This is a genomic window from Pseudofrankia sp. EUN1h, from assembly GCF_001854645.1.
Lineage (GTDB): Bacteria > Actinomycetota > Actinomycetes > Frankiales > Frankiaceae > Pseudofrankia > Pseudofrankia saprophytica.
Genome location: NZ_MBLN01000002.1, coordinates 1 through 115,343 on the forward strand (window position 1 = coordinate 1; position 115,343 = coordinate 115,343).

105 protein-coding genes, 1 tRNA gene and 3 pseudogenes (1 of these 109 running past the window's edge) are annotated in these 115,343 nt (G+C 69.9%); 41 read left to right on the forward strand and 68 right to left on the reverse strand.

From position 1 onward, the window contains the following. Positions 1 to 331: 331 nt before the first annotated feature. On the reverse strand, positions 332 to 670 hold the full coding sequence (tatA, locus tag BCD49_RS00585) for a Sec-independent protein translocase subunit TatA (RefSeq protein ID WP_007508758.1): 339 nt from the start codon (positions 668 to 670) through the stop codon (positions 332 to 334). Positions 671 to 1,411: 741 nt separating this feature from the next. On the opposite strand from tatA, the gene BCD49_RS00590 reads away from it, so the two are divergent. Next, positions 1,412 to 1,484 (forward strand) — tRNA-Arg (locus BCD49_RS00590). 91 nt (positions 1,485 to 1,575) lie between these two features. Here BCD49_RS00590 and BCD49_RS00595 read toward each other — a convergent pair. From BCD49_RS00595 to BCD49_RS00605, 3 genes are all read right to left on the reverse strand, one after another. Continuing rightward, a complete protein-coding gene (locus tag BCD49_RS00595; protein ID WP_083401170.1) occupies positions 1,576 to 2,892 on the reverse strand; it encodes a tyrosine-type recombinase/integrase in 1,317 nt (438 codons plus the stop codon). Beyond that, positions 2,892 to 3,101 (reverse strand): hypothetical protein, encoded by a 210-nt coding sequence (locus BCD49_RS00600; RefSeq protein ID WP_007508760.1) that lies wholly within the window; start codon positions 3,099 to 3,101, stop codon positions 2,892 to 2,894. Before BCD49_RS00600 ends, BCD49_RS00595 begins: the two co-directional genes overlap by 1 nt. 248 nt (positions 3,102 to 3,349) lie before the next feature. Further along, complete coding sequence (locus tag BCD49_RS00605) at positions 3,350 to 3,646, reverse strand: hypothetical protein (RefSeq protein WP_071040994.1); 297 nt, start codon at positions 3,644 to 3,646, stop codon at positions 3,350 to 3,352. Between the two features lie 174 nt (positions 3,647 to 3,820). Here BCD49_RS00605 and BCD49_RS00610 point away from each other — a divergent pair, with 174 nt between their 5' ends. Continuing rightward, entirely contained in the window at positions 3,821 to 4,009 is a 189-nt protein-coding gene (locus BCD49_RS00610; RefSeq protein ID WP_007508762.1) for a helix-turn-helix transcriptional regulator, read from the forward strand. A 45-nt stretch (positions 4,010 to 4,054) separates the two neighbouring features. On the opposite strand, the gene BCD49_RS00615 is transcribed toward BCD49_RS00610, so the two are convergent. From BCD49_RS00615 to BCD49_RS00635, 5 genes are all read right to left on the reverse strand, one after another. Further along, a complete protein-coding gene (locus BCD49_RS00615; RefSeq protein WP_071040996.1) occupies positions 4,055 to 4,246 on the reverse strand; it encodes a helix-turn-helix domain-containing protein in 192 nt (63 codons plus the stop codon). A gap of 41 nt (positions 4,247 to 4,287) precedes the next feature. Beyond that, positions 4,288 to 6,000 carry a replication initiator gene (locus BCD49_RS00620; RefSeq protein ID WP_007508765.1) on the reverse strand — a complete coding sequence of 571 codons (1,713 nt, stop codon included), beginning with the start codon at positions 5,998 to 6,000 and terminating at the stop codon, positions 4,288 to 4,290. After that, positions 5,997 to 7,661 carry an FtsK/SpoIIIE domain-containing protein gene (locus tag BCD49_RS00625; protein WP_007508766.1) on the reverse strand — a complete coding sequence of 555 codons (1,665 nt, stop codon included), beginning with the start codon at positions 7,659 to 7,661 and terminating at the stop codon, positions 5,997 to 5,999. The genes BCD49_RS00620 and BCD49_RS00625 overlap by 4 nt, the downstream gene beginning before the upstream one ends. Positions 7,662 to 7,789: 128 nt before the next feature. Further along, entirely contained in the window at positions 7,790 to 8,107 is a 318-nt protein-coding gene (locus tag BCD49_RS00630; protein ID WP_007508767.1) for a hypothetical protein, read from the reverse strand. Further along, positions 8,104 to 8,514 (reverse strand): hypothetical protein, encoded by a 411-nt coding sequence (locus tag BCD49_RS00635; protein ID WP_007508768.1) that lies wholly within the window; start codon positions 8,512 to 8,514, stop codon positions 8,104 to 8,106. Before BCD49_RS00635 ends, BCD49_RS00630 begins: the two co-directional genes overlap by 4 nt. A 189-nt stretch (positions 8,515 to 8,703) precedes the next feature. On the opposite strand from BCD49_RS00635, the gene BCD49_RS00640 reads away from it, so the two are divergent. After that, entirely contained in the window at positions 8,704 to 9,108 is a 405-nt protein-coding gene (locus tag BCD49_RS00640) for a helix-turn-helix domain-containing protein (RefSeq protein WP_007508769.1), read from the forward strand. A gap of 124 nt (positions 9,109 to 9,232) precedes the next feature. Here the strand turns inward: BCD49_RS00640 and BCD49_RS00645 are convergent, their stop codons facing one another. Next, positions 9,233 to 9,730: a hypothetical protein gene (locus BCD49_RS00645; RefSeq protein ID WP_007508770.1), complete on the reverse strand. Its 498-nt coding sequence runs from the start codon at positions 9,728 to 9,730 to the stop codon at positions 9,233 to 9,235. Between the two features lie 199 nt (positions 9,731 to 9,929). Here BCD49_RS00645 and BCD49_RS00650 point away from each other — a divergent pair, with 199 nt between their 5' ends. Further along, positions 9,930 to 11,354, forward strand: coding sequence for a helix-turn-helix domain-containing protein (locus tag BCD49_RS00650; RefSeq protein ID WP_007508771.1), 1,425 nt, complete (start codon positions 9,930 to 9,932; stop codon positions 11,352 to 11,354). Between the two features lie 38 nt (positions 11,355 to 11,392). Here the strand turns inward: BCD49_RS00650 and BCD49_RS00655 are convergent, their stop codons facing one another. From BCD49_RS00655 to BCD49_RS40085, 3 genes are all read right to left on the reverse strand, one after another. After that, positions 11,393 to 11,659 carry a hypothetical protein gene (locus BCD49_RS00655; protein ID WP_027140208.1) on the reverse strand — a complete coding sequence of 89 codons (267 nt, stop codon included), beginning with the start codon at positions 11,657 to 11,659 and terminating at the stop codon, positions 11,393 to 11,395. A 16-nt stretch (positions 11,660 to 11,675) separates the two neighbouring features. Next, positions 11,676 to 12,614, reverse strand: a complete 939-nt coding sequence (locus BCD49_RS00660) for a phosphotransferase family protein (protein WP_335341665.1) — start codon at positions 12,612 to 12,614, stop codon at positions 11,676 to 11,678. A gap of 306 nt (positions 12,615 to 12,920) precedes the next feature. Beyond that, a complete protein-coding gene (locus tag BCD49_RS40085) occupies positions 12,921 to 13,628 on the reverse strand; it encodes a restriction endonuclease (protein WP_241832223.1) in 708 nt (235 codons plus the stop codon). Between the two features lie 321 nt (positions 13,629 to 13,949). Here BCD49_RS40085 and BCD49_RS43040 point away from each other — a divergent pair, with 321 nt between their 5' ends. Together BCD49_RS43040 and BCD49_RS43045 are read left to right on the forward strand one after the other, a co-directional pair. Continuing rightward, positions 13,950 to 15,083: a hypothetical protein gene (locus BCD49_RS43040; RefSeq protein ID WP_131803347.1), complete on the forward strand. Its 1,134-nt coding sequence runs from the start codon at positions 13,950 to 13,952 to the stop codon at positions 15,081 to 15,083. 425 nt (positions 15,084 to 15,508) lie between these two features. Then, a complete protein-coding gene (locus tag BCD49_RS43045) occupies positions 15,509 to 16,009 on the forward strand; it encodes a hypothetical protein (protein WP_131803348.1) in 501 nt (166 codons plus the stop codon). Positions 16,010 to 16,824: 815 nt separating this feature from the next. Here the strand turns inward: BCD49_RS43045 and BCD49_RS00665 are convergent. Further along, positions 16,825 to 18,135: a hypothetical protein gene (locus BCD49_RS00665; protein WP_071040998.1), complete on the reverse strand. Its 1,311-nt coding sequence runs from the start codon at positions 18,133 to 18,135 to the stop codon at positions 16,825 to 16,827. 640 nt (positions 18,136 to 18,775) lie between these two features. Here BCD49_RS00665 and BCD49_RS00670 point away from each other — a divergent pair. After that, on the forward strand, positions 18,776 to 20,578 hold the full coding sequence (locus BCD49_RS00670) for an AfsR/SARP family transcriptional regulator (RefSeq protein WP_007508780.1): 1,803 nt from the start codon (positions 18,776 to 18,778) through the stop codon (positions 20,576 to 20,578). A 20-nt stretch (positions 20,579 to 20,598) separates the two neighbouring features. Here BCD49_RS00670 and BCD49_RS43915 read toward each other — a convergent pair whose 3' ends face one another. Next, positions 20,599 to 20,865, reverse strand: coding sequence for a hypothetical protein (locus BCD49_RS43915; RefSeq protein ID WP_007508782.1), 267 nt, complete (start codon positions 20,863 to 20,865; stop codon positions 20,599 to 20,601). An 833-nt stretch (positions 20,866 to 21,698) separates the two neighbouring features. Between BCD49_RS43915 and BCD49_RS00680 the strand changes: the two genes are divergently transcribed. Next, entirely contained in the window at positions 21,699 to 22,265 is a 567-nt protein-coding gene (locus tag BCD49_RS00680; RefSeq protein WP_035926064.1) for a hypothetical protein, read from the forward strand. Positions 22,266 to 22,423: 158 nt separating this feature from the next. Here BCD49_RS00680 and BCD49_RS00685 read toward each other — a convergent pair whose 3' ends face one another. From BCD49_RS00685 to BCD49_RS00720, 8 genes are all read right to left on the reverse strand, one after another. Then, the gene (locus BCD49_RS00685; RefSeq protein WP_007508786.1) at positions 22,424 to 22,918 is read right to left on the reverse strand and encodes a DUF1877 family protein; all 495 of its coding nucleotides are present in this window, start codon (positions 22,916 to 22,918) and stop codon (positions 22,424 to 22,426) included. A gap of 273 nt (positions 22,919 to 23,191) precedes the next feature. Next, complete coding sequence (locus BCD49_RS00690; RefSeq protein ID WP_198535933.1) at positions 23,192 to 23,458, reverse strand: hypothetical protein; 267 nt, start codon at positions 23,456 to 23,458, stop codon at positions 23,192 to 23,194. A 278-nt stretch (positions 23,459 to 23,736) separates the two neighbouring features. Then, on the reverse strand, positions 23,737 to 24,441 hold the full coding sequence (locus tag BCD49_RS00695) for a hypothetical protein (RefSeq protein WP_007508792.1): 705 nt from the start codon (positions 24,439 to 24,441) through the stop codon (positions 23,737 to 23,739). A gap of 109 nt (positions 24,442 to 24,550) precedes the next feature. Beyond that, entirely contained in the window at positions 24,551 to 25,765 is a 1,215-nt protein-coding gene (locus BCD49_RS00700; protein ID WP_007508794.1) for a hypothetical protein, read from the reverse strand. 55 nt (positions 25,766 to 25,820) lie between these two features. Next, positions 25,821 to 26,000, reverse strand: coding sequence for a CBS domain-containing protein (locus tag BCD49_RS00705; protein WP_051466118.1), 180 nt, complete (start codon positions 25,998 to 26,000; stop codon positions 25,821 to 25,823). 273 nt (positions 26,001 to 26,273) lie between these two features. Then, complete coding sequence (locus tag BCD49_RS00710) at positions 26,274 to 27,464, reverse strand: PP2C family protein-serine/threonine phosphatase (RefSeq protein WP_007508796.1); 1,191 nt, start codon at positions 27,462 to 27,464, stop codon at positions 26,274 to 26,276. A 117-nt stretch (positions 27,465 to 27,581) separates the two neighbouring features. Then, a complete protein-coding gene (locus BCD49_RS00715) occupies positions 27,582 to 27,992 on the reverse strand; it encodes an ATP-binding protein (protein WP_007508799.1) in 411 nt (136 codons plus the stop codon). A gap of 139 nt (positions 27,993 to 28,131) precedes the next feature. Beyond that, the gene (locus tag BCD49_RS00720) at positions 28,132 to 28,545 is read right to left on the reverse strand and encodes a winged helix-turn-helix transcriptional regulator (protein WP_007508801.1); all 414 of its coding nucleotides are present in this window, start codon (positions 28,543 to 28,545) and stop codon (positions 28,132 to 28,134) included. A 67-nt stretch (positions 28,546 to 28,612) separates the two neighbouring features. Between BCD49_RS00720 and BCD49_RS00725 the strand changes: the two genes are divergently transcribed. Then, a complete protein-coding gene (locus BCD49_RS00725; RefSeq protein WP_007508803.1) occupies positions 28,613 to 29,041 on the forward strand; it encodes a hypothetical protein in 429 nt (142 codons plus the stop codon). 73 nt (positions 29,042 to 29,114) lie between these two features. On the opposite strand, the gene BCD49_RS00730 is transcribed toward BCD49_RS00725, so the two are convergent. Further along, entirely contained in the window at positions 29,115 to 29,711 is a 597-nt protein-coding gene (locus BCD49_RS00730; RefSeq protein ID WP_007508805.1) for a TIGR03086 family metal-binding protein, read from the reverse strand. A gap of 176 nt (positions 29,712 to 29,887) precedes the next feature. Here BCD49_RS00730 and BCD49_RS00735 point away from each other — a divergent pair, with 176 nt between their 5' ends. Beyond that, a complete protein-coding gene (locus BCD49_RS00735; protein WP_007508808.1) occupies positions 29,888 to 30,799 on the forward strand; it encodes a LysR family transcriptional regulator in 912 nt (303 codons plus the stop codon). Between the two features lie 586 nt (positions 30,800 to 31,385). Here BCD49_RS00735 and BCD49_RS00740 read toward each other — a convergent pair. Beyond that, the gene (locus tag BCD49_RS00740; RefSeq protein ID WP_071040999.1) at positions 31,386 to 31,889 is read right to left on the reverse strand and encodes a hypothetical protein; all 504 of its coding nucleotides are present in this window, start codon (positions 31,887 to 31,889) and stop codon (positions 31,386 to 31,388) included. 412 nt (positions 31,890 to 32,301) lie between these two features. Here BCD49_RS00740 and BCD49_RS00745 point away from each other — a divergent pair, with 412 nt between their 5' ends. After that, entirely contained in the window at positions 32,302 to 32,592 is a 291-nt protein-coding gene (locus tag BCD49_RS00745) for a hypothetical protein (RefSeq protein WP_007508811.1), read from the forward strand. Positions 32,593 to 33,083: 491 nt separating this feature from the next. Here BCD49_RS00745 and BCD49_RS00750 read toward each other — a convergent pair. Together BCD49_RS00750 and BCD49_RS00755 are read right to left on the reverse strand one after the other, a co-directional pair. Then, positions 33,084 to 33,863: pseudogene (locus BCD49_RS00750) on the reverse strand (spirocyclase AveC family protein); the annotation flags it as partial. A gap of 121 nt (positions 33,864 to 33,984) precedes the next feature. After that, the gene (locus BCD49_RS00755; protein WP_007508817.1) at positions 33,985 to 34,257 is read right to left on the reverse strand and encodes a hypothetical protein; all 273 of its coding nucleotides are present in this window, start codon (positions 34,255 to 34,257) and stop codon (positions 33,985 to 33,987) included. A 449-nt stretch (positions 34,258 to 34,706) separates the two neighbouring features. Here BCD49_RS00755 and BCD49_RS00760 point away from each other — a divergent pair, with 449 nt between their 5' ends. The 5 genes from BCD49_RS00760 (at position 34,707) to BCD49_RS00780 (ending at position 40,536) form a co-directional block, all read left to right on the forward strand. Then, positions 34,707 to 35,819, forward strand: a complete 1,113-nt coding sequence (locus BCD49_RS00760; protein WP_007508820.1) for an ABC transporter substrate-binding protein — start codon at positions 34,707 to 34,709, stop codon at positions 35,817 to 35,819. Between the two features lie 14 nt (positions 35,820 to 35,833). Next, positions 35,834 to 36,142, forward strand: a complete 309-nt coding sequence (locus tag BCD49_RS43920) for a hypothetical protein (protein WP_007508822.1) — start codon at positions 35,834 to 35,836, stop codon at positions 36,140 to 36,142. Between the two features lie 108 nt (positions 36,143 to 36,250). Next, positions 36,251 to 37,171 carry an SDR family NAD(P)-dependent oxidoreductase gene (locus tag BCD49_RS00770; RefSeq protein WP_232793902.1) on the forward strand — a complete coding sequence of 307 codons (921 nt, stop codon included), beginning with the start codon at positions 36,251 to 36,253 and terminating at the stop codon, positions 37,169 to 37,171. Between the two features lie 191 nt (positions 37,172 to 37,362). Continuing rightward, the gene (locus BCD49_RS00775) at positions 37,363 to 38,649 is read left to right on the forward strand and encodes a cytochrome P450 (RefSeq protein WP_071041000.1); all 1,287 of its coding nucleotides are present in this window, start codon (positions 37,363 to 37,365) and stop codon (positions 38,647 to 38,649) included. 636 nt (positions 38,650 to 39,285) lie between these two features. Continuing rightward, a complete protein-coding gene (locus BCD49_RS00780) occupies positions 39,286 to 40,536 on the forward strand; it encodes a TetR/AcrR family transcriptional regulator (RefSeq protein ID WP_071041002.1) in 1,251 nt (416 codons plus the stop codon). Here BCD49_RS00780 and BCD49_RS40095 read toward each other — a convergent pair. Beyond that, entirely contained in the window at positions 40,517 to 40,912 is a 396-nt protein-coding gene (locus tag BCD49_RS40095) for a hypothetical protein (RefSeq protein ID WP_198535932.1), read from the reverse strand. The genes BCD49_RS00780 and BCD49_RS40095 overlap by 20 nt on opposite strands. A gap of 369 nt (positions 40,913 to 41,281) precedes the next feature. Between BCD49_RS40095 and BCD49_RS00785 the strand changes: the two genes are divergently transcribed. After that, the gene (locus BCD49_RS00785; RefSeq protein WP_071041084.1) at positions 41,282 to 43,552 is read left to right on the forward strand and encodes an MMPL family transporter; all 2,271 of its coding nucleotides are present in this window, start codon (positions 41,282 to 41,284) and stop codon (positions 43,550 to 43,552) included. Positions 43,553 to 43,758: 206 nt separating this feature from the next. Here BCD49_RS00785 and BCD49_RS00790 read toward each other — a convergent pair whose 3' ends face one another. Then, positions 43,759 to 45,114, reverse strand: a complete 1,356-nt coding sequence (locus BCD49_RS00790) for an ABC transporter substrate-binding protein (RefSeq protein ID WP_083401175.1) — start codon at positions 45,112 to 45,114, stop codon at positions 43,759 to 43,761. 488 nt (positions 45,115 to 45,602) lie between these two features. Next, a complete protein-coding gene (locus BCD49_RS00795; RefSeq protein ID WP_007508833.1) occupies positions 45,603 to 46,424 on the reverse strand; it encodes an SDR family oxidoreductase in 822 nt (273 codons plus the stop codon). A gap of 134 nt (positions 46,425 to 46,558) precedes the next feature. On the opposite strand from BCD49_RS00795, the gene BCD49_RS00800 reads away from it, so the two are divergent. From BCD49_RS00800 to BCD49_RS00815, 4 genes are all read left to right on the forward strand, one after another. Further along, entirely contained in the window at positions 46,559 to 47,215 is a 657-nt protein-coding gene (locus tag BCD49_RS00800) for a TetR/AcrR family transcriptional regulator (RefSeq protein ID WP_007508835.1), read from the forward strand. A 65-nt stretch (positions 47,216 to 47,280) separates the two neighbouring features. Further along, entirely contained in the window at positions 47,281 to 48,147 is an 867-nt protein-coding gene (yaaA, locus tag BCD49_RS00805; protein ID WP_007508837.1) for a peroxide stress protein YaaA, read from the forward strand. A 477-nt stretch (positions 48,148 to 48,624) separates the two neighbouring features. After that, on the forward strand, positions 48,625 to 49,026 hold the full coding sequence (locus BCD49_RS00810) for a hypothetical protein (protein WP_007508840.1): 402 nt from the start codon (positions 48,625 to 48,627) through the stop codon (positions 49,024 to 49,026). 179 nt (positions 49,027 to 49,205) lie between these two features. Continuing rightward, the gene (locus tag BCD49_RS00815; RefSeq protein WP_007508842.1) at positions 49,206 to 49,667 is read left to right on the forward strand and encodes a hypothetical protein; all 462 of its coding nucleotides are present in this window, start codon (positions 49,206 to 49,208) and stop codon (positions 49,665 to 49,667) included. Between the two features lie 46 nt (positions 49,668 to 49,713). Here BCD49_RS00815 and BCD49_RS00820 read toward each other — a convergent pair whose 3' ends face one another. The 6 genes and pseudogenes from BCD49_RS00820 to BCD49_RS46260 form a co-directional block, all read right to left on the reverse strand. Beyond that, positions 49,714 to 51,519 carry a carbohydrate-binding domain-containing protein gene (locus tag BCD49_RS00820; protein ID WP_007508844.1) on the reverse strand — a complete coding sequence of 602 codons (1,806 nt, stop codon included), beginning with the start codon at positions 51,517 to 51,519 and terminating at the stop codon, positions 49,714 to 49,716. Next, positions 51,516 to 52,343, reverse strand: a complete 828-nt coding sequence (locus BCD49_RS00825) for a VTC domain-containing protein (RefSeq protein WP_071041006.1) — start codon at positions 52,341 to 52,343, stop codon at positions 51,516 to 51,518. Before BCD49_RS00825 ends, BCD49_RS00820 begins: the two co-directional genes overlap by 4 nt. Then, entirely contained in the window at positions 52,340 to 52,933 is a 594-nt protein-coding gene (locus BCD49_RS00830) for a DUF4956 domain-containing protein (RefSeq protein WP_007508847.1), read from the reverse strand. The genes BCD49_RS00825 and BCD49_RS00830 overlap by 4 nt, the downstream gene beginning before the upstream one ends. 292 nt (positions 52,934 to 53,225) lie before the next feature. Continuing rightward, a complete protein-coding gene (locus BCD49_RS00835; RefSeq protein ID WP_071041007.1) occupies positions 53,226 to 53,576 on the reverse strand; it encodes a Rieske (2Fe-2S) protein in 351 nt (116 codons plus the stop codon). Next, positions 53,573 to 56,077 (reverse strand): nitrite reductase large subunit NirB, encoded by a 2,505-nt coding sequence (gene nirB, locus BCD49_RS00840; RefSeq protein WP_083401207.1) that lies wholly within the window; start codon positions 56,075 to 56,077, stop codon positions 53,573 to 53,575. The genes BCD49_RS00835 and nirB overlap by 4 nt, the downstream gene beginning before the upstream one ends. 5 nt (positions 56,078 to 56,082) lie before the next feature. Next, positions 56,083 to 58,637: pseudogene (locus tag BCD49_RS46260) on the reverse strand (molybdopterin oxidoreductase family protein). A 298-nt stretch (positions 58,638 to 58,935) separates the two neighbouring features. Here BCD49_RS46260 and BCD49_RS00850 point away from each other — a divergent pair. Continuing rightward, complete coding sequence (locus BCD49_RS00850) at positions 58,936 to 60,318, forward strand: nitrate/nitrite transporter (RefSeq protein ID WP_071041008.1); 1,383 nt, start codon at positions 58,936 to 58,938, stop codon at positions 60,316 to 60,318. Between the two features lie 164 nt (positions 60,319 to 60,482). Here BCD49_RS00850 and BCD49_RS00855 read toward each other — a convergent pair whose 3' ends face one another. Both BCD49_RS00855 and BCD49_RS41855 read right to left on the reverse strand, forming a co-directional pair. Then, positions 60,483 to 61,892: a hypothetical protein gene (locus BCD49_RS00855; RefSeq protein WP_007508858.1), complete on the reverse strand. Its 1,410-nt coding sequence runs from the start codon at positions 61,890 to 61,892 to the stop codon at positions 60,483 to 60,485. A gap of 106 nt (positions 61,893 to 61,998) precedes the next feature. After that, on the reverse strand, positions 61,999 to 62,139 hold the full coding sequence (locus tag BCD49_RS41855; protein ID WP_241832224.1) for a hypothetical protein: 141 nt from the start codon (positions 62,137 to 62,139) through the stop codon (positions 61,999 to 62,001). Positions 62,140 to 62,266: 127 nt separating this feature from the next. On the opposite strand from BCD49_RS41855, the gene BCD49_RS00860 reads away from it, so the two are divergent. From BCD49_RS00860 to BCD49_RS00870, 3 genes are all read left to right on the forward strand, one after another. Beyond that, complete coding sequence (locus BCD49_RS00860) at positions 62,267 to 62,515, forward strand: hypothetical protein (protein WP_071041009.1); 249 nt, start codon at positions 62,267 to 62,269, stop codon at positions 62,513 to 62,515. 69 nt (positions 62,516 to 62,584) lie between these two features. After that, positions 62,585 to 63,496 carry an SDR family NAD(P)-dependent oxidoreductase gene (locus BCD49_RS44660; RefSeq protein ID WP_007508864.1) on the forward strand — a complete coding sequence of 304 codons (912 nt, stop codon included), beginning with the start codon at positions 62,585 to 62,587 and terminating at the stop codon, positions 63,494 to 63,496. Positions 63,497 to 63,994: 498 nt separating this feature from the next. Next, the gene (locus BCD49_RS00870; RefSeq protein WP_007508867.1) at positions 63,995 to 64,660 is read left to right on the forward strand and encodes a cutinase family protein; all 666 of its coding nucleotides are present in this window, start codon (positions 63,995 to 63,997) and stop codon (positions 64,658 to 64,660) included. 271 nt (positions 64,661 to 64,931) lie between these two features. On the opposite strand, the gene BCD49_RS00875 is transcribed toward BCD49_RS00870, so the two are convergent. Next, positions 64,932 to 65,135, reverse strand: a complete 204-nt coding sequence (locus tag BCD49_RS00875; RefSeq protein ID WP_007508869.1) for a cold-shock protein — start codon at positions 65,133 to 65,135, stop codon at positions 64,932 to 64,934. Between the two features lie 545 nt (positions 65,136 to 65,680). Between BCD49_RS00875 and BCD49_RS00880 the strand changes: the two genes are divergently transcribed. Next, a complete protein-coding gene (locus tag BCD49_RS00880) occupies positions 65,681 to 66,922 on the forward strand; it encodes an RNA polymerase sigma factor (RefSeq protein ID WP_007508870.1) in 1,242 nt (413 codons plus the stop codon). Between the two features lie 78 nt (positions 66,923 to 67,000). On the opposite strand, the gene BCD49_RS45760 is transcribed toward BCD49_RS00880, so the two are convergent. Both BCD49_RS45760 and BCD49_RS00890 read right to left on the reverse strand, forming a co-directional pair. Further along, on the reverse strand, positions 67,001 to 67,825 hold the full coding sequence (locus BCD49_RS45760; RefSeq protein ID WP_007508872.1) for a response regulator: 825 nt from the start codon (positions 67,823 to 67,825) through the stop codon (positions 67,001 to 67,003). After that, complete coding sequence (locus tag BCD49_RS00890; protein WP_007508874.1) at positions 67,822 to 68,979, reverse strand: sensor histidine kinase; 1,158 nt, start codon at positions 68,977 to 68,979, stop codon at positions 67,822 to 67,824. Before BCD49_RS00890 ends, BCD49_RS45760 begins: the two co-directional genes overlap by 4 nt. A gap of 156 nt (positions 68,980 to 69,135) precedes the next feature. On the opposite strand from BCD49_RS00890, the gene BCD49_RS00895 reads away from it, so the two are divergent. Next, positions 69,136 to 69,873: a hypothetical protein gene (locus tag BCD49_RS00895; RefSeq protein WP_007508876.1), complete on the forward strand. Its 738-nt coding sequence runs from the start codon at positions 69,136 to 69,138 to the stop codon at positions 69,871 to 69,873. Positions 69,874 to 69,885: 12 nt separating this feature from the next. Here BCD49_RS00895 and BCD49_RS00900 read toward each other — a convergent pair whose 3' ends face one another. Continuing rightward, positions 69,886 to 73,284, reverse strand: a complete 3,399-nt coding sequence (locus BCD49_RS00900; RefSeq protein ID WP_083401177.1) for an ATP-binding cassette domain-containing protein — start codon at positions 73,282 to 73,284, stop codon at positions 69,886 to 69,888. 882 nt (positions 73,285 to 74,166) lie between these two features. Here BCD49_RS00900 and BCD49_RS00905 point away from each other — a divergent pair. The 3 genes and pseudogenes from BCD49_RS00905 (at position 74,167) to BCD49_RS46270 (ending at position 77,358) form a co-directional block, all read left to right on the forward strand. Beyond that, positions 74,167 to 74,673: a universal stress protein gene (locus BCD49_RS00905; protein WP_051466115.1), complete on the forward strand. Its 507-nt coding sequence runs from the start codon at positions 74,167 to 74,169 to the stop codon at positions 74,671 to 74,673. A gap of 189 nt (positions 74,674 to 74,862) precedes the next feature. After that, positions 74,863 to 76,356, forward strand: a pseudogene (locus tag BCD49_RS46265) (circularly permuted type 2 ATP-grasp protein); the annotation flags it as partial. A 57-nt stretch (positions 76,357 to 76,413) separates the two neighbouring features. Further along, positions 76,414 to 77,358, forward strand: a complete 945-nt coding sequence (locus BCD49_RS46270; protein WP_198939417.1) for an alpha-E domain-containing protein — start codon at positions 76,414 to 76,416, stop codon at positions 77,356 to 77,358. Between the two features lie 14 nt (positions 77,359 to 77,372). Here the strand turns inward: BCD49_RS46270 and BCD49_RS00915 are convergent, their stop codons facing one another. Both BCD49_RS00915 and BCD49_RS00920 read right to left on the reverse strand, forming a co-directional pair. Then, complete coding sequence (locus tag BCD49_RS00915; RefSeq protein ID WP_027140198.1) at positions 77,373 to 77,882, reverse strand: methyltransferase family protein; 510 nt, start codon at positions 77,880 to 77,882, stop codon at positions 77,373 to 77,375. A gap of 87 nt (positions 77,883 to 77,969) precedes the next feature. After that, positions 77,970 to 78,863, reverse strand: coding sequence for an LLM class flavin-dependent oxidoreductase (locus BCD49_RS00920; protein WP_007508885.1), 894 nt, complete (start codon positions 78,861 to 78,863; stop codon positions 77,970 to 77,972). 230 nt (positions 78,864 to 79,093) lie between these two features. On the opposite strand from BCD49_RS00920, the gene BCD49_RS00925 reads away from it, so the two are divergent. After that, entirely contained in the window at positions 79,094 to 79,756 is a 663-nt protein-coding gene (locus tag BCD49_RS00925; RefSeq protein WP_007508887.1) for a hypothetical protein, read from the forward strand. Here BCD49_RS00925 and BCD49_RS00930 read toward each other — a convergent pair. Continuing rightward, entirely contained in the window at positions 79,711 to 80,364 is a 654-nt protein-coding gene (locus BCD49_RS00930; RefSeq protein ID WP_007508889.1) for a TetR/AcrR family transcriptional regulator, read from the reverse strand. The two genes, BCD49_RS00925 and BCD49_RS00930, sit on opposite strands and share 46 nt — an antisense overlap. 74 nt (positions 80,365 to 80,438) lie before the next feature. On the opposite strand from BCD49_RS00930, the gene BCD49_RS00935 reads away from it, so the two are divergent. Both BCD49_RS00935 and BCD49_RS00940 read left to right on the forward strand, forming a co-directional pair. Next, on the forward strand, positions 80,439 to 80,954 hold the full coding sequence (locus BCD49_RS00935; RefSeq protein ID WP_007508891.1) for an ester cyclase: 516 nt from the start codon (positions 80,439 to 80,441) through the stop codon (positions 80,952 to 80,954). Positions 80,955 to 81,072: 118 nt separating this feature from the next. Beyond that, the gene (locus BCD49_RS00940) at positions 81,073 to 82,647 is read left to right on the forward strand and encodes an alpha/beta hydrolase family protein (protein ID WP_106410361.1); all 1,575 of its coding nucleotides are present in this window, start codon (positions 81,073 to 81,075) and stop codon (positions 82,645 to 82,647) included. 188 nt (positions 82,648 to 82,835) lie between these two features. Here the strand turns inward: BCD49_RS00940 and BCD49_RS00945 are convergent, their stop codons facing one another. After that, positions 82,836 to 83,717 carry a helix-turn-helix domain-containing protein gene (locus tag BCD49_RS00945; protein WP_007508896.1) on the reverse strand — a complete coding sequence of 294 codons (882 nt, stop codon included), beginning with the start codon at positions 83,715 to 83,717 and terminating at the stop codon, positions 82,836 to 82,838. Between the two features lie 188 nt (positions 83,718 to 83,905). Here BCD49_RS00945 and BCD49_RS00950 point away from each other — a divergent pair, with 188 nt between their 5' ends. After that, the gene (locus BCD49_RS00950; protein ID WP_007508898.1) at positions 83,906 to 84,562 is read left to right on the forward strand and encodes an NADPH-dependent FMN reductase; all 657 of its coding nucleotides are present in this window, start codon (positions 83,906 to 83,908) and stop codon (positions 84,560 to 84,562) included. 9 nt (positions 84,563 to 84,571) lie between these two features. Here BCD49_RS00950 and lysX read toward each other — a convergent pair whose 3' ends face one another. From lysX to soxR, 18 genes are all read right to left on the reverse strand, one after another. Next, the gene (gene lysX / locus BCD49_RS00955; protein ID WP_083401179.1) at positions 84,572 to 87,985 is read right to left on the reverse strand and encodes a bifunctional lysylphosphatidylglycerol synthetase/lysine--tRNA ligase LysX; all 3,414 of its coding nucleotides are present in this window, start codon (positions 87,983 to 87,985) and stop codon (positions 84,572 to 84,574) included. 118 nt (positions 87,986 to 88,103) lie between these two features. After that, positions 88,104 to 88,940, reverse strand: coding sequence for an SAM-dependent methyltransferase (locus BCD49_RS00960; protein WP_007508902.1), 837 nt, complete (start codon positions 88,938 to 88,940; stop codon positions 88,104 to 88,106). 192 nt (positions 88,941 to 89,132) lie between these two features. After that, the gene (locus BCD49_RS00965) at positions 89,133 to 89,504 is read right to left on the reverse strand and encodes a hypothetical protein (protein WP_007508903.1); all 372 of its coding nucleotides are present in this window, start codon (positions 89,502 to 89,504) and stop codon (positions 89,133 to 89,135) included. A gap of 136 nt (positions 89,505 to 89,640) precedes the next feature. Then, positions 89,641 to 90,735, reverse strand: a complete 1,095-nt coding sequence (gene hypE / locus BCD49_RS00970; protein ID WP_027140195.1) for a hydrogenase expression/formation protein HypE — start codon at positions 90,733 to 90,735, stop codon at positions 89,641 to 89,643. 89 nt (positions 90,736 to 90,824) lie between these two features. Beyond that, entirely contained in the window at positions 90,825 to 91,934 is a 1,110-nt protein-coding gene (gene hypD, locus BCD49_RS00975; protein WP_007508906.1) for a hydrogenase formation protein HypD, read from the reverse strand. Beyond that, the gene (locus BCD49_RS00980; RefSeq protein ID WP_007508908.1) at positions 91,931 to 92,224 is read right to left on the reverse strand and encodes a HypC/HybG/HupF family hydrogenase formation chaperone; all 294 of its coding nucleotides are present in this window, start codon (positions 92,222 to 92,224) and stop codon (positions 91,931 to 91,933) included. The genes hypD and BCD49_RS00980 overlap by 4 nt, the downstream gene beginning before the upstream one ends. A gap of 7 nt (positions 92,225 to 92,231) precedes the next feature. Further along, on the reverse strand, positions 92,232 to 94,751 hold the full coding sequence (locus tag BCD49_RS00985) for a carbamoyltransferase HypF (protein ID WP_007508910.1): 2,520 nt from the start codon (positions 94,749 to 94,751) through the stop codon (positions 92,232 to 92,234). Then, the gene (locus BCD49_RS46275) at positions 94,748 to 94,861 is read right to left on the reverse strand and encodes a DUF6893 family small protein (RefSeq protein ID WP_425343317.1); all 114 of its coding nucleotides are present in this window, start codon (positions 94,859 to 94,861) and stop codon (positions 94,748 to 94,750) included. The genes BCD49_RS00985 and BCD49_RS46275 overlap by 4 nt, the downstream gene beginning before the upstream one ends. Before the next feature lie 209 nt (positions 94,862 to 95,070). Continuing rightward, positions 95,071 to 95,280 (reverse strand): hypothetical protein, encoded by a 210-nt coding sequence (locus BCD49_RS00990; protein WP_007508913.1) that lies wholly within the window; start codon positions 95,278 to 95,280, stop codon positions 95,071 to 95,073. Between the two features lie 11 nt (positions 95,281 to 95,291). Further along, a complete protein-coding gene (locus BCD49_RS00995; RefSeq protein ID WP_198535931.1) occupies positions 95,292 to 95,996 on the reverse strand; it encodes a DUF5947 family protein in 705 nt (234 codons plus the stop codon). Then, a complete protein-coding gene (locus BCD49_RS01000; RefSeq protein WP_071041013.1) occupies positions 95,993 to 96,550 on the reverse strand; it encodes a NifU family protein in 558 nt (185 codons plus the stop codon). Before BCD49_RS01000 ends, BCD49_RS00995 begins: the two co-directional genes overlap by 4 nt. Beyond that, positions 96,543 to 98,339 (reverse strand): nickel-dependent hydrogenase large subunit, encoded by a 1,797-nt coding sequence (locus tag BCD49_RS01005; protein ID WP_007516725.1) that lies wholly within the window; start codon positions 98,337 to 98,339, stop codon positions 96,543 to 96,545. The genes BCD49_RS01000 and BCD49_RS01005 overlap by 8 nt, the downstream gene beginning before the upstream one ends. Before the next feature lie 69 nt (positions 98,340 to 98,408). Beyond that, positions 98,409 to 99,506 (reverse strand): hydrogenase expression protein HypE, encoded by a 1,098-nt coding sequence (locus BCD49_RS01010; protein WP_007516727.1) that lies wholly within the window; start codon positions 99,504 to 99,506, stop codon positions 98,409 to 98,411. Continuing rightward, positions 99,503 to 100,174: a hydrogenase maturation protease gene (locus BCD49_RS01015; RefSeq protein ID WP_071041014.1), complete on the reverse strand. Its 672-nt coding sequence runs from the start codon at positions 100,172 to 100,174 to the stop codon at positions 99,503 to 99,505. Before BCD49_RS01015 ends, BCD49_RS01010 begins: the two co-directional genes overlap by 4 nt. 20 nt (positions 100,175 to 100,194) lie before the next feature. Continuing rightward, positions 100,195 to 101,865: a hypothetical protein gene (locus BCD49_RS01020; protein ID WP_071041015.1), complete on the reverse strand. Its 1,671-nt coding sequence runs from the start codon at positions 101,863 to 101,865 to the stop codon at positions 100,195 to 100,197. A 21-nt stretch (positions 101,866 to 101,886) separates the two neighbouring features. Beyond that, positions 101,887 to 102,747 carry a hydrogenase nickel incorporation protein HypB gene (gene hypB / locus BCD49_RS01025; RefSeq protein ID WP_007516732.1) on the reverse strand — a complete coding sequence of 287 codons (861 nt, stop codon included), beginning with the start codon at positions 102,745 to 102,747 and terminating at the stop codon, positions 101,887 to 101,889. 102 nt (positions 102,748 to 102,849) lie between these two features. Further along, on the reverse strand, positions 102,850 to 103,206 hold the full coding sequence (locus BCD49_RS01030; protein ID WP_007516734.1) for a hydrogenase maturation nickel metallochaperone HypA/HybF: 357 nt from the start codon (positions 103,204 to 103,206) through the stop codon (positions 102,850 to 102,852). A gap of 251 nt (positions 103,207 to 103,457) precedes the next feature. Continuing rightward, positions 103,458 to 103,958, reverse strand: a complete 501-nt coding sequence (gene soxR / locus BCD49_RS01035; protein WP_007516736.1) for a redox-sensitive transcriptional activator SoxR — start codon at positions 103,956 to 103,958, stop codon at positions 103,458 to 103,460. A gap of 102 nt (positions 103,959 to 104,060) precedes the next feature. Here soxR and BCD49_RS01040 point away from each other — a divergent pair, with 102 nt between their 5' ends. After that, positions 104,061 to 104,912 (forward strand): SDR family NAD(P)-dependent oxidoreductase, encoded by an 852-nt coding sequence (locus BCD49_RS01040; protein ID WP_007516738.1) that lies wholly within the window; start codon positions 104,061 to 104,063, stop codon positions 104,910 to 104,912. Beyond that, positions 104,909 to 105,982 carry an S-adenosylmethionine:tRNA ribosyltransferase-isomerase gene (locus BCD49_RS01045; protein ID WP_007516739.1) on the forward strand — a complete coding sequence of 358 codons (1,074 nt, stop codon included), beginning with the start codon at positions 104,909 to 104,911 and terminating at the stop codon, positions 105,980 to 105,982. Before BCD49_RS01040 ends, BCD49_RS01045 begins: the two co-directional genes overlap by 4 nt. Before the next feature lie 55 nt (positions 105,983 to 106,037). Here the strand turns inward: BCD49_RS01045 and BCD49_RS01050 are convergent, their stop codons facing one another. Together BCD49_RS01050 and BCD49_RS01055 are read right to left on the reverse strand one after the other, a co-directional pair. Further along, complete coding sequence (locus BCD49_RS01050) at positions 106,038 to 106,850, reverse strand: GNAT family N-acetyltransferase (RefSeq protein ID WP_027140194.1); 813 nt, start codon at positions 106,848 to 106,850, stop codon at positions 106,038 to 106,040. Positions 106,851 to 106,891: 41 nt separating this feature from the next. Beyond that, positions 106,892 to 108,190: a wax ester/triacylglycerol synthase domain-containing protein gene (locus BCD49_RS01055; protein WP_232793899.1), complete on the reverse strand. Its 1,299-nt coding sequence runs from the start codon at positions 108,188 to 108,190 to the stop codon at positions 106,892 to 106,894. A gap of 519 nt (positions 108,191 to 108,709) precedes the next feature. Between BCD49_RS01055 and BCD49_RS01060 the strand changes: the two genes are divergently transcribed. The 4 genes from BCD49_RS01060 to BCD49_RS01075 all read left to right on the forward strand — a co-directional run bounded on the left by BCD49_RS01060 (position 108,710) and on the right by BCD49_RS01075 (position 113,082). Continuing rightward, a complete protein-coding gene (locus BCD49_RS01060) occupies positions 108,710 to 109,309 on the forward strand; it encodes a serine O-acetyltransferase (protein WP_007516744.1) in 600 nt (199 codons plus the stop codon). After that, positions 109,306 to 111,252: an HAD-IIIC family phosphatase gene (locus BCD49_RS01065; protein ID WP_007516746.1), complete on the forward strand. Its 1,947-nt coding sequence runs from the start codon at positions 109,306 to 109,308 to the stop codon at positions 111,250 to 111,252. The genes BCD49_RS01060 and BCD49_RS01065 overlap by 4 nt, the downstream gene beginning before the upstream one ends. Before the next feature lie 2 nt (positions 111,253 to 111,254). Continuing rightward, the gene (locus tag BCD49_RS01070) at positions 111,255 to 111,488 is read left to right on the forward strand and encodes an acyl carrier protein (protein ID WP_007516748.1); all 234 of its coding nucleotides are present in this window, start codon (positions 111,255 to 111,257) and stop codon (positions 111,486 to 111,488) included. 268 nt (positions 111,489 to 111,756) lie between these two features. Next, positions 111,757 to 113,082: an effector-associated domain EAD1-containing protein gene (locus tag BCD49_RS01075; RefSeq protein ID WP_007516749.1), complete on the forward strand. Its 1,326-nt coding sequence runs from the start codon at positions 111,757 to 111,759 to the stop codon at positions 113,080 to 113,082. Between the two features lie 591 nt (positions 113,083 to 113,673). On the opposite strand, the gene BCD49_RS01080 is transcribed toward BCD49_RS01075, so the two are convergent. Further along, complete coding sequence (locus tag BCD49_RS01080) at positions 113,674 to 114,051, reverse strand: ArsR/SmtB family transcription factor (protein WP_007516751.1); 378 nt, start codon at positions 114,049 to 114,051, stop codon at positions 113,674 to 113,676. Beyond that, entirely contained in the window at positions 114,052 to 114,792 is a 741-nt protein-coding gene (locus tag BCD49_RS01085; RefSeq protein ID WP_007516752.1) for an SRPBCC family protein, read from the reverse strand. Between the two features lie 66 nt (positions 114,793 to 114,858). Between BCD49_RS01085 and BCD49_RS01090 the strand changes: the two genes are divergently transcribed. After that, a protein-coding gene (locus tag BCD49_RS01090) for a dimethylamine monooxygenase subunit DmmA family protein (RefSeq protein ID WP_007516753.1) crosses the window boundary here: on the forward strand, positions 114,859 to 115,343 show its 5' portion. Its footprint extends 187 nt past the window's final position; the window shows 485 of its 672 coding nt (coding positions 1–485); its start codon is at positions 114,859 to 114,861; its stop codon lies beyond the right edge, outside the window.

Below are 115,343 nucleotides of genomic sequence, written 5' to 3' on the forward strand. Positions count from 1 at the left end.
GCCGTCAGCCGTCAGCCGTCAGCCGTCAGCCGCTACTGGGTTGTGGGGCGTGCCACCGGCTGTGGGGAAGCGATTCTGGCCAGGACTGCGCAGCGGCACCGCCGCATCAGGAGCTTGATCGTCGGTTCTGTATCGAAATCCGAACTGGCGAGGGCTCGGAGTTCGGATTTCGATACAGTCGTCGCGATCTTCYGTGGTGACGGTCGGGCGAGCGAACGTCGCCGGAGCGCGCGATGGTCGCCGAGCTGGATTCGCCGAGCTGAATCGATGACGTCACGTCGTAGGCGCCGTGTTCGGTCGCGCTAGGCGGCCGGCCATTCCGGGCGTGAAGTTAGCTGGCGCTGTTGGCCTTGTCGGCCACCGCGGCGGCCTTGGTGGCCTCGACGGGGTGGCTGGCCGTGGCGGTGGTGGAGACGGGCGCCGGGGCCGCATCGCCGGCCGGCGACGCGGCGGCTGCCGCGATGGCGGCTGGCAGGGTGGCAGCTGGCGGGGTGGCCCCGGCCGGGGCGGCGGCCGGGGCGGCCTCGTCGCCCATGGCCTTGACCTCGGACTTGAAGATGCGCATGGAGCGTCCGAGCGAGCGCGCGGCCTCGGGCAGCTTCTTCGAGCCGAACAGGACCAGCACCACGACCGCAATGATGATCAGTTCCGGTGCGCCCAGATCTGGCATGTGCGCGGCTCCTCCCGCTCGCGGACCGGCAAAAACGCCAGTCTGCAACTGATGTTACGGCTTCGCCGGGCGGCATGGCGCATGGGCACGAAGCCTCTCACTTCTCGTGGGGCCCTCATGCTGAAATCCTGACAAGGATCATCCAGCCGCGAATAGATGATCGTCGGACGGGCGGCGTCACCTAACGAAAGCCGGAGCAAGAAACCTCATTGCTGCCGGCTTCTTGTCCCGAAAGGCGAACGTCCGGTGCCAGGGATCGGTGCCTTACTACGGTCGCCCTATCGATCCCTTATGGTCCCTGGGAGTCGATCCCCTATGGTCCCTGGGAGCCACCGCCGTCCCCATCGCCGCGATGCGCGGCCGTCTCCGCTCACGCCCCTTATGGGCAGCAACGGCCATCGGAACCTCGTCCGGTGCGGCGATCATCTACCCTCTCCCGGCGATCATCGCTGTCGTCCGCCCGTCCGCCCGTCCGCCCGTCCACCCGTCGCGCGGCACTCCGCCCAGCGGCCTGACGCGCAGGTCCGCCTCGGCCGACAGGTCGAACACCTCCCGAAGGAGATGCCTGGGCGCTGCCGCGCCTGGTCACCCCCGCAGGCTCCCGGCGCGTAGGCCTATCAGATCCCTGTCCGGCCTGGGCTCCGAGAACCCCGTCTACCGGTTCGATCGCCGCCCCGTCCGTGCTGTAAGCTGCTTCCAGTCAGCCGCTAGGAGCGGCCGACACCGCTGGACCCGCAAGATGCGCTCGTAGCTCAACGGATAGAGCATCTGACTACGGATCAGAAGGTTGGGGGTTCGAGTCCCTCCGAGCGCACGTCTGGTCGAGACAGGTCAGAGCCCCGCAGCAGCCGCAAGGCAGCGCGGGGCTCTGCTCTTTGACAGCCAAGTTGACAGGCTAGGGACTGTCAGCCCGCTTCCGCCCTGTCGTCCGGGTCGCTCGGCTCGTCGTCCTCCTGGTCCTCGGCGTCGTCCGCCGTGTCGAACCAGGCATCGAGCTTGGTCGCCGCGTCGCGGCTGACGTCTTCGACCATGTCGACGTAGATGTCCATCGTGGTCGAGAGCATCGTGTGGCCGAGCATCGCCTGAATCTGCTTCCAGTCGACGCCCAGGGCGTAGGCCATGGTCGCGGCGGTGTGGCGGAGGGCGTGCGGGCCGAGGTGGCGTAGGCCCGCCTCTTTACACAGCGCGGCCAGGTGCGTGTTCAGGGCGCGCGGTTCCTGGTAGCGACCAACGGTGTTGGGGAAGATCAAGYCGTTCTCCTCCCAGCGCTTGCCGGCCGCCTGTCGTTCGGCCGCGAGGTGGCGCCGGTGTGTCTTCAGGACGTCGATGCACTTCCCGGGTAGTGCGATCGTCCGCTGGCCGGCGCGGCTCTTGGTCGGCCCGACGATGAGGCCCTGGACGCCGCGAACGCGGGTCACCTGGAGTTCGACGCGGAGGGTGCCCGCGCTCTCGTTGAAGTCGCGCCAGCGCAGCGCGAGCACTTCACCGCGTCGTAGCCCGACCATCGCGAGCAGGACGTAGACCGCGTAGAACCGGGTCGGTTCAGCCGCCGCGAGTAGTTGGAGACCATCGTCACGGTTCAGCGCCGAGACCTGACGCCGTGGCTTACGGGCCTTGGGGACGCGGACCGTCTTCGCGACGTTGCGGGATGCCTTCTCCGTGATGACCGCTTCGTCGAGTGCCTGAGAGATGATCGTCCGCAAGGTGCGCATGGTCGACGTGCTGTAGCCGGCTACCGCCTTGCCGTTCAGGAAGCGCTGCACGTCCTCGTGCTTGAGGTCGACGACGCGGATCTTCCCGAGGCCGGGCCGGACGTGGTTCTCGACGTTGTCGCGGTAGCTGGACTTCGTGGACAGCGCGCGCTCGGACGGCATGACCACCTCGTCGAGCCAGTACGTCAGGAAGTCGCCGAACCGCGCGGGGCGGTCAAGATTCGCGACGCCGTCGGCCTGAGCCTGCCGCGCCTCCTGCTGGGCCGCGATCGCTTCCTCTTGGGTCTTGAAGTAGCGCGGTACCTTCTTGCGCCTGCCGTTCACGATGCCGTAGTCGATCTCGACGACCCAGCGCTTCCGATCCTCGCGCCAGAACACCGAACCCTCGCCGTGTGCACGGCGGTTGCGCCGCGTTCGTTCTGTCGAGGTCTGGTCGGTGTCAGTGCTGGCTACCGAGTCCTGGTTGGTCGTCTCGTCGCCATCGCCGCGGCGTGCCTTGCGCGCGGCCATCACGCCACGTCCAGCGGGTTGCCGTCGGGCCACTCGAAGTGATCGCACCAGGGGCAGCCGTACGGGCTGTCTTCCATGTCGCAGGCGAATTTCGTTTCGCCGTCGGGCTGCGGGTAGCCGACGCCCTGGCCGAGCGCGGCCCGGTCGAGGTGTTCGTGAAGCGCCTGCGCGGGGGTGATGCGCGGTGGGGTGGGCGTGTTTTCGGGCATGGTCGGTTCGGCTCCTTGCCGGAAGAGAGCGGACCGGATCACCGGGCGCGTCTACCGCTGCCGGGTGCCGGTTGGGGTTCCGTTCTCTGGGCGGAGGAGGGTCTGTCGGGGCGCCGGCCGCGTCCAGGGCGCTGCGCGTCGCTGCGCGATCGGCCTTCGGCCGACCCTGGACCCGTCCGACACCCCGACAGCTGGAAAGGCCGCCAGAGAACGGAAGAAAAATGGGGGTGGTGCAGGCAGGGGTGCCGTTACGGGCKGGAGACGCCTGCCGCTGCCGGGTCCGTCGAGGGCGCCACGCCCGCGGGTACGAGCGCCGGGGTGCCGGGCAGGTGCCGGAAGACGAGGACCACGTCGATGTCRCCGAAGTGCTCGGTGAAGAAGGCGTCCGGCGGGAGGTCCGCGAGGATCGCCACCAGGTCGCCGACGTCGGCGCCGGGGCGGATCGTCAGCTCGTGGCCGGTGTCGGTCGTCTGCGTCGAGACGAGCGGCGAGTCGTCACCAGGGGTGCGCCACGCGCCAAAGCCTCCGGAAGAGAAAATGGGCATAGGGCTTCGCTCCTTGTGGATGCAAGGGGTGGGGTCTCAGGTCCCGGTTGGGTGTTGGCGCACCCGCCGGGACCGCCTTTCCGTTCAGGCACTTGACGGTTGCCTAGTGCCTTGGTGTCGAGTGTGGATGCCGGGTAGGCAACCGTCAAGTACGGTTCTGGTGTGCATCACCTCATGGGGGCCGCCGAGGTCGGGAAGCGGCTGGGTGTGAGCCGGCAGCGCGTGAGCCAGATCGCCGGCAGTGACCCGACGTTCCCGAAGCCCGTTGCCGATCTCGCCGCCGGCCGGATCTGGCGCGCGGAGGACGTCGAGCGCTGGATTGCCGAGCATCGGCCCGACCTTGGACCAGCCGACGCCGGGTAGCGATCGGCGTTGGAGGTCCGCGCGCCTGCTGTGGCGTAGCCCGTGTCATGCCGCCGTGCCGTTCTGGCCGCCGCGGAGCCGGCCGATGTAGGCGAGGAGTGCGTMGTGGGGGATGCGTCTGGCGCGGCCGATGCAGATGGATTCGAGTTCGCCGGTGGCGAGGAGTTCGTAGACGGTGGAGCGGCCGAGGCCGAGTTGTTCGGCTGCCTCTGCGGGGGTCAGTAGGAGCTTGGTCACGGCGGTCTCTCCCGGGCGCGAGGGTCGGAGCGGATGGCGGGTCAGGCCGCGGACGGCCGGTCTCGGCCCGGGGGTCCGGTCGCGTCCGGGGGTATCAACTGCGCGCGCCAGCGTTGCCGGTTCGCGATCGCGCGCAAGATCAGATGTTCGCGTCGGGGCGCATCCTGGTCGCCGGGCCGGACCAGTTCCCAGGCCAGCCGTGGCGCGTTCGCCGAGTTGGCGACCGGCTGCTCTGCCGGACTGCCGTCGTCGGGCCGGTGGCCGAGGGCTTCGAGCTGGGCGCGGACGAAGTCGATCCGGTCGGCTTTGTGGTCGCCGAGGGTCTTGCCGGACCACTTGCGGGAGACCAGGACCCGCCGGCCGCCGAAGCCGAGCGTTTCCCGCCGGTGGGTCTTGCCCTTGCACCGGCCGGGAGCGAGGCCGGGCCGGGCGTTCTTCGGCGCGATCCCGTGCAGGAGCCAGTTCGCGCAGATCGGCGAGCACGGCTCATAGCGCAGCGCCGCCGCCAGCCGGTCGACGTGTGCCCGCTGGCGGTCCGTCTCGACCGCGTGGCAGCCATCCAACGATTTGGTCAGGTACTTGGTCAGATAGCCGATCAACTTCCCGGCGGTCTCGCCGTTGGCGGTGACGCCGTCCGCGCGGATCTGCGGCCCGAACCGGACGACATGGGCTGGTTCGTCGTCCGGGCCGATGGCATTGAGCGCGTCATCCCATGAGACCAGCTCTGCCCCGGTGACCGGATCGACGTAGCTGCCCGTCTGCTCGTCCCACGTAGGCAGATCAGGACCGTCCGGCGCGTATGCGGGCGTGCCGGTAGCCGGCCACCACACCTGGTGGTAGGTCGCGGCCGCGACCTGGCGCAGCACGATGCGGGGAACGGTTCCGCGGAACGCGGCGTGTAGGTGCGGGGCGAGCCGTCGCTGTGGTTCCAGGACCGCGAAGTACTGGACGTCCCAGCCCACAGCGCGGCGCAGGTTCTGCCAGAACCGATCGATCAGTTTCGCGAAGTGAATCGCGTCCCGCGCCGCCCGCCGGTAGTCGTACGAATCCGGATCGACGGGTGTGCCGTCGGTTAGGACGCGGCCGTAGGTGTCGCAGGTGAGGGTGAGGAACATCGAGGGCCGCCAGGTCGTGCCGTCCGGGGCGGTGTAGGTGCGGCCGATGGTGCGCTTGTCGACGGGTAGCCGAGGCAGGTCCGCGGCGTCCTGTCGCCGCCGGGTCGAGCGGATCCGTCGTGGCCGTTCCCGGTTGTCCGGCGCTGTCTTGCCGCGTACGCCGAGCTCGGCGAGGGCCTCGTCGACATGACCGATCACTCCGTCGATGTCGGCGACGTTGGCCGCGTCGCCGGCTTGCTCGGACTCTTTGCGGAGGGCTTCGAGATCGGCGCGCAGCCGGCAGAGGTCCTTGGCTTCGTCCGACGGCGGATCAGGGTCGGGCAGCGGTTCGTCGTCGAGGTGCCATCCGCTCCTGCACTGCGCCATCCGCAGCCGCCGCGCCCGCTCCGCACACGGCGGGCATTTGCTCGCGAGGGTGGCGCCGCAGGGTGCGGGGATGAGGGTGGTCTCGCCGGTGTCGAGGTCGACGCGGCGTAGCGCCACCGGCCGCACGCATACGCCCTCTTCGACGGCGACTGCTTCGACGACGTGGCGGGCGAGTGGCTGGCGCATCCGGGCCAGCCGTGAACCAGGCCTCGGCTCCTCGGTCGATGGACTGGCCGCGCCGGGGTCGGTGTCGTCGTGGTCCACGGTGGTCATTGGTCGGTCCACGGGTCGCCGTACTCGGTCAGGTCGGGAACCCAGCCGTCTGCCCGACCGCGGGGAGCGGGGCGCCGGCCGCGCACCTTGGGCCGTGACCACGAGAGCCGTCGCCGCCGGACCGGCGGGTCGAGGCCGAGGACGTCGCCGAAGCCGCGCGCCCGGAGGATCTCCACCACGTCCGGCCAGACGGCGGGCGCTGGTAGCTGCGGACGCACAGGCATGGCCGGCAGTTCTGGTATCCAGCCGGTGGCCGGGACGCGGTAACGGTCGACGGTCCGGCGGATTTCCGCGTCATCGGGAAAGGACGCGCGGACCCGGATCGGTTCGGCGCCGCCGTCCTCGGCGACGTAGCCCGTGCCCTGCTGGCCGGGTGGGATGTCTTCGCAGCGGGCGCCCTTCTCGTGCGCGCCGGCGCCGAGGACCAGGTCGACCTGATCGGCTTCGACCAGGCGCAGCGCGACCCGGACCGGGAACAGGTCGCGGAACGGCAGCGTCTCCTTGCGCGGGTCCTGGACCGCGGCCACCACGACCACGCCCGGCGCCCGTCCCTGCGACAGCAGCAGTGGCAGCGAGGCCGACAGTCGCTTCTTGAGATCGCGGTCGGTCGCGTAGGCGGTGAGTGCGGCGATCTCGTCGACGACGACCACGATCAGCGGGTCGCCCACGGTCGGCACATGGAGCCGGGACACACCCCGCAGCCCGTCGGCGCGGGACTGCATGCGGGCTACCGCGTCGTCGAGGAGGTCGGCGATGGAGGGCAGGTCGTAGGCGAACCGGGCGAACATCGGCGCCCCCGCGGCCATCTCCATCCCGCCCTTGGGGTCGCAGACCCACAGTTCGGCGAGTCCGGCGGAGACGGCCGGGCCGAGGGCGCGGATCAGTGACCACAGCACCGAGCCCTTGCCCGACCCGGTGGCACCGGCGACCAGAACATGGGAGCCGCGCAGCGGCAGCAGCCACGGCGCGCCGTCCTCCCGCCGGCCGAGCGGCAGGCTCTCGAGATCACCCGGAGCGTTCGGCCCATCGAGCGGCGCCGGGGGCACGACGGTGTCCAGCGGGTCGCGGCGGTAGAAGTCGACCCAGACGAACCCGACCCGCTCCGCACGGACCCGGCACGCCCGCGCCCGGTAGATGTGCCGCAGCGCCTCCGCCTGCTCCGCCCAGACGTCGGGAGTCTGGCCGGGTAGCAGTTCCACCCGCAGCGACTCCACCGCGACCGAGGCGCGGAAGCCGCGGATACGGGGGAAGTACTCGTCAAAGGTCACCCGCTCCGCGTTGGAGGCGGGGATCTGGATCGCCAGGCCGCAATGCACGGTCGCCGCCCGCCACTTGCGGCGGTAGACGGCCACGAACCGGAGCCGGCCCCAGGTCCACCGGGCCGCCCGGTCGAACGAGCACCGATGCACCAGCCGCCAGACGATCGCGACCGTCAGCACCGCGCCGGCCAGCGCGGCCAGGCCGAGCAAGCCCGTGCTCCGGTAGAACGCGGTCAGGATGACCAGGACGGCGACGGTGAACGGGTGTCGCACGAGCAGCATCGCGAACCGGCCGCACAGCCGGGCCGCGAGGCCGACGAGCACCATCCACAGCGGTACACGGATCGTGTCGTGGCGCGCGGGTAGGGACGGGATGCGGCGGTCCCCGTTGATTCTTGGCATGACGAATACCACCCGTTTCACGGCAKGGCAAAGCCAGGGCAAGGAAACGTGAGAAAAGAGGGCAGGCCCCGAGGCGCCGACGCCGATTCAGACCGGCGCCCCGGGAAACCCGCGATAAAACGCGGCTATCAGGCCGCGCGCGACATCGACGGAACCGCCGCCGAAGCCGGGCCGGACGTTTCGCCGGCCTCGGTGGCGCTCGGGGTTGCGGTGAAAAGCTGGCAGTTCTCGGCGAACCGGGCCGCCGCGTCCGCCAGGTCCCGAGCGAACCGCATCGCGGTCGAGTCGAGGTCCGTCGTCGACAGCGCGATCGTGACCGTGACGTCCCCGGTCGACAGCGTCAGGATCGGCGACCGGTCGTCATAGGTGTAGACGGAGACCGACGCCCCAGCGCAGACCGCCAGATGCGCCGACAGACGCGTCGGTGACGTGCGCTTGCTGCTCACGCCGCCGCCTGGGTGCGCCGAGCCGGCAGCGGGGTAGCCGGCCGCAGGCCCGAGGCCCGCAGCGCGAACATCTGCCGCGGCCGCGACCCGTTCGTGTCCACCCACGGGATCACCAGCACCCCGACCAGCTCCACCGGCCGAAACGGCGTGCCCGGGATCGGGTCCGGTGGCACCGGCGCCACCTCCGCCGCGATCTTCACCTTCAGYTCCGCCGTCCGCGCCGTCGGATCCGCATCCATGATCCGAACCACCCACAGGCGAACGCCGGTCTCCTTGTCGAGCTCCTGCGGATCCGGCGCGCCCGCCCGCATCTTCTCGAAGTCGTTCGACGGCTCCACACCGAGCACGTACGCACCGTTCGGGAACACGTCCCCGAACGCCACCGGAATCCTGCGAGGAATCGCCACCGCGCCACACCTCCGTGGAGTCACCCGCGCCCGGACGTTCCGGGCGCCTTCGGTGATACGGACACGATGCGCCGCTCGCCGAGCGCTCGTCGAGCGGGTATCCAATGGTTGGATAGCGCCGTTGGATGAAATGCAGGTAGTAAGGTCGCGTTGTTCTCGCCTAAGCCCGGAAACGATATTGTTTGCTTTGTGGTAAAGAACGGGGAGCGGCCGGTACGCACGCCGCGCGAGGACTGGCGGGCCGTCGCGCAGGCGCTCAATGCCCGGATGACCGCCCGCAGAGTCGGTCAACAGGAACTTGCGGACCTGGCCGGAGTGTCGGTCGCGACGCTGCGCGTGTTGCAGCACGGAGCCGGCCGCCGCCGCGTCCAGGACGCCACGCTGGCCGCAGTCTGCCGCGCGCTGGACTGGCCAGCCGACCATCTGCTGTCAGTCCTGCTCGGTCAACCCGCGCCGGGAGCCACCTCCGCGCCGAGCACGTCCGCCGAGGACGCGTTCGCCGGTCTGGTCGAGGGCCAGGCCAAGATCCTTGCCGTCCTGCTCCGCATCGAGCAGCGGATCGACGGCATTGCTCGTCATCTCACGTCGGCGTAGGCACCACCAGGACGACAGCCAGCCCCCGACCAGCGGCGAAGCGCCGATCTCCCGGAAACAGCGAGGGCCGAACCCACGAGGCATTGCCCGCAGGTCCGGCCCGTCAGCCGTCCGACGCCAGGTCCTATGACGCCACCGGCACCGCGTTCCCGCCGCTCCGCCGACCGCGCATCCCTGTCAGCGCCCGCCGCATTGCACTGAGCGCGTCCGCCTGCCCGGCCGCGAACGCGGCCCGCTCCGAAGACGTCATGAACCGCTCACCACCGAGACATGCGTCGGAGCTGTCCGAGCCGACCAGCATCCCGCCGTTGCTGACGACGCGGCCCGCGATCGCGTCGAGCAGTTCCCGCCGTGACCGAGGCTCACCCGCCGGCCGGTAGACGAGGACCAGGTCGACATCCCCGAACGCCTCGACGAACGCCAGACCCGTCGGAAGCCGGGCGATCTGCTCGTACAACTCCGCCAGGTCCGAGCCTGAGCCGACGACGAGCGCCCAGTCGTCCCCGGCCCACGGCCGCGCGGAGACGCCGCCCTCAGCGTCAGGAACACCCGCAGGTCGTTGCTCGCCGTCGACCGGCATCGCGGTGCCGCCGTCCTCTTGTTCCGTCGGGTCACCTGTCATTCGTGATCCTCCTGTCCTGCTGGTCATGGCTCGATCACCCGCCCTACGTGCGCGAACAGCCGCAGGACGGGCATGACGGCCAGCCTTGTGCCGCCCGGCCGGCACGAACAGGTACGCGAATGGATACCGACCGTGGATAATGCGACAAACAGTGCAGGCCCGAACACGCGTCGGCCCGCCGCACCAAGGAGCCGTGACCATGACTCCACATCGCGACGCCCCCAAGCCCCCGCCCGAGCTGTGGGACCGCCCCGACATGGCGAAGGCCTTGGCAGAGCGCGACATGGGCCAGGTGCTGAAGATCTACCAGCAGTGGACCGGCGCCCCCCAGACCCAGCTAGCCCGCATGATCGGCGTCGGCCAGCCCACCATCAGCGGGATCATGCAGGGCAAGCGCCGCGTGGAGACCCTGGCGCTCTTCGAGCGCTTCGCGAGCGGTCTCGGCATCCCGCCCGGACGCCTCGGACTCGCCGACCCGAACCAGACCACCACGCCCGCACAGCCGACGTTCACCCTGCCCGAGGTCCCCACCGCACGGCCGCGCGTTGAGAACACCGTCGACTTCCTGTCCACGCTGTGGCACGCCGATCTCGACCAGCCGAACGAGCAGGCCGCGCCCGACTCGACGATGTGGCCGGAAGCCGCGCTGGACTGGCTGTTGCACACCGGCCCCCGCGCGCCCCGCCAACCCAGCTCCGACCGCCGGGTCGGCATCCCGGACATCACCGCTGTGCAGGCGACGACCGCGATGTTCGCCGGCCTGGACAACCGGTACGGCGGAGGCCACGCCCGCCACGGTCTGATCAGTTTCCTGTCCGGCGACGTCGCTACCCTGCTCCGCGGCCGGTACGACGCCGCGACGGGGGAGCGGCTGTTCTCTACCGTTGCCGAGTCGATGCTGTTGGCCGGATGGATGGCATACGACGCCGGAACCCACGGGCTGGCACAGCGCTACCTCGTGCAGGCCCTRCACCTTGCTGAGCACGCCAACGACCGCCGACTCGCTGGTAGCGTCCTGTCCGCGATGAGCCACCAGGCCACGTTCCTTGGGGACTTCCACCAGGCGGCGTGTCTCGCGCGTACGGCCGTGGTCGGTACGAGGGACGTGGCCACGGCGACGATGACCGCCCAGTTCCATGCGATGGAAGCCCGCGCCCACGCTGGGAACCGCGACGCCGCCGCCTGCGACGCTTCCCTGTCCGCGGCCGAGGCCGCGTTCTCCCGTCGCAACCCGGATGACGACCCCGAGTGGATCACCTACTTCGACGAGGCCGAGCTGTCAGCCGAGTTCGGCCACTGCTTCCGCGACCTCGGCCGAGCCGCCGGCGCCCGCGCCTGGGCTGGCCGCTCCGTCGAAGCCAGCAGTGACGGCACTTTCGCCCGTTCCGACTTCTTCGCTGCCATGGTGCTGGCCGACGCCCACCTCGACCACGGCGATCCCGAGCCCGCCTGCACTGTCGCTCTCCAGGCGTTGAGCATCGGCGACCAGCTCAAGTCAGCCCGCTGCGCCCAGTACGTCACCGAGTTCCGCGGCCGACTCGCCAAGGTCGGTCGCGCATCGATCGCCCGCCGCTTTACCGAACAGGCCGCCGAACACCGCCTCTGGCAGCCCGCTACCGCCTGACGCCCGATCGCCGACTCCGCGGTCGTTTCCCTGCGCCGCTAACGGTGCTGTGCCTCGGATGAGGCGGGAGTCGCGTTGGTTACCAGCCGGCGGACAGCCTCGACGATCTCCCGATCACTGGCGACGCTCAGCACCGTGATTCCCTGAGGGCCAGGCCCACGGTGCAGGAGCCGCAACGCTACGCAGAGGTGTGCGCGAAGATCGCCGAGTTCACGGCGAAGCGCGTCGCGCTCGGCTCGAATCTCGCTCAGCTCGTCGGTGCTGTTCTCCGTCATCTCGCCGCCTCGGCCAGACTGCTCGATCATCGCTGTCGCGCCACCTTCAGAGCGGAGCCCAATCCCGCCGACTCCCACCCGAGCGCAGGGCAGCCATCCGCTTCGCGAACTCTCCCGCCGCACGAGGCTCTGCGCCGACGTTCTGACCGACCCAGATCACCATCGTCGTTTCCCGAACGTCCCGCAGAACGGGGTACCCGTCCCAGGCCATGACGTCGAAGCCGTAGCAGTCGACGAACGCCCGGTACTCGTCGGCGCTGTGCCAGCCGTAGGAGTCGGCGTACATCGCGGTCAGGAGCAGGTCCCATTCCCGCGGACCGCGCGCGAAGCCGTCCAGGTCGATCAGCACCGCTCGCCCGGACTCGTCGCGCAGCACGTTCCCGACGTTCGCGTCCCCGTGGACCGGCCCCACCGGCAGGGCGAACGACAGCCCGGCGTACCTCTCCCGAAGCTCCGCCACCCGGTCGAGCAGGAACCGCCGATCCTCGTCCGCGACCCCGGTCGAAGCGCGGATACGAGCGTCGGCCCGTGCGAACGGATCGAGGTCCGGGAGTACCAGGCCGACCGGCGCGACCAACCCGTGCAGTCGCCGGAGAATCTCCGCTAGCTCGACGGCGGAGCCGTAGTCGTCGCCGGTTCCAGCCGCCGCCCAGAACGTCACTACCCGACCGTCGACCACGAGCGGCTGAGCGGCGGCCACGCGAGCCGTCTGGACCACGGGCACCCCGCCAGCGGTCAGCCACTCCGAGACGACCAGCTCTCGCCGCGCCGCTTCGAGGTACGCCACCGACCGCCCGATCCGAACGACGACAGGCGCCGCAGCAAGTCGGAACACCGCGTGCTCGCCAAGCCTCATCAGCCCCGCGTCGCCCGGGTCGAGCCATGCAAGGCCGCAGGCGTCTACAAGGACACGACGGGCCGCAGCCACATCGAGCGAAGCCGCCGACGCCTGCCCGTTCGCACGCCCGTCATCGGCTCCAGCCACCCGCCGAACGCTAGCCGACCGCTCGTCAACGCGTAGCCCAGACGAGCGAACCTCCAGCTCAGCGCACACATCACCGTGCCGTCATCCGCTCGCCGACCGAACGGGTACGCCACCAGGTCCGCAGGTTGCCGAATTACTCGATTTGGAGATCAAGAGGCTTCGCCGCGCCGCGCGGCGGATGCGCGCGGCGCTGGCGCGCCGTGCTCCCCGGCGCGTCGCAGCACTCGCACCGATGAGGATCATCGTACAGGCCGGGACGATAACGGCACCGACCCTCAGAATCGGCGCGATAAACCAAGCAGGTAGCTAACCTTCCAGAGCCGACTCGGCGGCATCTAGCTTTTTCTCAAGATCAGAAATTATGTTATCGACGAAGTCTGCGACCTCTATAGGGTTAGTCGTAGAAGCGAACAACTTCGGCCGACCCATCATCAAAATTGCCTCAAATTGATCCGGCGCAGAACCTGTCAATGCTGAATTGACTGCATGCCGCGCAGCGCGAAGAACCTCATCACCACTGTACCCGTAGTGCATCAAGACTTCCCGGCRCAGTCCCTGTTCGATACGAAATTCCTTACCGAGAGAGAAATACCGCTCGCGACACGAGCTGATACGATCTTGAAGTTCACGCAAGCGGGCTCGGCCGATATCATCGCTCGCGCTGATCCTTAATTCTGCGAGCGATGTCGTCCGAACATTTGTAAGACGGGCCGCCTCGAGCGCCCCACTCTGGAACCCGCTCTCCGCCAGTATTATTCCACGATCCGCGCCAACGTCTGACACGATCTCGCGGAGCGCAAGAACATGCAGTTTCGTAATTGGGGAGTTCCATTGCTTGCATTCGACTAGCCACAATGTCTCGAACCCCAAATGGTGTGAGCGAACGACCACATCGACGTCGTGAAAGGTTCTGACGCCGTGCAGGCGTACATCCGTTTCGGCGCTCAGGCCGATTTTTCGGAAGAATTTTGCGGCCTCTTCTTGGTAGTCGCGCCAGGTCGCCACGCCACTCATTATGACGTACCAGCCAGGTGATGTGGACTCTAGCGCACGGCAACGGCGTGGACGAGCGGTGATGCCACGACTGTCGTGAGACCTGTGACCTACACAAGTCGGCGGTGGCGGACGACGGAGCTGATCATGTGGTATTCCTCCAGCCGCGAGCTTCGAGCCCATCCCGACCCGCTGGCCATGCCTGGTCGCCGGTCCCGATGGATGGCGGCACCCTACCCGATGGCATCGATTCGTATTACTGAATGCGACGCAAGATGCGGACAGTGTGACGCTCAATGTACTGTCGCCTTCGGTACGCTGCTCAGGTAAAGGTCTACCTACTTGCAGCAGGTGGACCGGCCCGCGTTGACGGATGGAGGGGCGACGGTGGTTWTGACGAGCCTATGGACGTACCGGATTTTCAGGTCGGCCGAGACCTATAAAGATCTGCCGCAATTGTTGGATGGCATCTCGTTCAAACACGAACACCGCCATGTAAGCGTCACAGTTGGAGAGGTGCCAGACGAGATCCTTGGGGCTAAGTGTTCTGCTCTCTATTTCCTGGGCCGTCTCTCCGATCCGAAAAAGGTGGAATCTGACTACAGTGCGCCGGATGATTGGAGAACGAAAGGACGGATCTATGTATGCATAAAGGTGGAAGAACGCTCGGACATTTCTGTCGGGAGTGGGAAGGATGAATCTGAAGACTGGTGGTTCGATTTCGATTCGGCGAGACGAGCGGCTGACTCCAGCCGCGAGGCTCGGAACCGAACCCTTGACCTAGCTACAGGTGTCCTCGCTGGCCTACTTGGCCCAGAAATCCTCTCTGAGTTTATYGAAGAATCTGGGATACTTGTGCGGTGCGGGCCGAATGTTTCTCGCCCCATCCCGTTGTTCTCAGTAGGCCAAGCCAGGGTGTCAGTTCAAAAACCTTTCGAGAGCCTTGACTTAGGAGATCTAAAGTCCGTTCAAAGTTACTTCCCGAAGAGCGGCAAGAGTCCAGCATCTTCAATCGGTCGATGGATATCTCTCGTGCTGGGCGAACGGGATCCATTCAAACGATTGATGTGGGCTTATGCCGGAATTGATATGTGTGTAAACAAGGTTCTCGGTTCCATTCGAGGTGATATCGCCGAAAGGATTAGATTCGAGGATGAAGGTGGGTCTATTCTTTCTGGCTTGGCGGTCCGAGAGCTGATCTGGCCGCTCCCATCTGACAGTTCGGGCAATCCGGCCCGCGACCCAGATCGGGGAATCATATTCAAGTTTGCGGCGGTCGCGCTGACATTCTTTCCGAAGACTGCCAATGAGGATATCGAGAAATTTAAAGAAGTCAACAAGTATCGAAATGGTGTTCACGGAACCGGGGAGTTTGATGCGGACGGCCCAGTGGAAGTCGCTGTGGAATTGTTCGTTCGATATGCCCCTGAGGTGATTCGTCGTCTTACTGGCATGGATCGATCCGAACCGGCGTAGAAGGGTCATACCTCAACTGCGCCACCCTCAAGATCAGTCAGTTCGCTTGCTCAAGATAGCCGTTGGCGCATCTGGTACAGCCATCCGTACAGCCAAGCCCGCGGACACCGGTCAACCCCGGCGGACGGCGGTGGACGCGGGCGGGACTGTAACTAGGATCGACGGACGAGCGTGGACGTCAGCGGACTAGCTGGGCCGATCTTGTAATCGGTGGGTTGGAGGTTCGAGTCTCGTTGGCTCTATCTCTACTAGGGTTGCAATGCGGCGCAGGTGGTTCGAGACCGTTTTACACTACCGACGCTAGGCATTCAGAACGCTGTGGCGCCGTCCAGTTTCGCCCCGCCAGCATGGAGACCGCCTCTTTCCTATGGTATTAGGTTCAAAGTCATCGCGCGTCGTAGGCGCACGCCGCTTAGCATATGTTCATGACACCGGTTGCAGAGTACGTCCCCGCCTGGATTCAGGCATTCGGCGTTACCGCTGGATTTGCCGGAATATATCTGCAACAGCAAAAAAACAGGGCGGACACCGAAAAAGACAGGTCTGAAAAGCTTGAAGCTCAAAAAATTCAAGCTCGACTCGTTTCGGTAGTGTTCACGGCCCCCTGGGACTACGATGGACACTGGGGAGCGACTTCTATCCAAATAAATAATGAGACATCTCCATACCCGCTCTTTGAGGTAACTATTTCGCTGATTGCTACGCCACCTGGTCACTCCGCGCAGCGGTCCGAGATCAATTTTCCGAGCATTTCGGCTGGCGAGATTGCGGATCGAACACCGGAGGGCATCTTTCCGATCAAKGGTCTTACAAATAGAGATTGGAACTATTCTTGGGTGATGCGTTTTACCGACTTCTACGGAAAAAGGTGGATTAAGGATAGTAGTGGAATGCTGCGTGAAGAGCACTCAAAACTCAAGCGTTGAATCCGGTGCGGATGCAATTTTTGTTATCGCGGCGGCGGGTCGAAGGGTGGTATGATCATTCGTGCGGCCAAACCTGTGAATACCGGCCGATGTCGGCGGGCTACGGTGGAACCATGTAAGGCACCGGCGGACTGTAAAGATGTCGGTAAACATCCAGGGTGGAATAAGAAAATCTTGTAACCGGGAGGTCGGAAATCTCCGGCGGAGGCTTCAAGTCCTGTTGCGGGGCCTTGGGTGGCTGGGAGGACGGTTGCAGCCAAACTCGTGGACGACTGCGGACGAGCACCGCGCTCGGCGGACTGATCTGTGTCCGCAACCAGCATCAGCGGACGTCGGTGGACGAGGCATGGAAGATCTCATAATCTCCTGGTCGATCAGACCGCTGTCATGCCTTACGCTTTGATCGTCCTCGCCCAAGGTGCGGAGGCTCCGGATGACCGCACCCACGACTAGGAGAGGGTGGCAGCCCGTTCGAGTCGGGCCGAGTCCGGGGGACGCCACCRCCTCGTGCCGCGGCGTCCCCAAGCCACCCGAAGGTCAGTCGCCAGTGCGGCGTGAGGTCGCCGAGTTGACGCTGACAGCCAAAGTGACAGGCGAGCCGATGGACGCTTGCGGACAACTGTGGACCGCGATGGAGCCGCCCGGGTCGACGACCTGCACCGGCGGACCGCTGTGGACGTCCGTGGATGATCCAGATCAAACTATGGATCAAGTGCTCGGGTTGAGTCCGTCCGAGCGCGAGGCGGATCGCCGGTCATGGGGGCTTGTTCGCGGGGATCGATCCCTACCGGCACGGCTCTTCGCTGGGCCGGCCGTCATAGTCGGCGTGCTACGGCGTGCTTGACGTCGTCGTCCTCGATGGGGTCGTCGCGCAGAAGAGTCAGCAGGCTCCGCACGTTGTCGGTGAGCGGGATGTTCTCGGCGGCTAGCTGTCTTACCTCCGGCTCGCAGTCGAAAAGGTAGGCCGGCAGGTTGTTCAGCGTGTGCTGCCAGTCCAGAAGGAGCAGGCTGCGCAGGTAACTGGGCCGTTCATAGGAATGTGGCGAGGCGATGGCCAGCCAGCGCAGCCGGCGCACGAGCAGGGCGCGGGTGTCCGTCTGCGCGTTCGGTGGCAAGGCCGCGACGATCCGGGTGAGGCCCGCGGTCAGTTGGTCGTAGCCGCACCACTGGTCGGCGAGGCGGTCGAGTGCGGTCAGGAGAGTCGGGATGTCCTGTTCGTCACCGTGTTCGGCGAGGAGATCCGGGGCGTCGTGGAACAGGGGGTGGTCGGAGTCGGCGGCCCAGGTTCGGGCGGCTGGGACCACGAGCGGTCCGAGTGTGTGCAGCGCGCGGGTGAGGCCCGGGGCCCGAGCGGCTCTCAGCTGCTCGACCAGTTCGAGCAATTCCGGTACGGCATGGCCGCGGCGGCGAATCTGCCGCAGCGCCATTGCGAGGGTGCCGCGATCTGTGTCCGGTGCCCRTAGGAGGTCGATCAGATCGGCGTCGGACGTTTCAGTAAGATCGTTCCCGGTGGCTGGGCTGTCGCAGCGGTTGGGCAGGGCGTCGTCGAGGCGGGCATCGAGGCTGGGGTCGCGGCCACGCCAATGTCGCCAAGGCTTGCCGCTGGGAAACAGGTGCGTGGTGTCGTCGAGGTCAAGGCGGGCAGCGGCGGCCTCCCAAAGATCGTCCCACCACTCGACGGGCCATTCCTCGCTGATGACCTCTAGCACCTCGACCCAGCGGAGCCCGTCGCGGACGTAGCCACGCAGCGCCTCGCTGGCCTGCGCGTTGCCCGCGCGGGCCAGCGTCTCGAGGATCCCGACCGTGAGACGAAACTGGTTGTCGTCGTTGGTCGGATCCCGGTGTGGCCAGGGGCGGTCGGGGCCGCAGGCGCGGAGCTGCGCGATCAGCGGAGCCAGATCGAGGCGTAGGTCACGCAGCAGCCGGGCTAGATAACCGCGTCGATTGTCGACCTGCCAGTCCCAACGGGTATCCCGGCTGGTGCACTCGTAGACTATTTGCGCATGTTCAGGCTGGCCACGCAGTCGAACTACCGCGATGCCGTGACCTCGTTGCAGCTCACCGAGCAGGCTGCGGTACGACGCGTAATGCCAGGCTGGTGGAATGTCCTCGGCTTCGATGCTCATCGCGGCAAGCATKGGGGTCAATCGGGCAGTCGCTCCACCAGTTTTCGCCAACCTGGGGCCGATCCGGTCCGTCCTGGCAACGTTCCGTGACGAACGTCCGACCGGCCGCCGTACTGCATTCGTACTGCAACGGGGGTGGACGCCAGCGGACGTCGGTGGACGTCGCYGAGGCCGTGACCTGGACCGGTGGACGTCTGCGGACGTCCGTGGACCGGCCGCCGAGGTCTACGGATCAGAAGGTTGGGGGTTCGAGTCCCTCCGAGCGCACGTCTGGTCGAGACAGGTCAGAGCCCCGCAGCAGCCGCAAGGCAGCGCGGGGCTCTGGACTTTCCGGGGTCCGTACTGCAGTTCGCGTTCCTCCGCCAGTCACCCGGCGCGACGCCCGCCTCGCGGCCGAAGGCCGGGTTCACGGCGTCCGTCCGGAGACCAATCTGGCGGCGATCTGCTGCAGGCCCGGCGAGGCTGGGCGTGACCCTGACCTGCGGCGAGAGTATGCACGAATCCATCTTTGGAGTACCTCGGCGCATCGCCCCCGTCGAGAGTGCGCCAGCTGATGCCGTTGCGGGCTGGCGTCGTTTCTGTCACCGGCCGGACATGGCGGCGGGCTGACGGGCGTGGTCCAAGGCTGGACCATAGGTCCGTGGGCACTCTTCATATCCGGTTGATCGGGCAGCCGGTGATCGAGCGGGGCGGCCGGACCGTCCTCCCACCGCGTGGGCGCAGGGCGTGGGCGCTGCTGGGCTATTTGCTGCTGGCGGAGCGTCCACCGGGCCGGCGGCACCTGGCGGACCTGCTGTTCGGCACCGCGGAGGACCCTCTCGGCGCGCTGCGCTGGTCGCTGAGCGAGCTGCGCCGCGCTCTCGGCCAGTCTGACGCTTTCCAGGGCAACCCGATCAGTACCCAGCTCACCGGTCGCGTGTCGGTCGACGTGGACCTGCTCGCCGCGGAGCCAGCCGACCCCGCCGTGCTCCTGGAATTGGGCGGGGAACTGCTGGAGAACGTCGAGCTCCAGGACCGTCCGGCGTTCCAGGCGTGGCTGCTGGCGGAGCGTCACCGGGTGGTCGCCCGACACGAGGCGCTGCTGCGCTCGGTGGCGTCGGCCCGGCTGGCTGATGGGCTGGGTGAGGAGGCTGTCCGGTACGCCTCGGCCGCGGTGGCCCGAAACCCGCTGGTCGAGGGCAACCACGAACTGCTCGTGCGCGGTCTGGTCGCGATCGGTAGTCACGCGGCGGCCCGGCGGCAGGCCGATGCCTGCGAGGCGCTGCTGCGCCGTGAGCTGGGATCCGAACCGTCCCCGGCTCTGCGAGCCGCGCTGGCGCCGGCCGTCGTCGCTCCGGCGGTCTCCCTCGCCCTTCCCCGAGGAAGCCACCGGACCGCCGCCGTGAGCCTGCTGCGAGCAGGGCAGGCGGCCGCGAGCGCCGGCGCCGTCGCCACCGGACTGGGCCACCTGCGCCAGGCCGCCGCCGAGGCGGCTCTTGGCCGGGACCGAGCGCTGCGAGCGCAGGTACTCACCGCGCTCGGCACCGCGCTGCACCGGGCAGATAAGGCCGTCGCGGCCCTGCGCGAGGCGGCGGAACTGGCCGAGGTCTCCGGCGACCGGTCCACCGCGTCGGCCGCCTACCGGGAGTTGGGGCTCATCGACGTCCGGGCCGGGCTGAACGCGAGCGCGCGCACCTGGCTGGCCAGCGCGCGGGAACTGGCGGAAACGGACGCGGAGCGGGCCGCGGTTCTCGGCCTGCTCGGCTGGGCGGCCACCGAGCTCGCCGACTACCGCGCCGCGTTCGCCTGCCTCGACGAGTCCTTGGAGCTCGCCCGGTCGGCCGGCGATTCCCGGCAGCAGGCGTGGACCTGCGCCTACCTGGGCCGGGTGCATCTGCTGCGGGCTGACGGCGCCGAGGCCGCCGCGACGCTGGCCCGGTCGCTGGAACTCGTCCGCGAGCAGCGGTGGATTCCGTTCCTGCCGTTCCCGCTGGCGCTTCGGGCCGAGGTTGATCTGCGCGCCGGCGAGGTAGACCGTGCGGCCGACGGATTCGAGCAGGCGTGGCTGACGGCGTCCCAGACCGGTGACCCCTGTTGGCAGGAACTCGCGGCCCGCGGGCTGGGGCTGGTGTTCGCCGGCGTCGGCGACGAGGCCGCCGCGCGTGCCTGGTTTCACCAGGCGGCCCGCCTGCACCAGCCGCGGGACAGCTCGCTGTGGGTCCATGGGCTGGCGCTGAACGCCACCATCGCCGACGCGCTCCTGCGCTGCGACGAGCCGCGTGCCGCGAGGCTGACCCATGAGCTCGCCGAGCTCGCGCGGGGCGCCGGAATGCGCGAACTGCTCGCCTATGCCCACCTGCACCGCTACCGGCTTGGTGACTCGGCCGCGCTGCCCGAGGCTCGGCGGCTCGCCGCCGAGATCGACAACCCCGCGCTCACCGCCCAGCTCACGACCGCGGCCTGAGCCCCAACTGGCTCAGTTGGTCACCGCCGTCCAGCGCTGCTGCTGCGGGGAGTCACCGCCGTCGGGTGCACGTCCGGGGCCTGCGAGGGCGGCACCTCGACCGCCCGGCGCGGCGTGTGAGGGAGGACGTCGATGCACTTCTCGGGCAGCGCGATCGCGCAGTGCCCGGCGCGGTTCTTCGTCGACCCGACGATGAGCCCCTGCACGCCGCGGACGAGGGTCACCTGAAGTTCGGCGAGGAGGGTGCCCGCGCTCTCGCTGAAGTCAGGCCGGCGTAACGCTGGCACTTCCTTACGAACCTTCTGCGGCTGTGGGACGCTCGCAGCGTGAGAAGCCGCGGAGGACGGACCCGCGATCTAGTGAGCTCCGCGGGACCTCCCGCGGGTCGGCATCGCGAGCGACCAAGGCGCCGGACGCCTGCCGAATTGCTTAGCGATGACCTCAAGAAGATGATAGGGCCTCGTGCGATAGCGCGGTTTCTTCGGGCTCACCCGGCACTCATTCTTCGTTGGATGCTGTACCTCGCCGTAGCTTACGGCGCTGTCGCTCTAATTCTTTGGCCCCTTGAGGAGCTGAAGATTCTAGAAGGCAATTTGGCGCCGCCGGCAATTTTTGCGAGTTCGGTTTTTGGGGCACACCTGCATCGCCTAATGATGCAGGAAGCGGACGAAGACGTACGATCCGAGGAAGGCACCTCTCCAGTAGGGGACCAGCCACCTCCGGCGGGCCGGCGCGGCGACTAGAGGGCGAGCTACGTGCCACCTTGGACCATACGGTGCCGACAGTCAAGTTCGCGAATGACGACGGACGAAAGTAGACGTACGCGGATGCCGCCGGCGGCGCGACCTGGACCAGGCGACCGTTGCATACACTCACGGACGGACGTAAGTCATCTTGAAATTTCTCAGTGCTGACTCTCGTTGAAAATGCCTGTGGCCGCTCTCGCCCGCGGATCGTGTGCCTCCTCAACGACTTCCTGACCGCCAACGTCGCCGTCTGACCGAGCCGGCGCGCCAGGGCCGACTCCCTGGGAGCGAGAGCCTGGCTGATGCAGATCGGAGCCCGAGCCACGGCCTACCGCTCGGGGCTTCAACGCATCGATCAGCCCTATGGTGTGAGCGTGGACAGCTCCGTAGGCGAGCCGCTGATCTTCCTTGATGTGGACGGGCCACTCATTCCCTTCGGCGCCCCGGCGGGCACCTATCCGAGCCAGGGACCCGGCTGCGGATCAGCGTCATCGGGGGCGAACCCGCTGCTTGCGAGGATCGACTCCGGCCACGGGCCCCGGCTGGCGGCCCTGCCGGGTGAGCTTGTCTGGGCCACCACGTGGATGGCCGACGCCAACGACTACGTCGCGCCGCGGCTCGGACTGCCTGAACTGGCCGTCGTGACGTGGCCGGAACCGTCCGAATTCGATGCATGGGATGAACACAACGGCCTGCACTGGAAAACCCGCGCCCTGGTCACCTGGGCTGCAGGCCGCCCGTTCGCCTGGGTCGACGACGAGATCACCTCCCCCGACCGGACGTGGGTCACGGCACACCATCGAGGACCGGCCCTGCTCCACCGAGTCGACCCCGGCCACGGCCTGACCGACGCCGACTTCAGCACCCTCCACCGATGGCTCACCTGGGTAGCACCAGCGCCCGCGCAGGCCCCGGATCTACATCATGAGAGCGGGCGCTAGGGGCCCATCGGCGGTCGCGGCACTCGGGCAAGGAGAAGTGGGCGGCCCGCCGAGGACTTCGGCTGGATGCTTCGGGGCCGCCGTGGGAACTCGTCCGATGAGTGGTAACTTCACACCTGGTGGGCCTGAGCTGTAACGCAGGCCTTTTGCATGCTTGGTCAGTCGAGCCAGACCAGTACCGCGTGGCCGGCCGCGGCTGCTCCCTGGAAGAAGGCCGTCAGGGGAATGAAATAGTCACGCCCCCATTCTAGGGAGTCCGCGGAGTTCGCGCTTTGGGGGTAAATGTCGGCATTGGCGATTTCTGAGGGGGTGACCGTCCGAATCAGCTGGTCATAGGTGGTCTGCTGCAGGATCTCTGCCGCTAGCCTGACCCGCTCCACTGACAGATACCGTGGAGGTCCATAACCCCAGTCTTCATCTTCGGCGAAGCATTCCTCGCCGTGGATGATATCTACGGGGAAAGATGATCGCCGCAACAAAAATGCGAGCAGACCCCATGTCTTGTAGGTACTGAAATGTAGTGCCTCAGCTGGCGTTGGCTTGCTCTCGTCCTGTGAATCGCGAACCGTCTCGGCGAGATCGAGTGCCCATTCGGGATCCTTGACGGCCTGGTCCAGCTGGCTCGGTGTGACTCGCAGGTACTCCCCGATCATGCTCACGGCGACAGGGTACGGGACGGTCGGATCGGCTCTACATACCCCTGGCGAGTCCCAGCTTCTGTGAGGCTCCTGGACGATCGGCTGGTACAGCCAAGCCCGCGGGCACCGACGGATGAGCGCCGCCGGCGGACGTGGGCAGGACCGTGACCAGGTATGGCGGACGACTGCCGACCTCCGCGGATCACCCTGGACGATCTCCCGACCKGGCGGCCGCGATGTGTGGTCGGCCCTACGATCAGCGCACGGCGTGCGCCGGCCGGCGGGGACTTAATCCGTAGGTTCAGCGCCGCGGTCTTCGTCGGCGCGTTCGTAATAGACCGTGATCGAGTGCCAGTCGCCGTCGGCCGTGACCTCGGTATGCATCATCAGGTCCTGAACGTCAACCTCGCCCAGTGCATCAATCGAGTCAGCGACCCGCCGGAGCAGGGCGCTTATGTCACCCTGACCAGCGCCCTTGGGATTCGATTGTGAGAAGTGGTATACGGACCAGGGGTCCCGAGGATCATGCTGACGCGCCACCGGATATTCCGTCAACAGATCTTCTGCCTTCCATCATCGACTACCAACCATGCGGCAAGTCCCTGCCCGACGTCGCGCAACCTGCTAAACAGCCTTGCCCGTACTGCTGCTGAACCGTAACGGGAGCATCGTGACCATGATAACTGGCGACATGGTGAGCCCGAGCGCTTCGGGCAGCCAGGTTTGCAGCCAATCCGGCGGAAGACCGCGGACGGCCATCGCGTGATCCTTTTCGAGAACGACCAAGAACTCGAGAAGGAGGAAACACGTGATGGCCGTGCGGCCGGGGACTCTCAGTCCTGGGAGCCGCCGAAGGCCGTCCGGACCTTGTCGGTCGCCCGCTCGGCGGCCCGGGCGATCTTCTGGGTGAACGGATGCTTGGCCTGGGTGATGGCGGTCCGGGTCAGCGTCCGCGTGGCCCAGTCGACGTGTTCACGAACCACCGGAGCCAAGGCGGCGACGGCGTCGCTCATCACGGCGCGGGCCTGGCCGTCGTCCGCCTCGCGAGTCAGTTCCTGGAGCAGGTCCACGTTCGCGGCGCATAGCTGCGCTGCGCTCAGGTAGGCCTGCAGTCCGGCCTGCTCGAAGGTGAGCGGGTCGGCCGATCCGCTGAGCAGCAGCGCCTCGATCGCCTTGGTGTCGAGGCTCTCGGTCGCCCGGCCGGCGGGGCTGGCGTACTGGTGGCTCCCGCCCAGCTGACCGATCAGCGTCTCCCAGACGCCGACGGCGCGCAGTGTCTCTCCCTCGAGATCCGCGTAGCGCGCGCGCAGGGCCGGGTTGTCGGACCGGGCATGCAGGGTGCGCACGAGGTTGATGCCCATCCGTTCGTGGGTGACGAACGCGGACAGCTGGTCGGCCAGGAATGGTCCGTTCAGGCCGCTGTCCGCGGCGAAGTCGGTGTAGCGGTCCTCGGCGACCTCCCGTTCCGGAAGGACGGTGACCATCGGTCCTGGCCTGATGGTGGCTCCGGTCTCAGGGCGGACGGCGGTGATCGGCATGGCTGCTCAGTCCTCTCGGGAGCTGGATGTCCGACGTGTCCGCCCGCCCGGGGGGGCGGTTGCGCCTGGCGGGCGGGCAAACGCGTCGCCAGTGAATGGAAGCGGCCTGTCAGCGGGAGCGGGTGAAGGCGTCGCCGCGCAGCCGTTCGACCGGGTGCGGGCCTTCCGTCTCGATCCGGTAGTCCGTCCCAAAACCAGCGCGATGCTCGTCGATGACCTGCTCGCTGGGCACACCGCCCGTGTTGACCGTCGCGAGACGCTCCTGGAAGCGCTTGTGCGAATCCATCACGTAACCGGTCCCGAGACTGGTCAGGTCGATCTGGGTCGCCAGGACGTCGCGGACATAGGCCTTGTTCGGTTCGAACACCACCGGCTCGGGCAGCTCGACCGGCAGCACCTCGGCCGGATCCCGTCCGTCGTAGCGCTTCATCAGCTCGCAGGCGACCCGCAGCTGCTCGATCTCCATCCCCAGATGCAGGTTCCACAGGTCGCGGATCCGAGGATGCGTCTCCTGCGCGGCGAAGGAGTAGTACATGTAGCACTCGTTGTACTCGTGCAGGGCCAGCTGCTCGAACCAGCTCTCAGCCGGGTCCAGCATCGACTCGTACTGCGTGACGTGCTCCTCCTCGACCATGCCGATCTCGGCATAGAGGCCACGGGCCAACGGCTCCATGTACCKGTTGCCGATCGTCATGTAGAAGTTCATCGTCTGCTGCTCGGCCGCCGTGATCGTCAACGCGTGCAGCCGGCTGCGCGGATCCGCCGTGTGCTTGTCGTAGTGCTTGCGGATGTTGTCCCGCGGATCCCGGTGCTCGTTCGCCGTCGGCCGGCCCGGCATGACCTCGGTGAGCCGGCGCACCACGCCCTCGGCCTGCTTGCCCTCCAGCAGCTCGTAGAGGTTGGCGTACCGGTACAGGTGGTCGAAGTCCTCCAGCAGGCCGAAGTCGTAGGTCTGCTTCAGATAGGGGTCCGGCTCGGAGCGGGCCAACCACGCCGTCAGGTCCACGGCCTCCTGCTCGTAGCCGAGCGTCACCTCCAGCGTGGTCTCCTCGCCCGGAATCAGCCAGTTCACCGCCTTCTGCTGCTGCTGCTCGATCGCCCGGGTCTCGGCCAGCGCCGCCTTCACCTCGGGCACGTCGATGTGCCGGTTGAACTGGTGGCTGAAGAACACAGCCTCCACTTCGAGGCCGTTCATGGCGATCACCCGGCACCGGGTGTACGGGTCGACGTCGGCCTTGTCATACGGCTCGACGTTCAGCTCGGACCAGTTCCGCACCTGGTCGTCGAGCGAAATGCCCTTCTCCTGCAAGGGATTGAAACCCATCAGGTCCTCCCGTGGCGGCCGCCCTTAGGTTGGACATACCAGGGCGACCTGGTAGTCAGCGGTTGCCGGGCATCGCACTGACCTGGCCGAGCACCGACTCCTCATCGCCCTCGACCGCCAGATCGCCAAGACTGACGACGCCGACCGGAGCCGCCCCCTTCACGACCGGAAGCCGTCGCACGGCGCGAAGCCGCCTCAGCTCGGCAGCGTCGTCGATCAGAGTCTCCGGTGTCACCCGTGACCGGTTTTCGCGTCGTCATCTCGGCCGCAGTGCCAGCCATCAGGGGTCTCCCCCCATCCGGATCCGCCCATCCCCCTGCCCCGGGACATGCGGACAAACCGTCGGAGCGCGAGAACCGCCAAGCCCCAGGCCTCCGCGTTGCCTCCCCGCCGTGACCGATTCATCCCCAGGCCGCCGCCAGGGCGACCGAACGGCGTCCGCCAGACGAGCCAGATACACGGCTCGGCGCGGGTGATGCGCCGTCCTAGGGGCCGCTGGCCGCTCGGATCAGATCCTGGTGTTGCGGTCGTGGCCTCCCGGCCACTCGACGAACACCACGGTCGCGTCGTCCTGAAGCCGGCCGTGGTGGTGGTCGAGCAGCGCCCGCATCAGTCGGCGCAGGGTCTCGGAGACCACGAGACCATCGGCGTGATGGCGCACGACGAAGTCCACGAACCGGCCGAGCCCGAACTCGCGGCCGGACGCGTCGCGCGCCTCGGTGACGCCGTCGGTGTAGAGCAGCAGCCGGTCGCCGGGCTCGAGGTGCTCCCGGCACAGGGTCGCGGGCAGGCCGAGATCGGTGCCCAGCGGGTGCGCGGCCGGGCAGAGCAGCTCGCTGATCCACCGGCCGCCGCGCACGACCACCGGCGGGTGGTGGCCGTGGTTGATCCACGTCAGCAGCCCGGTGGTGGTGTCGAGGTCGGCGATGATCCCGGTGACGTAGCTGGTGGCGTCGAATTGGTCGAGCAGGACCCGTTCGATCTCCCGGCTGATCGTGACGAGATCGGCGCCCGCCCGGCGGTGGCTGCGGCACGCGGCGACCGCCAGGTTGGCGGCAAGCCCCGCGGTGGTGTCGTGACCCATCGCGTCGAACACGGCCAGGTGCAGGACATCCCCGGCCACGGCGTAGTCGAACGCGTCACCGCCGAACTCGTACGCCGGCTCCATCGCGGCACCGACGACGACATCCCGAGTGGCGAACGACGTCTGCGGCATCAGCTGCCACTGCATCTCCGCGGCGACCGTCATCGGCCGTGTGCGTACCAGCCGGGCATAGGAGTCACTGACCCCCCGCTTGCTGACCAGGAGCAGGCCTGTGAGCGCCGCCAGGTCACGCAGCGCCCGCTCTGCGTCGGTGTCACCGGGTCTCAGTCCGGCGCGCAGCACGCCAAGCCGTTCGGTCCCGTCCAGAATGGGCGCCCAGTGGACCACGGCCCCCGTGTCGCCGACGGGCGCGCCGGTCAGCGTCCGGACATCCCGGAACGCCCGCCCGGGTAGCGTGCCGTCGACCCGGAACCGCTCCCCACCCTCACCGGCGTCCAGCCCACGGCCGGTCAGTTCCCGCAGCACCTCGCCACGCAGGTCCGACACGTAGATCCCAAGCCGGTCCAGCCCCACGGCCGCGGCGTGCTCGGCCATCATGTCCGGCAGCTGCTCGAGGGCCGCCAGCCGGCCCAGGTCCAGCAGCACGCCGAGCATGCGGCTCTCCCCATCCCGCACCGATATCACCCGCCGTCAGCAATCGATTCGTCTCACCGATTGATCTTTCCGGCCGGGGCCAGTCAGAACCCTCCGATGAGGACTCCCACCGACGGCCTAGCCTGATCGCGCCAGGTGGAACCAGACCGTCTTGCCATCCCCGGCGATCGGCTCCGCGCCCCAGTCACGGGCCAGGCTGTCCACCAGGTGCAGCCCTCGCCCGCCCAGCGCGCCGCTGTCGACCTGCTGCACCCGCGGCAACCGGCTGTCCGGGTCCTCAACTCCTACCCACAGCGTCGCCACCGTCGCGCGCACCTCCACCACGGGCTCACCATGGCCGTGCAGCACGGCGTTGGTGACCAGCTCGCTGGTCAGCAGAAGGACCAGGTCGGCCAGCTCGTCATCGACCCCCAGCCGGCGCAGGACCGGGCCGAGGCGAACCCTCGCCTGGCCCGGCGACCGCGCGCTGGCGGGAAGGCTGAACCGCTCCACCGGTGCCGCGTCGACCCACTCTGGTCCATGAACCATGGCGGTCCCATTTCACGGGACGAACGACATTAAACCGACGGCAACCGGGACAGCCCGGCATACGAAGCGTTGCCAAGTCCGTGTTGTCGGTCGACCCGGGTGGCACGGAGGGGATCCGCCCGTGGCCGAACGGCCACATTCAGACCTGCGGCCCGGCTGCGGATGTGTGCGCCGACGTTCTGGTCCCGACTGTGCCCGCGGCCTCGCGTGGGCCGTCAGCGAGGCCGGCACCCCAGACGGCGAGCGCGTCCACGACGGGCCCCAGCCGTCGGCCGGTCTCGGTCAGCCGGTACTCCACCCGCGGCGGGATCTCGGCGTAGACCGTGCGTGTCACCAGACCGCCGCCCTCCAGCTCTCGGAGGCGGTCTGTGAGCGTCTTCGGACTGATGCCAACCAGCGAGGCCCGCAGCTCGGAGAACCGTCGAACCCCACCGAGCAGGTCCCGGATGATCAGCATGGTCCACTTGCCGTCGAGCACCCGGACGGCTCGGGCGATCGGACAGGTCTCGTCCTCACAGCTGGCCGCCGCAGCGTCCTGCCTTGTCAGCGCCATTGGTTCATTTTCTGATACTGCTTCACTATTTGACAACCCAGTCTGGGTCGTCCGTACGGTCCCGCCCATGACAGTGACGACCATGCTCGAACGAACCGACACAGCCAGCACGCCGTTGCGTGTCAGCCTCCTCGTCATCGGCGCCTCGCAGCTCGGCTTCGGGGCGCTCTTCCTGCTGGTGCCGTCGATCGCGCGGCACCTGTTCGGCCTGACACCAGACGCGCCCGCCTGGGCGCACTGGCTCAACGTGATGCTGGCGGCACGGTTCCTCGGCTACGCAGCCGGCATGTTCGTCGCATCGCGGGCGCCACGCCGCCACGTCGCCTGGATCAACACGATGATCTTCGTCCAGCTGGTCGACTGGGTGGCCACGCTGTACTACCTGTCCACCGGCGATCTCACCTTCCGCCAGGTGAGCACAGCCTGCGCCCTGCCCGTCGTGTTCATCGCGCCGTTGTTGTGGTGGCACCCGCGCCGGGACGGCGCACGTGCGTAGCACCTACGCCCTGCTGAGACCGCCACGAGCACCGCGGCAGTCGCGCTGGTTGACCGCGTCGGCTTGCCGTCGGTCACCGAGCGGCGTCGGAGAGCGGGTCGCGGCCGAGGAACGCCATCAGTCGCTGCGTAGGGTTCGCGTCCGCGGGGGCCGGGATCTCCGGCTGGAACAGGCTGTGGTCGTCGCCGGCGCGCAGCGTCGGGACGTACCGGCGGGCGACGTCGTCGGCGTGCGCGAGCAGGTCGCCTGGCAGTTCGCGAACCGGTCGGTTGGTGGCGAGCGTGAGGTCCCAGGCGTGCACGACGGTCGCGAACGCGCTGATCGCGAGCATCTCACCGGCTGGCAGCGGGCCGAGGATCGTGGTCAGCTCGCGTTCCGGGTCGGCCAGGTCGGCCCACGCGGCCTGCGATCGGGTAACGGCCCGCTTCGCCGCGCCGGCCGGGTCGTCGCCGAGCAGGTCGGTGCCGGAGAACATCATCTCGGCGGTCGGTGCTGGGCCGCCGTCCACCGTGGAGGCGAAGATCTCGATGCCGGCGAGTGTGTGGCTGACGAGGGCACGAACGTCCCAGCCTGCGCACGGGGTGGGACGGGCGAGCTCGTCGCGAGTGAACGACCCGATCAGCTCGACCAACCGATGCTCGGCGGCCACGAGGATGTCGTACGAGGTCATGACGGCTCCCAAGCCATAGGTAATGGTTTTCTTCGACGACGCCCGGACCTACGCTGGACCGGACCCCTGTGCCAGCGTCGAGATATCGGCTGGCCAGCAATGAAGCTAGGCTCCGTCGGCCTGGGCCGGTAGCCGCGACCTCGGAATGGAGCCATAACAGCCATGAATGAGCAGTCGTGAACCTGGCGCACCTGAGGTACGCCAGGGCGGTCGTCCGGGAGGGGTCGTTCAGCGCCGCCGCGCGGGCCTGCGCGGTCACCCAGCCGGCGTTGTCCAACGGGATCGCCGCGCTGGAACGGACGCTCGGTGGCCGGCTGTTCGACCGAACCACCCGTGGCACGAGCCTGACCTCGTTCGGGAAGCGGATGCTGCCGCTGGTCGACGCCGCGGTCCAGGCGCTGGATGCCGTCCGGGCGGAGGCCCGGCTGGCCGCGGTGGAGGGACCCCGGCCGCTGCGGGTCGGCGTGTCGACGCTGGTGGACCGCGACCTGCTGGGCCGCGCCGTCGAGGTCGCCGGGACGGAGCTGGTACTGCGGGCGGCCCCGATGGCGCAGCTGCACCGCGAGCTCGCCGACTCCGCGCTCGACCTGGTCCTGGTGCCCGCGGTCAGCCCGCCGAACCTGGCCGCGCCCGAGGCCGCGCGAGCCACGGTGGCCCGGGTGCCGATCGTGTTCCTGCCCACCGCCGGTGGTGGCGCGGACCGAGACGCCGGCGGGGCGATCGAGCTGCGAGAGACCACAAGGGTGCCGCTGATCCTGCCGACGGACAGCTGCGGCCTGGCGCCCTTCACCCGCGAGCTGTTCGCCGCAGCCGGCATCCCGTTGCCCTGCTACCCGGGGAAGGCCGACGACTGTCGCGTCGTCCAGGACTGGGTCACCCTCGGCCTGGGCTCCGCGCTGCTGCCAGGCAGCAAGGTGACAGACAGCGTTCCGGTCCGGTCGGTGGTGCTGGACGGCACGCCGATCGCCATCGACTACGAGGCACGCTGGCTGCCCGACTCACCGGCTCGCGCCGAGATCGCGCGCATCGTTCGAACGCTCGGCGGCCCGGCGGCCGGTAAGCCCGAACCCACGCAGGGGGCCACGTAGCTGACCGATCCGCGCGCCGCGTACCCGACGGCGGCGCCGCCGCGCACCACACCGATGACCTGGTCCTGCGCGCGCCGCCTGGCCCGCCCGCGGTGCAGCAGCACCCTGTTTCTACGAAAACATCAACTACGGGGGTGGACGATGACGGCTCACAGCCAGTCGTCGTACGTCGGTAACAGCGACAACGACCGGGCCGACCAGTTCCAGGCCCTGTGATCCAGGCGCTCCCGTCACGGCTGGGCGGGCCGCAGGGCACCGTGCCCGGTCAGCCTGGATGACAGCGGCGCTGCCCGGCCGGGCCGGGCCGGGCCCGGCCAGTTTCCGTTTCAACGTGGGGGTGCAGGGATGTCGGTGTGCGTGGCGTCGAGGTAGGTGGTGGCGGCGTGAGGCCGGGTGCTTTCAGGCTTGGGACCCTCGGACAGATGGATCCGGGCCCTGCCTGAGCGGAAACGGACGGACGCCCGCCGGCAGCGCTGGCGGGCGTCCGATTCGGATCAGCTCGGCGGACGCTGACACGGGGCGCGCGCTCCGAACTGGTCAGCGGCCGTCCCCGTGATGAACGCGCGCGGCTCCTCCGAGCGAGCGATCAGGCGTAGTAGACCCTGATGAGTCCATCGAGGCCGGCGCCGAAGGGCACACCGTTCACGTAGTAGAGGAGGGACGAGTAGATGTAGGTCCCGGTCGAACTGGGGGCGTGGACGACACTCGAGCACCAGGCGCCGTTGGGCGCCGCACCGATGGTGCCGGTGATCCCGAGATCTTGCGCGTCCTGGCTCCTGCCAACCTTGCCGATCACGCCGGTCTTGCTGTTCGCCCGGAGGTTGCGGAACTGGATCAGGAGGTCGGCGCCGTCTCCGGACCTCTTGGCCCACAGGACGACCTCTGCTGCCGTGTCGACCCTGCCATCCCAGGACATTGGATACATCGGATGCCACGGCGACCCGTCAGCGTTCTTCCTCACCTCGGACCAGCCACCCGTCAGGACCTTGCCGCAGTATCCGTCGGCCGACGCAGGAGCAGCGGCCAGCATCGACGCCCCGAAGGCAGTCRCCAGTGCCACCCCGACGGCCGCCAGTCGCCTGAATCTCATTGGACCCCTCTTCGCTCGTGGTTGATGCGGTAAACGGAGGCGGGAGCGAGTCCGGTGGGCCGACGTGGCCGAGGGTCGCGAACACCACAGGACCCACAACCACGGCTTGCCGAAAATCCGGAGCTCCTCGATGTGACGCACTGGATCCAGGAGAAGGCTCGCCGGCCGTGGCCATGTCGTCCCGGGCCCCCGCCGGGCGAGCTTAGCGGGATCTAAGTGGAATATCTACCGAATAGCGGGGATCTGACTACTGCCCTCCGACCGCCAGACGGGCTGCTAAGACGTTCCCGCCTCACCGGTGGCTGAGGTCGTCTCGTTTCTCCTGGTCAAAGGACCGGGACCCCGGATTCGAAGAAGGGAGCCGCCTCGCGAACCGGGCGGCGTCTCGGGTGGTCCGGTGTGGAAGTCCTTCATGAGGTCGACGAGAAAGATCGACCAGTGCTGCCCCGCGGAAGTCCCGCGGGGCTTGCTCTCCACCGACTCCGTGCTGTCGGTGGCGTTCTCGCCGGACGGCTACACCCTCGCCGCCGGCAGCCTTGCCGGCAAGATCTGGCTGTGGCGGCTAAGGGAGCCCGTTCCCGATGCTCCCTGCCAACCGGCCTTCGAACCGGGCCACGCAATGTTCACGACTGGCTTGGCTGGAAGGCAGGACGTCAGCCAAGCGCGCGGACGGCTGTGGACAGCGGTGGAGCAGGGCGGATGAAGTCGAGCCCATGACCAGCATCGGCGGACATCCACGGACATCGGCGGAGCACAGGTCGAGGCCCTCGTAATCCCTTGGCCGCGAGGGCGATACACGCTGTGTCACGCCGCCCGAATCCACAGATACTGGTGTGGCCAACCGGGTAGGTCAGCCGGCAGGCTGGAGCGGACGGCGTCCGCCTACCTCGAATCTATTGGTGAAACGGAAGCTGCCGCGGAATTCGTAGAGAAGGCAATCAGGCTCGCTGTCGAGACTGGAGTTGATTATTTTCCGGAGCGCATTCGTGGAAACGCCGCCCGTGCTTCGGAGCGAAGGAGGTCCTATCTCGGCTGTACGCCACGCAGGTACTTCGAGGCGGACGACGCCTCCGCGCCCACCGACGTCGCCGCCGAGGCACGTGGTCTCGCGGCCTGGGCGCGAGTGCTTCCGGCACAGACCGCTCCCGATCCCGAGCAGGTGGCAGGCCGCCCGCCTCCTGCTCCGCCGTGCAGGGGCTGGTTCAACACGCCGGGGAAGAGCTCGGTCGTCGGTCCCTCGGTCACGTCGCCGTTCAGCTTGGTGACGAGGTGGGGTGCGAACACCGCGCCATACAGCAGGTTGCCGAGCAGAACTACGGAGACGGCGGACAACGTGACCGCGCGGGCGCGGGTCTTCGTCCTCCGCTGGGCCCAGGTGTCGATGATCGTGCGGCCTTCGGCGTCGGTCCGGCCGAGGAGGTAGGTGAAGACCATCATCTGCACGCCCATCGCGAGGGCGTCGTACAGGGGGTACTGGTGCTTGGTCCCCGCGAACATCGCGAGACCTGGGATGACGCGGCCGTAGTAGAAGACGCCGGCGCGGACACCGAAGACGCCGTTGAAGAGCAGGGCCCAGATGTAGCCGACGACGARCCCGACGGTGAGGAGGCCGACCGGTCGTCGCCACCCGAACCGCGCGCGCAGCCGCCGCTCGACCGCCACCCCGATGAGCGCGGGCAGCACGAAGTACTCGATGTAGCCCAAGGGCACCGACGCTGGCAGCCCGCCCCACGTCATGTTCAGCGGCCACCACGAAGGCATGCGCGGCAAGGCGGGTGCGAACTGCGCGTACATCGCCCAGTCATACGGCGCCTCGATCCAGGAGAACGAGATCGCGGAGACGCACAGGAGCAGGAGCGGGTGCAGGCGCCGGCGGCGGACGGTGAGGTAGGTGCCGATCGCGAGGAACGCCGCGCCGCCGGCGTAGGCGAACACCTGGCCGAACACGAGCGCCGGCGTCAGCCCGTCGTTCACCGGTCATGCCCTGACGTCGGCGGGCGCCGCATTTCGGGGTCGAAGCGCAGCACCACGAAGTAGATGAGCGCGACGAGGGCGAACAGTGTGCCGAGCATGATGAGCGCGCCCACGTCGCCCCTCAGCCCAGCCGGGCGGGCAGCGCGGCCCGGCCCCGGTCGCTCGACGTGCCCGCGGTGCGGGCCCTCTCGTTGTCGGTCTCCCATTCGTGCCAGTGCGTCATGACCTCCCCGAGCGAGACGCGCCCCTTGATCCAGGCCAGCGTCACGCCGACGTGTAAGTACGGGCCCTTGCCGGAGCTCCGGTGATGGTTCACCGGACGGTGGAGGTCGATCCGGTCGGGGCCGTCGAGCGCCCGCTCGTCCCGGTTCGCCGTGTCGTTGATGATCAGCATGTTTGCGGGATCCGCGTCGGCCACGACATTCCGAGCTCCGTTCGTTGGACCGAAAATTTGGTCCGAAGGCTAGCAGGCCCGGCCCGGTGACGGCGACCGCTTGTCAACCGGTGGCGAACTCGCTCGCGCAAAGAGGGGCGAAGGGTGACGGTCGAGGGATGTCGCGGTCGACGGGTGGCGGCGACGCGCGTCACGGGGCGTGGCTGTCTCGCCGGGCCCGGCGCTCCGTGAGAGCCGCCACGGCGGCCATGGACACACCATCCGATGAGAACTAATATTTGGTAACTCGGTCGAGGCACCAGCCCGTTCGCCGCGCGGCGCGGTCCCGCGTCCAACGGGCCTGACGAACCAGCCGACAGATCAGGGTGGGCCGCCCCCCGCATCGCGCGACGAACAACCAGACGACGAGCGCACGCGCCAGCCGCCTGCGCGTCAGCGAAGGAGGACCGGTGTCGTACGAGAGCAGCGCGGAGCCGATCAAGCTTGGCTACCTGTTCGACTTCCGCCTTCCGGACGGCTACCCGCGGGAGCGGCGGGACGACCTGACGCAGACCTTCGAGCTGGTCTTCGAGGAAGGCCGCAGGCAGGGGCTCATCGACCGGCCGGTGGAGATCGTGTTCCGGGAGGTGGAGGGCCTGCCGAAGGGCTCCGTCAAGGCGGTGATCGACGCCTATGGCGAGCTCGTCGACGAGGGATGTCTGGCGGTCTTCGGCCCCGCCATCACCGACAACTGCGTTCCGACCCGGGAGGCGATCGAGCAGCGTTTCCACGTGCCGGCGATCAGTGTGACCGGGACGGACGACTGGTTGGGCGAGTGGACGTTCTCGCTTCCGCAGGGCTCACTGACCGACGAGCCGATCTTCTGGGCTCACCTGCTTGCGAAGGGCGGCCACACCGCGGTGGGCTGCCTCATCGAGCAGTCATTGGTCGGCGAGTCCTACATCAGGAACTTCCGCAAGGCCTGCGCCGCGGCGGGTATCCGCATCGTTGCCGAGGAGTGGACCGCTCAGACCGCCCAGGACGTCCAGGCGGGAATCCGCAAGATCCATGAGGCGAAGGCGGAAGCGCTCGTGCACTGCGGCTTCGGCTTCGGTGTCGTCTTCATCAATCCGGCGCTGACGGCGCTCGACTGGGATCCGCCCCGCTTCATGGGGACCGCATTCCAGAACGCCTGGATCAACGACGTCATGTGGCAGGCGATCCTCGGCTGGACCGGCCTCGACCAGTACGACGAGGGAAACCTCGTCGGCCAGCGTTTCCTCGACCAGTACGCGGCCGCCTATGGCCGGCGGCCGGAGTGGTGCGTGCCGGTGGTCAACCGCGACCTCGCCACCGTGCTGCTGCACGCGTTCGCCGATGCCCATCCGCTGAGCCCACGCGGCGTCAAGGAGGCCCTCGAGCGGGTCAAGATGGTGCCCGCGGCGTCCGGCGCCCCGGGGACCCGTCTGTCGTTCGGCAAGTGGACCCGCCGCGGCTGGATGGGGGCCGGCTACCTCGTCGCTCGCCGGCTGGATCCGGACGGCGTGAACTCGCACCTCGTCGACCGCTTCGGCCAGGACTGAGCGCCGCCGTCAGCATGCCGGCGCGATTCCCCGACCCGGACCGGTACGACATCCACCGCACGGACCGACCTGGGCTACGCGAGCTGTACACGGCGGAGTGCCGCGCGCATGGCCGCGAGCCCGGGATCGCGCAGTTCCCGGACCGTGCCGCGCCCACCGCGGTCTTCGTCGCCGACGACGTGGACAGCGCCTGGGACGAGCTGGGTGCTTACCTGCTCCATGATGCGACGACGGCCGCGGCCTACCGGATCCTGACTCCGAGACAGGCAACCGACGCCCGCGCGCACCTGCGGCCGCCGTCCGAGAATCTAAGGCCGACTTGAGGAGAGAGCATGACCGCACGTCCCCTTCGGGTCGCTGCCTCGCCATGCCCTCGGCTGACAGCGCCGGTGGGTCCGGCCGCGATGGGTGGCCACGGTGGGGAGGTCGTGGTGTCTGAAGCGCGCAGTGTCGTCGTCACGGGCGCCTCGCGAGGTCTGGGGCTGGCGTCGGCCACCTACCTTCACCGGCGGGGATGGCACGTCGTCGCCGCCATGCGGTCACCCGACGCCGGACTCGCGCGACTGCGGGAGGCCACCGGCGCCGACGAGGACGACCCGCGTCTGACCTGCGTGCGGCTGGACCTGGATGACCCGGGGTCCATCATGGCCGCCGGCCGGGCGATCGAGAACGCGGTGGGCGCCCCGGACGCCGTCGTACACAACGCGGGCGTCGCGTGCGCGGGGTGTGTCGAGGAGACACCGGCGGACGTGTGGCTCCAGACCTTCACGACCAATCTCTTCGGGCCGGTGCGGCTCACCCAGGCGCTGCTGCCTGCCATGCGGACCGCGGGGCGCGGACGGATCGTCGTCGTGTCCAGCGTGGGCGGCGTTCGGGGAATCCCGACGATCAGTGCCTACTCGGCGGCCAAGGGCGCGTCCGAACGGTGGGCGGAGGCTCTCGCGGGGGAGGTGGCTCCCTTCGGCATCGGCGTCACCATTCTGGTGACCGGAACCTTCAGGACCGACATCCTCGAGAAGACCCGCACCTACGCTGACACCGACGGTCCCTACGCGGTGCACCACGCCGCGCTGGACCAGTGCGGGCCTCGGATGATGCGCCTGGCGAAACCACCCGAGCGTTTCGCGCGGGCGTTGGCGCGAGCGCTGGAGGAAAGTGCGCCACTCGCCCGCCGCGCCGTGGGCACCGACGCGCGCATGGTGCTCCTGGCCAGCCGGCTGATGCCGACCCGGCTCTACCGGGCGGTGACTGGCAGGGCGATGGGCGTCCCGCGGCCCGGCGCACTTCGTGACCATCCCGTCCGCCTGAAGCCTCTGACGGTGCCGTCCGGCCAGAGCGAGCAGGACGCCTGACACCCCCACGAATCTCTACCCGTCGCGGGTGCCGGTGACGGCGAACACGTCGCCGGGACCAGCCCGCCGGACCCATCCATATGCGACGCGCCCGGCTCATCGAGTCCATCGGGCGCAAGGTGCCAGGTGCTCGCGGTCACCCCGCAGGCGCACTGTCGCGGGCCAGTCGCCCGCCAGGAGAGGAKAGACAAATGAGAGGCGCGCCGGCCTCCCCTTTCGAGGGCGTCGACTTCTTCTCGGACCCGTCGATCGTCGACGATCCGTACCCCTACTTCGAGTTCCTCCGTACCGAGAAGGGGCCGGTGTGGCTCGAGCCGAACCACGGGGTCGTCGTCGTCACCGGCCACGACGAGGCGATGGAGGTGTACCGGGACGCGGAGCTGTTCTCCTCCTGCAACTCGCCGACCGGCCCCTTTCCCGGCCTACCCGCCATGCCGGACGGCGACGACGCGGGAGAGCTGATCGAGCAGTCCCGTGAGCAGATGCCCATGCACGAGTTCATGGTCACCATGGACCCGCCACGGCACAGCGCCTACCGCGGCCTGCTGGCCGGTCTGTTCACGCCGCGGCGCCTGCGGGAGAACGAGGCCTTCATGTGGCGGCTGGCCGACGTCCAACTGGACCGCTTCGTCTCCCGTGGTCGGTGCGAGTTCGTACGGGACTACGCCGGGCCGTTCGCGGGACTCGTCATCGCAGACCTGCTCGGCGTKCCCGAACAGGACATGGCCCGGTTCAGGAAGGGCTTCGAGAGGACCTCGATCTCGGTGGTGACAGAGAGTCCGGAGGCGCTCGTCGACAACCCCCTGGCGTTCATCGAGGGTGCCTTCGCGGACTACGTGGAGGACCRCCGGAAGAACCCGCGTGACGACATCCTGACGCACCTCGCCACGGCGCGTTTCTCCGACGGGTCACGACCCGATGTGGCCGTCCTCGCCCGGGAGGCGTCCTTCGTCTTCGCGGCCGGCCAGGAGACGACCGTCCGGCTGATGGCCTTCGCGATGCGCCACCTGGCGGAGCACCCCGACGTGCAGCGGCTGCTGCGCGAGCAGCGCGACCTGATCCCGGTCTTCGTCGAGGAAATGCTCCGGCTGGAAAGCCCGATCAAGAGCCACTTCAGGATGGCGCGGCGGCGCACCCGGCTGGCTGGAGTCGACGTCCCCGCCGGAGCGACGATCATGCTCCTGCCCGGCGCGTCGAACCGGGACCCGCGGCGGTTCGAGGAACCGGACCGATTCTCCCTCGACCGGAACAACGTGCGCGAGCAGGTCGCGTTCGGGCGCGGCGCGCACAGCTGCATCGGCCAGCCACTGGCCCGCGCGGAGACCAGGGTCACCCTGGAGCGGGTGCTCGACCGGATGGCGGACATCAGACTGTCCGAGGCCGAGCACGGCCCGGCCGGCGCCCGCCGGTTCCAGTACCTGCCGACCTTCGTGTTCCGCGGGTTGGACGCCATCCACGTCGACTTCCAGCCGTTGTGACGTACCGCGCCAGGTCCAGCGGCGGCCGACGACTTTAGGTCGGACCTACATCCTTCAAGGAAGACGAGCGCGGTTTAGACGTCGACAGGAGAGGTGGTGCCGGCTGGACCTCCCACACTTCCCGACATCCTGGTGATGGTTTCACCTCGAGCCCTTCGCGAAGTCGACGCTGTCCTCCTAGCTGGTAGTACCAGCTACATCTTGACTGGGGTCGGCATCGACTGGCTGGCGGCGCGAGTATTTCTTGGCCGGGTGAGGTCGGGGCCATGGGCGGAACGGCATCCGCCGGCTCGCTCTTCGTCGTCGGATATCTCGTGTACCCGCCGTTCAACGTGCCGATTCGGTCGCAACGGCTCAGGAGCCTGGTGCTCGCCTTACCCGGTTCTCCGGGCCGATCCGTAAGGCCAGCCATCTTCGCCCGCCGTTGCCCGTGCTCCTCTACGAGGCCTTCATTGATGCAAGGGTCACGATGCTCTGCCATCGGAACGGACGGTGCCGACCTACCGCTCTGGCATGGGATGCGGGTCGGCTGCCTGGCCGAGGCGAGCGACCACACGTCAACGATGGGCAGCAGGTGCCGCGGTGTCAGGTACCGTAATAGATTGAAGTAGGAGGAAGTCGTCGGAGGGGCACTCGGTGAGCAATGAATCGCGGAAGGACGCGATCCTCGACGCCGCGGCGAAGATCTTCGCGGAGTCAGGTGTCCGCGCATCACTCAAGACCATCGCGGACGCCTGCGGGATCCTTCCCGGAAGTCTCTACCACCACTTCGACTCCAAAGAGGCAATAATCGTCGAGCTGCTCGAGCGCTTCCACGAGGATCTCGCCCGGATCGCGGCCGAGGCGCTCGACGGAGAATCGGGCGAGCAGGAGCCCGACGAAGCGATCATCACCCTCTCCACCGCGATTGCGCACTGCGCCATCCGGCATCGCGCCGCGCTCCTCCTCAGCTATTTCGAACCCCCCGCGAGCGCACGTCCGGAGCTACGAGAGGCAACAGGCCGCACCCCGCTGCCCATTCAGTCCGCGATGTCGAGGACTCTGCGCTCCGCCCAGGACCGGGGCTATATTCGGGCGAACCTGGACGCCGAGATGTTGGCCGACCGCGTCTGCCAGAGCATGCTCCACGTCGGCATCGGCGTCTACCACAGGACACGGGACGGCCGTCGGGTTCCAGAACTGAAGTGTCGAATCATCCTCGATGGGCTCGCCGTCGACCCGCGTGACGGCGAATTCTCAACAGACAGTGCGGCGCACCGGACGGCGGAACGATTCATCGAGGAATGGGAAGCCACGGAGTCCGAACCGGCTGGCCGGGAGGCACTCATTCGCCGTGCGGCCCGCTCCGAGTTCGCGAAACGCGGCTTCGACGCGACCACGATGCGCGACGTCGCCGCCGCCGCGGGACTGGGTTCGGCGGCCCTGTACCGCGTCTTCGACTCCAAAGAAGAGCTGCTCGGAACGATCATGCGATCATATGCCTCCTCCGTAGCCAACGGATGGAACCAGGTCATGCGCACGGCGGCATCACCAATCGAAAAGCTGGACAGCCTGCTGTGGTTCGCCATCAACGTCCTCGACCGTTTCCACGAGGAGCACCGGATTCAGGCCCTGTCCCTCCAGCAGGCACCRCCGTCGACGGTACAGCTGTCACTGTMGTTCCCYGCGATGCTCAAGCAGGTCAGGCTCCTGCTCGCGGCCGGTGACGACGCGGGTCAGTTCAAGCTGGCGGACTGGCCGACCGACCTGCGTGCCCGGTCGGTGTTCTCGCTCCTATGGACCCCCGAAAACATCGTTCATGAGCTGGGCACCAAAGGCGCACGCGAACTCGCTCGCGACACCGTGCTACGTGGCATCGCCCTGCCCATCAGCCATGTTCGTCGGTGAGATCACGCTCCAACACGCGCCCGAGGCGCCCGAGAATGCTCACCGGCGGCCTGCCCGAGGATGGCGAGTACCTCCAACGGAGGGCTTCTTCGAGAGCGCTGCTGGTGTCGTAGATGGTGGTCGAGGGCCAAGGAGGTCTGTCGGGGCGTTGCCAGGTGAGATGCACCAGGGCCCAACCGCCGGTTGCCAACTCGATGGCGATGTCGTCCGCGGCGTCTGAGCGGGCAATGACCTGGAAAGACTGGCGATGTAGCGGGTGGCCGGCGGCGACCTCCTCGCGAAGCTCCTTCGCCATGGCTTCACGCTGCCGATGCTCGGTAGGTCCGCCTCCGCGGAGGTCCCACCACGGATCGACGAATACAGGCTGTTCGTTCACGGAGCCATCCTTACGCAGCCACACGCCTGACCAGCTATGTGGTTCGCGGTTTGTACCGCATTTGATTCGATATCGAATTCGGTCGAGGTTTTCCTGGCGCGCGTGGGCCGGCGTGCGGTCACCGTCCGTGACGGCTGCCAGAGCGTGCAGCCGGGTCGGGCATCGTCGTCAGCCGCCAGGCCATGGTGTGTCGCGGACCACATTGGATGAAGGTGCGTGGGCGGAGCGTCCAGCGGCCGACGGGATGCTTGTCACTTCTGCCGTTCCAGACTTCAGTGGGCTGAGAGCGTGTGTGAGACTGCGATTGATTCAGAACCGGCCGTCGCTGCCTGACGTTCGCCGGTTGCCAGACGCTGAGCAGGAGTGCTGTTGAAAGGGATCGCGGAGTTCGCTGTCCGGCGCCGGTGGTTTGTGGTCGTCGGTTGGGTTGTCTTTGTCATCGCGGTGCAGGCCATCGCCGGCGCGATGGGTGGGGCATCCTACAAGGACACGTTCAGCCTTCCGCACACGGAGACCGCGTCGGTCGCGAACCTGCTGAAGGACGCGGGCCTGAACAACCAGAACGGCGCGGCGGGCACGGTCGTGCTCAAGGACAGGGCCGGAGCGTTCACCGCGGCGCCCTCTCAGCTGCAACCGGCTCTGGTCAAGCTGTGCGGCTCGGGCAATCACGTGGCTTTGATCGCGACGCCGTGGCAGTCGATCGACTGCTCGAAGAGTGGCGCGGCAGGTCCGGGAAACCCGACGTTGCTCAACAGCTCCCGCGGCTCCACCACGGCTCTGGTCACCGTCACCTGGGAAAATGATCACTACGACGCCGCCCTGTTCAAGAACGTCTATGACGACCTGAAGACCCTGAACAGCGACCAGCTGCAGGTCGAGTTCACCGGTGACGCCTTCCAGGGCATTGGGCAGAGCAGTGGCTCGGGCAGCTCGGTGCTCATCGGGTTCCTCGCCGCGCTCATCATCCTGGCGATCGTGTTTCGTACCGTCGCCGCGACGGTGCTGCCGCTGGCCAGCGCGGTGGCCGCGCTCGTCAGTGGCCTTGGCGTCATCTACATCCTTACCCACGCCATCAACGTGTCCAATATCACTCCRTACCTGGCGGAGTTGATGGTGATCGGCGTCGGTGTGGACTACGCGCTATTCATCGTCACCCGGCATCGCCGGAACCTGCGGCGCGGAATGCCCGTCACCGAGTCCATCGTCAGCGCGATCAACACCTCCGGTCGCGCGGTGCTATTCGCCGGCTCGACCGTGTGCATCGCCATCCTTGGCCTCATCGCTCTCGGAGTGAGCTTCTTCAACGGCATGGCAGTGGCAACTGCGCTCGCGGTCGGGTTTACCATGATCGCTTCGCTCACCTTGCTGCCCGCGCTGCTCAGCCTGTTCGGACTGAAGGTGCTGCCCCGCCGGCACCGGGCGGCCGTGCGGGCGGGCCAGTTCATCGACGACCAGCCGGTGGGGCTCTGGGCTCGGTGGTCGCAGTTCGTCGCCCGAAACCGCATTCCGGTCGCGATCGTCGCGGGCGCGGTGATGATTGTCATCGCTCTGCCCTTCTTGTCGCTCCAGCTGGGCGCCAGCGACCAGGGCAGCGATCCGAAGGATTCCACCACCCGCACGGGCTACGACCTGATCTCCGCCGACTTCGGCGTTGGTTACAACTCCGCCCTTGAAGCCGTCGTGAGTGGCCCTGGTGCCTCGGAACCGGCTTACCTGGAGCGCGTGTCGAAGGCTCTGGCGGCCGTCCCGGGCGTCGACCCAGGCAGCCTGGGCACGAGCCCGCTGACCAAGGACGTCGCGTTCGTGACGTTCAAGACGACGACGTCGCCGCAGTCGGAGAAGACCTACACACTGGTCCGGCACCTGCGCTCGACCGTTCTCCCGCCGTTGTACGACGGTACGGCCAACCGCATCTACACCTACGGTGGCACGGCCATCAATGTGGACTTCGCAACCGTGCTGGGGCGCAAGATGCCGCTGTTCATCACGGTCGTGGTTGGCCTGTCATTCATACTGCTGCTCATCGCGTTCCGCAGCCTGGTCATCCCGGCCACCGCCGCGGTGATGAACCTGCTGGCCGCGGGGGGTTCGTTCGGTCTGGCTGTGGCAATCTTCCAGTACGGCTGGCTCTCCGACAGMATGGGCGCCGGACCGGGTGGACCGATTGACGCCTGGATGCCGGTCATGCTGTTCGCCATCCTGTTCGGCCTGTCAATGGACTACCAGGTGTTCCTCGTCAGCCGTATGCACGAGGAATGGGTGCACACCCGCGACAACAAGCGATCGGTGACGATCGGTCAGGCCGAGACCGGTGGCATCATCACCGCCGCGGCGTTGATCATGATCGCCGTCTTCCTCGGTTTCCTCCTCAGCCCGGGCCGGCCGATCAAGATCTTTGGCACCGGTCTGGCGTCGGCCGTGTTCCTCGACGCGTTCATCCTGAGGACGATGCTCGTACCCGCGCTGATGAACATCTTCGGCAGGGCCAACTGGTACCTCCCGAAATGGCTCGACCGAGTCACGCCACATTTCTCTGTGGAACCGGCCGCCGAGGCTGTCCCCGTGGCGGCGGGCGCCGGCTCGTCCGACGGCGGCCGGCCCGAGGACGAACAGGAGCTGGTCCGTACCGGGCATCCGTAGGCGGGGGGCGCTCGGCGCTTCGGAGGATGTCGCTGGCTCGTCGAAGGATGCCGTCCATGCTGCGGGCCGTTCCGCGTGGGACGTCGTCGAAGACGTGGGCGTAGATGTCGGCTGTCGTGCCGATTCGGGTGCGGTGACCTGCGCGCCCGGGGGAACTGCTTGACGGCACCGTCGKGGCTATGGACGGGGACGCGGGTCGCGGTGGGTCAGTTGAGGGCAGATCCGCACCAGTAGCCGTCGCGGGCGAGTGAGGYCGGGGGCGGCACGGGCGCCAGGCCCGTTCCGGCCTGGTTGACGGTGATGAAGCCCTCGCAGAGCGTCGGCTGCTTGGGTCGCGTGTGGTCGACGGGGGCGATGAGGCCGTCCGCCGAGTAGTTGTCCACCTCGCGGAGGCTGTCGATGAAGGTCTGGCGGGTGGGGCAGGCGCCGGCGAGCTTCAGACCCAGGAGCATGTCGTCGGCGGCGACGTAGCCACCGATGGCGAGTTCTTCGGTCGGGTCCACCGCCTCGGGCGTATACGTGGTCATCGCCTCTTGATAGGCATTCCTGGCTGCGGACCCCGGGGGGGCGATGGTCGACATGAYGGACATACCGGCCATCTCGCCGCCACGCCGGGCGAGCAGTTCAGGGCTGATGCCGCTGGTGTTCAGCGCGACGTTCAGCTTGACTCCGGATCTCTTGGACGCCGCGTAGACGTCAATGAAGGGTTCGGTCTGGGCAAGGCCGATGATGGTGTCGGCGCCCAGCTCCTTGATTCGTTCGGCGACGCTGTCCGGGCTGGTGATTCCCGCGGTGTAGGAGACCGAGGCGACAACCGTGATTCCGCGACTTTGTAGGCTGGGCACGAAGTGCGAGGCAAGATCCAGGGTGACCTCCTGRTTCTGGTCGACGACGATGACGGCCTTGGTGCCGCCGCGCGCCTTGACGAAGTCGCCGAACACGGACGTGTCGCCGGAGTTGTACAGGTTCCCGAAGTGAAAGAGGTTGGGGTATTTGCTCCAGATCGCACTGGTGGCCGTTCCGGTGATCGGGACGTTCTCCTGCGCGAGCCAGCCGGCCGCTTTGTCCATGACGACGGATGTTATGACGAGACCGAAGACCTTCTCGGAGTCGACCAGATGGTGCGTGGCCAGCAGGAACGCATCCGGGTTGGAATGGTCGTCGCTCCACGCGAGTTCGATGCGACGACCGTTGACACCTCCCCGGTCATTCTGCTCGTCAATGCGGGCCGTGGCGCCGGCGCGAGCCCCCTTGAACACATCGACGAGTGCCGCGGGACCGGTGTCAGGATAGATGAACCCGAGCTTGACGGATGTGGCTGTGACCCCGGGAACATTTGTCGAGCAAGCGCCGGTCTGGGATCCATGCGCACCCGATGAGGCACACCCAGCCAGTGTCGCTGGTAACGCGAGCAATGCGGCAGTGATCGCCAGGACGGCGGCCCGCCGGTTCTGTAAGTGATAGATCATCAACTGTCGTCCCATCAGGATGCGCTGTTGTGCGGCGGAGCCGCGAAGCCATGAGCGGGCGGTCGGCAGTCGGAAGGAGAAGTGCACGACCACGGGCGACCGCCCCGAAGGCGAATCATTGGTTTCACTACGGCGGCCCCCCAAGCTCTCGCTGCACCATTCCGCTCAATGACGAGACTCGGCGGGCTCTCGGCCTGGCGACTCTCGACGCGGCGGCGACTCTTGCCGATCTACAGCCCGCGAGGTAGGCCCGCATTGTGGATCCCGTTGGCCCTCCCTGTCGAGCGCCGGGTGGAGTCCACGGACATGATGTACGGAGTGTGATCGTCCGGCGACTTGTCGGTGTGATGGTCCGTGACGTTGGACGGCCATCGCGTGATTCTTTMGAGAACGGCGAAGAACTCGAGAAAGATACATATCGCGATGGCCCTGCGTCCGACTGTGACTGATGCTGAGCGTTGGGTGAGGAGCCGGTGGCGGTGGGAGATCCGGGCCGTGATCTGTTTCGACTCGGCGCGGATTCGTGGCGTGCAACGTTCCTTCACGGCCGGCGGTGGCGGACGTAGCCAGGTCCAGCGCGTTCAGACGCTCATGGTCTGGGCCGGGCGGATCACGATCTCGGGGATGTTGAGGCGTAGCGGGGTGCCCAGGACGTAGAGGACCGCGTCGGCGATGTCATCCGGCCGGGCGATGTGGGTTTCGAGCGCGGCCTGGGCGGCGTCGAGGACGCTTTCGGGGAGCCGCTGGCCTGGCACGACGTCCAGGGCGGCGCCGGCCAGTGCTCCGATGCCGGCGATGACCTCGGGGGTGAAGTTGCGGACGGCGTTGGTCGCGACGACGCCGGGAAGCAGGGAGGTGACGCGGATGTCGTCGCCTTCGAGCTCCTGGCGAAGACCCTCGCTCAGGTAGCTGACGGCGGCTTTGGTGGCGCCATAGACGCCGAAATCGGGGCGCAGTACCGCGGTGGAAGAGATGTTGACGATGTGTCCGCCACTGCCGGTGCGGCGCATCGCGGCGACGGCGGCGCGGCAGCCGACCAGCAGCGCGAGCACGTTGACGTCGAGCATCTCCTGGGCGGTTTCGGCGTCCTCGGCGAGGATGGGGCGGTTGCCGGCTATCCCGGCGTTGTTGACCATCACGTCGAGCCGGCCCGCCTCGTCGGCGACCCGGGCGACCAGCGCCTCGAACGCGTCGCGATCGCGGACGTCGAGGACGGTGGCGGACGCCGAACCCCCCGCGGCCTCGATGCGGGCGGCGGACGCCGCCATCGGTTCGGCGGTCCGCCCGACGAGGTGGACCGCGGCCCCGGCGGCTCCCAGCCGTTCGGCGATCGCCCGGCCGATGCCGCTGGACGCTCCGGTCACGATCGCGGTCCGGCCACGTACCGTCGAGCCGTTCGTCATGGTGACGCTCCTTGACGACGTCGAGATGCGAGCGAATGCTCGCATTAGGGCGAACGCAGAATACGAGTGATTGCTCGTGTTCGTCAATGATGGTGGCGGCCCGTTGGCGGCCTGGCCGCGAGGAGGGCGAGCCGGTGACACCGACACGTGACCCGGCGGCGGCAGCGGCGGCGGCGGGCCCGAAGCGCCAGGAGCGCGGGCGCCGCCGCGCCGAGTCGATCCTGGACGCTGCCGAGCTCGCGATCAGCGAGGTCGGCTACGACGCGGTGACGACGAACCTGATCGCGGCGCGGGCTGGCATCTCTCCCGGGTCGCTGTACCAGTACTTCGCCAACAAGCAGGCGATCGTCGAGGCGCTCGCCCTGCGCTATCTCGAACACCTCGGCGCGGCCGGTGCCGGCCTGCTCGGCCCCGAGCTCGTCACGCTGCCCACGGCGGAACTCGTCGAGCGGGTCGTCGACCCGGTCGTCGCGTTCAACCTCGCCCACCCGGCGGCCAACACGCTGCTCGCGGGCGCCGGTCTGTCCCCGGAGCTGGCCACGGCCACCAGGTCCCTGCACGCGTCGATCTGCGATCAGATCGAGGTGCTGATCGGCGAGATCGCGCCGCATCTCGCTCTCGGTGCACGCCACCTCGCCGCGACCGTCTCGTTCCAGATCTTCGCCGGCGTGCTGCCCGTCATCGCCGCGGCGGCGCCTGGAGACCGGCCCGCCGTGACTCGCGAGCTCAAGGCCGCCATCACCGGTTACTGGAGCGGTCTGCGGGTCGCCTCGAACCAGCCGCGCCGGTAGTCCACGGGGCGGGAGAAGGTGATCCGTATCGGGACACCCAGATAGCGGGAAGTGAGGTCGGACAGGTGCGCATCCTGCTGCCGCCGAGCGAGGCGAAGACCCAGGGTGGCGACGGGCCGTCGCTGCGGGTCGCCGGGTTCGGCGACGGTCCGCTCGCGGCCGCCCGTGCCGAGGTGACACAGGCCGTCGCCGCCTTCTGCCGCGACGACCCGGCGGCTGCGATCGTCGCGTTCCGGCTGCCGGCCTCGCGGGCCGAGATGGAACTGGCCGCCAACGCCGCGATCCTGGACGCGCCGACAAGGCCGGCACTTGACCGGTTCGTGGGCGTGCTCTACGAGGCGCTGGCCCCAGCGACGCTTCCGCCCGCCGCGCGGGCCGCGGCCGACCGCGCGCTGTTCGTCTCCAACGGCGCGTTCGGCCTGATTGGCGCGGCCGAGCCGGTGCCCGACCACCGTGTCGGCATGGCGGCGGCCATCCCCGGACTGGGCGGCCGCTCCACACCGACGGTGCTCGCGACCTTCTGGCGCGCGAGGCTCGCCCTGGTCCTGCCAGACCTGCTCGTATCCACCCCGGCCGCCGTCGGTGAGCACCTCGTCGTGGACCTGCGCTCGTCGGACTACGCGACCGTGCCCACCCTTTCCGGACCGCTCCGGTCGGGCGCGCTGCCCGTGCGCGCGCTGACCGAGAAACTCGTCGACGGGCGCTGGGTTCGCCGCCCGCTCAGCTACCAGGCCAAGCAGACGAAGGGCCTGCTGACCCGAGCGCTGCTGCTCACCGAAGCGGCCGGCCGTCCGGTGAAGACCGCCGACGACGTGGCCGAGGTCGCCGAGTCCGCCGGCCTCGTCGCCGAGCCGCGCGGTACCGCCACCGCGCCCGCCCTCGACATCATCTCCCGCTGGAACCCACCGGATGCCGGCCGTCTGGCTGGGTGAGGACGGGACGTAGGTCGGTGCCGTCCGGCCAGTAGCTCGCCGCGCCCGCCCGCCCGCCCGCTGACGTCATCTCCGCGTACCACCAACGCGGTACACCGACCCACTGCCTGCTACGGCTGGTGCTTGCCCCGACCGGCTCGCGTGTGGCCTCATTGCGTCCGCCGACGGCCCTGACGGGCCGGCTTCGCGACGAAGCCGGTGATACCTGCCAACGGTGTCCGTCACCAGGTCCCTGGCTCTGCCATCGGCTACGGAGGTGCCGGGCCTCGAGTACCGCGCTCGTGGTAGCCGGAATTGTCGGCACGTGCAGGACGTGGGATTGGGCCCCGTGGAACAGGATCGTCTCGTACACAACGGCCGGATATCGCGACCGGATCCCAGCACCGGTCCTCTGCCGGGCGTCTGCCCACACCAAATGTCAGTCCGCTGTGGAGACCATGCACGTTCACGCGGCGAACGGCACGAAAGGGGAACTCCATGTACCGGCGACTCATCCTGATCGGCGTGGCTATTGCGTCGTTGGCGGCCTGCCGACCGGCCGCCACTTCCGCCGTGAGTCCGACACCTTCTTCCGTCACGACGCAAGTGCCGGCGAGTCCGACGGCCGACAGTGGCGACGCGGCCGACACCGGCGACGCGGCCGACACCTCCACGTACGTCAGCCAGTTTCGCCGACAGTTTCCCGACCTCGCCGAGGGTAAGACCGACGCGCAGATCCTCAGCGATGGCGAGGCTGACTGCTCGGATATGGCCGCCAGCTGGAAGATGGTCACGCCTTCGATGGGACAGCGCTACAGCCTGGGTAGCTCGACAGCCGACCAGGCCGTTCTCTACAACATTGCGCTACTGGACATGTTCGCCCTCTGCCCCGCCCGCTGACCCGCGCCTGCGCGGCGGACCGCGCCCGACCCGTGAACGTCTCCCGTTGGCCGTGCCGGCGTGGGCGACACCAGTTCAGCCAGCTGCACCGACGATCCCCCTGTGACGCCCCGCGGCGAAGAGCTGGGTGACGGCATCGTCGGGACCGCGGACCTCACCCTCATGCGAAAGGAACACCGGTGAGATCAATCCTCTCAACCGTCTGGTCGTTCATCCTCTGGCAGGCGTTCGCGGCCGGCCTGGTCGGCACCGTGGCCGGTGGCAGGATCCTCGACGTCGACGGTACACAGAAACAGCTGATCGGCTATGGTTCGGCTGTAGTGTCGCTCGTCGCCGGCTCGCTTCTCGCGAAAAGAGAACCACTGAAATCTGTTCTCGCCTCGCGGAAGGTGCAGTGGTTCCTGTTCCTGTTCAACGGCGCCGTCGCCGCGGCAGCTTACTTCTACGTCGGCGGCGCGAAGGGGATCGCGGCCGCGGCCGGCATGGGCCTCGTCTCGCTCGGCGCCGGATTCGGCCTGCTGAAGCGCGCCGACCAACCACCGCCCCCGCCCCGGCACATCCCTGAACAACGCCAGACAACCCGCGTGGACCTCTGGGCCGGAACAGGAGCCGGACGTCATCGGGCACGCCGAACGACATGACCCTGTGGCGTGAAATTGGACGGTCAGGGTCGCCTTCGTATGGCCGTTAGGTTCCGGACATACCGGGTGGTTGCTGCCCGCCGCGGCCGGGGAAGCCTCCGCCGCCCGTTCCGCCGGCCGGGGCGGCGCCGGCCGTCGCCGTCGCGATCTTCGTGGCCAACCCGAGGCTGCCGGTCTCCGCGAGCCCGCCGACGCTGTTCCCGGACGCCGTGCCGCCGGAGTAGATCGCGTACTCCTTGCCGGTGGCGATGCCGGCTCCAGAGTAGATCAGATTCCCGATCGGCTTCGAGGTGACGAAGGTGGCCAGCACCGTGCCGTCGGCATCGACGACCTGCAGGGTCGTGCCCGCGGTGACGGCCGAGTCGAAGGTCGCCGCAACCCATCCCTGGGTGGAGTCCGTGCTCGGCGCGGCGCCCCCCATGCCGGCACTGCCGGCTGCGACCAGGACGCCACCGGTGACGTCGAGGGTGCCGTTGACGTCGATGGCGCTGTTCCCGCCCTGCTCTGGCCCGTTGACCACGACGGTGCCGCCCGAGATCGTCCCGGTGCCGTTGGAGTCCAGCCCGTCGCCGCCGGAGTCGATGATCAGGGTGCCGCCGGTGACGACCACCGAGTAGTCGCCGATATCCTCCCCGCCGCCCTGACCCGTGCCGCCGGAGCCGTTGACCCCGTCGTCGCTGGCGACGATGTTCACGTCGCCGCCGTTGATGGCGATGTCGGTGCCCTCGAGGCCCTCAGACGACGTGGTTATGGTGAGCTTGCCCGCGTCGACGAGCAGGCCCGCGTCGGAGTGCGCGCCGTCGTCGCCGCTGGCGGCCGTGATGGTGGCGCCGCTGACGTGCAGGGCCCCGTCGGTGTGGATGGCGTCGTCGGAGGAGTCCACCGCGATGGTGCCGCCCTCCAGCACGGTGATCACTGCCGACTTGAGCCCCTTGGTGGACGTGTCGTCGGTCGGCTGGACGCCGCTGCCCCCGCCCGCCTTCACAGACAGAGTGCCGCCGGTGACGACCAGGTCGGTGGCCGCGTCGACGCCGTCGCCACCGGCGGTGATGGTCACCGCGCCGCCGGCGATCGCGACATATCCGGCGTCGGCGTCCTCGGTGTCGTCGGCCTTGAGCCCGTCGCCCCCGGACTTGACGGTGATCGTGCCACCGTCGACGACGACATAGTCCTTGCCTCGGATCCCGTCGTCGGCGGCGTCGACCGTGATGCTGCCCGAGGAGATGACCAGGCCGTCCTTGCTCGCGATCGCGTCGTTGCCGATGCCGTGCACGGTCAGCGCGCCACTGCCGGTGATGGTCAGGTCGGCGGAGCTGAACAGCGCGGCGTTGACGTCCGCGTCCTGGGCGTAGGAGTCGGTGTCGCGCAGGGAGTTGGTGCTGCCCTCGGCAAGGATGACGACCGCCTCGTCCGCGTCGGTGACCGCGATCGCCGCGCTCGAGGAGCTGGCGATGGTGGCCCCGTCGAGGACCAGCTTCACGGTTTGGTCGGGGGCGTTGACGACGACCTGGCCGTTCAGGGTTCCGGTAAGCCGGTAGGTGCCGGCGGCGGTGATCGTCACCGTGGATCCCGTCACCGTGACCCCGTCGCCGCCGGCAGACGCCGAGGATCCGGTCAGGGTGACGTTCACGACCGCGGACTCGTCGTACGTCGCGTCGCCGTCCTCGGCGTGGTCGGCCTGGTTGGCGGCGAGCACCTGGGCGGCGCTCTGCGCGGCACTCTGGCTGACCTGGGCGGACGTGGCCGGTGCCGGGGCCGTGCTCGCGTCGTCGCCACCCGAGCAGCCGGACAGCGCGCCGGCGAGCAGGGCCAGACAGACGGACGCGCCGGCCAGTTTCCTTCTGATTCTCATGGTCTCGTCTCCTGCGCCGAACAGGCGCGGGCGGGCCGGGTCCTCCCGGTCGCGGATTCGGCGAAGTGGCGCCGCAGCACGGGGTGCCACCGGTTGGCGGGCAGGTCGGACCGCAGGGCGGCCAGGCCGGTGGTGTATTTCGACATCGAGCAGGGGCGGTGCTGCAGGGACCACAGCAGCCGGTCGACGTCGGACGCATCCCGGGGCGACTTGGTCTCGACGACGACACGCCGTGGGGTCTCGATGGCTGGTCCGTCCGGCAGCGCCCAGGCCAGCGAGGTGTCGATCGTCACCCGGGCGGCGGCGGACGGGATGAACAGAGTGGACCGCCGGTAGGCGCTGATCAGAGCCGGGTCGAACCGCAGATGCTCGACGCGGATACCCGCCGCGGCCAGGACGGCGTCGGTGTACGCACGGGCGCGGGCGTCGAGGTGGTGGGTGTCTCCCCAGTACGGAGTCCGCTGTTTGACCGTGGCACCGCGGGCGCAGCGCGTCTTGACCTCCAGGTAACGCGCGCCCGTGTCCAGATAGCTGCGCGTCCTGAGCTTGAACCGTCGGCGCCGGCCGCGGGCCGCGCCCAGATAGCTGTCCAGGTTCGKGGTGTCGAAATAGACGGACCGGTAGTCGAGCTCTCGTCGCCCGTCGATCTCCAACACCCGTACGCCGCCCAGAACGGCCAGCGATTCCAGCAGCGCGGGCAGGTCACGGGAAGGCAGGACGTACTTGTGGTCGACCCGCCGGAGCAGTTCCGCCCGTTCAACCAACTCGTCCAGCTCGATCGGCGGGAAGGCGTCGATCGATGTGTTCCTGCCGGTGGTCTTCATGAGGTCAGCCGCTCTATAGCCGGCATCGACGCACGGCGCGCCTCGGCGTGCAGCAGCGCGTAGCGGACCTCGACCAGCGTCGTGTCGTTGACCTGGTCGACGTGCTGGACTGTCAGATTGACCACCCGGGCGTTCAGGAGCATCTCCAGATGGGCGCGCAGGGCGTGCTCGTCCGTGTGCGCGGAGTCCAGCCGCAGGGTCTGCTGGCGATAACGCTGAAACAGCCTCGGATGGTCACCGACGAACAGCGCCAGGACGATCAGGCCCATGAGCCCGCCGGTCAGCGCGGTCAGTGTCTGGTGCAGCCCGGCGAGGAGGCCCAGCGCGAGGGCCGCGAAGTAGTACGCGATCTCATGCTGAGTGATCTCGTACGACCGCAGCCGGATGATCGACAGCACGCCGAACAGGCCGAGTCCCAGGCCGGCGCCCACCGTCGAGGAAGCGAGCGCCGTCGACACCGCGAGCACGGCGACGTTCACGCCGAGAAAAGCGGCTACCAGGTCTCGGCGGTGGTGCCGAGGAAAATAGAGACCGAACGCCAGCACGGCGATGGCCACCAGATCGGCAACAAGGATCTTCCACTGGGCCACAGAGATTCCTTCGCCTGGAGTTCATGACCCGTTCATTTGAGCAGGCGAGCTTGTGTGCCAGCTGTGATCGCGCTGTGTCGAGGGTGAAGACCTTGCGTGGCGGGCTCCGCCAGGCTGGCCCACGAGCCCGGCGGTGGACGGCGGGGCCCGCCGGGGGTCTGCCGTCGCGAACGACCCATCCCGCCGTCATTGCCGACTGCGACTACCGGCATCCCAATGATTCGGCATCTGCCCGTTGTGCTCGCGACCAGGGCCACCACGAAGGCGACGCGGTCTGACTATCTGCAAGCCCTTAGCCGATGGTGATCTCGATGATTCCGTCGTCGCTGACGCGGATCGGGTAGCAGGTTAGGGGTGGTGCTCCGCTGGGTGAGATGCCGGTGGTCAGGTCGAAGGTGYTGCTGTGCAGCGGGCAGATGACGACCGTGTCGTCGGCCTGGCCGTCGGCGAGTGGGCCGCCGGCGTGCGGGCAGACCGCGTCGATCGCCCGTAGCTGGCCGGAGCGTAGCCGGAAGACGGCGATCTGTCGGCCGCCGGCTGCGTAGGCGCGGGCCTCTCCGAGGGGGATGTCGGCCAGTGGGCCGAGGCGGTGGACCACACGGCCGTCCGGACTGGCGTGGGCAGTCTCGGTGGCTGGGTTCATCGGACTGGCACCTTCGGCAGGTCGACCAGGGGGAGTGAGGTGCGGAACTGGCCGGCGGTGACGGGGTCGCGTCCCTCCAGCCATGGGTCGGAGTATGCGTCGACCGCCTGCTGCATCCGGGCGTCGAGGTCGGCGGCGATGCCGTCGCTGTCGTCGACGACGACGTCCCGGATCTTGTCGATGCCGAGGCGGGGGACGAACGAATAGGTCCGTTCCAGCCATCTCGCGTTCTCGCGGTAGTACTGCAGGAACCGTCCGGTGAGCGTGATGACCTGGTCAGGGGTGTCGACGGTGGCGAGTAGGTCGCCTTTACGGATGTGCGCCCCGGCGGCGCCGCCGACGTAGATCTGCCACTGGCCGCCCTCGATCGCGACGACGCCGAGGTCCTTCACCAGCGCCTCGGCGCAGTTGCGGGGGCAGCCGGTGACGGCGAGTTTCATCTTCGCCGGGCTTTCCAATCCTTGGAAGCGTTTTTCAATGGCGATGCCCAGCGCGGTGGAGTCACCGAGGCCGTAGCGGCAGAACTCCAGGCCGACGCAGGTCTTCACGGTGCGGAAGCTCTTGCCGTAGGCGTAGCCGGAGGGCATGTCCAGGTCGGCCCACACCTTCGGCAGGTCMTCCTTGCGGACGCCGAGCAGGTCGATACGCTGTCCGCCGGTGATCTTGACCATGGGGATGTTGTACTTCTCCGCGACGTCGGCGATCCGGCGTAGCTGTGCCGGGGTCGTCACGCCGCCGGCGATCTGCGGCACCACGGAGAAGGTGCCGTCCTTCTGGATGTTGGCGTGGACCCGGTCGTTGACGAACCGGGCGTCGCGTTCGTCGAAGTAGTCGCGGCCCCAGATGGTGCGCAGCAGGGAGGTCAGCGGCATCTTGCTGGCTGCGTCTTCCTGGCCGTCGGGGGCGAGCGCGGCGAACACTGCCGACACCGACCGCAGATTGCGTTCCCGCACCGCGGCGATGAGCGTCGGCTTGTCCATCGGGATGGCCGGCACGTACCAGTCGGCTGCCTCGTCCTGTTCGACCTCGCCGCCGGCGGCCCATTCGACGATCTGTGTGACGAGGGTCTTGCAGGAGCCGCAGCCCTTGCCCGCGCGGGTGGCGGCCATCACTCCGCCTACGGTCTTCTGCCCGGCCTGGACGCAGGCGACCAGTGCTGCCTTGGACACTCCGTTGCAGTTGCAGACCTGGGTGTCGTCGGCGAGTTCGGCGGCGCCGACCTCCTGCGGTGGGGTGCCGATGTCGAACAGCATCTCCAGGCGGGCTTTGGGGAGCGGCAGACCCCGGTCGAACGCCTGGATGAGGAACGCGGCTTTGCGGGTGTCGCCGAGCAGGGTCGCGCCGACGAGTTTCCCGTCGCGGATGACGACGCTCTTGTACACGCCGTGTCTTGGTTCGATGAAGCGGACGACCTCGTCGTCGTCGCGTTCGGGTTCCTTCAGGCCCATGGTGGCGACGTCGCAGCCGGCGACCTTCAGTTTTGTGGCGATTTTCGAGCCGTGGTAGGCGGCGTGCGGGTTGGCGCCGGTGATGTGCTCGGCGAGCACGGTCGCCTGTTCCCACAGCGGGGCGACGAGCCCATACACCTCGCCGCGGTGCTGGGCGCATTCGCCGACGACGTAGATGTCGGGGTCGTTGATGGCGCGCATCTGATCGTCCGTGACGATCGCGCGTTCGACCTCCAGGCCGGCGCGGGCGCCGAGTTCGCTGTTGGAGCGGATCCCGGTGGCGATCACGACCATGTCCGCCCCGATGTGGGTGCCGTCCGCGAGGGTGACCCCGGTGACGGTGTCGTCGCCGAGCACGGCGGTGGTCCTCGCGCGGGTGTGGACGGTGATGCCGAGGGCCTCTACGCTGCGCCGCAGGATCTGCCCCGCCTCGGCGTCGAGCTGGGCGTTCATCAGGGTCGGGGCGGCGTGCAGGAGGTGGACGGCCAGGCCGTGGTTCTGCAGGCCGCGGGCGGCCTCCAGGCCGAGCAGCCCGCCGCCGATCACGACGGCGGTCCGGTGGCCGCGGGCGGCGGCGATCATCTGCCGGCAGTCGTCGAGGGTGCGGAACGCGAACACCCCGGGGGTGAGGGTGCCATCGGACCGGTGCACCCCGTTGATCGGGGGGATGAACGCTCGGCTGCCGGTCGCGATGATCAGTTTGTCATACGGTTGGGCGGTTCCGTCCGGGGCGAACACCGCCCTGGCGTAGCGGTCGATCCGGGTGACCCGGACCCCGGCGTGCAGGCGGATGCCGTTGGACCGGTACCAGTCGAGTGGGTTAAGGAAGATTTCCTTCTCGTCCTCGATCCCGGCGAGCACGTTCGACAGCAGGATGCGGTTGTAGTTGCCGTACGGCTCGTCGCCGTAGATGGTGATGGCGAACATGCTCCCGCCGCGGCGGGCCAGGATCTCCTCCACGGCGCGGACGCCGGCCATCCCGTTTCCGACGACGACGAGACGCTGGCGGGGGCGGTCGGCGGGCTGCCGCTGTGCCGGCATGGTGGTGGTCATCGCGGTCACACCTCGATGAGGCCGAGGTCGACGACCACCGTGCCGGCGGTTCCTTCCGGCGCGGCCACGTGCACCTCGATGCGGGCGTCGCCGAGGAGGTCCTCCACCACCCGCAGCGGCACGTGGATGTCGCCTTTGGCGCCGACGGGGAAGTAGCGCATCGGCGTGCCGTCCCGCAGCAGCACAAGGTAGATCAGCTCGCTGGTGGAGTTGCCGGCGCGGACGTACACCGGCTGGGTGGCGATGCCGGGTGGGACCACATAGGTCAGCGACGGGTCGAGCAGGAACGGCTTTTGCAGGCCGTGGCCCTCGAAGGGGAAGACCCCCTGCAGGAAACGTGGCGTGCTGTGCATGCGGCKGTCCTTCCGGGTCGGTGCGGACAGCGGAGGCGGGGCCAGGGATGTGGCGCCCGGCGGCCGGGTCGTCCCAGTGGTGTCGGCGACGGGCACGGTCGCGCCAGCCGGCACGGTGCTGCCGCCGTCGGGCAGGCCATCGAGGCGACGGATCGTCACTGCGCACGCCTTGAACTCCGGCATCCGTGAGGTCGGGTCCAGCGCCGGGTTGGTCAGCAGGTTGGCGGTCGACAGCCCGCTCCAGTGGAACGAGGCGAACAAGGTGTCGGGGCGGATGGTGTCGCTGACCCGAGCGCGGAACACCGCCCGGCCCCGACGGGAGGACACCTCGACCAGATCGCCAGGCGTGATCTCATGTTGGGCCGCGAGCGTGGGGTGGATCTCGACGGCCGGGTCGGGGTCGGCCGTCAGCAGCGCCCGTACCCGCCGGGTTTGGGTACCGGACTGGTACTGCTGCATGATCCGGCCGGTGGTCAGGTAGTACGGGTAGCCGCGGTCGGGTTGTTCCGCGGGTCCCTGGTGGCGGACCGCGACGAACCGGGCGCGGCCGTCCGCGGTGGCGAACCGGTCGGTGAACAGCCGGGGGGTGCCGGGATGGTCGATGTCGGGGCAGGGCCAGAACACGCCGCGTTCAGCGGCGATCCGCTCGTAGGTGATCCCCGCGTAGTCCGCCAGGCCGCCGGCGCTGGCCCGGCGCAGCTCGTCGAACACCATCCGCGGTGAGTCGGTGAAGAACTGACCCCGGCCGAGCCGCCGGGCCAGTTCCGCGAACACCTGCAGGTCGGTCCGCACGCCGTCGGGTGGGGGCAGCGCGGCGCGGCGCAGCAGGACGCGGCCTTCCAGGTTGGTCAGTGTCCCCTCCTCTTCGGCCCACTGCGCGGTCGGCAGCACCACATCGGCCAGCTGCGCGGTCTCGGAGACGAAGAAGTCGGACACGGCCAGGAAGTCCAGGGCCGCGAGCCGCCGGGCGATGCGGTTCGCGTCCGGGGCCGACACTGCCGGGTTGGACGCGACCACCAGCAGCGCCCGCACCCCGCCGTCGCTGCCGAGTGCGTCGAGTAGCTCGTACGCGGACGGTCCCGGCGGTGGCAGCGTGTCCGGGTCGATGCCCCAGACGGCGGCGACGTGCGCCCGGTCGGCCGGGTCGGACAGTTCCGGTAGCCGGGGAGCTGGTCKGCTTTATGCCCGTGTTCCCGCCCGCCCTGCCCGTTGCCMTGCCCGGTGATCGTGCCGTAGCCAGAGGAGGGCCGGCCCGGCAGCCCCAGCGCGAGCGCCAGGTTGATCCAGGCGGCGACGGTGGCCGTGCCGGACGCGTGCTGCTCGGCGCCCCGTGCGGTGAGCACCATCGCCCGGTCCGCCTCGGCGAGCAGGTGGACCGTGCGGCGCAGGTCCGCCTCCGGCACGCCGGTGATCCGTTCGACCCGGCCTGGCCAGTATCCGGCGACCGTCTGGCGCACCGCGTCGAACCCCACCGCCCGTGCCGCGACGTAGTCGTCGTCGACCAGGCCGTCGCGGATCGCGATGTGCAGCAGCCCGTTCGCCAACGCGAGGTCGCTGCCAGGGGTGTTCTGCAGGTGCAGCCAGGCGCCGCGGGCGGTCGCGGTCGCCCGCGGGTCGACCACCACGTGCCGGGCGCCGGGCGCCCGGCCGGCGTCGAACCACTGCATCACCGGCGGCATCGTGTCCGCCGGGTTGCTGCCGACCAGCAGCACCGCCTGCGCCTCGGCGATATCGCTCACCGGGAACGGCAACCCCCGGTCGATCCCGAACGCGCGGCTGCTGGCGGCGGCGGCCGAGGACATGCAGAACCGGCCGTTGTAGTCGATCGACCGGCTCCCCAGCCCCACCCGGACGAACTTGCCCAGCGTGTACGCCTTCTCGTTGGTCAGCCCACCCCCGCCGAAGCAGCCCACACTGTCCGGCCCGTAGCGGGCCTGGCAGTCCCGGATCGCCGCCACGACCCGGTCCAGCGCCTCCTCCCACGACGCCGGCCGTAACTCGCCGCCGCGGCCATCACGCACCAGCGGGGTGGTCAGCCGCTCGCCGTGGTCGAGCAGGTCCGCCGCCGTCCACCCCTTCGAGCACAACCCGCCCCGATTGGTCGGGAAGTCGTCCTGCGGTGTGAGGCCGACCGAGGTCCGACCCGGGCGTAGCTCGATCCCGCACTGCAAGGAGCAGTAGGGACAGTGCGTCGCCGTGGCCGTCACCCGCTGCCCACCACCACAGACGCCGCCATAGACGACATGCTCAGATCTGGCGGTTTCGTCGCAGTGCCGTGCGTGTTACCTACCGCCACCGAGATCCAGCCGCGGCCAGCCACCCGATCCCACCGCTGGCCCGACCCTGCCACGGGCAGCCGGCGTGGGCCTTCTCAGCCGCGAGACTCCCGCGCGCCGGCCGCCGGCGGGGCGGTGAGTGGCCATCCCGGCTTGTTACACCCACGCCCCATGCGGCCGGCGTGTACCTACCGTCATGGGACCAGCCCGACGCCGCAGGAGCGCGCCCATGAGCACCTCACTGGAGGATGTCCCGTCGGCCGGATCCGTCACCATCCCGATCCAGCGAGGCCGCTGGATCGAGGACTGGCGGCCCGAGGAAACCACGTTCTGGTCCGGCGGCGGCGCCAAGGTCGCCCGCCGTAACCTGGTCTTCTCGATCCTCTCGGAACACATCGGTTTCTCCATCTGGAGCCTGTGGTCCGTCCTCGTGCTGTTCCTCGGCCCCCAATATCACATCGACGCGGCCGGGAAATTCCTGCTGACCTCGGTGCCGACGCTGGTCGGTTCCGTGCTGCGGCTGCCCTACACCTTCGCGGTGGCCACGTTCGGCGGTCGGAACTGGACCGTCTTCAGCGCGTCCATCCTGCTGGTCCCGACCATTCTGGCCGCGATCATCCTGAAGCCCGGCGCCTCCTACAGCACCCTGCTCATCGTCGCGGCCGTCGCCGGTGTCGGCGGCGGGAACTTCGCCTCGTCGATGACAAACATCAACGCCTACTTCCCTGAACGACTCAAGGGCCGCGCCCTCGGCCTCAACGCCGGCGGCGGCAACATCGGCGTGGCCGCGGTCCAACTCGTCGGTCTGCTCGTGCTCGCCACCGCAGGCAGGGGCCACCCCCGGGTCGTGCTCGCCGTCTACATCCCGCTCATCGTCCTCGCCGCTCTCGGCGCCTACCTGTTCATGGACAACCTGACCTCCGCCCGCAATGACAAGCGGGCCATGCKGGACGTCTGCCGGGACGGCTACACCTGGATCATGTCGGTGCTCTACATCGGCACCTTCGGCTCGTTCATCGGCTTCGGTTTCGCGTTCGGCCAGGTCCTTCAGGTCCAATTCAAGTCCGACTTCGACACACCCATCAAGGCCGCCTACCTGACTTTCCTCGGACCGCTGCTCGGTTCACTGATCCGCCCCGTGGGCGGCGCCCTGGCCGACCGGCTCGGCGGTGCGAAGGTATCCTTCTGGAACTTCGTCGCGATGGCCGTCAGCGCCGCGCTCGTACTGGTCGCGTCGCTGAACAAGTCACTGGCATTGTTCCTCGTCGGGTTCATCGCACTGTTCGTCTTCAGCGGGGTGGGAAACGGCTCGACCTACAAGATGATCCCGGCCATCTTCCGGGCCAAGTCGAAGCTGCGCATCGCCACCGGAGCGGACCAGACCACCTCCGACCGGGAAGCGCGCCGGCTGGCCGGCGCGCTCATCGGTGTCGCCGGTGCGATCGGCGCCTTCGGCGGCGTGCTGGTCAACCTCGCCTTCCGCCAATCCTTCCTCACCTACAAGTCCGGAAACGGGGCATACATCGTCTTCATCGCCTACTACGCGATCTGCTTCGCTCTCACCTGGTACGTCTTCCTCCGCCCGTCCCCGAAACGCCTCACCAAAGTCTGATCCCTGGCAGGCGGTCATGCCGAGTAGCAGTCGATTGATCTCCGCCCGCCCCGCCCGACGCTGGCGGGGCGGGACCCCTCGGTCCGGAATTGCGGACGGGCGCGGCCACCTCGCCGCGCCCGTCCGTCCGTCGCTTCCCGTGGTGTCGTGTCCCGTGGTGTCAGTTAGTTGAGCGGCATGACCCGCACGATCCGGATGGACGTGCCGGAGGCGCCGGCGGCGGGGAAGGCGATGCTGCCGTCGGCGTAGTCCTTGGCCTCGACGTAGGTGTGGTCCGCCACGGCGATCGTGAACTGGCCGCCCACGGCCTTGCCGGTGGTGGAGTCGTACGCCTGGGCGGCGATCGAGGAGCCCGACTTCCAGGTCAGGAGCATCCTGGCGGGGCCGTAGGCGGCCAGGTGCGAGTGCTGGGTCTTGTCGGCGGTGAGAACCGTCTGATCGGACGCGCCGGTGGAGAAGTGCTCCAGCCGCGTCTGGTTGCCGTTGCTCCAGGCGGTCCAGTAGCCCTGGGTACCGGCCAGCAGGATGTTGCCGCCGAACAGGGTCCCGTCACAGACCCCGGCCGCGACGGTCTGGCCGGTGCCGGGGCGGGCGATGCGGCAGTTGTTGTCCGTGGCGCAGACCATCGCGAAATGGCCGGTCCGGGCGTCCCAGATGATGTGGGAGTCCCAGGCGTGGCTGCAGCCCCAGGCGAAACTGTCGTGCCCGGAGACCGGGGAGCCGGTGGTGGCGTTGACCACCTGCATCCGGTCACCCTCGTGGATGTCGACGCAACTGCCGTTGGCCACGGTGATCGCCGCCTCGAAGTAGGCGGCGTAGTTGGTGCCGTCGTAGGCCAGGGTGCCGTGGTGGTTGTACCACCACACGAAGAGAGCCCCGGGATCGTAGCCGCCGAGGCTATCGCTCAGGTTGGTGACCTGCTGCTCCCATACCTGCCGGCCGGAGTTGTCGAAGCGGACCATCCACATGGTCTTGGTCGGGCTGGAGGTCCCGCCGCACAGCTTCCCACTGCCCTGCGGGCCAGGACGGGTCAGTAGTACCACCACGCCCTGCGTATCGGCCTTGATGTCCTGCAGGTCGATCCCGTCCACGGCCGTGGGGGTACCGACCAGTTGGTCACCGCAGTCCAGCTTGCCTAGGTGGACCTTGGAGTCTGTGCCCAACCAGGCCAGCCAAGACCCGCCGCCCGGCGCCGCGGCGATCGCGGTCGGCAACGGGTCGGTGTCGCCCTGCGGCGCGAAGCTGACCACCGGGGACCCCAGGCTGACCTCGGTGATCCTCGTCGCGGGTGAGGCACCCGCCGTCCGCCCGCAGGTACCGGACGCCGGTCCGGAGGAGGTCGTGGTGGGTGATGGCGTCGGGGTTCCCGCCGGGGTGGTGGCTGGCGACGACGGCGCGGTCGGCGGGGCGGACGGAGAGGCGGTCGGCCGGACCGACGGCGAGGCGGTCGGGGTGGCCCCGGTGCCGCCGCCGGCGCCGCCTCCGCCCGGGAAGCCAGCGGGTACGCAGCCGGCGATCGCGGCGACGGCGACCACCGCCAGAGCCGAGTTCCGGACTGTTCGTTTCAGGGTCATGGTTGGGCTCCGTCGAGTCGGGTCCCCTCCCCATGGAAAGTCGTTTCGCGACCGTGAATGGTTGCCGCTTCGCGGAGGCGGGTGCGGAGAGATTCGCGGAGGCAGGTCAGGTGAGCCGGGTCCCGTCGGCCTGGTCGTAGGGACGGATCTCAGCGAGGCGCCGGTCGCGCAGCTTGCTGGTCCAGGCGGGGTCGGAGAGCAGCGCACGGCCGAGCGCCACCAGGTCGGACTCGCCTGGGTGATCCACACAGGTGCCCTCGGTCACGATCAGGCCGATCTCTGGGGATGTGTTCTGGCAGCAATATTGAGGTAACGGGGGCATCTAGGGCGCGGACTGGCGGTTGGACGGGAGGACCCGCGACCGAGGAGCAGACATGAGCGTCCCCGTCTTCGACAGCCAGATCCCGGCCACCGCGGCCCGCAAGGTCGARTTCGTCAGCGCGACCAGCCACAGCGGTGGCTCCGAGCTCCATCCACAAGGGTTCGGCGTCGATCTGRCCGCCTACCGCCAGTACGTCCGGGCGCTCGACGAGGCCGGCTTCGACTACACCCTGAACGGCTACAGCGCGAACTCCGCCGACTCGTTCGTCGTCGCCTCCGCCAGTATCGAATCACCCGCGTGACACCGCACAGGCGTTACACCGCACCCGCGTGATGCATCACCGGCGTGACATCGAGAAGGATAGTGCACTGTGGACCTTGGACTCGCGGGGCGACGCGCGATCGTGACGGGCGGCAGCCGGGGCATCGGGCTGGCGGTGGCGAGTGCTCTGCTTGCCGAGGGAGCCCAGGTGGTGATCGCGGCCCGCGACGGTGAGCGGCTGAAGACGGCGGCGGCCCAGCTGGCCGCGGGCAGCGTGGACGGGGTCGTCGTCCCGGTGGTGGCCGACACCGGCAGCGACGAGTCGGTGCGGGAGCTGGTCGCGCGCACCGTCGACGAGCTGGGCGGAGTCGACATCCTGGTCAACAACGCCGCCCGCGTCGGCGGCGCGGGCGGTCCTGGCGGTGTGCGGGGCCTGGCCACGGCGGACGCCGCCGCCGACCTCAACGTGAAGGTGCTCGGCTATCTGCGCACCGCCCAAGAGGTGATTCCGCACCTCGTGGCGCAGTGGTGGGGCCGCATCATCAACGTCGGAGGGGTCGCGGCCCGCCAGGTCGGCCTCGTCTCGGGCTCGATCCGCAACGCCGGCATCGTCGCGCTGACGAAGACCCTCGCCGACGAGCTCGGCGCCCACGGTGTCACCGTCAACGCCGTCCACGAGTGCGCATCGGAGGCGCTCACCGATGTTCACGTCACTCGTCGATGCTCCGCGCCCGAGGCGTTGTTCCACGCGATCGGACCGGCGCGCGCCCGGTCGTTGCCCGGATTCCTTGGCAATTTCGTCCTGAATCCCGCCCAACTCGCGGCGGCGCTACCGGGAATCCTGGCCGCGTTCTCCTTCTCACCGCGCGAGCGCGTCCAGATCCGCGGCCGGATGGATGAGGCGCTCGCCGACTCCGTGCCGCACGACCTCGACGAGGTGCTTGAAACGCTTTCTCGGCGCGCTCAGTGGGCGGCGGATCGCACCATGGGACTGGTCAGCACCTGTCAGGCGATCATGTGACTGTGCCCGGCGTCATCGTTCGGTCCGCTCCGCCGGCGGGCCTGCTCCGCCGCTTCCGCAGGCGCCCAAGCAGGTTCTGACGCCGCTCGGCGACGGGGCTGAGCCGCTTGCGCGCGAGGCTGTCGTCAACGCGGCCCGATCTGGCCTCGGCCGTCTGGCCGAGGCCATGTGCCGATCGCGGGTTCTCGTCAACCGCGACACTAGCCTAAAGGTGCTAGTCGGTGGTCCTTTCTAGCTAGGTCGATAGTCCCGGCAACCCATTTGCCCCATCTTCTGGGCCTGCAGTTTCACTGTGCAACTGAAGTCGAAAGGCCCCTCGGCAGCACCTAGGTGCCATTTTCCCGCTGAATGGCCCCTCGTTACGTTTGCCCAGCTCTCGGTACCCCCAACCGGGAGCTCCCGGTACCCCCAACCGGGAAGTTGCCCGGATCCCCCAGCCGGGAAGTTGCCCGGATCCCCCTCCCCGGGCAGCCAGCGACGAGGAAGGTGCTCGCGACGATGGTGCTCAAGAACGGAACTCTCTTTACGTTCCTGGCGATGGCGACGGCAGCGACCGGAGGTGTCGCTGGTTGCCCCGGGCCGGGCTCGGGGCCATCCACGCCCGTGAAGTGCGCCGACGTGGAGGTCGTCTTCGCCCGCGGCAGCGGAGAGCTGCCGGGCCTCGGAATCACCGGCGGCCCGTTCGTCACCTCCCTGAAGGCCGATCTGGCCGGCAGGTCGGTGAACTCATATGCCGTGAACTACGCGGCCGACATAGCCCAGACCTCGGCCGGCCCCGGTGCCACCGACATGACCAACCACGTCACCTCGGTGGCCGCGGAATGCCCGAACACCAAGTTCGTGCTCGGCGGATACTCGCAGGGCGCCAGCGTCACCGACATCTCGATCGGTATCCCGACGTTTCTCGGCAGCGGTAAGACCATCCCGACCAACCTGGCTCCACGGGTCGCGGCGGTCGTCGTCTTCGGAAACCCGCTGGCGTTGACCGGCGGCCACATCCCGACCGCCAGCCAGCTCTACGGCCCCAAGTCCAAGGAGTTCTGCGCACTGGGTGACCCGGTCTGCGCCAACGGCGTCAATGGCGCGGCCCATCTGACTTACTCCATCAACGGGATGACCACCCAGGGCGCGGCGTTCGCGGCCGGCAAGGTCACGGGTTCCTGACCCGTTGACCCGTTGATCCATCCGGCGCGGCGGTGTGGCGAAGAGCCGCGCCGCCGCGCCGCCATGCCGCCAGCATCACGGCAGGTGGTGCTCGCCTGTGGCCTCACCCAGTCCGGCGGGCCGGCGGGCCGGCGTGGCGCATGGTTGCGCATGGCAGGGCTCGTGCATGGCAGGGCTCGTGCATGGCAGAGCCGCGCCCGCCGAGAGTGGCGCACGCAAAACAGCGCGCGGCCGAGTGGCCGCGCGCTGTTTTATGGAAGTCTGAGTGTCGTCAGACGGGTTGGACGTTGTCGGCCTGCGGGCCCTTCTGGCCCTGCACGATCTCGAACTGTACCGTCTGCCCCTCGTCGAGCGACTTGTAGCCGTCCGCCATAATCGCCGAGAAGTGGACGAACACGTCTGGACCGCCACCGTCCACGGAGATGAATCCGAAACCCTTCTCCGCGTTGAACCACTTGACGGTGCCCTGAGCCACGGACGTYCTCCTTGCTACTTTTCCCGGCAGACGTCTCTCGTCTTCCGGTCGCGCACCGACCGTGGATCATTCCCCGGCCGGCCGTTCCGTTCGACGATGCATGACGCTCATACAGCGGAGAACAGGCAACGGCACCACCCTACTCGCCTCCGGCGCCGACGGGCCCACCGCGCCCCGTCCGGTTCCGTCCGTTCCGGCGGGTCGCGAGGTCGGAACGGACGGAACGGGGCAGACGGCCCGCCGAGATCGACCGGGCGTCCACGGGCACACCGTGACGGTTCGCTGGCTGGCGCGAACCCGCGAGGCGGCCAGCGTCAGGCCCCGGCGGCGGCGCGTGATGGCGTAGCCTGGCGTAGATCGCCACACACGCTCCATCGCCCGACATGACCGCCGCCGGACGACGAGATACCCAACTGCACCTCCGCTCGGCAACAGTCGGGTGCCGCCACGGACGATGCGCCAACGGACACAGAGCGGCCTCGGGGACGTGACCCATGACTTTGGTGACTCCACCGCCCGGAACCTCCAACAGGCTGGAGCCAGCCATGGGCAGCAAAACCCGGCCCGCTAGGGGACGCACCTCTACAAGCCCGCGGGCCCTCGCGATCCCGGTTCGGGTCGCCGTCGAGTCAGGCGGTCCGAGCGAGAGCGGCCTCGCCGCCGACGTCGCGGACCCCCGACTGGACGTCGTCGATAGGGATGACGTCGTCGGCAAGGATGACGACGGGCCGGAGGACAGCCCCCAGGACGACGGGCCGGAGGACGCCTCCCAGGAAGATGGTCGCCAGGAGGAAAGCCGTCAGGACGACGGTGACCCGGGCGACGAGCCGGCGTCGCCCGCCCGGCGACGGGTGGCGCCACGGGAAGCCCCGGTAACCGCCCACGACCCGGTGCGGCTGTACCTGACGAGCATCGGCAAGACCCCGCTGCTGACCGCCGCGGGCGAGGTGGACCTCGCGAAACGGATCGAGGCCGGGCTGTTCGCCGGCTACAAGCTCGCGAACGACGCCGATGACATGTCCCCGCGGCAACGCCTGGACCTCGAGGCCATCGAGCTGGACGGGCAGCGGGCCAACCGACAGCTCGTCGAGGCCAACCTGCGGCTGGTCGTCTCGATCGCGCGGCGCTACGCCGGGCGGGGGATGCTCTTTCTCGACGTCGTGCAGGAGGGCAACCTCGGCCTCATCAGGGCCGTGGAGAAGTTCGACTACACCAAGGGCTACAAGTTCTCCACCTACGCCACCTGGTGGGTACGGCAGGCAATCACCCGGGCGCTCGCTGACCAGTCCCGCACGGTCCGCCTCCCGGTGCACCTCGTCGAGCTGCTCAACCAGCTGGCCCGGCTGCGCCGGGAGCTGCTGATGGAGCTCGGCCGCGAGCCCAGCAGGGAGGAGCTCGCCACCGCCCTCGGCGTCACCGCCAACCGGGTGGACGAGCTCTGGCGGATCTCCAGGGAACCGGTGTCCCTCGACAGCCCGGTCGGCGAGGACGCTGACACCGATCTCGGCGACCTGATCGAGGACACCGCGGCGATCGAGCCGATGGAAGCGGCCATGGTCTCCTGCCGGTCCGACCAGCTGGGCGCCGTCCTGCGCGCTCTGCCAGACAGGGAACGACGAGTGATCCAGCTGCGGTTCGGCCTGGTGGACGGCCGCGGCCGCACGCTCGACGAGATCGGCCGCGAGTTCGGGCTGACCCGGGAGCGCATCCGCCAGATCGAGCAGCGGACGCTGGCGAAGCTGCGCCACCCCGCCCGCTCCGAGTCCCTGCGCGACTACCTCGAATAGACCCCGCCACACTCGGGACGAGCCGCGCGGACAGGCAACCCGTCCGAGGCGCGCGCGGCCGGGTCAGAGCAGGTCGGGTCAGAGCAGATCGTGGTCGCGGGCGTAGATGGCGGCCTGGGTCCGGTCACGCAGACCGAGACGGTCAAGAATGCGGGAGACGTGGTTCTTGACGGTTCCCTCGCTGAGGTAGAGCCGAGCGGCGATCTCCCGGTTGTTCAGCCCGCCCGCGACCTGGCGCAGCACATCGATCTCCCGCGGCGTCAGACCGGCGATCGCGGGCCCGGCGGCTGACCAGTCAGCTGACGGCGGTGTCGAGGGCCGCGCGGTCCCGGCCGGTGGCGTCGCGGGCTGTCGCGCCGTGTCCGCACCGGTCGGCGGGACGGGGACCGGAAAGAAGCCTGCGCGGTCCAGGACCGTGCTGAGGCGGGCCGCGGCGGCCGGGTCGAACTGGACCACGCCGGCCTGGGCCAGCCGCACCGCGGCGGCGAGCTCGGCGGCCGGACGGTCCTTGAGCAGGTAGCCGGCCGCGCCCGCCCGCAGCGCGCGCACCACATAGTCCTCGTCGTCGAACGTCGTGAGCATGACCACCCGGCAGGCCGGCGCCCGCTCGGCCAGCTCCGCCGCCGCCGCGACACCGTCCAGCACCGGCATCCGCACGTCCATGAGCACCACGTCCGGGCCGAGGGCCAACGCCCGCTCGACCGCCTCCCGGCCGTCGGCGGCCATGCCCACGACCTCGATACCCGGCTGGATGCCGAGCAGGGCGGCGATGCTCTCCCGGATCAGTCGCTGGTCGTCGACCACCAGCACTCGGGTCGGCGGTGGCCCGGCTGGCGTGCGGCCGCCGGTCCCGGAGCCGGGTCCAGGCCCGGATTCGGGCGCGGGAGCGGGGGCGTCGGTCACGGCGTCGGCTCGAGCTGGTGGGGGATCGCGACGGCCAGGCGGGTGCCCCGACCCGGCTCGCTGTCGACCGTCACCAGGCCGCCGACGAGGGCCACCCGCTCGCGCATGCCCCGCAGGCCGAACCCCTCCCGGCCGGGCTCGAACCCGTGGCCGTCGTCGGCGACGACGAGGCGGGCCTCGGTCGGCGCGCAGTGGACGGTCACCACCGCCCGGGTGGCGTGCGCGTGCCGGCGGACATTGGTGATGCCCTCCTGAGCCGCCCGGTAGAGCGTCATCAACACCGCGGGCCCATAGCGGCGCTCGTCGCCGGACCAGTCCACGGTCACGGCCAGCCGGCCGTCGTCGGTCCGCGCGGCCTGCCTCGCCAGCTCGTTCAGGGCCGTGGAAAACCGGAACGGAGCCTCGCGCAGCGCGCCGACGGAGCGGCGGACATCCTCGAGCGCGAGCCTCGCCGACCGGTGCGCGTCGTCGACGGCGGCGTCCGCGGCCGCCGGGTCGCGGTCGCGGAAGGCGGCCGCCTTCTCCAACAGGACCGAGATGGCGGTCAGATGGTGGCCGAGCCCGTCGTGGATGTCGCGGGCGACCCGGTTGCGTTCCGCGGCGGCGGACAGCTCGGCCACCCGGTCCGCCGACGCCCGCAACCGCTCGTTCGCGTCGTGGGCGCGGGCCGTCGCCCGCCGTTCCTCGGCGGCGACCGCGGCCATCGCGATCGTCAGCACCAGTCCGAGGACGAACATCAGCAGGTCCGAGACGTGTTCCGACGACTGGTACCAGCGAGGTTCGGTCAGCTGGAACGCCAGGGCGACCGCCGCGACGCAGCCGACGCCGACCCCGACGCTCACCGCGCGGCCGAAGGCGAAGTACGCGGTGAACGGCAGCAGCAGGAACAGCACCCGCGCGAGTCCCGCCCCGTCACCGGCGGCGACCAGGACGAACAGCGCGGCGCGGGCGGCCAGCAACCCGACGGCCACCGGTCGCGGGGCGCCGGCTGGGAACCGCCGCCGCTCGGCGAGGTCCAGCACGGCCGCCGCGGCCAGCCCGCCGACGAACGGCAGCGGCCGGGTGTCGCCGACCCCGGCAAGGCCCGCGTACCCGCCGGCGACCAGCACACCCCCGTACAGGACGGGTGCGACCCACGGGACCGACGGCGACACGGCGACAGGGTACGTCGGGCGGCACGCTCGCCGGTATGCCCGAAAGGGCACGTGCCCAAAGGCACGGGCGGGCACCGGGTGCGAGGTGCCGGGTGCCGCGGGGCAGGCGGCCGGCAGGCACTTTCGGCGTACTTCGGCCCTTCCTACGGTCCGGGCATGTTCTTTCTTCTCCGTTTCGGAGCGGTCAGCGGCCTGTTGGCCGGCCTTTTCATCGCGGTGCCCGGCCTGATCGAGGCGTTCACCGGCGAGACCCTCGCCACCAGCCTGGTACTCGCCGTCTCGCCGGCCCTGGCGGTCCCGCTGCTACCGGCGCTGCGTCTCGGCCTGCTGGCCGCGGGCGACCGGCGCCGGCTGGCCAGGCCGCGCCATCCGGATGCGGCCCACCCGTCCGGCTCCACGGGCGGGGGCGGTGGTGGCGGCGATGAAACCGGTGACGGCGGCGCCTTCGCCGACGCCGCGTTCGCGGTCAATCTGCTCGGGCTCGGGCTGTTCGGCGGTGCCGCCTACGCCCTGAACGTCGTCGTCTACCCGCTCGGCGACGACACGCACCTCGCCGCGGCGAGCCGCGGCGCACTGCTGGTCAGCGCCGCCGTCTTCGTCGTCGGCGTGGTGCTGTTCGGGATCGCCCTGCTGCGCGCCGGCACCTACCCGCGCACACCGGTCTGGCTCTACCTGCTGGGGTTTCCGCCGTTCGCGCTCGCAGCCCGGCTGCCGGACACGCCGGTGACCAGCGTGCTGCACGTGCTCGTCGGAGTCGCCGTCGGCTGGCTCGCCCTGTCCTGCTGGCGGCTTGCCCGCGAGGGCCGGGAAGGCGGGCCGATCCCCGCGCCGCCCGGCCCCTCGACCGGCGTGACAACCCGATCTTCCCTGCCGGCGGTGACCATCGCGCCGTGAGGTCCGCGCCGGTCAGTGCCCGTGCCCGTGCCCGTGCCCGCGCGCGTGCGCGTGCGCGCGGGCACGGCCGCGCCGGGCGCTCAGGGGGTCGAGGCGACGCAGCAGCCGGGCCGCGACCACACCGCATACGAGACCGATGAGGACGACGACGCCGAGGTCGGTGAGGTAGGTCGCCGCCGTGTGCCTCCACAGCGGGTCGACCGGAATTCCGGGGGCGAACCGCTCGTCGCCAATCCGCTGGACCGTGATGAGGTCGACCACCGAGGCCGAGGCGCCGTACCCCCAGCGGGCGGGGAAGAGCCAGGAGATCTGTTCCAGGCCAGCCTTTCCCGCCAACGGCATCATCGCGCCCATGAACACCAGCTGCGCCATCGCGACCACGACCAACGGCGGCAGTGTCTTGTCCGCGTTGTCGACCAGCGCGGACACGGCGAGGCCCATCATCGCCGAGGTGATCGCGGTGGCCGCCGTCGCGATCATGATTTCCACCAGCGGTATGCCGATGACGACGCCGTGACCCGTGATCTTCATGCCCGCCAGCCCGACCAGGGTGAGCACGACGCTCTGCACCGTGGTGATGATTCCGAGCACCGCGACCTTGGACACGAGGTAAGCCGCCGTGGACAGGCCGATGCCGCGTTCTCGGCGGTAGATCTCGCGTTCCTTGACGAGTTCCCGGATCGAGTTGGACATGCCCATGAAACAGGCCATGAGGATGAGGACCAGCAGGATCGACGGTGCGGCGGTGTTCGCCTTCGCCGGGTTGGTCGACACAGCCAGGCCGTAGGCCGCCGGCAGCGTCCGCGGTATCAGGCCGAGCACGATCGGATACGCGACCAGTAGCCGCAGATAGGACGGGTCCGAGGCGATGACCCGCAGATATCGACGGCTCAGCGTCAGCGCCTGGGAAATCACCGACTGCTGGCGAATGCTCTCCAACGGCGCCGGCCGTGGCCTGGGCACGGTCGCCGAGCCCCGGATGAAGTACTTCGAGTTCCGGTACCGGTGGGCGATCTTGACGGCGGTCGTCGGGTTCTTGAGCAGGTGGAACGCGTCCGACCAGTTGTCGCGGCGGAAGAACTCGAGCGCGTTCGCCGGCGGGCCGAAGTAGGCGACGTGACCGCCCTTGGCGAGCACCAGCAGGTAGTCGCAGTGGTCGAGGTTGGCGACGCTGTGGGTGACGACGACGACGGTCCGGCCGCCGTCGGCGAGCCGGCGCAGYGAACCCATGACCTCCTTGTCGAGGTCGGGATCGAGGCCCGACGTGGGCTCGTCGAGGTACAGCAAGGTCGGCTGGGTGAGCAGTTCCAGCGCGACGCTGGTCCGCTTGCGTTGACCGCCGGAAAGCTTCGAGACCTTCAGCTCAGGCAGGTCGACGCCCCTGGGCACCTCCTCGTCGAGGCCGTCCGCCTGGTCGTCGACGTCATCGAGGTCGTCATGATCGCCGTCCGGGCCGCGAGCACCGGCCGAACGGCGGCGGTGCCCGCCCGCATCCTCGGAATCCGGGCTGGAACGCCCTGCCCGCGCCTCGGCCGTCCGGTTGGTGAGGCCGAGCTCGACGAGGACCTCGTCGATCCGCCTGGCGCGTTCCTGCCTGGTGGTCTCGGCCGGGAAACGCAGCTGGGCGCCGTATTCGAGGGCCTGGCGGACGGTGAGGGTGGTGTGCAGGATGTCGTCCTGCGGGACGTAGCCGATGCGGCGGCGCAGTTCGTCGTACTCGGCGTAGAGGTCGCGGCCGGAGTAGCGGACGGTTCCGAGGCTGGCCGGGCGGAAGCCGGTCAGGGCGCCCAGCAGCGTCGACTTGCCGGCGCCGCTCGGACCGATCACGCCCAGCAGGGCACGCCCGGGCAGGCGGAAGGTGACGTCGTGCAGCAGCCGGGTCTCGCCGACGTCGACGCACAGCCCGTCCACCTGGAAGGTCACGTCACCGCGGTCGAGGTACTCGACCAAGCGGGTGGGCACCGCGTTCTTCTCCGTCGAGGCGGYGCCGGTGTGGAAGACGTGGTGACCGATCGAGAAGAAGTCCCCGATCCGCAGCCAGGCCCGGTCGACCCGGTGGCCGTTGACGAACGTGCCGTTCGCCGAGTCCAGGTCGACGATCTCGACACCCTCGGCGTCGACGAACAGGGCCGCGTGCTCCCGCGACGCCAGCAGGTCCCCGACGACGACGTCGCTCGACAGCGCCCGTCCAATCACCGTTCGGCCCGGCCGCAACGTGTGGATCCGGCCAAGCCCCGCGCCGACATCCGGCGCGTCGCCCTCGGCCGGCGGCATCCGGGGCCCCGATCCGGGGCGCGCCTTCTTGGGCAGCAGCGTTGGGCGCTCGTGATGGCGCTTGACCTCGGAAGGGACGACGGTGCCCGGGGCGGCGACGGGCGGTGCTCCGGCCGGGTCGGCGAGGTTCGGCACCCTCGCCGCCAGGTCCGACCGATCTGTGACGAGGGCTCCCGGCGGGTCCCAGGAATCCGGGACGGACGGCCGGGACGGGTACTGGTCGTGCTGATCCCGGTCCCACGGCCGGGTGCGGGACGCCGCGGGTGGCGGCTCCCAGGATCCCGCGGGGACGGTCGGGGCCGGGGCAGGCGAGACCTGTGCGGCCGGGAGATCAGTGGGAGACGGGGCCTCCCGGGTGTTCCAGGAAGCGGCGGGGGCGGACACGGCCCACGGGTCCCCGGGCGAGCCGGCGTCCGGCATGGGCTGGGCGGCGTCCCAGGGGCTGGCGGGCGGTGCGGCCGTCTGGGTGTCCCAGGGCCCGGCGGGGAACGGAGTGGCCGGCGGCTCCCAGGAACTGGTGGAGGGCGAGGCCGCCCACGGCTCCGACCTGGTGGGGGGCGAGGCCGCCTGCGGGTCCCAGGGCCCGATCGGGATCGACGAGACCCGTGGTTCCCAGGTCCCCACGGGCGTCGGCACGGCGGGCTGGGTCCAGGGCCCGGCGGAGTCCCAGGACCCATCGGAATCCCGGTGCTCGGCCGGCTGCCCCCAAGGGCTCGCCCGCGGCCGCTCCGACGGATCGGGGTGGTGCGGCTGGCCGACGGGTTCGTCCACCGCGGTGACGGACACCGCCAGCGCCGACGAACGCGGGGTGGCCGGACCAGCCGTCGGGTGCGGGACCAGTGTGAGCATCGGGCCGTCCGGCGCGCCGAGCCGCAGGCGCGACTCCTCGTGGATCAGGACGCGTCCGACCCGCCAGCCGTCCTGCCAGGTGCCGAAGGTGCTGACGTCGACCGCGGCCCAGCCCTCGGGGGTCGACTCGATGAGCAGGTGACGCCGGGAGACCCGGTCGTTCGCCAGCAGGGGGTCACCGCCGGTCGTCCGTCCGATGACGCACGACTGGCCTTCCGGAACGACGGCCACGATCTCGTGCCCGCTGCGGACGGTCAGCCCGGCTGACATCGTTACCCCCGCTTCCATGACCCCCCTGCATGATGGCTTCCGCGGATGTCAGCGCACGCAATGTGTGTGCCAGCTGTCCGCGGAGGAACTGTCTATCGGCGGACAATCAACCGCCGGTGGGGGTCGCCGCGTAGCCGCGACGTGCGCGTCCGTGACCTGTGTGTTCGCGCGCATGCCGAACTCAGCGGCCGCTGTGGGCCTGACGGGCCGCGTGCGGTGGCGCCTGTTCGGAGAATGGCCTTTCCAACAGGACGACGCCTGGGGCGGGTCGATCCTGGGTGGTGAGCACTGGGCGAGCATAACCCGACATATCGGCGACCCCAACCGACGGCTGGACGGCGCGGATGTGGATCGTCAGCTCTCCGCCCATGCCCCGTATGATCATGTCTGTGGCTGGCGAGCCGAGCCGCCAGGCCGTCCCGCCCCATCCCGTTCCGTCCCGCTCAGCGCCGCGCGGCGGCGCGCAGCTTGCGCTGTTGATCGATGGCCTCGTCGCGCCGTCTTTGTAGTGCCGGGTGCATGACGCGTCGCGGGCGTCAGCTCGCGTTCTGCAGCCGTGAGGAGCGGGGCCAGGCCGTCCTGGACGACGTCGCCCTCCTCGACGCGAGACCAGAACGCGCGGGTGGTCCATGAACGGGCGGGCGGCGTCGACGAGGGCTCGGGCGTGGCCTTCGTCGTGGCCTGAGTTCGACGACGCGGACCTGTCTGCGCGGTAAGGCGTTTCTTCAGGCTGGTTATCATCCGGTTTCGTTGTGGTTACGCGATGGCTGTCGCATGCCGCGGTAATCGACGTTCACGGTTGTGTGAGCCGGTGAGACCGTGCTGGCCAGGATATTGGTCCCGGCCAGCGCGGGGCGAGGGGGCATGGTCGAAGACCCGAATCCGAGTGATGGTGATGTCATGCCAAACTATGACGAGAAGATAAGCGGAAACCAGCTTCTGAACCGTGCAACCGGCGAGACCAGCGAAGCGGACTCGACTATCGCCGCGCCCCGGGTGGTCGTCGGGATCGACGGGTCGTCGGCGTCCGTGTCGGCCCTGCGGTGGGCCGCCGCCGAGGCGAGGCGTCGCGGAGCGCGCCTGTCCGTCGTCGTCGCCTACCGTCACGACATCATGTTGCAGCCGCCGCGCGGCAGTGACGCGTGGCATGGCGCGAGGGACGTCCTCGACCGTGCCCTGCTCGCCGCCGGTGTGGACCCCGACCACGTCGAGGCGCATGTGATCGACGGATCGCCCGCCGCGAGTCTGGTTGCCGTGTCACACCGCGCGGACCTGCTCGTCATCGGTCATCAGGAGCACGGACCGCTGAGCCGGACCCTGCTCGGCGCGGTGAACACGGACCGCGACACCTTCTTCCGCTGCCCGGTCGTCGTCGTCCCGCCCGGGTGTGAGGAACAGGCCCGGTGAGCGGGCKCCACGAACGGGGTGAATGGTGGCTAGGCCGACGTGGAGGCAATGGATGATCAAACGCACGTTGGAGATTTCCTGTCAAGTGCGCTCTGGCCTGTCTGAGATGCCCGGTGTAGGTGACAGCTCGAGCCCAAAGAACTTCCCTGCCGTCATGACCCCGTAACAGGATAAACCTACGCTGATGTTATGGCGGATCTTTTTGAGAAATACTTTGCCGAGTTCGCGGATTCGGCCGCCTGGGACGAGGTTTTTGAAGACGTCGAGCGGCCGCGGCAGGGATATACGGCGCTGCACGACACCCTTCGGCTGCTCGGCGGGAGGGACCTGGCGGTGCGCAAAGCGGTTCTTGACCGGGCCTTCCGGAACGCCGGAATAACCTTTGATCTCGGGGGTCAGGAACGCCCGTGGCCGCTGGATCTCGTTCCCCGGCTGCTGGGCGCGGCCGAGTGGGACGTCATCGAACGCGGGGTGGCCCAGCGGGTCCGCGCTCTGGAGGCGTTCCTCGCGGATGTGTACGGAGCCGGCGGAGTGTTCGAGGACGGCGTCGTGCCGCGCCGGCTCGTGGCCAGCAGTCCCAACTACCACCGGGCCGCACACGGCATCCAGCCGCCGCGCGACGTCCGTGTGCATGTCGCCGGCATCGACCTGGTCCGTGACGAGGAAGGCCGGTTTCGGGTCCTCGAGGACAACGTCCGTGTGCCGTCCRGGGTGAGCTACGTGCTGGAGAACCGGCACGCGATGACGAAGGTGTTTCCGGAGGTGTTCGCCGCGCATCGGGTGCGGCCGGTCGCGGACTATGCCGTGTACCTGCTCGCCGCCCTGCGTGCCACCGCGCCGGTGGGTGTCGACGATCCCACCGTGGTGCTGCTGACCCCGGGTATCCACAATGCGGCCTACTTCGAGCACACCTTGCTCGCCCGGCAGATGGGTGTGGAACTGGTCGAGGGCCGCGACCTGGTGGTCCGTGACAACCAGGTTTTCATGCGGACCACCGTCGGCGAACGACCTGTGCACGTCATCTACCGCCGGGTCGACGATGACTGGCTGGACCCGCTGCATTTCCGCGCCGAATCGGTGGTCGGCTGCCCGGGCCTGCTGGGTGCTGCCCGGGCCGGCCGGGTCACCCTCGCCAACGCCGTCGGCAACGGCGTCGCCGACGACAAGCTCATCCACACCTACATCCCGGACCTCATTCGTTACTACCTCGGCCAGACGCCGGTCCTCGAGAACGTCGACAGCTACCGGCTTGAGAACCCGGATCATCGGGCGTACGTCCTGGACCACCTGGACTCGCTCGTGCTCAAGCCCGTCGACGGCTCCGGTGGGAAGGGCATCGTCATCGGTCCCCAGGCCGACGACACGGAGCTCGACCTGCTGCGTCGGCGGATCGAGCACAACCCCCGCGGCTGGATCGCGCAGCGCGTGGTGCAGTTGTCCGTCTCGCCGACCCTCGTCGACGGCAGGTTGGCACCCCGCCACGTCGACCTGCGACCATTCGCCGTCCACGACGGTGACACGGTCCGGGTGCTACCGGGCGGGCTGACCCGGGTCGCCCTGCCTCGCGGCGGCCTGATCGTGAACTCCAGCCAGGGTGGCGGCTCCAAGGACACCTGGGTACTTGCCGACGAGCGTTCGCCCCGCGCATCCGTCACAGCACACAGCATTCCTTCGCCCCGCGTGCCATGGCGAAACGAGTCAGGCCGCCCGGCGCAACCGGCCGATCGCGACGGGCACGGCATGCTCAGCCGCGTCGCCGAGTCCCTGTTCTGGATGGGCCGGTACACCGAGCGGGCCGAACTCACCGCCCGCATCCTCGACGTCCATCTGCAGCGGGTCATGGAAGACCCATGGCTCGACGAATCGGCCGCGTGCCGGGCCTTGCTCACCCACCTGGGGATGGCCGCGCCCACGGTGGAGCTGGACTCGCACCGGCTGATGGAGACGCTGGGCTACGACCGCGAGAACCGCTCCAGCGTCGCCGGCGCCCTGACCGCGGCCCGCGAGAACGCCCGCGGCGCCCGCGACGTGATCTCCAGCGAGGTCTGGGAGTGCCTCAACGCCACCTGGCTCGACCTGCCGAAACAGCGGGAGGAAGCTGGCGCCGCCGGCCCGCACCTGTTCTGCCGCCACGTCCGCCAGCGCACCGCCATGCTCACCGGCCTGATCGACGCCACCGTCTCCCGTGACGACGGGCGACGATTCCTCGAACTGGGCTGGAACCTGGAACGTGCCGCCATGACCACCCGGCTGCTGTCCTTCTGTCTGGGCGACCCCGCCGTCCACAGCTCATGGGTCGCCCTGCTGCGCTCCTGCGGAGCACACGAAGCCTTCCTGAAGACCTACCGGCATGCCGCCGACGGCCCGATCGTGGCGGAGTTCCTGCTCCTCGACCGGCTCTTTCCCCGCTCGGTCTACTCCTCACTGCGCGCCGCCGAGCGGCTGCTCGCGGAACTGGACACGGCAGGCGGACCATCCCGCTCCGGCCTCGACGACCCGGCCCGCCGCGCCATCGGCCGCGCCCGCACCGACCTGGAGTTCCAGCGCATCGAGGACATCRCCGACGGCCTGCCGGACCTGCTGGCCCGGCTCCAGCAGACCTGTTCCACCGTCAGCGGCCACATCGGCGGGCGCTACTTCACCCAGCCCGGGCCGTTCACCTGGGCAGCCGGAACCTCCGTGTGAGCGGATGCGTCCGCTCAGGCCGGCGGGGTCCACGGGCGCGGGCGAGGGGTCCAGGCGGGGACGTGCGCGCGGTAGGTCTCGTACGCGGCGCCGAAGCGGGCGCGCAGCGTMGGCTCCTCGTAGAAGTGGACGAAGGCGGCGACGGCGGCCATGAACAGGGCCGCGTAGCCCAGCAGGACCGGCTGGCCGAGCAGCAGTGCCTGACCGATGATCGTCGCCGCGACGGCACAGTACATGGGGTTGCGTACGTATCGGTACAGTCCGCCGACGACCAGCCTCGCCGTCGGCGCGACCGGCGCCGGGGTCCCGCGTCCCTCGGTCGCGAACCGGGCGAACGCCTGGACGACCACCACCGCCCCGCAGACGAGGAGCGCCCCACCCAGCACCCGAACCGGCAGGAGCCAGGGCTGATCCGCCGCGAGGAACCGCCATCTCGTCAGCGCCCAGGGGATCACGCCGGCCATGACGCCGGGCGCCGCCAGGAAGAACGCCGCGCTGCCGGCGGCGGCAGTCGATCGATGCACGGCTGCAAGTGTCCGCCCGCCACCCAGGCTGTCAAGACAGAGTCTTTCGGTTGGCTTCTGGTCGCCGAGAGACGTGCTTGCCTGCACCTACCGGGGTCCGACCAGCAGGCGGCGTAGCCCTGCGGCGAGCCCGTCGAGGCGGGCGAGCTGGTCGCGCACCTCGGCGGGCGTGATCCCGGGGACGTGCAGGCGGACGTTGACGGCGTCGCAGCCCGCGGCGATCACGTCGGCCGCCAGCCGTTCGGCCAGGGCGCCCGGGTCGTCGTCGCAGATCAGGGCGTCGTCCGACCAGTGTGAGACCGCCGTCGGCGCCGCGTAACCGCGGTAGACCTGTACCTGCCTGTCCTGGCGGCTGGTCGGCGGCGTACCGAGCCAGATCCGGCGGACGAGGACGCGGGCCCGCTTGCCGCCTGCCTCCCGGTAGGCGTCGGCGAGCTGGCGGCAGCGCCCAAGGGCGGACATCGAGTCGAAGAGCAGGCCGACGTCGGCGGCCGCGGCGCGGCGCACGGCCGCCGGGCTCATGGCCGCGCTGACGAGCGGTATCGGGGCGTCGGCGCAGGCCGCGACGGCCGGATCGTTGGCCAGCCGCCCCGGGTCGCGACCGGACAAGGCGCCCGCCACGTCCGCGAGCCCGGCGGCGAAGCGCCGCGTCAGCCCGTCCTTGGTGGTCTCGAGGATGTCGAAGTCGTCCCGCAGCGATCCGGCGGCGACGCCCAGGCCAACGCGGCCCGGAAACCGGGCCGCCAGCCACGCCGTCTCCTCGATGACCAGTGCCGTCGGTCGCAGCGGGAGCAGCAACGGGCAGGCGGCCGCCCAGCCCGCGGTCATGGCTTCCAGGGCCCAGCCGGCCAGCTGCAACGGGTTGGGGAGGTAACCGGGGAATCCGCCGTGGTGCTCGCTGGTCATGACGCCGTCGAAACCGGCCTCGGTGGCCAGCGCGGCCTGTACCCGCAGCTCGGCCACCGTCTGCTGGGCGCTCATCGGTGGCTCCACGGCATGCGGATAAAGCCGTAACGAAACCGAACCGGCCGACAGCGGCCCGAGCGGCGTCTCGACAGCACCCACGGCCGACCGCACCTCCACTCGCCCCGGCGACCTGCCGCGACCGCCCCACGCTGCGTGGTCACCGTAATCCCCGCTGGCTGGAACGGGGGCGGATCGGTCAGGAATGGAGAAGCGTTGGGTGGTGGGCCGCACCTAGCGTGATCGGCATGGCTTCCATCGAATCCGTCACCCTTGAGGTGGCCGACCCCGCCGCCGCCAGCAGCTTCTACAGCGCCGCCTTCGACCTGGGCGACCAGATCGGCCTTCGGGCCTCGGACGAGCCGACGACCGGCTTCCGTGGGTTCACGTTGTCACTCACGGTGTCCCAGCCGGCCGACGTCGACAGCCTTGTCGGCACGGCCCTCGACGCCGGTGCCTTGCCACTGAAGCCGGTGGCGAAGTCGTTCTGGGGCTATGGCGGTGTCGTCCAGGCCCCGGACGGGACGATCTGGAAGATCGCGACCTCGGCGAAGAAGGACAGCGGCCCGGCCAGCCGGGAGATCGACCAGATCGTGCTCCTGCTGGGAGTCGCCGACGTGGTGGCGAGCAAGCGGTTCTACGCGGACCGCGGCCTCGCCGTCGGGAAGAGCTTCGCCCGCATGTACGTCGAGTTCGACACTCCGTCCAGTCCCGTCAGGCTGGCGCTCTACCGGCGCCGCGCGCTCGCCAAGGACGCCGGGGTCTCTCCCGACGGGACCGGATCGCACCGGCTCGTGATCGGTGGCGACGCCGCGCCCTTCACCGACCCGGACGGGTTCGCGTGGGAGGCCTCGCCGGCAGCCGATCAGGTCAGGCCGGCGACCAGGGTGTCGGCGAGCCAGCGTTCGTAGTCGTCGTGGGACCAGCCGCGTTCCACGACGAGGAGGCGGTACAGGTCGGGTGAGATGAGTGCCCAGACCGTGTCGCGGGCGTGGCCGAGGTCGAGGCCGGGGCGCAGGCCGCCGGTCTCGGCGAGGTGGCTGACGATGCCGGTGGCGCCCGCCAGGCGCTCCTGGTCGGTGGTGGCGGTCAGCGCCTCGAGATCGGGGTCGCCACCGCTGCGCGCCCCCGCCAGCAGCGCCCCCGTCAGTGGCCCGATCCGCTCGGACAGCGACCGGGCGATGGCGGCGTAGCGGCGCAGTTTCGACGCCGGATCCGGGTCGGCGCGCAGCGCCTTGAGCTCTGGCCGGTCCACCAGGGGAACCGGTTCGTCGTCGCCGACCACCGCGACGTCGTAGACGGCCTTGACCAGGGCCGCCTTGGTGCCGAACGCCTTGTAGACGGTCTCGACGGAGACGCCGGCGGCGCGGGCGATGTCGGTCATCGTGGTGGCGCGGTAGCCCTGGGCCAGCAGCAGGTCGTGGGTCGCGGCGACGATCTGCCGGCGGTTGCGCCGCGCCTGTTCGGCCCGGCCCCGGTTGTCGTATCCGCGACGGCCCTTGGCGTGATCCTCCATCATTCCTTACTGTCCTCATTTAACGAATACAGGGAGCATGTATTCAACTTCGACACTAGACCATCACGAGGTGACCCATGCAAGGCACAATCTCGCTCACGGCGCTGGCGCGACGCAGCATCGAGATCATGGCGACCGGTGACTTCGACGACTTCGTCGAGGTCGTGCACCCGCTGGCCGCCAACCGGGAGGCGGAGCAGGAACCCCCGGCCTGCCGCGGCCAGGGGCCGGAGGCCTTCTTCGCCACCGCCCAGTGGTTGCGATCCGCCTACGCCGATCTGCACTGGGAGGTGCATGACACGGTGGAACAGGGCGACGTCGTGGCGCTGCACTGCACGATGAGCGGCCGGCACGTCGACCCGTTCGCCACCTACGACGCCGAGGGGCGTGTCGAGCGGGCCTTCCCGCCGACCGGGCGGCGTTTCGCCACCACGCAGACGCACTGGTTCCGCGTCGCCGAGGGGAAGGTCATCGAGCACTGGGCCAACCGCGACGACCTGGGCACCGCCACCCAGCTGGGCTGGGTCCCGCCGACGCCGGCCTACCTGATCCGCTCGGCCCTGGCCACCCGCCGGGCCCGCCGGGCCGGGTAGACGATCTACCGGTAGCACGAGTGAGACGGCACTGTTAGCCTCAGCAGGTTCTTTTATCTGTTTCAACCAGGTGAACCTGGCACGTATCGCCTGGCTCTGGCCGTCTGAGGTGCGGATGATGGCACGTCCCAACCGGCTTCCTCCTCGACGTCCAGTGTGGCTGGCGGCTGCCGCGGTCCTCACCTCGCTGGCGCTCGCCGCCTGCGGCGGCTCCGGTGATGCGAAGCCGGAGGCTGCGCGGGCCGCCGGCGCCGCGCCGGCCGTCGCGGGCACGGGCCCGGCGGTGGCCGCCAGAACGGTGAAGGTGGCGTCGTTCGACGACACCCAGATCGTGACGCACTTCTTCCCGGCCACCGGCCTGCGGGCCGGTGGCCGCGCTCCCACCGTGCTGGACGGCCCCGGCTGGGGTCAGCCCGGTGAGACCGACCCGGCGACGGGCAGCATCGCGCCGCTGGTGGCCGCCGGCTACAACGTCGTGACGTGGGATCCGCGCGGATTCGGCGGGTCCGGCGGCGCCGCGCACACCGACTACGCGCCGTTCGAGGGCCGCGATGTGGCGGCGCTGGTCGCCTGGCTCGCCCGGCAGCCGGAGACGCAGCTGGACGCGGCTGGCGACCCTCGGGTCGGCATGGTCGGAGGCAGCTACGGCGGGGCGATCCAGTTCATCGCCGCGGCGTCCGACCCGCGCATCGACGCGATCGTCCCGGCCATCGCGTGGAACACCCTGACCGAGAGCCTCTATCCCGACGGGGCGAACAAGGCCGGCTGGGGCGGCCTGCTGTGCCGGATCGGCCAGAGCGGCAAGAACCGCCTCGACACGCATGTGACCGACGCCTGCCGGGCGGCCACCACCTACGCCCAGCCGTCGGCGGAGATCGTGGACTGGTATGCCGACCACGGCCCGGCGTCGTTGCTCGGGAAGATCCGGGTGCCGACGCTGATCATCCAGGGCACCGTGGACACACTCTTCCCGCTCGCCGAGGGCGTCGAGAACTACCAGGCACTGCGTGGCCGGGTGCCGCTGAAGATGGTCTGGTTCTGCGGCGGCCACGGCACGTGCCTGACGAATCCCGGGCCGGCCGACCACATCGAGCAGCTCACGATCAGCTGGCTCGACCGGTACCTCCGGCAGCGCCAGGGCACGGTGACCGGGCCGGGATTCGAGTACGTCGACGACACCGGTACCTGGTACGGCGCCGACTCGTACCCGCTCGCCGCCGCAGGCTCGCTCGCCGCCACCGGCCAGGGCACCCTCGCCCTCGACCCGAGCGCGACGTCCGGGTCGGCGACCGCCGCCGCGCCGGCCGCCGCCGGCACGTCCGTCGAGGTCGCGGTCCCGCCGCCGTCGGCCGTGGGCGCGATCGTCGGCGCGCCCAAGCTCACGGTCGCCTACCACGGCACCGCCCAACCGGCCGGCGCGGTCGTGTACGCCCAGCTCGTGGACGCCGACCGGCACGTCGTCGTCGACAACCAGGCGGTCCCGGTCCAGCTCCGCCTCGACGGGCAGCAGCACAGCGTCGACGTCGACCTCGCGACGGTCGCCTGGCACGTGACGCCCGGCAGCCACCTGGTGCTGCAGGTGGTCGCCGGATCGGCCCTGTTCGCGCCGCAGACCGCCCGGGCCAGCGTCTCGCTCTCGCTATCCCTGACCGTCCCGCTGTCAAAGACCGGCACTCCCGTTCCAGCCTCCTGACCGCCTCCCGGGGATCCCGGACGTCCTGTCAGACATCCGGGGCGCGAAACGGTGCTGGTCGTGGCTCTGGTGTCTGACGGGATTCCCCATGACGTCGGACAGGATGAGCGCGCGGCAGTACCCGCGCGGGGCGACCGTCGCCGGGCACGGCGCCAGGGCGAAAGCGCGGACCGTCCGGTCCGATCGCCTCAGCTGGCGGCCGCGCCACCGTCGACGAGGCGGAGGCGGGTGGGAGCGGTGGTGACGGTGGGTGTCTCGGGCAGCCCGTCGAAGACGGCGGTGGTGTGCGCGTCGGCGGCCAGCCAGACGATCAGCCGCTGGTCGAGCAGGTCGCCGAGCAGCATCACCTCGTACTCGATGGTGAGCACGCCCACGCCCGGGTGGGCCAGCTGCTTGGTCCCGTGGCGTTTCTCGGCGACCTCGTGGCTGGACCACCGCGCGCGGAACTCCGGATGGGCGGACAGCTCGGTGACGAGGGCGGCCAGTCGCGGGTCGTGATCCCAGCGCGTCACCGCGGCGCGAAGCTGCCGGACCTGCTCGGCGGCGGCCGCCGACCAGTCCGGGTACGCGGCCCGGGCCGCCGGGTGCCCGAACACGTACCGGGCGAGGTTGGGACGCGGGCCGTCGAGCATGCCGAGCGGCGCCACGAGCGACGCCCAGGCCGTGTTCCAGCCGAGCAGGTCGCCGTACGGGCTCAGCACCACCGCGGGCGACGGCGCGAGCCGTCGAAGCACCAGCTCGACCGACGGCGTGATCCGGTCGGCGGGAACGCCCACCCCGGCGCAGGGCACGGATCGACCGTCGCGCAGCGCGAGCAGGACGAGATGCTGCCGTTCGTCGGGGGTCAGCCGCAGCGCGGACGCGAGGGCGGTCAGCACCGATGCGGACGGGCTCACATGGCGGCCCTGCTCCAGCCGGCTCAGGTAGTCGATGCTGATGCCCGCAAGGGTGGCGAGCTCCTCGCGCCGCAGGCCAGGCGTGCGCCGCCGGCCGTGCGTGGGCAGCCCCACCTCCGCCGGTAGGACTCGTTCGCGGTGAGCCCGGATGAACTTGGCGAGCTCGGAAGCCATGAGACGAGCCTGGCACATCGGGATCGCGTCAGCCTGGCCCTCGCGTTACCACCGTCCGCTCCCCGGGGTCAGCAGGGTGTTCATCGGCGTCGTGGCCGCGCCGATGGTGATGACGAGTCAGACCCGTTCCGTTCCGTCCAGGCCTCGGCGGCAGCCACGGCCTCGGTGGCAGTCGAAAGGACCTCGTCATGCCCAGGCTGCAGATCATCGTCGGTAGCACCCGTCCCACCCGCGCCGCGGACCTGGTGGTGCCCTGGGTGGTCTCGGAAGCGGACGCCTGCGGGCGGTTCGACCAGGTAGAGGTCCTGGACCTCCGTGACTGGCCGCTGCCGATCTTCGCTGAGCATTTCGGCACCATCGGTGACTTCGCCGACCCGACCTACTCCGCGCCGGTCGTGAAGGCGTGGAACGACAAGATCAAGGAAGGTGACGCCTACCTGGTGATCACGACCGAGTACAACCACAGCATTCCCGGCGTGCTCAAGAACGCCCTGGACAGCGTGTGGGTGTCCTTCGGTTTCCGTAACAAGCCGGTGGCGTCGGTCGGCTACAGCGCGGGAATCTCCGGGGCCATCCGGGCGATCGAGCATCTCGCGCAGATCTTCGTCGAGGCCGAGGCCGTACCGCTGCGCAACTCGGTCGTGCTGCCGGCGGTGAGTACCGCCTTCGGCGACGACGGCCGGCCAGTGGATCCGATGGCGCGGGTCAGCCTGGATCTCCTGCTGGAAGATCTCGAATGGTGGGCGGACGTCCTGCGGTCGGCGCGGGCGCAGGGCGAGCCGGCTCCGAGCCACCTGCGAGTCCAGACGGGACTCGCGGCGCTGACCGAGCCCGCCAGCCGCTGACCAGGCCGACTACGCGGGCCGGACGAACGGGAACGCCAGCGTCTGGCGGATGGAGGCCCCGGTCAGCATCATGACCAGCCGGTCGACCCCGATTCCCAGGCCACCAGTCGGCGGCATCGCGTACTCGAGGGCGGAGAGGAACGCCTCGTCGAGCTGCATCGCCTCCGGGTCCGCGGCGGCGAGCAGCGACTGTTCGGTGAGCCGGGCCCGCTGGTCGACCGGGTCGACGAGCTCGGAGTAGGCCGTGCCGATCTCGGCGCCGAAGGCGACCAGGTCCCAGCGTTCGGCCAGCCGGGGATCTCGGCGGTGGGCCCGGGTCAGCGGGGAGGTCTCGGTCGGGAAGTCGAGGTAGAAGGTCGGGTCGGTGGTCGCGGGCTCGACGAGCTCGTCGTAGAGCGCCGCGACGAGCGCGCCGGCGGTCGCGTCGAAGGGCGGGGTGATGCCCTGCTTGCGGCACAGCGCGGCGAGCTCGTCCCGGGGCGTGTCGACGGTGACAGGATGACCGGCGGCGGCGGAGACGGCGTCGTGCACGGTGACCGATCGCCACGGCCCCGACAGGTCGACGTCGACGGTCCGGCCGTCCGGCCCGGGTCGGCGCGCGATCGGCACGCCGTAGACGGCGGTGGCGACGGCGATGACCAGGTCGCGGGTGAGGTCGCGCATCGCCAGGTAGTCGCTGTAGGCCTCGTACGCCTCGACCGAGGTGAACTCGGGATTGTGCGTGGCGTCGGCGCCCTCGTTGCGGAAGTTCCTGTTCAACTCGAAGACCCGCCGCATCCCGCCGACGCACAGCCGCTTCAGGTACAGCTCCGGCGCGATCCGCAGGTAGAGCGTGGAGTCATAGGCGTTGATGTGGGTGACGAACGGCCGGGCGTTCGCGCCGCCGTGGATCGCCTGCAGCATCGGCGTCTCGACCTCGGTGAACCGCCTGTCGGCGAAGAAGCGGCGGATCTCGCCGACGGCCCGGGAGCGGTCGGTGAGCATCCGCCGGGCGGCGGGGTTGACGATCAGGTCGACGTGGCGCTGCCGGGCCCTGGCGTCGGGGTCGGTGAACCCGGCCCGGGCGTCTGGCAGCGGCCGCAGGCATTTCGCCGCCATCCGCCACTCGTCCACCAGCACCGACAGCTCGCCGCGGCGTGACGTCACCACCTCGCCGGTCACGCTCAGGTGGTCGCCGAGATCGACGGCCGCGCGGAACAGCCGATGCGCGGCCGGATCGAGCCGGGCGCGGTCGACCATCGCCTGGATCGACGCGTCACCGTCCCGCAGGACGGCGAAGATCAGGCCGCCGTGGTTGCGCAGCGCGCGGACCCGTCCCGTCACCGACACCCGGCAGCCGGTCCGCGTGCCGGGCGTCAGGGCGCCGAACCGGTCGACGAGATCGGCGAGATCGCTGTCGCGCGGGACGGCCACCGGGTAGGGGTCCATGCCCGCGGCCCGCAGCAGGTCGAGCTTGGCGCACCGCACCCGCTGCTGCTCGCCCAGCTGGCGCCGGGGCGTGACGAGCTGGACCGCCGAGCGCCGCTGCGCCGCGACCGCCTCGGTGAAGGGCATCTCCCGCCCGTCGTACTCGACGACCGCGTTCGGTTCACGTTCCCGGGGACCGGCCAGCGCCGGCAGGAATCCCTCGGCCATCCCGGCGACGAGCGCGACCCTCGTCAGGGTGAGCGCGGAGTCGTAGCACAGGTAGCGGGGCGTCCACCGCGGCAGATAGCGGGCGTTCGAGYGGTACAGGCCCTCGATCTGCCAGAACCGGGAGGCGAACGTGAGCAGCCGGGCGCCCAGCCGTGCGCCGGGCCGGGCGCCGACCCRTTCGGCCGCGCTGAAGACCTCCCGGAACGCCGCGAAGTTCAGCGAGATCGCCCGCACGCCGAGCTCGTCGCGCGCCGCCTGGACGAGGGCGGCGACCATCGCCTCGACCAGCCCGTTCTCCGCCCCCCGGTCGCGGCGCATCAGGTCGAGCGACAGGCCGTGCGAGCCCCACGGAACCAGCGAGAGCACACCGCGCAGCCGGCCGGCCTCGTCGCGGGCGAGCACGGCGACGCACGCCTCGTCCGCCGGGTCGCCGAGCCGCCCGAGCGCCATCGAGAACCCGCGCTCGGTGTCGTCGCCGCGCCAGTCCTCGGCCCGGCGCTCGATCTCGGCGAGCTCGCCCGCGGACAGGGTCCCGTGCCGGGCGACGGTGAAGGTGTAGCCGGCTCGGCGGACCCGGCGGACCGCCCGCCGGACCGGCTCCATCGTCGCGCCCTCCAGGCTGAACTCGGCGACTTCGATGATCGCCTCGTCCCCGACCGGCAGCGCCTTGAGCCCGGCCGTGACGTAGGCTCGGGCGCCTTCCTCGCTGGCCGCCAGCACCGCGGGGAACCAGCCGAACCGGCGGGTCTCGGCGAGCCACGCCTCGATCGCGCCCGCCCACGCCGAGCGCGGTCCGATCGGGTCGGCGCTGGCCAGGCTGACGGCGGCGAGCAGCCGGTAGGTGACGGCGCCGTCGCCGCGGGGCGAGAAGATCACGGACTTGTCGTGGCGGGTGGCGAAATAGCCGAGCGAGTCCCGCTGCCCGGCGCGCAGCAGCAGCCCGCGCACCGCCAGCTCGTCGGCCGCCGTGAGATAGCCCTTGGCCCGGGCGGACCGCAGGAAGACCACGGCCGCGGTGATGAGGGAGACGGCGGAGATCAGGCCGGCCAACGCGGCGACCCAGTGGTGGCCCTGCTGCCCTCGCCAGCCCACCTCCGACGAGTTCGGCTCGACGCCGAGCGCCGCCCGCGCTCCCCACACGATCCTGCGGGTCGAGCCGGTCAGGTGGCCAGGGAACAGCAGCGTGAGCGTCACCGCCAACGCCACCGACGCCGTCAGCCCGGTCACCAGCACTCCGAGCGCCCGCCACCGCGCGCCGGGCTCCAGCCGGGAGGAGAACGCCGGCCGGCTCAACCACAGCAGTGCTACGGCCGCCGCCGTCAACGTCGCGTTGACCACCAGGTAGACCGTGCCCAGCGCCGTCAGGTCCCGGACGCCGCGCGCGCCGGTCAGGCTGGCGACCAGCACCACGATCAGATAGCCGGCCGCGACGGCCTGGAACGCCAGCAACAGCCAGAGCGCGGCCCGCATCCGCCGGCGGGCCGCGCCCGCGACGATGAACAGCAGGGCTGTCGAGAACAGGCTCGGGCTCACCGGAAGGTTGACCAGCCCGAACAGGTCGTCGACGCGGCGCGCCCAGTGGGCCCGCCGCAGGGCCAGGCTGACCAGCGACCAGCACGCCGCCGCGAGCAGGACCCGGGCCACCACCGACGCCACAGCGTCCCGCCAGCCGTCGAGCAGCGCGCCCCGGGAGGGCGCACCCCGGGAGGGCGCCGCACCCGCCGGGCCGTCCGTCGGCGTGGGGGCGAATTGTGTCACCGTGGCGACACGCAGGGTAGCCTTCGTCACGGGACGAGTCTCCTACGCGCGCCGCCCGGTGCCACGTCGCAACCTGCCCGAAAGGCTGGCCGGGAGGATATGTCCGGCGGGCCGCCGCCCTTTCAGAGCGCTTTCGGCGCGCTGGCGGTCATGGCTTCCGGGCTACGCCGCCGTACCCCACGACGCCCGCCGGGGCCGGATCCCGCGAGTCCGTGCCGTCGGGCCGCCAGAGATGCATGGGGACCAGGCCCGGTTCGACGAGCTCAAGACCGTCGAAGAACCGTTCTATCTCCGCGCGCGGACGCGGCCAGGATGAGATCCCGCGCTTCTCGTAGACGTCCGCGCCTCGCTGCACACTCTCCGGGTCGAAGTCGAGGGAGCCATGAGTGAGCGCCAGGAAGCTTCCGGAGGGCAGGGCGTCCAGGTAGCGACGGACGAGACCGTGCGGGTCGCTGGTGTCGGCGATGAAGTGCAGAACCCCGAAGATGGTCAGGGCGACGGGCTGGGAAAGGTCGATCGTCGCGCGAAAGTCGATGGAACCCAGGACCTTCGCCGGATCGCGCAGATCGGCGTCGATGTAGCCCGTCCTGCCCTCAGGGCTGCTGGTCAGCAACGCGCGGGCGTGGACCAGGACGATGGGGTCGTTGTCCACATAGACGACGCGCGCGTCCGGTGCGACGCCCTGGGCGACCTCGTGCAGGTTCGGCGAGGTGGGAATACCGGTTCCGATATCGAGGAACTGGCGGATGCCGGCCTCGACCGCCAGAAACCGGGTGGCTCGATGCAGGAAGGCCCGGTTGGCCAACGCGGAGGGGCGTGTGAGCGGTGAAACCGCCAACGTCCTCTCGGCCGCCTCCCGGTCGGCGGGGAAGTTGTCCTTGCCGCCGAGCAGGTAGTCATAGATCCGGGCCGTGTGTGGCACGTCCACGCGAAGGTCCGCGGCGCGCGCCTCGTCGACCTGTTTCTCCGACCGCGCGTCGCTCACGAGCCTGTTGCCCCTTGTCTCACCAAAACCTGGTGTCCAACCAACCTGCTGCCCCGCCGAAATCTGGTGCCCTGCCGAAATCTTGCGCCACAAAATGAGCAGATCGTGCCCCGATGGGCTGATCGTCCCTGGTCTGGCGAGACTATCGCGGTTCGCCGGACCAGGTTCGCGGCGGGTTGCCGCGCGCAACGGTCACGGGTGCGTCGCGACCGCGGGAAGCGGCAGTGCGTCGCCTCGGTCCAGGAAGCGGACCCGCCCGGTCAGGTCACGGGTGCGTACCTCGTTCTCGAAGTCCGCCAGCGGGGAACGGAACACGCCGTAGTCGTCGTAGTGGATAGGTACCGTCGTGTGCGGCTCGATCAGCTCCATCAGGTCGGCGCGTTGGCCGCGCTGCAGGTAGTTGGGATCGGTAAGCACCGTGAACCCGGCCTGATGGATGATCGTCGTGGCCGTCCCCACGAAGTAGATCAGGTTGTCGGTCGCGCCAGTCCCGGCCAGCCTGATCCGCTTGTAGCTCATGCGTTGGTCGTCGGAGAAGTCCGTCACGTCTTGGGGCGTGCCCATGGGGCCGAGACCATACGCATACACAGCGTTACAGGTGGCGGGTTTCGGTCGTGCCCACCAGACGCGGGCGACCGGACGCCGGGGCGGGGTCGGCCGCGTCCGGACGCCGGGATCCCGCGGCCCGGCGCCCGGGCCGTCAGCAGATGCGGGGGAGCTGCTCGCCGACCGGGAGATCGACGACGCGCGTCGCCCCGAACGCCGTCTTGGCGACCACCATCGCCGGGTGCTCCTCGACGACCGTTCCGATCATCGCCGCGCCGCGGCCATGTGGATGGCGACGCATGGCCGCCAGCACCCGGTCCGCGTCGTCGCCCGCGACGAACGCGACGAGTTTGCCCTCGTTCGCCACATACAGCGGGTCGAGGCCGAGGATGCCGCAGGCATCCGCGACCGCGGCCGGAACCGGGACGGACCGCTCCACGATGTCGATGCCCACGCCGGCCGCGCGGGCGATCTCGTTCAGCGAGGCCGCCAGACCGCCCCGGGTGGGATCACGCAGAGCATGCACGCCGGCGGGCCGACCCGGTGAGCCCGGGGCGCCCGATGAGCCCTGGTCGAGCATGGCCGCGACCAGGCCGTGCAAGGGCGCGGTGTCGCTCTCCAGGGTCGTGCCGAACTTCAGGCCCTCCCGACAGCTCAGCACGGCGATGCCGTGCACGCCGAGATCGCCGCTGACCAGGACCGCGTCACCGGGGCGGACCCGGGCGGGGCGGATGTCGACTCCGTCAGGGATCACCCCGATCCCCGCGGTGTTCACGAAGACGCCGTGGCCGTGGCCGGCGTCGACGACCTTGGTGTCGCCCGTGGCCAGCCGCACCCCGGCCCGGCGGGCGGCCTCACCCATGGCTGTCGCGATCCGCGCCAGATCGGCCAGCGGCGTCCCCTCCTCGAGGATGAACGCCGTCGACAGGCACAACGGCCTGGCCCCGGACATGGCCAGGTCGTTGACCGTGCCGTTCACGGCCAACTCGCCGATCGACCCGCCGGGGAAGAACAGCGGGCTCACCACGTAGGAGTCCGTGGAGAAGGCGAGCCGAGCCGACCCGACGGCGAGCACGGCGCAGTCGTCCAGCTCGGTCGCCCCCGCCTCCCCGAAGGCGGGCAGGAACAGATGCTCGACCAGCTCGGCGGACATCGCGCCGCCCCCGCCGTGTCCCATCACGATGGTGGGTGAGTCCCGCAACGGCGCCGGGCAGCTCCAGGCCGCTGGATCCACCGTCTCGGTGGTCATCGTGGCCCCGGTGGTCATCGCCGTCTCGGTGGTCACCGCGGTGTTGCCGGCCACCGCGGGCCTGGCGTTCGTCGCGGTCTCGGCGGCGGTCACCGGGCACCCGCCCGGGCCGGTTCCAGCCGCCGGTACAGGTAGTAGGCCGCGCAGGCGCCCTCGGAGGAGACCATCGTCGCTCCCAACGGGTGGCGCGGGGTGCACTCGGCGCCGAACGCGGCGCATTCGTGCGGCTTGATGAGGCCCTGCAGCACCTCGCCCGACCTGCACGCGGTGGACTCGTCGGCGCGCAGGTCGCCGACGTCGAAGCGGAGCTCGGCGTCGAACTCCTGGTACGCGGGGGAGAGCCGCCAGCCGGAACGCGGGATGGTGCCGATCCCGCGCCAGGCCCGGTCGGTCACCTCGAACACGGCGCGCAGCATCGCGCGCGCGGCGGGATTGCCCTCGGTCAGCACGGCGCGGGGGTAGGCGTTGTCGACGGCGTGCCGCCCCGCCTCCAGTTGGATCACCGCTCGGCGGACGCCCTCGAGGATGTCGAGCGGCTCGAAGCCGGTGACCACGATCGGTACCCGGTACCGCTCGGCCAGCGGCGGGTACTCGTCGGTGCCCATCACGCTGCACACATGTCCGGCGGCGAGGAAGGCCTGGACCCGGCACGCGGGCGACTCCATGATCGCCGCGATCGCCGGCGGTACCAGGACGTGGGAGACCAGCAGCGAGAAGTTGCGTAGGCCCAGCTGTTGGGCCTGATAGACGGCCATGGCGTTGGCCGGCGCCGTGGTCTCGAAACCGATGCCGAAGAACACGACCTGCCGGTTGGGGTTGTCGACCGCCAGCGTGACGGCGTCCAGCGGCGAGTAGACCACCCGGATGTCGCCACCCGCGCTCTTCACCTGGAACAGGTCCGACCGGCTGCCGGGGACGCGCAGCATGTCGCCGAAGGAGCAGAAGATGACCTCGGGTCGGGAGGCGATCTCCAGGGCCTTGTCGATGATTTCCAGTGGCGTGACGCAGACCGGGCAGCCGGGACCGTGGATCAGCTCGATGCTCTTGGGAAGCAACTGGTCGATGCCATGGCGAATGATGGAATGCGTCTGCCCGCCACAGACCTCCATGAGCGCCCACGGCCGGGTGGTCACCGCATGGATCTCCGTCAGCAGGCGCTCGGCCAGCTCGGGGTCCCGGAACTCCTCCAGATACCTCACGGCGCTACCGCCTCCTCATCCGCGAGCTCCTCATTCGCGAGCTCCTTGTTCGCGAACTCCTCGTCGAGCAGGCCGAACCGCCGGAACTCGGCGAGCGTCTCCAGCGCACGCCGCTCGTCCAGCCGCTGGATGGCGAAGCCGACATGCACGATCACGTAGTCGTCGACGGCGACCTCGGGGAGATACACCAGGCAGACGTCCTTGCGGACCCCGCCGAAGTCGACCTCGGCCATCGGCGTCCCGTGCCGCTCAAACGTCCGGACAACCCTGCCCGGCACCGCCAGACACACCCCGCCCTCACCCCATCCTGTCCACCGCGGCCGGTCCTGCCGGCCGCTTGTCGGAATCCAGCCGGTCGCCGGCGGCCGCCACGACGAGCTGGCCGAGCGACAGGCCACCGTCATCGGGCGGCACCCGCCGGCCGCTCACCACGTCGAAGCCCGCAGCCAGCAGCGCTCGCCGGGCACCGGCGAGCAACAGCGCGTTCAGGAACACGCCGCCGGCCAGCACCACCGTCTCCAGCCCCAGCTCGCGCCGCGCCCGCTCGGCCAGCGACAGGACCAGCGCGACGAGCGCCTCGTGGAACCCCGCGCCGGCCGTGGCGGCGTCGACGCCCCGGCGCCGGTCGGCCACCAGCGCCCGCACCACCGGCGCCGAATCGACGACCAGCGGGCCGCCGCCGCTGGTCGGCTCCCGCAGCTCGAAGCGGTAACGGCACCCGTCCGGCTGGCCGCCGCGGGACAGTGCCTCCAGCCCGATCGCGGCCTGCGCGTCGAAGTCCACGGTCTGGCGCACGCCGAGCAGCGCGCTGACCGCGTCGAACAGCCTGCCCACACTCGACGTGGGAACGGTGCCGAACCCGCCGCGCAGCTGCCGGGCGAGCACCTCGCGCTCCTCGGCCGACGCCGCCGCCACCGGTGGAAGGTCGAGGTCCCAGACGATCCCGGCGGCGGTCAGATGCGCCAGCGCCATCCGGTAGGGACGCCGGACGCTCGCGTCGCCGCCGGCCAGGGGGACGTACCCAAGATGGGCGAACCGTTGGAACCCCCGGTAGTCGGCGACCAGCACCTCACCGCCCCAGATCGCGCCGTCGGTGCCGTATCCCGTTCCGTCGAAGGCGAAGCCGATGACCGGGCTGGCGCCGTCGAGGCCCCGTTCGGCCATCGCCGCCGCGATGTGCGCGTGGTGATGCTGCACGAACCGGACGGGCCGGCCGCGGGATCTCTCCGTCGCCCAGGCGCGTGAGCGGTATCGGGGATGCGCGTCGGCGGCCAGCCGCTCCGGCCGCACCCCGGTCAGGTGCTCCAGGTGCGTCACCGCCCTACCGAACGCGGTCAGGGTCGCGAGGTCGTCCATGTCGCCGATGTGGCCGGACAGCCACGCCGAACGGCCGGAGCCGAGGCAGCAGGCGTTCTTCATGTCGCCCCCGACCGCCAGCGTCGGCGGGACGGCGAAGGGCAGCCGGACCGGCAACGGCGCGTACCCCCGGGACCGGCGGACCATCACCTCGATCCCGTCGACGACCCGCACCACCGAGTCGTCGCACGGGATGTGGATGGGACGGTCGTGGCACAGCCAGCCATCCACCAGGTGCGCCAGCCGCCGCGTGGCGTCGTCGTCATCGGCGGCGATCGGCTCCCCGGCGAGGTTGCCCGAGGTCATCACCAGCACGGCGATGTCGGGAAGGCCGGCACCGGCATTGACACCGGTGCCGGCGCCGGGGCGGCCACCGGTGCCGGCGCCAGCTCCGATAGGGGCGGGGTGGCCGAACAGGAGGTGGTGCACGGGGGCGTAGGGCAGCATGAGCCCCAGGTCAGGGTTGCCCGGCGCGACCTCGTCCGCCGGCCGGGGGTGCGCGTCGGCTCGGCGCCGGGCCAACACGATCGGCCTGGCTGGGCTGGTCAGCAGGCGGGTCTCGGCGTCGTCGAGCTCGACCAGCGCCCGCGCGGTCGCGAGGTCGGCGACCATCACGGCGAAGGGCTTGCCGCCGCGCCGCTTGCGGCGGCGCAGCGTCGCGACCGCCGCCTCGTCGGTGGCGAGGCACGCCAGGTGGTATCCGCCGACGCCCTTCACCGCGAGCACGCCCCCGGCGAGGAGCAGCCGCCGGGCCTCGGCGAGCGCGTCCTCGTCCCCGCGCACGCGGCGCCCATCCTGGTCGCGGAACTCCAGCCGGGGCCCGCAGGCCGGGCAGGCGATCGGCTGGGCGTGGAAACGCCGGTCCGCCGGGTCGGCGTACTCGCGGGCGCAGTCGGCGCACATGGGGAATCCGGCCATCGTCGTCACCGGCCGGTCGTAGGGCAGATCGGTGATGATGGTGAATCTCGGGCCGCAGTGGGTGCAGGTGATGAACGGGTGCCGGTAGCGCCGGTCCGCGGGGTCAGCCAGCTCGCGCAGGCACGCGTCGCAGGTCGCCGTGTCGGCGGGCGCCTGGGCACGGCCGGCGGCGGCCGGCTCGGATGACTCGGACGGGGCGATGGTGAAGCCCAGCTCACCGCGCGGCGCGAGCGTGGCGACCGTCAGCTGTTCGATCTCCGCAAGTGGTGGCGGATCCTCCCGCAGCCGGCGCCCGAACTCCTCGACGGCCGCGGGCGAGCCCTCGACCTCCACCTCGACGCCGGCGACGTCGTTGCGCACCGAACCGGCCAAGCCGAGGCCGGTCGCCGTGGCATGGACGAACGGGCGAAAGCCGACGCCCTGCACGACGCCGCGCACGATGAACCGCCGGCGCACCAGCGCGTCGGCCGGCGCGGCAGGTCCGGGCACCGCGGTGGCCGGTGGCCGGTCCAGTGCGGCCGGGTCGGCGGGTGACGACGTCACATCTGCCGCACCTTCAGGTACCGGCGCAACGCCGGCAACTCGTCCCAGGCGATCCTGCCGGTGACGCCCGCAGCCGCCGCGAGCGCGACCATCATCAGGGATTTCCGCACGGCGTTCTCCTCCCTACTGGTTCCCCTACTGCTTCGATCCGCTCCGATGCCTGTCCCGTTACCTGGTGCCATTCCCCGGCACGCCCGCCCATCAAGATCGCCAGATCTGTATCCGGATCCGAACTCCGAGCCCCCGCCTGTTCGGATCCGGATACAGTCCCGCTGATCAAGATCGCGACGTGTCGGCCGGCCCGGCCGGCGCTGGCTGGTCAGGGGGGCGGGATGTTCGGCATCTCCGGCAGCACCGGGTTGTGGCGCTCCGGCACGATGCCGGTCGAGCGGCGCGCGTCGGCCTTCCCATCGGGATGGTGTCCAGCCTCGCGCTCGTAGGCGCCCTTGGCGTTGCCCTGGGGGACACCCGGCGTGTGCGCCGAGGCATCGATGGCCACGTCAGGCCTGCCGACTCGGATCTTGGCCATGACCACTCCTTTCAGGTGCCCGTCCTGGCGGATGCGTTCGCCGCGTCCGCGTGGATGGATGTGCCGTGCGGGGCCAGCGCGGTGAAGAACTCGCTAATTGCGGGCCATACTGTGCTGCCTCCGGAAAATCCCGTCCATTCTTTTCGTACGACGGCGACAAGCCGGTAGCAGAGGTCGATCGGGACTATCCAGTGCTCGTTCGCACCCTTGGCGGTATTGACCAGCACCGCCTCTACCAGCGGCCTCAGAGTGCCCAGCGCGTCGCACTGCTCCCGTGCCTGGTCCCAGACGGCCTTATCGATTTCTCCTTGAGTGACACCGATCGGGCTCGGATAGTGCGCGATTACCCGTCCGTCGGCCTGAACGACGAAGAAGGCCAACCCGACCGGTATCCCCAGCGCGCCGGAGACGAAGCCGGGCAGGGCCAGCCGCCGGCGGGGGACGAGGACGTAATGGCCGCGGCCCGCCGCGTCGCGTTCGAACAGCAGTGCGCACGCCTGGCACACGCACAGCAGACCGGCCTCCCGCTCGTCGAGCAGGTGCCGGTGGGGCTCCGGCACCGGGGCCGCGCACAGCCCGCAACGCTCCGCCGCCGCGGCCGCCGCGGCCGCCGCGCCGCGCGCGCCAGCCCGCCCGGCCCGGCGAGCCGTGCGGTGCAGGGCGCCACCGGCCGTTCCCGGGTCGAGTGCCACCCCTGGGCCGGCGTCGGCGATCACCGGGGCGACCCGAGCGTGGCCGGCCCGCGCAGCAGCGAGTCGACGGGGACGAGCGTCTGCTTCGCGGCGACGTCGACGCGTACCTCGGACAGTTCCGGCGCCACCGCCTGGATCGCCTCGCGGACGGCGTCGGTGACCGCGGCCGTGGTCGCCGCCGCGCCGCAACCGCTCTCGCCGCGGACCGCCACCGTCACCACGCCGTCGTCGATCCCGAGCAGCTCGACCTCGGCGCCGACCGTGGCGAGCTCCGGGCGCAGCGCCTCCAGCGCGCGCCTGGCCCGCCGCTCGGCCGGGTCGGGATGGACGCCGTGCAGGACCAGCAGATGGGCGAGCAGCTCGTCGCCCGTCAGCGCGTCGCGCACGTCGGGAGCCCGTGCGGCGTAGGCGGTCGCCCGGGCCAGCGCCTCGCCGTACACCTCGAGCAGCGTGGCCACCGCGTCCAGCGCGACCTCGGTCGTCGGCCCCGRCGTCCGCTCGACCTGCTCCAGCAGCCCGTCGAGCAGGGTGAKCCGCTCGCGCACGGCCTCGTCGTCGAGCCGTGGGGGGTCAGCCATTCTGGGCGCCCAGCATCGGCGAGTGCCGGTGGGTGATGGTGCGGCCGTTGCCGACGTACATGTGCACGCCGCAGGGCAGGCACGGGTCGAAGCTGCGGACCGCCCGCATGATGTCGACGCCCTTGAAGTCGTCCGGGCCGTTCTCCTCGAAGATCGGCATGTCCTGGACGGCGTCCTCGTACGGCCCCGGCGTGCCGAAGCTGTCGCGCGGGCTGCCGTTCCACGGGGTCGGCGGATACGGGTGGTAGTTGGCGATCTTCCCGTCCTGGATCACCATGTGGTGGGACAGGACGCCGCGGACGGCCTCGTGGAAGCCGCAGCCGATGGCCTCGTCGGGCACCTCGAAGTCGGTGAACGTGCGGGTGTCACCGCCGCGGAGACGCTCCATCGCCCGCTCCAGGAAGTAGAGCGACATCGCCGCCGAGTACGCGACGAAGTAGACCCGCGCCCGGTTCCGCTCGATCGCGTTCGACCACGGCGGGATCTTCCATTCCAGCGTGGTCGCCGGCAGCCGCTCGCTCTTCGGAAGCGAGATCCGGACGCTTCGCCCGGTGGAGGTGACGTACGGCGTGTCCACCAGGCCCGCGAGCGCGGTGGTGTAGAGCCGGGCGTACGGGCCGCCGCCGGTGTCGAGCGCGAGATGGTCGCCGGACCGCTTGTCGAACCAACGCGGGCTCATCACCCAGCTGTACTTCCCGTCGAAGTCCCGCTTCTGCGGCTCGGGCAGCGTGGTCTGGTTCCAGGGGTGGCGCATGTCCACCGGATTGCCGAGCGGGTCCCGGGTGACGAAAGGCTCCTCGTTTACCCAGTCGCCGTAGAAGGAGCTGCCGAGCAGGATCCGGATGCCCAGGTTGATGTCGACGAGGTTCGTGGTGATCAGCTCGCCGTCGACCACGATGCCGGGGGTGACGTACATCGCCTTGCCCCACTCGTTCATGGTCTCGTACCGGTAGTCGCAGACCGCCGGGTCCTGCCAGGCGCCCCAGCAGCCGAGCAGGATCCGGCGCCGGCCGACCTCCTCGTAGCCGGGCAGCGCCTCGTAGAAGAAGTCGAAGACGTCGTCGTTCATCGCCACGGACTTCTTGACGAAGTCCAGGATGGACACCAGCCGGCTCATGTAGTCGGTGAACAGCGCCGGCTCGGGCATGGTCCCCACRCCGCCCGGATAGATCGTCGACGGGTGGACGTGCCTGCCCTCCATCAGGCAGAACATCTCGCGGGTGACCCGGGAGACCTGGAGCGCCTCCTTGTAGAGCTCGCCCTCGAACGGGTTGAACGAGCGCATGATGTCGGCGATCGTGCGGTAGCCGTGGATCGCCGCGCCCGGTGCCTGCGTGTTCTCGGCACGGGCCAGCACGCTGGGGTTCGTCTGGGCGACCATCGCCGCGGAGTAGTCCACGAACACCAGGTTGTCCTGGAAGATCGTGTGATCGAACATGTACTCGGCCGCTTCGCCCAGGTTGACGATCCACTCCGCCATCGGCGGCGGCTTCAGGCCATAGGCCATGTTCTGCGCGTACACCGAACAGGTGGTGTGGTTGTCACCGCAGATGCCGCAGATACGGCTGGTGATGAAGCCGGCGTCCCGAGGGTCCTTGCCCTTCATGAACATGGAGTAGCCGCGGAAAAGCGACGACGTGCTGTGGCACTCGGCCACCCGCCGGTTCGCGAAGTCAATCTTGGTGTAGATGCCGAGGTTCCCGATGATGCGCGTGATGGGGTCCCAGGACATCTCCACGAGCTGGGAGGAGGGTTCAACCGCCGTGCGCTGCGTCGTTCTCGCCGCCATGTCGGGCCTTTCCAGCTGGAAGGTGATGTGCCTACCCGAGACAGTTCCGTCCCTGACTGTCCGCCCGCCTCATCGAATCTGGGATACCCGCCCGTTGGGACGCCAGCGGGGATCGTATCCGCTCGTCAGCTCGGGGCCGTTGTGGCGCCAGCGCGGCTCCTTGTTGACGGTTGTGTTCGTTATTCCTCGCATGCGCCGGATGAAGGCGCCGTACGGCTTGACGAACTTCGTGGACAGGCTGGCGCCGGGCGGCATGTCCATGAACGGCATGAACTTGTCCGGGAATCCCGGCATGGTGCAGCCGATACAGATGCCACCGACGTTCGGGCAGCCGCCGATCCCGCCCATCCAGCCGCGCTTCGGCACGTTGCAGTTGACCACCGGGCCCCAGCAGCCGACCATCACCTGGCATTTCGGCGAGTTGTAGTCCCCGGCGAAGTCGCCCTGCTCGTAGTAGCCGGCCCGGTCGCAGCCCTCGTGCACCGTCTTTCCGAACAGCCACTGCGGGCGCAGCAGCTCGTCCAGCGGTGGGGGCGGCGCCGTGCCGGCCGCGTGGTACAGCAACCAGGTCAGGGTCTCCATGAAGTTGTCCGGCTGGACCGGGCATCCCGGGATGTTCACGATCGGCAGTCCGCCGCTGGACCGGAAGTCCCAGCCGAGGTAGTCGGCCAGGCCCATGCAGCCGGTGGGGTTGCCCGCCATCGCGTGGATGCCGCCGTAAGTGGCGCAGGTGCCGATCGCGACCACCGCCCACGCCTTCGGCGCGAGGTTGTCGATCCACCAGTTCACCGTCAGCGGATCCCCGGTGATCAGATCGTTTCCGAAGGAGGTCCAGTACCCGTCACCGTTGATGTTCTCGTTCGGGACGGAGCCCTCGATCACGAGGACGAACGGGGCGAGGTCGCCGTGCGCGGCCGCCCGGAAGGGGGCGAGGTACTCCTCGCCGCCGAGCGTCGGGGACAGCACCTTGTTGTGGAGGTTCACCGTGGGCAGGCCCGGGATGAGACCCATCACCACGTCCTCGATCGCCGGCTGCGAAGCCGCCGTGACCGAGACGGTGTCGCCGTCGCAGCTCATCCCCTCCGAGATCCAGAGAATGGTCATCTCGTCGAACCCACGCGGCGCCGATGTCGCCGCGGCTCCGCTGGAAGTCGGCGTGGTGGTCATCGCACGTTCCTCCGTTCCCTGGCGTGGGGTTCATGGGCGCGGGCCAGCGCGGCCGCCTCGTCCCGGGCCAGCCGGATGACCAGGCGCGCGGCGGCATCCACCGAAGCCGCGACCGGCTCCGACAGGTCCATGCCCTCGTCGAGCGCGGCCGGCTGGCAGCCGACGACGAGGACGCGGTCGATCTGTCCCCCGAGGGAGCGCAGCAGCGCGAGAACCGCCTCGGGGTGCAGCCCATGGGCGTCGAAGCCCGGTGTGGTCCCGTCGGCACCGGTCCCGCCGGTCCTGGCGGTCTCGCCGGTCTCGGCGGTGGTCAGGTCGGCCTTGGCCGTGCCGGCCGTGCCGGCCGTGCCGGTGTCGCGGGTGGCGCCCGCGGTGTCGACCTCCAGGACCTCGACGGTGCCGGGCGGCTTGCCGAGCGGCGCCGCGTCCACCAGCACGACCGTGCCGTACGAACCGCCGAGAAGGTCATACGCGAGGTGCACACCGCGGATGCYGTAGTCGGCGACGTCCACGCCATCGGGAACCAGCTCGGGCGTTATCTGGCGGACGACMCGGACGCCGAAACCGTCGTCGCGGAGAAAGACGTTGCCTATTCCCGCGACGAGAACCCGGCGCGCGGCGGGCCGGTCGGGGGCGCTGCCCTGGCCCGGCTCCAGGCCGGTGCCCATGGGACGCGTGGGCAGTGTGGTCATCGCTCGGGCCCCACGGCCGGTGCCGTCCCGCCGTCGGCGGGGGAGACGACCTCGACCTCGTCGGGGGCGAAGTAGTAGTGACGCCCGTACCACCGGTGCAGGTCCGCGCCCGGATCGTCGACGAGGATCACGGCGAGGTGCCGCGCGTCGTCGACGTCCAGGAAGACCCCCTCGACGATGGCCTCGCGCCCGTCGAGAAACATGTCCTGCGCGTCGCTGCCCCGCCCGCGCGGCCGCAGCCGGACGCGGGCGCCCCTGGCCACCCGGATGCCGTCGACCAGGACGGCCTCGCGGTCGGGTGACACCGCGGCGTCCGCCTCCGGATCCCACCAGCGCGGCGGAGACGCCTCTCGCGCGGGCGTGGTCGCCGGTTGCCGGCTCGGCGTCACGGCGCCGGCGTCCGTGACCCCGTTGGGGACCTTGTCGGTGACCCCGATGGTGACGTTGTTGGTGACATCGTTGGTGACGCCGACGGCCATGACGTCAGTGCCGGCGACGGAACCCGTGGCCGCCGATACCGGGCGCAGCGACCGGACGGCACCGTGGAGGCGGGCGAAGACGTCGTCGGGGATGAGCTCGACCCGGTCGATGATCTTCGCGGCCCGTGGGTCGGTCGCCCGGGCCTCCTGCTTCTCCTCGTCGGTGAGCGTCATCGTCCGCAGCGAGAGGATCTCGTCGATCTCGGTCGCGTCGAACAGGTCACCCGGGCTCTCCGGCGCCACTGCCGGACGGTCGTACAGGATGATCGGCGCCGACAGGACGACGTCGTCGGCGTCGGCCGCGCCCGCCAGCACCGGGAACGTGTGCAGGTTCTCGCACGCCCGGGTGGCCCGCGCCGCCCAGGCGGGGGGATCAAGCGCGGACAGGAACTTCCCGCCCCGCACGCCGAGCAGGGAATGCGTGGCGAGCATCGCGMGGCTCAGCGCCTCCTGGCGGGAGGCCCGCGTGGCCAGGTCCGTCGCGGTGTTCTCGGTTTCGACGCGCAGCAGCCACGCCGGGAACGGCGTCTCGGCGGCCTGCGCGGACAAGGACACCACCGCGGACACCGGCTGCTGGGTGCGCACGATTCTGATGTCGCCCTCGACCGGCTCGACCGACTCGGCGGCCGGGAAGAACACCTGGCGCTGGCACGGTCCGGCGATCACCTCGGACAGCTCGACCGCGATGTCGATCTCCCGCTCGACGGCCTCGTCGAAGGTGAGGTACCGCTCGCCACCACTGGACGCCGCGTCGACCTCGACGAACGGGGCCTCGGCGGACTGGGCACGCTCGTCCCGTTGCTGTACCGAGCGTTGCTGTACCGAGCGGCGCTGCAACTGCAGGAAACGCAGGCGGATGTGGATGACCGCGCTCGGGGGCGCCTCGACCAGGCATTCGGTCCGCTGCCGCCACGCGTCCGACGACCCCGCCACGGTGGCGGTGGGGAGACAGTTCGCCTCGACCCATGGCCTGGGCGCGAGGACACCGAACTGCCAGCGCACCCGGTTCTTTCCCGACGAACGCCGGTAGGGATAGAGCAGGTAGCCCTCATACAGCACCGCGTCGGCGACCGCTCGCGCCGCCGCGAACCCCGGCGGCGGTGGTCCCAGCTCGACCGGCTCGATCGGCTCGGAATGCTCGGAATGCTCGGCTCCCCTCGGCACGCGGCGGCCCTGAGCGATGCGCATATCCACTCCGTTCAGATCCGGTCAGAGCGCGGAGGACTCGACCGGCGCGGACCCCGAAAGGGCGTCCGCCGGGTCGGCCGACGGGTGATGGTGGTGATGCGTCGAGCAGGCCGAGGCCTCGGCCTCGCGGTGGCCGCGCTGGTGGCGAAGCCAGCCGTACCAGGCGGACAGGCCCTCGCCCGTCCGAGCGGAGACCGTCATGACCTCGGCGCGCGGACTGGCGAGGCGAATCCGCCGCTCGCAGGCCGCCACGTCGAAGTCGACATGCGGCAGGAGGTCGCACTTGTTGATGAGAACGAGGTCGGCGGACGCGAACATCCGGGGGTACTTGGCYGGCTTGTCCTCGCCCTCGGTCACGGCCGTCACGACGACGCGGGCGCCCTCGCCGAGGTCGAAGAGCGCGGGGCAGACCAGGTTGCCGACGTTCTCGACGAATATGAGCTGCCCGGGCGTCAGCGGAAGCGCGCGCAGCCCGCGGTCGAACATCTCCGCGTCGAGATGACAGCCGTCGCCCGTGTTTACCTGGACCACCGGGGCGCCGCTGGCCCTGATTCGGTCCGCGTCGAGCACGCCTTCCTGGTCACCCTCGACGACCGCGATCGGCCACTCGACGTTCAGCTCACGGATGGTGCGTTCGAGCAGGGTGGTCTTCCCTGCGCCCGGTGAGCTCATGATATTTACGGCGAGGATGCCCTGATGAGCCAGCCAATGTCGGTTGGAAGCGGCAAGGGTGTCATTCTTCGCGAGTATGCGCTCCTCAAGGGTCACCAGCCGGATGTCGTCCCGATCGCGGCGTACCGGTTCGTTGTCGCGGCGTACCGGATCGACGGGCCCAATGATCCTGGGCTGGGCGTCGCCGTCACACCCGCAGGTCACGCACATCCGTTCCCACACCTCCACCGTGGCGCCAGCTGTGCTCTCGGGACTCTGTCGCCGGGCATGGTCGCCGAGCATGCGAAAAGCCGCGGGGCACGCGAAAGAGGATCATTCTTGCGTGCTCTTTGGCCCGGCCGCCACCTCGACCGACGCGACGGTCAGCTCGTCGCCACCGAGCACCTCCACGTCGGCGCTGCCGCAGCCGCACAGGGGAAACGGGGTGTCGATGACGAAGTCGTCCTGCCCGCAGCTTCGGCAGCGTGCCCGTCCGGGCGGGGTGTCGATATGCAGGCGGGCGCCCTCGACGACGGTGCCAGCGGCGACCAGATCGAAACAGAAGCGGACGGCGTGCGGTGCCACGCCCGATACCTGGCCAATCGTGAGATTGACCGTCAGAACGCGTTGGTTCGGTATCCGGTCGGAAATCATCTCGACAATGCCCTGTGTCACGGCAAGCTCATGCATATGCGGTTCGCCTGCCCACGGGAGACCTCCCGACGACTTCCACCGRCACTATCTTCCTGGCGGCTACCGATAATCCTCCGCGACCGCCACCTCGCCCATACAATTTAGCGGCGGCCACGGGATGTGTCGCGTCGAGACGGTGCGGCGATTCCTGTACCCGCGGGACCGCGGAGGAAGCCCGCCCGGCCTCTCGCGGGAATTTCCTGAACGCCCGGAAAACCTGCGTTGCATCCGGTCGCGAAGGCGGCTGGTCAGGCGCCGGCTGGTCGGGCGCTGTCGGGTGGGGAGCCATGGGGTGGGGAGCCGCGCAGGGCCCGAGGGAGGTAGTTCGCGCCTGGCCCGCGCTGCGCGGTGATGTCGCCGGGGTTGGACACGGCGCAGCGGTCGAGCGACAGGCAGCCGCAGCCGATGCAGGATTCGAGCCCGTCACGCAGTTTGAGCAGGGCGGCGATCTGCTCGTCCAGGCGGGTGCGCCACGACTCGGACACCGACGTCCAGTCCTCGCGGGTCGGGGTGCGGCTTTCCGGCAGTGTCGCCAGGGTCGCCCGGATCTCGTCCAGCGACAGCCCCACGTTCTGCGCGGCGCGGATGAAGGCCAGTCTGCGCAGGACGTGGCGCGGGTAGCGGCGCTGGTTCCCGGCCGTGCGGGTCGTCTCGAGCAGCCCCTGGGACTCGTAGTAACGCAGCGCCGAGGCGGGGAGGCCGCTGCGCGCGGACGTCTCCCCGACGGTCAGCAGATCAGTTGCCCGCACTCCGCACTCTCCCTTGCCGCCCGGCAACGCTCCGGCCCACCCGCCGGGTCGGGCGCGCTCGACCCTTGACTTGAAGTTAACTTTAACTATGACGATCGCCGCATGACCACTGATCCTGTTGCACTGATCACCGGCGGGTCGCGGGGACTGGGGCTCGCCCTGGCTCGTGCCCTCGCCGAACGCGGCTGGCGGGTCGTCGTTGACGGCCGCGACGCCGCGCGCCTCGCGGAGGCGGTGGCGTCGACGCCCGCCGTCGCGCCGACGCCCTCCGTGCCGGGGAAGGCCGCTGGCGGCGTGAGGCTCCGTCAGCCTGACGACCCCTGCGACCGGGTCGTCGCGGTCGCCGGCGACGTCACCGACGCGGCGCACCGGCGGGGGCTCGTCGACGCGGTGACGAGCGTCGGCCGACTGGACCTCGTCGTCGCCAATGCCAGCGAGCTCGGCCCGAGCCCGCTGCCCGCGCTCGCCGACGCACCCCTCGACGCCGTCCGCGCCGTCTATGAGACGAACGTCATCGCGCCGCTGGCGCTGGTCCAGCTGGTACTGCCGCTGCTGCGCGAAAGCGGCGGGACGCTGCTCACGATCAGCTCGGACGCCGCTGTCGAGGCCTACCCGCGCTGGGGCGTGTACGGGCCGTCGAAGGCCGCCCTCGACCACCTCGCCGCCGTCCTCGGCGCCGAGGAGCCGGAGGTGAGCGTGTACGCGGTCGACCCGGGGGACATGCGGACCGAGATGCACCAGCGGGCGTTCCCCGACGAGGACATCTCCGACCGGCCGCCGCCCGAGCAGGTGGCACCGGCGATCCTGCGGCTGATCGAGGCGCGCCCGGCCAGCGGCCGCTATCGCGCGGCCGACCTCGCGGTCGATCCCAGGGGTGATCTCAGGGCTGACGTGGCGGCCGATCTCGCCGCCGGCCGCCCAGCCGACCTCCGGGCGGCGGAGGCCGTTCGATGAGCGCCGTCGCGTTCGATCTGCCGACGGGCCTGGAGGCATCCGCGCCGCCCGAGCGGCGCGACGGCGTCCGTCTCCTCGTCGCGCGTCCGAACGGCATCCGCCATGCCCGCTTCGCCGAGCTCGGCGAGCACCTGGCGCCCAGCGACCTGGTCGTCGTCAACACCTCCGCGATGCTTCCGGCCGCCGTGAGCGGCTCCCGCCACAGCCTTGGAGCCGTGGCCGTGGCCGGAGCTGGGACCGTGGCCGGAGCTGGGGCCGGGGACGGCGCGGTCGTCGTCCACTTCGCGACGGCGCTCGACGACGGCGACTGGGTGGTCGAGGTCCGGGCGGCGGACCCGGCCGCGGCGGGACCGGTCGGCGACCTGCGGCCCGGGGAACGGATCGCGCTGCCTTACGGCGTCTGGCTGACGGTCCACGCGCCGCGTCCCGCCGGCCAGGACCGGCTGTGGCGGGCGAGCGTGCCGGTCGACGGCGGTGTCGTGCCGTACCTGCGGCATGTCGGCCGGCCGATCCGTTACGCGTACGTGCTCGCCCCCCAGCCGATGGACGCCTATCGCACGGTGTTCGGCCGCGACCCGGGCAGTGCCGAGATGCCGAGCGCCGGGCGCCCGTTCTCGACGGACCTGGTGACCGACCTGGTCACCCGTGGCATCGGCGTCGCGCCGGTGTTGCTGCACACCGGTGTCTCCTCGCAGGAGCCCGGCGAGCCGCCGCAGCCGGAACGGTTCCGGGTCGACGCGCACACGGCCCGGCTGGTGAACGCGACGCGTCGGTGGGGCGGGCGGGTGGTCGCGGTCGGCACCACCGCCACCCGCGCCCTCGAGTCAGCCACCGGCCCGGACGGGACGGTGCGGGCCGCCGCCGGCTGGACCGACGTCGTCCTCGGCCCCGACAGGCCGGCCCGCACGGTCACTGGCCTGGTCACCGGGTGGCACGCGCCCGGAGCGTCGCACCTGGACCTGCTCGAGGCCGTCGCCGGCCCCGGTCTCGTCGCCGCAGCCTACCGCGAGGCGCTGCGCGAGCGCTACCTGTGGCACGAGTTCGGCGACAGCTGCCTGCTCCTGCCCTGACCGCGCGGGCCGAGCGCGCCGGCCGGCTCGCGGGCCCGACTCGGCTCGCGGGCGGTCATCCGCCTGGCGGGCGTTGGAGCTGGACCTGCCGCTCGGTGTCGACGAAGCCGAGCGCGCGGTAGACGCGGATGGCCTCGTCATCGGGATCGGCGACGATGACCAGCGTGCGCGCGCCGAGCTCGCGCTCACCCCGCTGCCCGAGGCCGTACTGCCCGAGGCCGTGGACGACAGCCGAGGCCAGGCCGCCGCGGCGATGGCCAGGGTGGGTCTCGACGTTCTGGAAACGGGCCAGCCCGCCCCCGTCGCTGACCAGGCCCGCGCCGGACCTCAGCTGACCGTCGACGAAGGCGCCGAACCAGACGCCGCCGCCCGCCTCGCAGAGCCGGCGCTCCTCGGCGACCGTCCTCGCGATGAACAGCCGTTCCTCGGCCGACGGTTCCTCGTCGCTGTGACAGGCGGCCCGCAGGCGGGCCGCCTGTGCCCAGTCGTCGTCACCGGCCAGCGGCCGGATCGTGGCAGCCGCCGGCGGGCGGGCCGGCGGTGTCAGCCGGGTGGCGGTCAGGACCGAGGTCACCTCCACCGTCACCCCGAGGCGGGCGAGCTCGGACTCGTCGCCGGCCTCGCCGTCGGCGCCGTCCACGCCCAGGGCGAGATGGGGGGCCCGCGGAAACGCGTCGGCGAACGCGACCGCCCACCGGTCCGCGTCGCCGCGGCGCACCGGGCCGTCGACCAGGATGAAGTTCCCCCACCAGAAGTCGGGATTGGTAGGGGTGCGGACGACCAGGTGGGACGCGTGCTCGGCGATGAGGGAGCCCGTCAGTCTCCGCACCATCAGGTCGGTCCGGAACCCGAGCGAGATCACCTTCACCGCCCGATCATAGGACCGCCTACGGACGGAACCCAGTGGCGTCAGGTGGTGGCCGTGGCGGATGCCTCGGCGGCCGCGGCCGCGGCCGCGGCCGCGGGCTGGGCCGGGACGGCGGTGAGACCGGCGGTCCGTTCCAGGCGGTCGAGCTCGGTGAGCCAGAGGCCGACCAGCCGGGCGCCGTCCGGCACGTTGCCGTTGACCGCGACGGACAGCGAGGCCGTGGGCCCGAGGACGCCCAGCATGACGAACAGGCGCTGTCCCGGAAGGAGAACCGGGATCGGCGTCCCCGCGGTGACCGGGCAGCCCGCCACGGCCATCGGACCGGCCAGGACGCCGACGTTCGACGTCGTCACGGGCACCCTTCGGGAATCCATTCCCATCGCCACCGCCCTGGACCCGAAACGGGCCGGGATCTTCTCGAACCACCAGCGCTCGCCGGCCGCCACGTTCTCGGCGCCGCGGTAGCGCGACGTCTGCCGGCGTACCGTCTCGAAACGGCTCCAGGGCGATATGGGACCGCGGGGCAGAGAAACGCGAGCGCCTACGACATAGTTGCCCAGGCCGCCGAACTCATCTTTGCGGCGGATACTGACCGGCATCAGCGCCCGCACCTCGCGGCGTCCGTCGACCGGCCGCGACCAGGCGTCGAGGGCGCCGGACAACGCGACCAGGAAGACGTCGTTGACGGTGGCGTCGTACGCCCGGCCGAGGGCTCGCAGCCGCTCGACGTTCGTCGTCGCCCAGTACAGGTTGTGAGCTTTCGACCATGGCCGCGTCAGCGCCTCCAGGCTGCCGGCCGGCGTCGCCCAGCCGAGGACGCGCCCCAGGGCCACCGCCAGCCCGCGTGGGGTGACCCGCCCGTCGCGTCCCCGGCGCGGCGGCGCGGCGGCGGGCCCTTCGCCGAAGAGCATGCCCAGCACCTGGTGCAGGGCCGCCCCGTCGAGCCAGATATGGCTGGCGCGGAACAGGATGTGGAACTCGTCGGCGCCGGGACCTGGCAGCAGGCAGATCTCCCACGGCGGCGCGTCCAGCGGGATCGGCGCCCGGCAGCGCCACTCGACGAAGGCCCGCAGCTCCGCCTCTCCCGCACCCGCCGACAGGTGGTGCTCCCGGACATGGGTCGATACGTCGTAGCCCGGCTGGGGTGTCCAGGCGGGCCAACCGGCGCGGCCCGCGGCGGCCGTCAGCCTATGCGTCAGGGCCGGGAACCTCCGTGCCCGGTCGAGCACCGCGGCGCGCGCGGCGCCGAGATCGCAGGTGCCCGCGGCCCGCAGCAGATAGGCGACCGCGACCGGCGCGGCGCTGTTTTTCCGCTGATAGCCGAGAAGCGCGCTGTCCATCCTGCTCAGCGGGCTGGACCCCGTTTCGGAAAACTTCTCAGGACGCATCCAAACCCCCCACATCGCAGGGCGCCCGCCCCCCGGTCGGCAATCCGAAAAAAGAGCACGACGACGGGGGAATGACACCTGCCGTACGAACAGACGCGACCATGGAACCGTAGGCCGGCGTAGTCGCCGTTGATTCATCCGTCCGTTCTGCGCAGCGATACCGGAGGTTCGCGGGAAACCATTCCTTGGTTTCCGACCGGGTCTTCCCGCCCCATGGGCGCAATCGGTGCCCCAGGGAGGCCGGGCGTGGCGTCGTGGTCGCCGCCGCCGATGGCCGCGTCGGCGGACCTCTCGGTTGCCCGGCGAGTAGCCAAGCTCACAGCCTGGTCGCACCGCCAGCGGTGCCCGGAGCTGGGCAGGAGGGCAGATGTGGTCTGAGGATGAGGCCACCGGGCCCGGCTTGCGCAGACCCTACTGTTACGTAACTGTATGGTTGGAAAAAAGTGGAGGCGGCGCGGAGGGTCCGGCTGGATGGGCACACAGACAGGTCGCGGCAGGTTCGCCACGGCGGCCGTCGATGGAACCGGCGCATCCGAACCAGGGGCCGCCGCGGAACCGAGCCTTGGGGCACTGATCGGGGAAGACTGGCGCAATCATGGCCGCTCGCTCGTCCATCCCGGCATGCACGCGCTGGTGGTGTACCGGGTGGGCCACTGGCGGCTCACTGCGCCGGCCTGGCTTCGGTCTCCGGTCGGCATCATCTACAAACTCGTCAACGAACTTGTGATCCGTGCCCTGTACGGGGTGGAGATCGCCGACGAGGCGGTCATCGGCCGCCGGGTCCGGATCGGGCATCACCAGGCGGTGCAGATCCCCGCGTTCTGCGTGCTGGGTGACGACTGTCTCATCCGCCACAACGTCACGATCGGGTTCGCCTCCGCCGACGCGTCCCGGCACGCGGTGCCCACCATCGGCGCCCGGGTGGAGATCGGCCCCGGTTCGCACCTGCTCGGCCCCATCACGATCGGGGACGACGTCAGGATCGGGCCGAACTCGATCGTGACCGTCGACGTCCCGGCCGGCGCGACCGTGTTCGCGGCTCCCGCCCGGGTGATGAGGCGGCCCACATGAGCACGAGATGGGACGACGGCCGGGACGCCGGAGCCGGTCCGATGCGCACCGGTCTCGACCGGGCGCGGGCGGCCGAACGGGCGGGTGACGACGCCGGCGCGGTGCGGTGGGCGCTGGTCGCGACCGACGCGGGCGACGACCTGGCCGCCTGGTCGGCGGCCGCCGGTGTCGTGGCACGCTGCCTGCCGAGGGTGGCGCCGCTGGCCCGAACGGCGCGGGTGGCCGTGCTCGGCAGCTACACGACGTCGCAGCTCTCGGCGCTGCTGCCGGTGGCGGCGGCGCGGGCGGGGGTGGCGGTCGAGCTCTACGAGTGTGGCTACGGCCAGTACCGCCAGGAGATCCTCGACCCGTCGAGCGGGCTGTACCGGTTCGGCCCGGACGTCGTCGTCCTCGCGGTGCACGCCGGCGAGGCCCAGCTGCCGGCGATGAGCGAGGACCCGGACGCGGACGTGGCGGCCGAGGCCGCCCGTTGGACGTCGCTGTGGGACCTGCTCGTCGACCGGACCGGGGCCAGGGTCGTGCAGCACCTGTTCGCCGTCCCGCCGGACGTGGCGCTGGGGCACCTGGCCGCGCGCACTCCGGGCTGCCGGGCCACGATGCTCGCCGCGGTGAACGCCGCGCTCGGGCGGGCCACCGGCAGCCGCGTGGCGCTGGTCGACTGCGACCGGCTCGCGGCCGAGGTCGGCAAGCGCCGCTGGTTCGACGCCCGTTACTGGCACCGGGCCAAGCAGGCGGTCTCGCTCGGCTGCGTGCCGCTGCTGGCCCGGCACACCGCCGCGGTGCTCGGCGCCCAGCTCGGCGCCAGCCGCAAGTGCCTGGTGCTCGACCTGGACAACACGCTCTGGGGTGGTGTGCTGGGCGAGGAGGGCCTCGGCGGCATCGCCCTGGGCGACGGCCCCGCCGGCGAGGCGTTCACCGCGTTTCAGGACCACATCCTGGAACTGAAGGCCAAGGGTGTGATCCTCGCGGTCTGCTCGAAGAACAACGACGCCGACGCCCGTGAGGTGTTCGAACGCCACCCCGGCATGCGGCTGCGGCTCGACGACATCGCGATGTTCTCCGCGTCCTGGGCGGACAAGCCGGCGCAGATCCGCCAGATCGCGAGCACGCTCGGCATCGGCCTGGACTCGCTGGTCTTCGTCGACGACAACGCCGCCGAGCGGGAGGTCGTGCGCCAGCTGGTCGGCGAGGTCGACGTGATCGATCTGCCGCCCGACCCACACGGCTACGTGCGGGCGCTGGCGTCCTATCCGTTCTTCGAGACCCCGGCCCTCACCACGGAGGACGCGGACCGCGCCGCCCAGTACCGCGCCCGCGCCCAGGCCGCCCAGCTCGCCGCCGGCGCCACGTCGCTGGAGGACTTCCACCGAAGCCTCGCGATGGTCGCCACCGTCGTCCCGCTCGACGAGGTGACCCTGCCGCGGGTCGCGCAGCTGGTCGTCAAGACCAACCAGTTCAACCTCACCGGCCGGCGCCGAAGCCAGGCCGAGCTCGCCGAGCTCGCCGCCGACCCGGCCACCGCGGTGCTCTGCGTCCGGCTCACCGACCAGTTCGCCGACCACGGCCTGGTCGCCGTCGCGATCGCCCGCCAGGAGCACGACGTACTCGACATCGACACCTGGCTGATGAGCTGCCGAGTGATCGGCCGGACGCTGGAGGACGAGACGGCCGGGCTTCTCATTGCCGAGGCTCGCCGCCGCGGTTGCCGCTACCTGCGTGGGCACTACGTACCCACGGCCAAGAACGGACTGGTCAGCGATTTGTTCAGCCGTCTCGGATTCGCCCCCGCCCCCGCCGAGCCGGCCCCCACCGGGGGCGTTCGTTCGCCCGAACACCAGTCCGGCGCCGTCTCCTGGCTGCTCGCCGTCGACGACGCCGGCAGCCCGCCCGGCCTCATCCAGATCACCCGAACCGACCGGGAACTCGAAGGGAGCACGAGCTGACCATGGACGATCGACTGCAGCAGGTCTTTCGGGAGATCTTCGCTGACGACGCCCTCGTCGTCTCCGACGACACGACCGCCGCCGACATCCCCGCCTGGGACTCGCTGGCGCACATCAATCTCATGTTCGCCGTCGAGAACGAGTTCGAGATCGAGATCCCCGACGATCGGCTCGGCTCCTTCGGCACCGTCGGTGAGCTGCGTCGGTTCCTCGAGGCGCGAGCCGTCGCCCGCTGAGCTGGGCGAGCGGCTGAGCGGCTGAGCTGGGCGAGCACCGCCGAGCGGTGGCCGTCCGGCCCGCGAGAGACCCCTCGTCACAACCCTCGTCTCGCACCCGGTACTCATCGGCCTGAGGAAGGCGCCAACACCTCCGATATAAACGAGCGGGAATGGCCCGCTGGACGGGCGCGAGCCTGGCTTCGGGGAGGTGCGTCCGAGTGCGGCACGGTCCCGACGCAGATCCGCCGGAGGCGCCGCCGACGGCCGGCCACGGGCATTCGCCGGGATGACGGCGCCGGCCGACACGGCGAGTGAGCTGTTTATATCGGGCATCACGTTGATGGCCATCGCGCTGATGCTGGATGGCGTCTCCGTCGTCCTTATGCCGCTGGCCGGCAGGAGGCCACGCAGAGGTGGACGAGCGGCGAGGAGAACGAAGGCCCGGCTGGACTCGGTCGTCACCGCGTTCGAGCGGACGGGCCGATGGCTGCCAGTGGCCGACGTGTCGGCCGCGCTCGCCTGCCGCGACCAGGTCGCCCGCCGGGCGCTCGCCCTCGTGGCCCCCGGGTTCGTCGTCGCGAGCCTTGGCGTCATCGTCGCCGCGACCGGCCAGCTGTGGAGAATGGGACCTTGGCGATCGGCGGCGGAAGAACAGCCAGAACTGAAGCTGGCCGGGCTGATGGTGGGCTACCTCGCCCTGGTCGGGATGTGCCTGCTGGTGCAGCGTCAGATTTACAACTGGAACGCTGACTACTTCGCCGCCTACAGCCTGTTACGTGCCGCCGAGCTCGTCGTGGACCTTGACCGTGCGCGGGTGGCCGCGGATCTGGCGGGGATCGACCAGGTGGCAGTCCGGCGGGAGCTGAGCGGCCAGCTCCGATCGGCGGCCGGATACGTCCGGCGCCTGATCGGAAAGGCTCTTCCGATGCTGGCCGGCAAAGACGAGCTGCGTCTGGTGACCGCGCAGGCGGAAGACATCGCGGCTGGCTTCCGGGGTTGGCAGGTGCTCGCGGTCTCGGGCTCGCCGGACGAGCTCGCGCGGCTGCTCCCGGCACTCGGCGACGCTCTCGCCGCGCTCGTCCAGCACCGTTTCCGGGACCTCCCCCGGATCATCGACGCGCTGGCCGCCGTTCCGCCGGATGACGGGCCGCGAACAGGTCCGTCATCCGGGGGGACGGCGGGAGACCTCGGATACCTCGCGTCTGAGCGGCAAGGACCAGCGACGGTGGGAGAGCCGGGGCTCATTCTTTCCGGCGACGACCGGCATCGGCTGTGTATCACTCTCGCCGAGATATTCCATGAGGCGGCCGAGGCCGGGATGGTGCTCGACTCCATCGACTTTCCCCGTGGGCGGCGACCCAGCTGGCACGGCAGCAACCCCGAGATCTGGTGGAGCCAGGTATTCGACAACCTTGACTCCGGAATCGTCCAGGACGCATATCGTCGCCTGCTCCGGGCGGCGCGCGCCCGTCGCCCGCACAACGCGATGTTCGCCGAGATCGCGCGGCGCCACGGGATGAGCGACGAGCCGCACCGCCAGTCCTTTCCGCCCGCTGACGGGGCCCAGCGGGCGGGGTGGGGAATCTCCCAATGGATCCGGCGGAAGGTGTGACCGACCGCGTCACCCGTACCGAATCGTCCAGGCGAACTGGCCTGGCCTCAGGCGGTAGAAATTGGACCCGATCTTGACCGCTACCTGCGGCAACAGGAACGGACCGAGTCGACAGGTGGCGGGATGCAACTGTATGACTCCGAAACGTGAAGGGTTGTTCGGATGGGATCTCGGCGGGCCTCGCTGCGTTCGAAGCGACCGGTGGTCGCCTGCGCCGTTCATGATCTGGTGGGATCGTCGGAGCTATCGCGCCGAAAATGCCACCAGATCATGAAAGTGGGTGGCGATCCGCAGCTTGTACGCGTTGCTAAACACCCGCCGCGACGGACGCGGCGCCGGATCACCCCGCGGCGACAACCCGCCCCCACGTTCCCGCGACTCTGACTCCACGAACACAACGATCTCCGATCACGCCCCCATGGCCAACCCGCATCCAGCGGGTGTCTCACCCGAGACCGACAGGGAGGGGGTTACCCTCGGTCCGACGGACGGCGACCAGAACCCCTGTGCACGAATCCGTGCACGAGGAGGCTGGTTCGCCGCTGGTCGGCGAAGAGGGCAAGGGCCGGTGCTGAGTGTCCGAGGTGGGCCTCAGGCGGACTCGCTGCGCCGCGCTCCCGACGTCCGAGCCTGGTGGGCGCGGCGGCCGCGGGCGACCTCGGTGGCGAGCGCGTCGAGCGGCTGGGCGAACGGCGCCAGCGGGTCGGCGAGCAGAGCGGCCAGCCAGTCCCGCGCGGCGGCGAGACCGGCCTGGTCGAGGGCGTAGTACCGGTGAGTGCCCTCGGCGCGCACGGTCACCAGCCCGGCCGCGCGCAGCACCTTGAGATGCTGCGAGACGGCGGGCTGCGAGATCGGCGCCCGGGCCCGCAGCGTCGCGACGACCGATCCGACGGGCTGCTCGCCGGTGGCGAGGAGCTCCAGGATCTGCCGGCGGACCGGTTCGCCGAGCGCCTCGAAGACGCCGTCCACCTAGCTCCCGGCGCTCTCGTCCTCGCCCGTCGCGGGCACGGCATCCGCGACCACGGCATCCGGGGCGGCGGCATCCGGGGCGGCGGCATCCGGGGGAACGGCATCGTCGGGGACGACGGTGTAGAAGGTCACGGTGCGCGCGGCGGCCTCATGCGCCGGCCCCGGCTCGTCGCCGTCGCGGACCGCGGCATCGGCCCAGCCCACCGCGCAGCGCCGCACGAACTCGACGCCGTTCGGCGTCGTGGCGAAGGCTGCCCCCTCCGCCGGGTCGACCGGCATTCCGCTGTCGAGGTGCAGGCCGAGACCCATCAGAGCCAGGTCCCAGCCGACGCCGACGGCGCCGGGACCGAACTGCTTCCAGAAGTCGGGGTCTACGGGCGACTCGTGGACCAGCTCGAGGATGGTGCCGGCGCCGGCCGGCGTGAGGGTGACCTCCAGCCAGGACACCAGGCCGCCGAACTCCCAGGTCACGGCGAACGACTCGGGCTCCTCGCAGCGCTCGACGACACCGCCGGCGTTGCCCTCTAGCTGGTAGCGGCCGCCCAGCACCAGATCGCCGCTGACGGGCAGGAACCAGCGGGGGATGCGGTCGACGTCGGTCACGGCGTCCCAGAGATCGGCCTGGTCGGTGCTATACGTCCGACGGGCGACGGCGATCTTCGTAGGCTGGCCGTTCCGGGAGCCGCCGCGGACCTCGCGGGCGACCAGCCCGGCGGCGGCGACGGGATCGATGGTGTTCATGGCTCGACTATATAAGCCACCACTTATTTAATGGCGGGTGGGTAGGACCTGCTCCGACGCGGTCGCGTGGACATCGCGTGGACATCGCCCGAGCGGCTGTCGCCGCCGCTGACGCGCCTCGCGGCGTCGGCCTACTGTTGGTCGGTGCCGAACCTGGCTCATACGAGCGTGCCGCCGTGGGCGCGTCCGGGTGCTCCGGCGTCCTCGCCCGTCGACGCCGTCGCGAACGCCGACGCCGTCGCGAACGCCGACGCCGTCGCGAGCGCCGACGACGGCGGGGGCGCCGCGTACGTCCTGGTCGGCGTGGGCCCGGAGGCGGCGGGCGTACTGGCGTCGTGGTGGGATGAGCTCGCCCCGCGCCCCGGCCGTCCAGACCCGGTGGTGCTGTGCGCCGCCGACGTGGCGACGGCGGGCGAACGGCTCGCGGCGGCCCTGGCCGAGGCGCGGGTCGGCGTCCGGGTGCGGCTGGCTGGTTCCGTCGGTTGCTGCCTCGCCCTGCGGGCGACGGCGATCGCGGCCGGTCTCGAGGACGACGAGCTGTCCGTCGCCCC

Coding starts and splice junctions, on each gene's coding strand:
- BCD49_RS00645 (WP_007508770.1), bottom strand. CDS start 9,730: ATGACAGGTGACCCGACGGAACAAGAGGACGGCGGCACCGCGATGCCG.
- BCD49_RS00720 (WP_007508801.1), bottom strand. CDS start 28,545: ATGGCGCTGACAAGGCAGGACGCTGCGGCGGCCAGCTGTGAGGACGAG.
- BCD49_RS01030 (WP_007516734.1), bottom strand. CDS start 103,206: ATGCATGAGCTTGCCGTGACACAGGGCATTGTCGAGATGATTTCCGAC.
- BCD49_RS01060 (WP_007516744.1), top strand. CDS start 108,710: ATGGGCACACAGACAGGTCGCGGCAGGTTCGCCACGGCGGCCGTCGAT.
- BCD49_RS01070 (WP_007516748.1), top strand. CDS start 111,255: ATGGACGATCGACTGCAGCAGGTCTTTCGGGAGATCTTCGCTGACGAC.
- BCD49_RS00925 (WP_007508887.1), top strand. CDS start 79,094: ATGGCTTCCATCGAATCCGTCACCCTTGAGGTGGCCGACCCCGCCGCC.
- BCD49_RS01040 (WP_007516738.1), top strand. CDS start 104,061: ATGACCACTGATCCTGTTGCACTGATCACCGGCGGGTCGCGGGGACTG.
- BCD49_RS00620 (WP_007508765.1), bottom strand. CDS start 6,000: ATGACCACCGTGGACCACGACGACACCGACCCCGGCGCGGCCAGTCCA.
- BCD49_RS00895 (WP_007508876.1), top strand. CDS start 69,136: ATGTTCTTTCTTCTCCGTTTCGGAGCGGTCAGCGGCCTGTTGGCCGGC.
- BCD49_RS00945 (WP_007508896.1), bottom strand. CDS start 83,717: ATGGCTTCCGAGCTCGCCAAGTTCATCCGGGCTCACCGCGAACGAGTC.
- BCD49_RS00990 (WP_007508913.1), bottom strand. CDS start 95,280: ATGGCCAAGATCCGAGTCGGCAGGCCTGACGTGGCCATCGATGCCTCG.
- BCD49_RS01065 (WP_007516746.1), top strand. CDS start 109,306: ATGAGCACGAGATGGGACGACGGCCGGGACGCCGGAGCCGGTCCGATG.
- BCD49_RS00625 (WP_007508766.1), bottom strand. CDS start 7,661: ATGCCAAGAATCAACGGGGACCGCCGCATCCCGTCCCTACCCGCGCGC.
- BCD49_RS00795 (WP_007508833.1), bottom strand. CDS start 46,424: ATGACGAACGGCTCGACGGTACGTGGCCGGACCGCGATCGTGACCGGA.
- BCD49_RS00855 (WP_007508858.1), bottom strand. CDS start 61,892: ATGACCCTGAAACGAACAGTCCGGAACTCGGCTCTGGCGGTGGTCGCC.
- BCD49_RS43920 (WP_007508822.1), top strand. CDS start 35,834: ATGCCGGCGCGATTCCCCGACCCGGACCGGTACGACATCCACCGCACG.
- tatA (WP_007508758.1), bottom strand. CDS start 670: ATGCCAGATCTGGGCGCACCGGAACTGATCATCATTGCGGTCGTGGTG.
- BCD49_RS00880 (WP_007508870.1), top strand. CDS start 65,681: ATGGGCAGCAAAACCCGGCCCGCTAGGGGACGCACCTCTACAAGCCCG.
- BCD49_RS00940 (WP_106410361.1), top strand. CDS start 81,073: ATGGCACGTCCCAACCGGCTTCCTCCTCGACGTCCAGTGTGGCTGGCG.
- BCD49_RS00610 (WP_007508762.1), top strand. CDS start 3,821: ATGGGGGCCGCCGAGGTCGGGAAGCGGCTGGGTGTGAGCCGGCAGCGC.
- BCD49_RS00725 (WP_007508803.1), top strand. CDS start 28,613: ATGACAGTGACGACCATGCTCGAACGAACCGACACAGCCAGCACGCCG.
- BCD49_RS00930 (WP_007508889.1), bottom strand. CDS start 80,364: ATGATGGAGGATCACGCCAAGGGCCGTCGCGGATACGACAACCGGGGC.
- BCD49_RS00965 (WP_007508903.1), bottom strand. CDS start 89,504: ATGGGCACGCCCCAAGACGTGACGGACTTCTCCGACGACCAACGCATG.
- BCD49_RS00870 (WP_007508867.1), top strand. CDS start 63,995: ATGGTGCTCAAGAACGGAACTCTCTTTACGTTCCTGGCGATGGCGACG.
- BCD49_RS00755 (WP_007508817.1), bottom strand. CDS start 34,257: ATGCTGATCATCAACGACACGGCGAACCGGGACGAGCGGGCGCTCGAC.
- BCD49_RS00710 (WP_007508796.1), bottom strand. CDS start 27,464: ATGCTCGGCGTGCTGCTGGACCTGGGCCGGCTGGCGGCCCTCGAGCAG.
- BCD49_RS00730 (WP_007508805.1), bottom strand. CDS start 29,711: ATGACCTCGTACGACATCCTCGTGGCCGCCGAGCATCGGTTGGTCGAG.
- hypE (WP_027140195.1), bottom strand. CDS start 90,735: ATGACCACCGAGACGGTGGATCCAGCGGCCTGGAGCTGCCCGGCGCCG.
- BCD49_RS00600 (WP_007508760.1), bottom strand. CDS start 3,101: ATGCCCGAAAACACGCCCACCCCACCGCGCATCACCCCCGCGCAGGCG.
- BCD49_RS01045 (WP_007516739.1), top strand. CDS start 104,909: ATGAGCGCCGTCGCGTTCGATCTGCCGACGGGCCTGGAGGCATCCGCG.
- BCD49_RS00685 (WP_007508786.1), bottom strand. CDS start 22,918: ATGATCGGGGAGTACCTGCGAGTCACACCGAGCCAGCTGGACCAGGCC.
- BCD49_RS00810 (WP_007508840.1), top strand. CDS start 48,625: ATGTACCGGCGACTCATCCTGATCGGCGTGGCTATTGCGTCGTTGGCG.
- BCD49_RS01075 (WP_007516749.1), top strand. CDS start 111,757: ATGACGGCGCCGGCCGACACGGCGAGTGAGCTGTTTATATCGGGCATC.
- BCD49_RS00820 (WP_007508844.1), bottom strand. CDS start 51,519: ATGAGAATCAGAAGGAAACTGGCCGGCGCGTCCGTCTGTCTGGCCCTG.
- BCD49_RS00655 (WP_027140208.1), bottom strand. CDS start 11,659: ATGATCGAGCAGTCTGGCCGAGGCGGCGAGATGACGGAGAACAGCACC.
- BCD49_RS00935 (WP_007508891.1), top strand. CDS start 80,439: ATGCAAGGCACAATCTCGCTCACGGCGCTGGCGCGACGCAGCATCGAG.
- BCD49_RS01055 (WP_232793899.1), bottom strand. CDS start 108,190: ATGGACAGCGCGCTTCTCGGCTATCAGCGGAAAAACAGCGCCGCGCCG.
- BCD49_RS00950 (WP_007508898.1), top strand. CDS start 83,906: ATGCCCAGGCTGCAGATCATCGTCGGTAGCACCCGTCCCACCCGCGCC.
- BCD49_RS00905 (WP_051466115.1), top strand. CDS start 74,167: ATGCCAAACTATGACGAGAAGATAAGCGGAAACCAGCTTCTGAACCGT.
- BCD49_RS00745 (WP_007508811.1), top strand. CDS start 32,302: ATGAGGTCGACGAGAAAGATCGACCAGTGCTGCCCCGCGGAAGTCCCG.
- BCD49_RS00695 (WP_007508792.1), bottom strand. CDS start 24,441: ATGCCGATCACCGCCGTCCGCCCTGAGACCGGAGCCACCATCAGGCCA.
- BCD49_RS00920 (WP_007508885.1), bottom strand. CDS start 78,863: ATGAGCGCCCAGCAGACGGTGGCCGAGCTGCGGGTACAGGCCGCGCTG.
- BCD49_RS01010 (WP_007516727.1), bottom strand. CDS start 99,506: ATGACCACCACGCCGACTTCCAGCGGAGCCGCGGCGACATCGGCGCCG.
- BCD49_RS01085 (WP_007516752.1), bottom strand. CDS start 114,792: ATGAACACCATCGATCCCGTCGCCGCCGCCGGGCTGGTCGCCCGCGAG.
- BCD49_RS00715 (WP_007508799.1), bottom strand. CDS start 27,992: ATGGTTCATGGACCAGAGTGGGTCGACGCGGCACCGGTGGAGCGGTTC.